The organism is Qipengyuania flavescens, assembly GCF_029688735.1.
Taxonomy (GTDB): domain Bacteria; phylum Pseudomonadota; class Alphaproteobacteria; order Sphingomonadales; family Sphingomonadaceae; genus Qipengyuania.
Window position 1 is genome coordinate 614892 of sequence record NZ_JARULD010000001.1, and the last position, 115343, is coordinate 730234.

At 63.4% G+C, this 115343-nt stretch carries 101 protein-coding genes, 1 tRNA gene and 2 pseudogenes (2 of these 104 cut by a window edge); 63 read left to right on the plus strand and 41 right to left on the minus strand.

The genetic code is table 11. From position 1 onward, the window contains the following. Positions 1-167, minus strand: the 5' portion of a protein-coding gene (locus tag P8R33_RS03050) for a CHAP domain-containing protein (RefSeq protein WP_278327514.1). 439 nt of this gene lie to the left of the window's left edge; the window shows 167 of its 606 coding nt (coding positions 1-167); the start codon lies at positions 165-167; the stop codon falls past the left edge of the window. A gap of 115 nt (positions 168-282) precedes the next feature. Between P8R33_RS03050 and der the strand changes: the two genes are divergently transcribed. The 3 genes from der (at position 283) to P8R33_RS03065 (ending at position 2537) form a co-directional block, all read left to right on the plus strand. Further along, positions 283-1716, plus strand: coding sequence for a ribosome biogenesis GTPase Der (gene der, locus P8R33_RS03055; RefSeq protein ID WP_278327515.1), 1434 nt, complete (start codon positions 283-285; stop codon positions 1714-1716). Continuing rightward, complete coding sequence (locus P8R33_RS03060; RefSeq protein ID WP_278327516.1) at positions 1716-2207, plus strand: DUF2721 domain-containing protein; 492 nt, start codon at positions 1716-1718, stop codon at positions 2205-2207. The genes der and P8R33_RS03060 overlap by 1 nt, the downstream gene beginning before the upstream one ends. 117 nt (positions 2208-2324) lie before the next feature. Continuing rightward, positions 2325-2537, plus strand: coding sequence for a hypothetical protein (locus tag P8R33_RS03065; protein WP_278327517.1), 213 nt, complete (start codon positions 2325-2327; stop codon positions 2535-2537). A 7-nt stretch (positions 2538-2544) separates the two neighbouring features. Here the strand turns inward: P8R33_RS03065 and bfr are convergent, their stop codons facing one another. The 4 genes from bfr to P8R33_RS03085 form a co-directional block, all read right to left on the minus strand. Beyond that, positions 2545-3036 carry a bacterioferritin gene (gene bfr, locus P8R33_RS03070; RefSeq protein WP_278327518.1) on the minus strand — a complete coding sequence of 164 codons (492 nt, stop codon included), beginning with the start codon at positions 3034-3036 and terminating at the stop codon, positions 2545-2547. Between the two features lie 122 nt (positions 3037-3158). Next, positions 3159-3347, minus strand: coding sequence for a (2Fe-2S)-binding protein (locus P8R33_RS03075; protein ID WP_278327519.1), 189 nt, complete (start codon positions 3345-3347; stop codon positions 3159-3161). Between the two features lie 77 nt (positions 3348-3424). Beyond that, on the minus strand, positions 3425-4687 hold the full coding sequence (locus P8R33_RS03080; RefSeq protein WP_278327520.1) for a DUF418 domain-containing protein: 1263 nt from the start codon (positions 4685-4687) through the stop codon (positions 3425-3427). Between the two features lie 76 nt (positions 4688-4763). Next, positions 4764-5795 (minus strand): SPOR domain-containing protein, encoded by a 1032-nt coding sequence (locus P8R33_RS03085; RefSeq protein WP_278327521.1) that lies wholly within the window; start codon positions 5793-5795, stop codon positions 4764-4766. Positions 5796-6020: 225 nt separating this feature from the next. Between P8R33_RS03085 and P8R33_RS03090 the strand changes: the two genes are divergently transcribed. Genes P8R33_RS03090 through P8R33_RS03100 form a run of 3 tightly spaced genes read left to right on the plus strand, consistent with a single transcriptional unit; the run spans position 6021 to position 8692 of the window. Beyond that, positions 6021-6737, plus strand: a complete 717-nt coding sequence (locus P8R33_RS03090) for an AAA family ATPase (RefSeq protein ID WP_219955639.1) — start codon at positions 6021-6023, stop codon at positions 6735-6737. 24 nt (positions 6738-6761) lie between these two features. Then, positions 6762-7301, plus strand: coding sequence for a hypothetical protein (locus P8R33_RS03095; RefSeq protein ID WP_278327522.1), 540 nt, complete (start codon positions 6762-6764; stop codon positions 7299-7301). 38 nt (positions 7302-7339) lie between these two features. Continuing rightward, positions 7340-8692, plus strand: coding sequence for an SPOR domain-containing protein (locus tag P8R33_RS03100; RefSeq protein WP_278327523.1), 1353 nt, complete (start codon positions 7340-7342; stop codon positions 8690-8692). A 67-nt stretch (positions 8693-8759) separates the two neighbouring features. Here P8R33_RS03100 and P8R33_RS03105 read toward each other — a convergent pair whose 3' ends face one another. Together P8R33_RS03105 and P8R33_RS03110 are read right to left on the minus strand one after the other, a co-directional pair. Then, positions 8760-9992 carry a dihydroorotase gene (locus P8R33_RS03105; protein WP_278327524.1) on the minus strand — a complete coding sequence of 411 codons (1233 nt, stop codon included), beginning with the start codon at positions 9990-9992 and terminating at the stop codon, positions 8760-8762. Continuing rightward, a complete protein-coding gene (locus P8R33_RS03110) occupies positions 9989-11014 on the minus strand; it encodes an aspartate carbamoyltransferase catalytic subunit (protein WP_278327526.1) in 1026 nt (341 codons plus the stop codon). Before P8R33_RS03110 ends, P8R33_RS03105 begins: the two co-directional genes overlap by 4 nt. A 103-nt stretch (positions 11015-11117) precedes the next feature. Between P8R33_RS03110 and sppA the strand changes: the two genes are divergently transcribed. From sppA to P8R33_RS03135, 5 genes are all read left to right on the plus strand, one after another. After that, positions 11118-12995, plus strand: a complete 1878-nt coding sequence (gene sppA, locus P8R33_RS03115) for a signal peptide peptidase SppA (RefSeq protein WP_278327527.1) — start codon at positions 11118-11120, stop codon at positions 12993-12995. Positions 12996-13067: 72 nt separating this feature from the next. Then, positions 13068-13142: transfer RNA gene (locus tag P8R33_RS03120), tRNA-Val, on the plus strand. Between the two features lie 214 nt (positions 13143-13356). Beyond that, positions 13357-14007, plus strand: coding sequence for a helix-turn-helix domain-containing protein (locus P8R33_RS03125; protein WP_278327528.1), 651 nt, complete (start codon positions 13357-13359; stop codon positions 14005-14007). A gap of 394 nt (positions 14008-14401) precedes the next feature. Further along, the gene (locus tag P8R33_RS03130) at positions 14402-14821 is read left to right on the plus strand and encodes a CBS domain-containing protein (RefSeq protein ID WP_278327529.1); all 420 of its coding nucleotides are present in this window, start codon (positions 14402-14404) and stop codon (positions 14819-14821) included. 425 nt (positions 14822-15246) lie between these two features. Next, on the plus strand, positions 15247-17073 hold the full coding sequence (locus P8R33_RS03135) for a cytochrome c/FTR1 family iron permease (RefSeq protein ID WP_278327530.1): 1827 nt from the start codon (positions 15247-15249) through the stop codon (positions 17071-17073). A 171-nt stretch (positions 17074-17244) separates the two neighbouring features. On the opposite strand, the gene P8R33_RS03140 is transcribed toward P8R33_RS03135, so the two are convergent. From P8R33_RS03140 to P8R33_RS03160, 5 genes and pseudogenes are all read right to left on the minus strand, one after another. Further along, on the minus strand, positions 17245-17853 hold the full coding sequence (locus P8R33_RS03140; protein ID WP_278327531.1) for a cation diffusion facilitator family transporter: 609 nt from the start codon (positions 17851-17853) through the stop codon (positions 17245-17247). 114 nt (positions 17854-17967) lie between these two features. Further along, positions 17968-19212 (minus strand): annotated as a pseudogene (locus P8R33_RS03145) (heavy metal translocating P-type ATPase); the annotation flags it as partial. Next, positions 19206-19547, minus strand: a pseudogene (locus P8R33_RS03150) (cation efflux transmembrane domain-containing protein); the annotation flags it as partial. The pseudogenes P8R33_RS03145 and P8R33_RS03150, both read right to left, overlap by 7 nt. A gap of 215 nt (positions 19548-19762) precedes the next feature. Next, positions 19763-20206, minus strand: coding sequence for a hypothetical protein (locus P8R33_RS03155; protein WP_278327532.1), 444 nt, complete (start codon positions 20204-20206; stop codon positions 19763-19765). 11 nt (positions 20207-20217) lie between these two features. Beyond that, entirely contained in the window at positions 20218-20712 is a 495-nt protein-coding gene (locus P8R33_RS03160; RefSeq protein WP_278327533.1) for a TolC family protein, read from the minus strand. A 59-nt stretch (positions 20713-20771) separates the two neighbouring features. Here P8R33_RS03160 and P8R33_RS03165 point away from each other — a divergent pair, with 59 nt between their 5' ends. The 3 genes from P8R33_RS03165 to P8R33_RS03175 all read left to right on the plus strand — a co-directional run bounded on the left by P8R33_RS03165 (position 20772) and on the right by P8R33_RS03175 (position 24090). Next, on the plus strand, positions 20772-21878 hold the full coding sequence (locus P8R33_RS03165) for a UvrD-helicase domain-containing protein (RefSeq protein WP_347569029.1): 1107 nt from the start codon (positions 20772-20774) through the stop codon (positions 21876-21878). Between the two features lie 446 nt (positions 21879-22324). Beyond that, on the plus strand, positions 22325-22999 hold the full coding sequence (locus tag P8R33_RS03170; RefSeq protein ID WP_278327534.1) for a hypothetical protein: 675 nt from the start codon (positions 22325-22327) through the stop codon (positions 22997-22999). A 2-nt stretch (positions 23000-23001) separates the two neighbouring features. Next, positions 23002-24090: a helix-turn-helix domain-containing protein gene (locus tag P8R33_RS03175; protein ID WP_278327535.1), complete on the plus strand. Its 1089-nt coding sequence runs from the start codon at positions 23002-23004 to the stop codon at positions 24088-24090. 218 nt (positions 24091-24308) lie between these two features. Here P8R33_RS03175 and P8R33_RS03180 read toward each other — a convergent pair whose 3' ends face one another. From P8R33_RS03180 to P8R33_RS03190, 3 genes are all read right to left on the minus strand, one after another. Continuing rightward, on the minus strand, positions 24309-25481 hold the full coding sequence (locus P8R33_RS03180; protein WP_278327536.1) for a tyrosine-type recombinase/integrase: 1173 nt from the start codon (positions 25479-25481) through the stop codon (positions 24309-24311). Positions 25482-25731: 250 nt separating this feature from the next. Continuing rightward, positions 25732-25992 carry a hypothetical protein gene (locus tag P8R33_RS03185; RefSeq protein ID WP_278327537.1) on the minus strand — a complete coding sequence of 87 codons (261 nt, stop codon included), beginning with the start codon at positions 25990-25992 and terminating at the stop codon, positions 25732-25734. Positions 25993-26044: 52 nt separating this feature from the next. Continuing rightward, positions 26045-26668, minus strand: a complete 624-nt coding sequence (locus P8R33_RS03190) for a TetR/AcrR family transcriptional regulator (protein WP_278327538.1) — start codon at positions 26666-26668, stop codon at positions 26045-26047. 123 nt (positions 26669-26791) lie between these two features. Between P8R33_RS03190 and P8R33_RS03195 the strand changes: the two genes are divergently transcribed. Beyond that, positions 26792-29113: a TonB-dependent receptor gene (locus tag P8R33_RS03195; protein ID WP_278327539.1), complete on the plus strand. Its 2322-nt coding sequence runs from the start codon at positions 26792-26794 to the stop codon at positions 29111-29113. 48 nt (positions 29114-29161) lie between these two features. Here P8R33_RS03195 and P8R33_RS03200 read toward each other — a convergent pair whose 3' ends face one another. Further along, a complete protein-coding gene (locus P8R33_RS03200) occupies positions 29162-30472 on the minus strand; it encodes a sulfotransferase family protein (protein ID WP_278327540.1) in 1311 nt (436 codons plus the stop codon). A gap of 128 nt (positions 30473-30600) precedes the next feature. On the opposite strand from P8R33_RS03200, the gene serS reads away from it, so the two are divergent. Genes serS through P8R33_RS03220 form a run of 4 tightly spaced genes read left to right on the plus strand, consistent with a single transcriptional unit; the run spans position 30601 to position 34557 of the window. Continuing rightward, the gene (gene serS / locus P8R33_RS03205; protein WP_278327541.1) at positions 30601-31881 is read left to right on the plus strand and encodes a serine--tRNA ligase; all 1281 of its coding nucleotides are present in this window, start codon (positions 30601-30603) and stop codon (positions 31879-31881) included. Continuing rightward, the gene (gene surE / locus P8R33_RS03210) at positions 31881-32645 is read left to right on the plus strand and encodes a 5'/3'-nucleotidase SurE (protein ID WP_278327542.1); all 765 of its coding nucleotides are present in this window, start codon (positions 31881-31883) and stop codon (positions 32643-32645) included. Before serS ends, surE begins: the two co-directional genes overlap by 1 nt. Further along, positions 32642-33421 (plus strand): M23 family metallopeptidase, encoded by a 780-nt coding sequence (locus P8R33_RS03215; protein ID WP_278327543.1) that lies wholly within the window; start codon positions 32642-32644, stop codon positions 33419-33421. The genes surE and P8R33_RS03215 overlap by 4 nt, the downstream gene beginning before the upstream one ends. Further along, positions 33418-34557: a potassium channel family protein gene (locus P8R33_RS03220; RefSeq protein ID WP_278327544.1), complete on the plus strand. Its 1140-nt coding sequence runs from the start codon at positions 33418-33420 to the stop codon at positions 34555-34557. The genes P8R33_RS03215 and P8R33_RS03220 overlap by 4 nt, the downstream gene beginning before the upstream one ends. Here P8R33_RS03220 and P8R33_RS03225 read toward each other — a convergent pair. Beyond that, positions 34549-34914, minus strand: a complete 366-nt coding sequence (locus P8R33_RS03225; protein WP_278327545.1) for a DUF1761 domain-containing protein — start codon at positions 34912-34914, stop codon at positions 34549-34551. The genes P8R33_RS03220 and P8R33_RS03225 overlap by 9 nt on opposite strands. A gap of 65 nt (positions 34915-34979) precedes the next feature. Here P8R33_RS03225 and rimO point away from each other — a divergent pair, with 65 nt between their 5' ends. From rimO to P8R33_RS03265, 8 genes are all read left to right on the plus strand, one after another. Beyond that, entirely contained in the window at positions 34980-36353 is a 1374-nt protein-coding gene (rimO, locus tag P8R33_RS03230; protein WP_278327546.1) for a 30S ribosomal protein S12 methylthiotransferase RimO, read from the plus strand. 386 nt (positions 36354-36739) lie between these two features. Beyond that, positions 36740-38968, plus strand: coding sequence for an EAL domain-containing protein (locus P8R33_RS03235; protein WP_278327547.1), 2229 nt, complete (start codon positions 36740-36742; stop codon positions 38966-38968). Positions 38969-39186: 218 nt separating this feature from the next. Then, the gene (locus P8R33_RS03240) at positions 39187-39984 is read left to right on the plus strand and encodes a transglutaminase-like domain-containing protein (protein ID WP_278327548.1); all 798 of its coding nucleotides are present in this window, start codon (positions 39187-39189) and stop codon (positions 39982-39984) included. An 84-nt stretch (positions 39985-40068) separates the two neighbouring features. Next, a complete protein-coding gene (gene zwf, locus P8R33_RS03245) occupies positions 40069-41508 on the plus strand; it encodes a glucose-6-phosphate dehydrogenase (RefSeq protein WP_278327549.1) in 1440 nt (479 codons plus the stop codon). Further along, a complete protein-coding gene (gene edd / locus P8R33_RS03250; protein WP_278327550.1) occupies positions 41501-43312 on the plus strand; it encodes a phosphogluconate dehydratase in 1812 nt (603 codons plus the stop codon). Before zwf ends, edd begins: the two co-directional genes overlap by 8 nt. Position 43313: 1 nt before the next feature. Beyond that, positions 43314-44285: a glucokinase gene (glk, locus tag P8R33_RS03255; protein WP_278327551.1), complete on the plus strand. Its 972-nt coding sequence runs from the start codon at positions 43314-43316 to the stop codon at positions 44283-44285. After that, a complete protein-coding gene (eda, locus tag P8R33_RS03260; RefSeq protein WP_278327552.1) occupies positions 44282-44896 on the plus strand; it encodes a bifunctional 4-hydroxy-2-oxoglutarate aldolase/2-dehydro-3-deoxy-phosphogluconate aldolase in 615 nt (204 codons plus the stop codon). Before glk ends, eda begins: the two co-directional genes overlap by 4 nt. A 76-nt stretch (positions 44897-44972) precedes the next feature. Continuing rightward, on the plus strand, positions 44973-45626 hold the full coding sequence (locus tag P8R33_RS03265) for a L,D-transpeptidase family protein (RefSeq protein WP_278327553.1): 654 nt from the start codon (positions 44973-44975) through the stop codon (positions 45624-45626). Positions 45627-45632: 6 nt separating this feature from the next. On the opposite strand, the gene tilS is transcribed toward P8R33_RS03265, so the two are convergent. From tilS to P8R33_RS03290, 5 genes are all read right to left on the minus strand, one after another. Next, a complete protein-coding gene (gene tilS / locus P8R33_RS03270) occupies positions 45633-46607 on the minus strand; it encodes a tRNA lysidine(34) synthetase TilS (protein ID WP_347569030.1) in 975 nt (324 codons plus the stop codon). Next, positions 46603-47562, minus strand: coding sequence for a tetratricopeptide repeat protein (locus P8R33_RS03275; RefSeq protein ID WP_278327554.1), 960 nt, complete (start codon positions 47560-47562; stop codon positions 46603-46605). Before P8R33_RS03275 ends, tilS begins: the two co-directional genes overlap by 5 nt. Before the next feature lie 105 nt (positions 47563-47667). Continuing rightward, positions 47668-48504 carry a helix-turn-helix domain-containing protein gene (locus tag P8R33_RS03280; protein ID WP_278327555.1) on the minus strand — a complete coding sequence of 279 codons (837 nt, stop codon included), beginning with the start codon at positions 48502-48504 and terminating at the stop codon, positions 47668-47670. A 159-nt stretch (positions 48505-48663) separates the two neighbouring features. After that, the gene (gene ptsP, locus P8R33_RS03285; protein ID WP_278327556.1) at positions 48664-50934 is read right to left on the minus strand and encodes a phosphoenolpyruvate--protein phosphotransferase; all 2271 of its coding nucleotides are present in this window, start codon (positions 50932-50934) and stop codon (positions 48664-48666) included. 70 nt (positions 50935-51004) lie between these two features. Next, positions 51005-51160: a DUF465 domain-containing protein gene (locus P8R33_RS03290; protein ID WP_278327557.1), complete on the minus strand. Its 156-nt coding sequence runs from the start codon at positions 51158-51160 to the stop codon at positions 51005-51007. Positions 51161-51312: 152 nt separating this feature from the next. Here P8R33_RS03290 and P8R33_RS03295 point away from each other — a divergent pair, with 152 nt between their 5' ends. Both P8R33_RS03295 and P8R33_RS03300 read left to right on the plus strand, forming a co-directional pair. Continuing rightward, entirely contained in the window at positions 51313-51522 is a 210-nt protein-coding gene (locus P8R33_RS03295) for a YdcH family protein (protein WP_278327558.1), read from the plus strand. Between the two features lie 90 nt (positions 51523-51612). Next, positions 51613-52074, plus strand: coding sequence for a DUF1465 family protein (locus P8R33_RS03300; protein ID WP_278327559.1), 462 nt, complete (start codon positions 51613-51615; stop codon positions 52072-52074). On the opposite strand, the gene P8R33_RS03305 is transcribed toward P8R33_RS03300, so the two are convergent. Next, positions 52075-53538, minus strand: coding sequence for a glycerol kinase (locus P8R33_RS03305; protein WP_278327560.1), 1464 nt, complete (start codon positions 53536-53538; stop codon positions 52075-52077). It abuts the gene before it with no gap. 62 nt (positions 53539-53600) lie between these two features. Here P8R33_RS03305 and P8R33_RS03310 point away from each other — a divergent pair, with 62 nt between their 5' ends. From P8R33_RS03310 to P8R33_RS03330, 5 genes are all read left to right on the plus strand, one after another. Continuing rightward, the gene (locus tag P8R33_RS03310) at positions 53601-54473 is read left to right on the plus strand and encodes an MBL fold metallo-hydrolase (protein ID WP_278327561.1); all 873 of its coding nucleotides are present in this window, start codon (positions 53601-53603) and stop codon (positions 54471-54473) included. Further along, the gene (locus P8R33_RS03315; RefSeq protein WP_278327562.1) at positions 54458-55156 is read left to right on the plus strand and encodes a DUF4230 domain-containing protein; all 699 of its coding nucleotides are present in this window, start codon (positions 54458-54460) and stop codon (positions 55154-55156) included. The genes P8R33_RS03310 and P8R33_RS03315 overlap by 16 nt, the downstream gene beginning before the upstream one ends. A gap of 82 nt (positions 55157-55238) precedes the next feature. Further along, positions 55239-56015 (plus strand): hypothetical protein, encoded by a 777-nt coding sequence (locus P8R33_RS03320; RefSeq protein ID WP_278327563.1) that lies wholly within the window; start codon positions 55239-55241, stop codon positions 56013-56015. A 66-nt stretch (positions 56016-56081) separates the two neighbouring features. Next, entirely contained in the window at positions 56082-57068 is a 987-nt protein-coding gene (nadA, locus tag P8R33_RS03325; RefSeq protein ID WP_278327564.1) for a quinolinate synthase NadA, read from the plus strand. A gap of 19 nt (positions 57069-57087) precedes the next feature. Continuing rightward, complete coding sequence (locus tag P8R33_RS03330) at positions 57088-59205, plus strand: prolyl oligopeptidase family serine peptidase (protein WP_278327565.1); 2118 nt, start codon at positions 57088-57090, stop codon at positions 59203-59205. A gap of 1 nt (position 59206) precedes the next feature. On the opposite strand, the gene P8R33_RS03335 is transcribed toward P8R33_RS03330, so the two are convergent. Next, on the minus strand, positions 59207-60031 hold the full coding sequence (locus P8R33_RS03335; protein ID WP_278327566.1) for a Brp/Blh family beta-carotene 15,15'-dioxygenase: 825 nt from the start codon (positions 60029-60031) through the stop codon (positions 59207-59209). Further along, entirely contained in the window at positions 60031-60897 is an 867-nt protein-coding gene (locus P8R33_RS03340; protein ID WP_278327567.1) for a bacteriorhodopsin, read from the minus strand. The genes P8R33_RS03335 and P8R33_RS03340 overlap by 1 nt, the downstream gene beginning before the upstream one ends. Before the next feature lie 179 nt (positions 60898-61076). Here P8R33_RS03340 and P8R33_RS03345 point away from each other — a divergent pair, with 179 nt between their 5' ends. Both P8R33_RS03345 and P8R33_RS03350 read left to right on the plus strand, forming a co-directional pair. Then, complete coding sequence (locus tag P8R33_RS03345; protein WP_278327568.1) at positions 61077-62363, plus strand: DUF2254 family protein; 1287 nt, start codon at positions 61077-61079, stop codon at positions 62361-62363. After that, entirely contained in the window at positions 62360-63676 is a 1317-nt protein-coding gene (locus P8R33_RS03350) for a DUF2254 domain-containing protein (RefSeq protein ID WP_278327569.1), read from the plus strand. The genes P8R33_RS03345 and P8R33_RS03350 overlap by 4 nt, the downstream gene beginning before the upstream one ends. A 4-nt stretch (positions 63677-63680) precedes the next feature. Here P8R33_RS03350 and P8R33_RS03355 read toward each other — a convergent pair whose 3' ends face one another. Then, positions 63681-64589: a DMT family transporter gene (locus P8R33_RS03355; RefSeq protein ID WP_278327570.1), complete on the minus strand. Its 909-nt coding sequence runs from the start codon at positions 64587-64589 to the stop codon at positions 63681-63683. Positions 64590-64643: 54 nt separating this feature from the next. Between P8R33_RS03355 and P8R33_RS03360 the strand changes: the two genes are divergently transcribed. Next, a complete protein-coding gene (locus tag P8R33_RS03360) occupies positions 64644-65750 on the plus strand; it encodes an alkene reductase (protein WP_278327571.1) in 1107 nt (368 codons plus the stop codon). 3 nt (positions 65751-65753) lie between these two features. On the opposite strand, the gene P8R33_RS03365 is transcribed toward P8R33_RS03360, so the two are convergent. Beyond that, complete coding sequence (locus P8R33_RS03365) at positions 65754-66074, minus strand: hypothetical protein (RefSeq protein ID WP_278327572.1); 321 nt, start codon at positions 66072-66074, stop codon at positions 65754-65756. Then, positions 66071-66742, minus strand: a complete 672-nt coding sequence (gene lipB / locus P8R33_RS03370) for a lipoyl(octanoyl) transferase LipB (RefSeq protein ID WP_278327573.1) — start codon at positions 66740-66742, stop codon at positions 66071-66073. The genes P8R33_RS03365 and lipB overlap by 4 nt, the downstream gene beginning before the upstream one ends. 42 nt (positions 66743-66784) lie before the next feature. On the opposite strand from lipB, the gene P8R33_RS03375 reads away from it, so the two are divergent. After that, positions 66785-67627 (plus strand): glycerophosphoryl diester phosphodiesterase membrane domain-containing protein, encoded by an 843-nt coding sequence (locus P8R33_RS03375; RefSeq protein WP_278327574.1) that lies wholly within the window; start codon positions 66785-66787, stop codon positions 67625-67627. Positions 67628-67634: 7 nt separating this feature from the next. Here P8R33_RS03375 and P8R33_RS03380 read toward each other — a convergent pair whose 3' ends face one another. Then, positions 67635-68270, minus strand: a complete 636-nt coding sequence (locus tag P8R33_RS03380) for a class I SAM-dependent methyltransferase (RefSeq protein WP_278327575.1) — start codon at positions 68268-68270, stop codon at positions 67635-67637. Between the two features lie 114 nt (positions 68271-68384). Between P8R33_RS03380 and P8R33_RS03385 the strand changes: the two genes are divergently transcribed. Then, entirely contained in the window at positions 68385-69749 is a 1365-nt protein-coding gene (locus tag P8R33_RS03385; protein WP_278327576.1) for an MFS transporter, read from the plus strand. Positions 69750-69911: 162 nt separating this feature from the next. Here the strand turns inward: P8R33_RS03385 and arsC are convergent, their stop codons facing one another. Continuing rightward, positions 69912-70256: an arsenate reductase (glutaredoxin) gene (gene arsC, locus P8R33_RS03390; protein ID WP_278327577.1), complete on the minus strand. Its 345-nt coding sequence runs from the start codon at positions 70254-70256 to the stop codon at positions 69912-69914. A gap of 183 nt (positions 70257-70439) precedes the next feature. Between arsC and P8R33_RS03395 the strand changes: the two genes are divergently transcribed. Beyond that, complete coding sequence (locus P8R33_RS03395; protein WP_278327578.1) at positions 70440-72536, plus strand: TonB-dependent receptor; 2097 nt, start codon at positions 70440-70442, stop codon at positions 72534-72536. 221 nt (positions 72537-72757) lie between these two features. On the opposite strand, the gene P8R33_RS03400 is transcribed toward P8R33_RS03395, so the two are convergent. Beyond that, the gene (locus tag P8R33_RS03400) at positions 72758-73300 is read right to left on the minus strand and encodes a (2Fe-2S)-binding protein (protein ID WP_278327579.1); all 543 of its coding nucleotides are present in this window, start codon (positions 73298-73300) and stop codon (positions 72758-72760) included. Positions 73301-73428: 128 nt separating this feature from the next. Here P8R33_RS03400 and P8R33_RS03405 point away from each other — a divergent pair, with 128 nt between their 5' ends. The 9 genes from P8R33_RS03405 (at position 73429) to P8R33_RS03445 (ending at position 85009) form a co-directional block, all read left to right on the plus strand. Further along, complete coding sequence (locus P8R33_RS03405; protein WP_278327580.1) at positions 73429-74796, plus strand: MATE family efflux transporter; 1368 nt, start codon at positions 73429-73431, stop codon at positions 74794-74796. Positions 74797-74842: 46 nt separating this feature from the next. Next, a complete protein-coding gene (locus tag P8R33_RS03410) occupies positions 74843-77260 on the plus strand; it encodes a chemotaxis protein CheA (protein ID WP_278327581.1) in 2418 nt (805 codons plus the stop codon). Beyond that, positions 77257-77691: a chemotaxis protein CheW gene (locus P8R33_RS03415; RefSeq protein WP_278327582.1), complete on the plus strand. Its 435-nt coding sequence runs from the start codon at positions 77257-77259 to the stop codon at positions 77689-77691. The genes P8R33_RS03410 and P8R33_RS03415 overlap by 4 nt, the downstream gene beginning before the upstream one ends. A 56-nt stretch (positions 77692-77747) precedes the next feature. Continuing rightward, the gene (locus P8R33_RS03420; RefSeq protein ID WP_278327583.1) at positions 77748-78113 is read left to right on the plus strand and encodes a response regulator; all 366 of its coding nucleotides are present in this window, start codon (positions 77748-77750) and stop codon (positions 78111-78113) included. An 11-nt stretch (positions 78114-78124) separates the two neighbouring features. After that, complete coding sequence (gene cheB, locus P8R33_RS03425) at positions 78125-79210, plus strand: chemotaxis-specific protein-glutamate methyltransferase CheB (protein WP_278327584.1); 1086 nt, start codon at positions 78125-78127, stop codon at positions 79208-79210. After that, complete coding sequence (locus P8R33_RS03430; protein WP_278327585.1) at positions 79201-80064, plus strand: CheR family methyltransferase; 864 nt, start codon at positions 79201-79203, stop codon at positions 80062-80064. Before cheB ends, P8R33_RS03430 begins: the two co-directional genes overlap by 10 nt. A gap of 37 nt (positions 80065-80101) precedes the next feature. After that, positions 80102-81688, plus strand: a complete 1587-nt coding sequence (locus P8R33_RS03435; protein WP_278327586.1) for a putative bifunctional diguanylate cyclase/phosphodiesterase — start codon at positions 80102-80104, stop codon at positions 81686-81688. Then, positions 81685-83478 (plus strand): methyl-accepting chemotaxis protein, encoded by a 1794-nt coding sequence (locus tag P8R33_RS03440; RefSeq protein ID WP_278327587.1) that lies wholly within the window; start codon positions 81685-81687, stop codon positions 83476-83478. The genes P8R33_RS03435 and P8R33_RS03440 overlap by 4 nt, the downstream gene beginning before the upstream one ends. 187 nt (positions 83479-83665) lie before the next feature. After that, positions 83666-85009, plus strand: a complete 1344-nt coding sequence (locus P8R33_RS03445; protein ID WP_278327588.1) for a methyl-accepting chemotaxis protein — start codon at positions 83666-83668, stop codon at positions 85007-85009. Between the two features lie 55 nt (positions 85010-85064). On the opposite strand, the gene P8R33_RS03450 is transcribed toward P8R33_RS03445, so the two are convergent. Together P8R33_RS03450 and P8R33_RS03455 are read right to left on the minus strand one after the other, a co-directional pair. Then, a complete protein-coding gene (locus tag P8R33_RS03450) occupies positions 85065-88391 on the minus strand; it encodes an amidohydrolase family protein (RefSeq protein ID WP_278327589.1) in 3327 nt (1108 codons plus the stop codon). A 77-nt stretch (positions 88392-88468) separates the two neighbouring features. Continuing rightward, on the minus strand, positions 88469-89497 hold the full coding sequence (locus P8R33_RS03455) for a LacI family DNA-binding transcriptional regulator (protein ID WP_278327590.1): 1029 nt from the start codon (positions 89495-89497) through the stop codon (positions 88469-88471). A gap of 129 nt (positions 89498-89626) precedes the next feature. Here P8R33_RS03455 and P8R33_RS03460 point away from each other — a divergent pair, with 129 nt between their 5' ends. From P8R33_RS03460 to P8R33_RS03485, 6 genes are all read left to right on the plus strand, one after another. Further along, positions 89627-89935 carry a PilZ domain-containing protein gene (locus tag P8R33_RS03460; protein ID WP_278327591.1) on the plus strand — a complete coding sequence of 103 codons (309 nt, stop codon included), beginning with the start codon at positions 89627-89629 and terminating at the stop codon, positions 89933-89935. Between the two features lies 1 nt (position 89936). Beyond that, a complete protein-coding gene (locus P8R33_RS03465) occupies positions 89937-91316 on the plus strand; it encodes a hypothetical protein (protein ID WP_278327592.1) in 1380 nt (459 codons plus the stop codon). 45 nt (positions 91317-91361) lie between these two features. Continuing rightward, positions 91362-92756 (plus strand): O-antigen polymerase, encoded by a 1395-nt coding sequence (locus tag P8R33_RS03470; protein ID WP_278327593.1) that lies wholly within the window; start codon positions 91362-91364, stop codon positions 92754-92756. 107 nt (positions 92757-92863) lie between these two features. Further along, positions 92864-94366: a flavin-containing monooxygenase gene (locus P8R33_RS03475; protein WP_278327594.1), complete on the plus strand. Its 1503-nt coding sequence runs from the start codon at positions 92864-92866 to the stop codon at positions 94364-94366. Positions 94367-94399: 33 nt separating this feature from the next. Continuing rightward, on the plus strand, positions 94400-95155 hold the full coding sequence (locus tag P8R33_RS03480) for a competence/damage-inducible protein A (protein WP_278327595.1): 756 nt from the start codon (positions 94400-94402) through the stop codon (positions 95153-95155). A 61-nt stretch (positions 95156-95216) separates the two neighbouring features. Continuing rightward, the gene (locus tag P8R33_RS03485) at positions 95217-98135 is read left to right on the plus strand and encodes a DUF2339 domain-containing protein (RefSeq protein ID WP_278327596.1); all 2919 of its coding nucleotides are present in this window, start codon (positions 95217-95219) and stop codon (positions 98133-98135) included. A 61-nt stretch (positions 98136-98196) separates the two neighbouring features. Here P8R33_RS03485 and rplA read toward each other — a convergent pair whose 3' ends face one another. Then, a complete protein-coding gene (rplA, locus tag P8R33_RS03490) occupies positions 98197-98889 on the minus strand; it encodes a 50S ribosomal protein L1 (protein WP_278327597.1) in 693 nt (230 codons plus the stop codon). A 4-nt stretch (positions 98890-98893) separates the two neighbouring features. After that, positions 98894-99325 carry a 50S ribosomal protein L11 gene (gene rplK, locus P8R33_RS03495; protein ID WP_278327598.1) on the minus strand — a complete coding sequence of 144 codons (432 nt, stop codon included), beginning with the start codon at positions 99323-99325 and terminating at the stop codon, positions 98894-98896. A 546-nt stretch (positions 99326-99871) separates the two neighbouring features. On the opposite strand from rplK, the gene P8R33_RS03500 reads away from it, so the two are divergent. Continuing rightward, positions 99872-100819 (plus strand): retroviral-like aspartic protease family protein, encoded by a 948-nt coding sequence (locus tag P8R33_RS03500; RefSeq protein ID WP_278327599.1) that lies wholly within the window; start codon positions 99872-99874, stop codon positions 100817-100819. A gap of 24 nt (positions 100820-100843) precedes the next feature. On the opposite strand, the gene nusG is transcribed toward P8R33_RS03500, so the two are convergent. Together nusG and secE are read right to left on the minus strand one after the other, a co-directional pair. Continuing rightward, entirely contained in the window at positions 100844-101380 is a 537-nt protein-coding gene (nusG, locus tag P8R33_RS03505) for a transcription termination/antitermination protein NusG (RefSeq protein ID WP_278327600.1), read from the minus strand. Positions 101381-101412: 32 nt separating this feature from the next. Beyond that, the gene (secE, locus tag P8R33_RS03510; RefSeq protein WP_278327601.1) at positions 101413-101616 is read right to left on the minus strand and encodes a preprotein translocase subunit SecE; all 204 of its coding nucleotides are present in this window, start codon (positions 101614-101616) and stop codon (positions 101413-101415) included. Positions 101617-101866: 250 nt separating this feature from the next. Between secE and P8R33_RS03515 the strand changes: the two genes are divergently transcribed. Continuing rightward, a complete protein-coding gene (locus P8R33_RS03515; RefSeq protein WP_278327602.1) occupies positions 101867-103390 on the plus strand; it encodes an alanine/glycine:cation symporter family protein in 1524 nt (507 codons plus the stop codon). Between the two features lie 80 nt (positions 103391-103470). On the opposite strand, the gene P8R33_RS03520 is transcribed toward P8R33_RS03515, so the two are convergent. Genes P8R33_RS03520 through P8R33_RS03530 form a run of 3 tightly spaced genes read right to left on the minus strand, consistent with a single transcriptional unit; the run spans position 103471 to position 106718 of the window. Continuing rightward, positions 103471-103626, minus strand: a complete 156-nt coding sequence (locus tag P8R33_RS03520; RefSeq protein WP_278327603.1) for a hypothetical protein — start codon at positions 103624-103626, stop codon at positions 103471-103473. A gap of 49 nt (positions 103627-103675) precedes the next feature. After that, on the minus strand, positions 103676-104848 hold the full coding sequence (locus P8R33_RS03525; RefSeq protein ID WP_278327604.1) for a glycosyltransferase family 87 protein: 1173 nt from the start codon (positions 104846-104848) through the stop codon (positions 103676-103678). A 52-nt stretch (positions 104849-104900) separates the two neighbouring features. After that, positions 104901-106718: a DUF885 domain-containing protein gene (locus P8R33_RS03530; RefSeq protein ID WP_278327605.1), complete on the minus strand. Its 1818-nt coding sequence runs from the start codon at positions 106716-106718 to the stop codon at positions 104901-104903. 181 nt (positions 106719-106899) lie between these two features. On the opposite strand from P8R33_RS03530, the gene P8R33_RS03535 reads away from it, so the two are divergent. Next, a complete protein-coding gene (locus P8R33_RS03535; RefSeq protein ID WP_278327606.1) occupies positions 106900-108942 on the plus strand; it encodes a S9 family peptidase in 2043 nt (680 codons plus the stop codon). 55 nt (positions 108943-108997) lie between these two features. Here the strand turns inward: P8R33_RS03535 and P8R33_RS03540 are convergent, their stop codons facing one another. Then, positions 108998-109891: a MipA/OmpV family protein gene (locus P8R33_RS03540; protein ID WP_278327607.1), complete on the minus strand. Its 894-nt coding sequence runs from the start codon at positions 109889-109891 to the stop codon at positions 108998-109000. Positions 109892-110018: 127 nt separating this feature from the next. Here P8R33_RS03540 and crtY point away from each other — a divergent pair, with 127 nt between their 5' ends. From crtY to P8R33_RS03565, 5 genes are all read left to right on the plus strand, one after another. Continuing rightward, positions 110019-111194, plus strand: a complete 1176-nt coding sequence (gene crtY, locus P8R33_RS03545; RefSeq protein ID WP_278327608.1) for a lycopene beta-cyclase CrtY — start codon at positions 110019-110021, stop codon at positions 111192-111194. After that, positions 111191-112741, plus strand: a complete 1551-nt coding sequence (locus P8R33_RS03550; protein WP_278327609.1) for a phytoene desaturase — start codon at positions 111191-111193, stop codon at positions 112739-112741. The genes crtY and P8R33_RS03550 overlap by 4 nt, the downstream gene beginning before the upstream one ends. Continuing rightward, positions 112738-113319, plus strand: a complete 582-nt coding sequence (locus tag P8R33_RS03555; protein ID WP_278327610.1) for an LOG family protein — start codon at positions 112738-112740, stop codon at positions 113317-113319. The genes P8R33_RS03550 and P8R33_RS03555 overlap by 4 nt, the downstream gene beginning before the upstream one ends. Before the next feature lie 101 nt (positions 113320-113420). Next, positions 113421-114335 carry a phytoene/squalene synthase family protein gene (locus P8R33_RS03560; RefSeq protein ID WP_278327929.1) on the plus strand — a complete coding sequence of 305 codons (915 nt, stop codon included), beginning with the start codon at positions 113421-113423 and terminating at the stop codon, positions 114333-114335. Positions 114336-114371: 36 nt separating this feature from the next. Further along, positions 114372-115343, plus strand: partial view of an acetyl-CoA carboxylase biotin carboxylase subunit gene (locus P8R33_RS03565; RefSeq protein WP_278327611.1) — the 5' portion only. Its footprint extends 927 nt past the window's final position; the window shows 972 of its 1899 coding nt (coding positions 1-972); its start codon is at positions 114372-114374; the stop codon falls past the right edge of the window.

Genomic DNA, 115343 nt, shown 5'->3' on the forward strand with positions numbered 1-115343 from the left:
ATGCCGCTGACCTTGCGGGCATAGGGCACGCATTGCAGGTAGGGCGCAAGCTCGCTCCCCGAGGACGAGAAACCGCTATCCACGCGGAAATCCCGGCTGTCGTCAGCGAGAGCCGGAGCGGAAAGGCCAAGCGCGGCCATGGCGATAAGAGCGCGATTCATGGCCATGGTGCGTAACCTGTTAACCTTACGGCGCGCCTGCCCGACATGGTTAAAGGCATTTAACCCTCCCACGCACATCCGCTTGCAATAAGGCGGCTGAAGGGCCACTTGCCGCGCCATCATGCGCGCATCCCCATCCAAGCCCACGGTGATCATCATCGGCCGCCCGAATGTCGGCAAGTCGACGCTGTTCAACCGGCTCGTCGGCAAGCGGCTGGCGCTGGTCGACGACCAGCCGGGCGTCACGCGCGACCGCCGCTTCGGCGATGCGGAGATCGCCGGGCTGGAGTTCCAGATCGTCGATACCGCCGGCTGGGAAGACGAGGATCCCGACAGCCTGCCCGGCCGGATGCGCAAGCAGACCGAAGTCAGCCTGGAAGGCGCGGATGCCGCAATGTTCGTATTCGATTCGCGTGTCGGCCTGACCCCGCTCGACGAGGAGATCGCCCGCTGGCTGCGCAGCCAGAAGGTGCCGGTGGTGCTGGTCGCCAACAAGGCGGAAGGCAAGCAGGGCGATGCGGGCATCTACGAGAGCTTTTCGCTCGGTTTCGGCGAACCGGCCGCCGTGAGTGCAGAGCATGGCGAAGGCATCGCCGACCTGTTCGACCACCTGTGGCCGATCATCGGCGCCAAGGCCGAAGCTGCCGAAATCGAAGCCGAGATCGACGAGGAGGACGAGGAGGCCCTGCTCGCCGGGCCGCTCCAGCTCGCCATCGTCGGCCGCCCCAATGCGGGCAAATCCACACTGATCAACCGTCTGCTGGGCGAAGACCGCCTACTGACCGGGCCCGAGGCAGGGATCACGCGCGATTCGATTGCGATCGATTGGGAATGGATCGACCCCAAGACCGGCGACGCGCGCGAGATCAAGCTGATCGACACCGCCGGCATGCGCAAGAAGGCGCAGGTCACGGACAAGCTGGAGAAACTGTCGGTCGCCGATGCCCGACGCGCGGTCGATTTTGCCGAAGTCGTCGTGCTGCTGCTCGATGCGACGCGCGGGCTGGAAGCGCAGGACCTCAAGATCGCCAACCTCGTGCTCGAGGAAGGCCGGGCGCTGATGATCGCGATCAACAAGTGGGACGTCGCGGACAATGCCAGCAGCTTGTTCAACGGCATCCGCGAGGCGCTGAACGAAGGGCTGGCGCAGGTGCGCGGCGTGCCCTTGTTCGCGGTCAGCGCAAAGACCGGCAAGGGGCTCGACCAGATGCTCGGCGCGGCATTCGAACTGCGCGAGGCGTGGAGCCGCCGCGTGCCGACCGCCGCTCTCAACCGCTGGTTCGATGATGCGCTGGAAGCCAACCCGCCGCCCGCGCCCAAGGGTCGGCGGATCAAGCTGCGCTACATCACGCAGGCGAGCATCCGGCCGCCGCGGTTCGTCGTGTTCGGCACCCGGCTGGAAGCGCTTCCCAAGAGCTACGAGCGTTATCTGATCAATGGAATTCGCGACAAGCTCGGCTTCGAAGCCGTGCCGGTACGCGTGGTGCTGAAGAGCCCCAAGAACCCCTACAACGCCAATAAGGGCGGGGGCGGAAATTACAGCGGGGAGCGGTGATGATGCTCGACCTGCTAGCCAGCCTGCCTGGACTCGAACTGATCGAACGGACCAGCTCCACATTGCGGGTGCAACAGGTCGTGCAGCTTAGCCTCGCGCCTGCCTTCCTGCTCGCCGGGATCGGGGCCATTATGAACGTGATGACAAACCGGCTGATCTGGGTCGCCAACAAGATCGAGAAGATCGTCGCTGCCGACGAGGACGGTCGTGCTGGTATCCTGCTCGACGAACTGCCAGCGCTGGAACGCCGCCGCATCCTGGCCCAGCGCGCCGTGATGCTCAGCACCGCGTCGGCTCTTACTATCAGCATCGTGATCGCGCTGCTGTTCGTCAGCGCCTTCGTCTATGCGCCTCTGGGGACGATAGTAGCCTTTACGTGGATCGTAACGATGGGCCTGCTCGTTGCGGGCCTCGCAAGTTTCCTGCTTGAGACGCAAACCGCGGCGAAGCGCAATCGCGAGCGCATGAAGCGGCACTTGCGCGGCGACTGATCGCGATTTCCGGACCGATTTCGGCCAAGTGACGCTACGGCACGGCGAGCTAAAATCGGTTATCCGGCGTTCATCTTGCGCGGCGCAACACGCGATCTCCAACCGAGGAGAGACGCCATGCACCGTATCCTGATTGCGATCCTGTCACGCGGAGAGCGGGAACTGCATCACGTGAGGCTCGACACGCTGGACCTCGGGACGGCCTTGCTGGTGACCGATATCAATCTTGCGGAGGGCTCGGCCGAGCTGTGGGAGGGCGAACGGCGCCTCGCGCGGCTGATCAAGCATGGCGGACCGCATGCGACCTTCTGGGAAGTCGGCTGCTATTGAGCGCTGCTCAGCCGGCCTCGCCGTCGCCCGCCGGCTTGCTTTGCAGCTGGACGTAGTTCTCCAGCCCCATCCGGGCGATCATGTCGAATTGCGTTTCGAGGAAGTCGACATGCTCTTCCTCGCTGGCGAGAATGTCCTCGAATATCTGGCCGGAGGTGAAATCGCGCACGCTCTGGCAATGCTCGGCCGCTTCCTTGAGCAGCGGGATCGCTTCCATCTCCATCGCCAGATCGGCCTTGAGGATTTCCTCGACCGTCTCGCCGACCTTTAGCTTGTGGATCGCCTGAAAGTTCGGGAGGCCGTTCAGGAACAGGATGCGCTCGGCGAGGATGTCGGCATGCTTCATCTCGTCGATCGATTCGTGCCGCTCGTACTCGGCGAGCTTGTGTACGCCCCAGTCGGCCAGCACGCGATAGTGCAGCCAGTACTGGTTGATCGCCGTCAGCTCATTGGTCAGCGCCTTGTTGAGAAATTCGATGACCTTGGGGTCGCCTTGCACGTGCCTGCTCCTGTTGTGTGAAACTACAATCGTATGCTCCCACAAGGGAGGAATTGACAAGGGGACGCAGCGAAAAAATGGCGGAATTCCGCCAGTTGCAAGCGATTGTCAGTAGCGGAAATTCAGGCGGCGGCGGGTACGAAGCCCAGCTTGCGCTCTTCCTCGATGATGGCGTCCGCCTCGACCAGGCACTGGCCGCAATTGGGCTGCTTGCCCATGGCCGCGTAACACGCCTCCGCATCGCCCGAGACGTGGTGCGCCTTGAATCGCAGCTCGCTCTCCCGGATGGCGTTGCAGATGCAGATGTACATAGGCGCGGATCCCTTGCGATTGATTCGCAAGAGCAGGTGTAGTGAGAGTCATTCTCAATAGCAAGCCCGAGCGGCAATTACCTCCGCAAGGGAAATAGCCGCCAGTAGGTCAGGCAGCGCCATAGCCATTCGAGCGGGCCGAAGCGGAAGCGCTCGAGCCAGGGCTTGGACCACAGCAGCATGATCGCCCATGTGGCAAGCGTCACGATATAGAGCTCCGTCCGGCCAAGCTGGCCGAACAGGCCACCCGCCCAGCCATGGAATACCAGCATCATCAGCACCGAAGTCCCGAGATAATTGGTAAAGGCCGCCCGCCCGGCCGCAGAGACACGCTGCGCCAAGGGTCCGGCAATTTGCTGGCCCCAAAGCGCCAGCAGGGCGAGCAAGCCGAGGATGGCGAACAGGCGCGGCACCATCGACCAGGCGCTCATCGCGGCGAGCGTGCCGTAATAGGTCAGTCCGCCGGCCTTCGCCCAGAGCGCCACCGGAATGGTCAGGGCCGTGCCGACGATCCACAGCCCCCAACCCCATTTGCGCTGCCGCCCCGGATCGACGCCGCCATCGAACAGCCCGTAACGAAAGGCCGCCATGCCGACGAGCATCAGCGGGAGCGTTTCGAACCAGAACAGCATCAGGACGAACCCGATCTCCGGCCCATGCTCGGTGATGTTGTGATTTACCCAGGCGCCGTAGTCGCCATCGCCGATCAGCTGCGTTTCGTAGCGGCCATCGGCGAGGTCGGCTTGTTTCTCGCTTTCGAGATCCTCGGCCATTTCGGCGAAGGCCGCCTCTTGCGAGCCCTCCATCATCGGCAGGAAGCCGAGAATGCCGGTGTAGAACAGCGCGCCGCCCAAATAGCCGATGAGGCCGAGCACAAGCAATTTCCGGCGCGAGAGGCCGACGAACAGCAGAGCGGCGAGCCCTGCGCAGGCGTAAAGAAACAGGATGTCGCCGCGCCAGATGAAGAAGAAATGCACCAGGCCGATCATGCCGAGCCAGAACAGGCGCCGGACCTGCAGCCATCTGCCCTGCCCGCGCGCCGCCGCACGTTCGAGGAACAGCACCATCCCGGCCCCGAACAGCAGGGTGAACAGCCCGCGCATCTTGCTGTCGATGAGGACGAACTGGAGGACCCACATCCAGTCCTCCGCCGCGCTGTGCGGCACGGTGAAGGCGTCGGGGTACATATAGGCCGTCATCGGCTGGCCGAAGGCGACGATATTGGCGGCAAGGATGCCCATCACCGCCAGCCCGCGGATGAAATCGAGGCTCGCGATACGGTTCGTGCCGCCGGTGGGCCTCACCTGCTCCGGTGTCGCCTGTTCTGCCTGCTCTGTCACGTCGTGCTCCCTGTCCACCGCCCTACCTAGCGGCAGGTGGAAAAAGGGAAAGCGGGCAGGCGATCTAGTCCGGGGATCAGCGGGTCACGAGACACTCGTAGCCGCCACGCTTCAGCTGCGCGCAGGCAGAAGTTGCCGCATCGCGCGATTCGAACCCGCCGGCGAGAAGCTTGGTAAGTCGTCCTGCCGGCTCTTTCAGCTTGGCACGTCCGGCAAGCGCGGGAGTTTGCGAGACCTTCTCCCACAGCCGGTCGGCATTTCCCGCCACCCCGAAGGCACCGAGCTGCAGCTTCCACGGGCCTTGCGAGCGGTTGGCCTGTGGCGATGGCGCGACCACGGGAGTTTCCGGCTTCGGCGTCGTGGAGACGGTCGATTCGGCGCGCGCAACCGTGACCGGTCGCGGCGTTTGAGCGAAATCCGCGCCGCGTGTTTCGCGAGCCGGAGCCGGCGCCGGGCGCGCGGCTGGCGGAACCGATTCGGGAGTACCGACCGCCAGGTCGACCGCAGTCAGCTCCCGCGCCCGCGCCGCCTCGGCTTCGGACTTCAGTTGACTCGCAAGCACCTGCGCCGCCTGCCTGTCGGCCAGCGGGATATACTCGTCCATTTGCGTGAGGGCGCCCTTGGCCTGCGGCAGCCCCGTCGAATTGGCGAGGGTCAGCAGGGCATAGGCCCGCTGCCAGTTCTTCGCCACGAGGTCCCCGTTGAAGTGAGCGATGCCCAATATGTACTGCGCGCGCGGATCGCCGCGTGTCGCTGCGGCTTCGATATAGGGAAGCGCTTGGTCGCGCTGCTCGCGCTGGAACAGAAGCAGCCCGTAATTGTCCGCTGCTTGCACATGACCCTGCGCCGCTGCGCGAGCATATAGCGCTTCCGCCTGCGCCAGGTCGGTATCGACCCCCCGACCCAGCCGATAGGCCTGCGCCAGATTGAACTGCGCATCGGCATCGCCTGCCTGCGCCGGAGCCACCCATTCGCGCACGGCGGCGGCATAATCGCCGCGGCTCCAGGCATCGACGCCGTCCTTCACATCGGCCGACGCGGGCACGGCGAGACCTGCCGCGATGGCAGCGCAAAGCGCCATGCCCACGTTTTTGCTCTTTCCGATCATCCGTTCCGTCCTCGGCACTGTCGACCGCACATCTGCGGCAGTCGGCCCCACCCTATAGTAAATCGACCGTTAGCAAAGCGTTGCGCCGCATCCCGCTTTCGCAGCGAGCGCCTAATCCGCCCGATGTTAACCCTAAATTAGGGGTAGTCTGCGATTTCCGTTTTCGAACAGTCGCATTTGGTGCGGCGCTTGATTGACTAGAGGCTCAAACCAGGGGGATAAGCCTTGCGTGTACTGGCATTGGCATCGCAGAAGGGCGGATCGGGTAAAACCACGCTCTCCGGACATCTCGCCGTACAGGCCCAGCGCGCCGGCGCCGGGCCCGTCGTTCTGATCGATATCGACCCGCAGGGCTCGCTCGCCGACTGGTGGAACGAGCGCGAGGACGAATATCCCGCTTTCGCGCAGACCACGGTCGCTCGCCTGGCGAACGATCTGGCGATCCTGCGCCAGCAGGGCTTCAAGCTGGCCGTGCTCGACACGCCGCCCGCCATCACCATGGCCATCCAGTCGGTTATTTCGGTCGCCGAGTTGATCGTCGTCCCGACCCGCCCCAGCCCGCACGATTTGCGCGCCGTTGGCGCCACGGTCGACCTGTGCGAACGGGCCGGCAAGCCGCTGGTCTTCGTGGTCAACGCCGCGACGCCGAAAGCCAAGATCACCTCGGAAGCCGCCGTCGCGCTCTCGCAGCATGGCACGGTCGCCCCGATCACCCTGCACCACCGCACCGATTTTGCCGCCTCGATGATCGATGGCCGCACGGTGATGGAAGTCGACCCCGAAAGCCGTTCGGCTGCCGAGGTTACCGCGCTGTGGAAATATATCGCCGACCGGCTGGAGAAGAACTTCCGCCGCACGGTCTTCGCCGCACCGAACACGCAGAGCGCTGTTCCCGGTGCCCATCGCCCCGCTGGCGGCTTCGGCCGCCGGGTGGCACAGTAAGAACGCCTGGGCGGAGACTGCCGGATGTCTGACGCCAATTTCGCCTCGCTCACCCCGACGCTCCTCGCGCGCAAGGGCGGTGCCAAGCCCGCCATGCGCCCGCAGTCCGGGATCCCCGGCCCTGTCGACGGCAAGGAAGCCGCCGCCAACCTGGAAGATCTCGGCTGGAACGACATGGGTGACGACAGCAGCACGCCCCTCGTGGCCGAAAAGCCGACTGCAGAAAAAGTCGTGCCGATCGCGCCCCGTCAGGCGGCCAACGAAACCGATGCGGAGCCCGCACCCAACCAGGTGCGCGAATCGCTGAGCAAGATCGCCGCCCAGCTGGACAAGCCGGCCGCGGCCAACGCCAAGCCGGTCGTTCGCAAATCTGCCGCTTCGCGCGGCAAGCGGGCAGCCTTTACGCTGCGGCTCGACCACGAGCGGCATCTGATGCTGCGCCTCGCCTGCACCGTTCGCGGTCGCAGCGCGCAGCAGCTGGTGACCGACGCGCTGGACGATCTGCTGGCCGAAATGCCGGAGATCGCGAGCCTCGCCGCCCAAGTCCAGCAGTCGGAAAAATAACGGTTCGAAGACGTGGGATCGCCTTCAGGGGAATGACAATGAGCATCGAGAGCAAAGCCAAAAACAACCGGTTCATCCGGCTTGCCGTAACCACGGCCCTGGCCACGACCGCGCTGGCGGGTTGCACCGGCAAGGTCGCTCCCTCGCACAACTATTCCGCCGCCAAGGCGGAGAAGGCGCTGGCGAAGGGCCAGCAGGGCGAGGCGATCGAGCATGCGGAAGCCGCCGTTCTGGCCGCGCCGCGCGATGCGCAGACCCGCACGCTGCTCGCCAACGCCTATCTCAAATCGGGTCGCTTCGCTTCGGCCGCGACCACTTTCGGCGAAGCCGTCGAGTTGGGTGACGCGGCCCCGCGCACGATCATCAGCTATTCGCTGGCGTTGACTGCAATCGGCGACATCCCCGGCGCGCACGAGCTGCTGCGCCAGCACCAGAATGCGATCGACCCCGCTGATTTCGGCCTTGCCCTGGCACTCGCCGGGCAGCCGCAGCAGGGCGTCCATATCCTCAACAATGCGCTGCGTGGGGGCCAGAATACGCCCAAGGTTCGCCAGAACCTCGCCTACGCCTTCGCTCTGTCGGGCGACTGGCGCAATGCCCGCATCCTTGCCTCGCAGGACGTCCCCGGCGACAAGCTGAACGAGCGCCTGCAGGAATGGGCCCAGCTTGCAAGCGCAAGACATCCGACCGTTCTGGTCGCCCGCCTGCTCGGCGTGCAGCCGGTGGAAGATCCGGGTCAGCCGGTCATGCTCGCGCTCGCCAATCACCCGGCACATGGCCAGTTGGCAGTCGAGTCCGCCGATCAGGTCGAGCCGGTCGAAGCTGCTGCGGCTAGCGATTTCGCGCTCGCGGGAGAACTGCCCGCCGTAAACGCGATCCCGTCGATGGATGCGAATGCCGACGAAGCACAGTTCGATGACAGCGGCGAAGCGGCATTGGCCGATGCCGGTCTCGAGACCGTGAGCGGCCCACGCTTCGTCAGCCGCGAAGTGGTCCAGTCGGTTCCGGCTTCGCAGCGTGCCAAGCCTGCTGCCGCACCGCGTGCGGCCAAACCCGCTCCGGCCAAGGCTGCCCCGGTCGCGATGGCATCCGGCGATTACAACATCCAGCTCGGCTCGTATTTCTCGATGTCCGATGCGCAGGCCGCGTGGAAGGTTTTCCAGAGCCGCCATCCGGAGCTGTCCGATGCGGAACGCGTCATCACCAAGGCACGCGTGAACGGCAAGATCTACTACCGCGTCGCGGCAGCCGGTTTCGCCAAGGCCTCGGCCCAGTCGATGTGCCGCTCGGTCAAAAGCTCGGGCGCAGGCTGCATCGCCTACGCTGCATCGTCTCCCCTTCCCGGCGCTCTGAACGTAGTTCGTGACGGGGTTCGGGTCGCCTCGCGGTAACAACCGCACTCCATCAGACTTCGCCAGCCCTGCCCGGAGCGATCCGGGCGGGGCTTTTTCTTGCGTGCTACAGGTCGATTGCGACGCCGCCCTTGTAGAGCGCGGTCACGCGGCCCTGCGTCGGCTGACCGTCGAACGGCGTGTTGCCGGCGGTGGCTGCCATCTTCTCGCTCTGGATGATCCACGGCTTGTCGATTTCGACGATCGCGATGTCGGCTTCCTTGCCCGCTTCAAGGACACCGGCCTCGACGCCGAGGATTCTCGCAGGGGCCGTGCACAGCATGGCGATGGCGCGCGGCAGGTCAATCACCTCGTCGCGCACCAGCGACAACGTCATGGCGAGCAGGGTTTCCGCCCCTGCCATGCCCGGTTCGGCATCGGCGAACGGCAGGCGCTTGTCCTCCGGCCCGCGCGGATCGTGCCCGCTGGCAATGACATCGATCGTGCCGTCGGCGATGGCTTCGCGCACGGCCTGCCGGTCGTCCTCGCTTCGTAGCGGCGGCGAAAGCCGGGCGAAGGTGCGGAAATCGACGGTGGCCAGGTCGGACAGCATGAAGTGCGCAGGCGTCACGCCGCAGGTAACCGATGCCCCCCGCATCTTGGAGCTGCGGATCAGCTCCAGTCCTGCGCGCGTGGTTACCTGCCGGAAATGCAGCCGCGCTCCGGCCATTTCGGCCAATGCGAGGTCGCGCGCGATCGCGATGGCTTCTGCTTGCGGCGGCGCACTCGGCAGGCCGCGGCGGGTAGCAACTTCGCCGGACGTCGCCACCCCGCTACCGACAAGCGCGGCATCCTCGGCATGGGCGATTACGACCATGTCGAGCATGGCGGCGTACTGCAGCAGGCGCAGCATCGCGCCGGAGTCCGCGATCCAGCCCCGCCCGGTAGCCACGGCCCGCGCGCCCGCTTCGCCCATCAGGGCGATCTCGGCGATTTCGGAGCCTGCGAGATCACGTGTCGCGGCGGCGAGCGGGTGGACCCACAGATCCGGCTTGCCGCTCTTGGCGATATAGGACACCCGGCTCGGCAGATCGAGCGGCGGCGACTGGTCGGGCATCAGCGCCGCACGTGTAATCCCGCCGAAATGGAACGCGGGCTTGTCGATGGCGAAGACGCCGAGATCGACGAGCCCGGGCGCAACCAGCCTGCCGCGCGCGTCGACAGTCTCGTCGCCGTCCTGCGCCGCGACATCGCCGACCGACTCGATCAGGCCGTCGACCAGCCGGATGCCGCCATCCGCGATCCCATTTGGAATGGCTATCCGTCCGTTCGTGATTGTGAGGGGACGTGCTTGCTTCATGCCGCCGCTCCCCAGCCATCGACCCCACGCCCGCGGCGGGTCAGCACGTCGAGAGCGGCCATGCGGATGGCGACGCCCATCTCGACCTGCCTCGTGATGATCGATCGGTCGATCAGGTCGGCCACCTCGCTATCGATCTCGACCCCGCGATTCATCGGGCCTGGATGCATCACCAGCGCATCCGGGTTGGCATTCGCCAGCCGCTGCTTCGTCAGGCCATAGAGATGATGATATTCGCGCGCCGAGGGAATGAACTGTCCGCTCATCCGCTCGGTCTGGAGCCGCAGCATCATCGCCACGTCCGCCCCGTCCAGTGCAGCGTCGAAATCATGGTAGACCTCGGCACCCATCGCCTCGATCCCGGTCGGCATCAGCGCAGGTGGCGCACACAGGCGCACTGTCGCGCCCAGCGCCTGCAAGCACAGCAAATTGGAGCGCGCGACCCGGCTGTGGAGAATATCGCCGCAGATCACGATGACGAGGCCGGTAAAGTCGTCCGCAGCCTCGCCCCGCTCGCGCAGGGCATGCCGCAGCGCCAGCGCATCGAGCAGTCCTTGCGTCGGATGCTCGTGCTGCCCGTCACCCGCATTGAGCACCGGGCAATCGACCTTGTCCGCGATCAGCTGCGTCGCCCCGCTCGATCCGTGGCGGATCACGATCGCATCCGCGCGCATCGCGTTCAGCGTGATCGCCGTATCGATCAGGGTCTCGCCCTTTTTCACGCTCGAAGTCGCGGCGTGCATGTTGACCACATCCGCGCCCAGCCGCTTGCCCGCGATTTCGAAGCTCAGCAGCGTGCGCGTGCTGTTCTCGAAGAAGGCGTTGATGACCGTCAGCCCGGCCAGCAGGTCGTTATGCTTGGTCGGCTGGCGGTTCAGCGTCACCCATTGCTCCGCCTCGTCCAGCAGGAAGAGGATTTCATGCCGCTCGAGCTGGCCGATGCCGATCAGGTCGCGGTGCGGGAATGCCTGCGCGCCCGCCGGATAGCGGGCCGCGTGGGGCGAAGTTTCCGTCGATGCCATTGAAGCCACGCCCTTAGTCGAGGCTTATCGCGTGCTCAAGCGCTTATCGCTGGCGAAGCGCGCTTCTGACGCCTAGCTAGGGCGCAACAGGAGAACGGTTTCGATGGGTTTCGCAGGCAAGGTGTGGAAGTTTCTGGTCGGGGTGAAGGACGCGCTCGTGCTCGTGTTCATGCTGCTGTTTTTCGCCGCCCTCTTCGCCATCCTGACCGCCCGGCCGAGCCCTGCAGCGGTGCGCGACGGGGCGCTGGTGCTCGATCTCGACGGCGTGATCGTGGAGGAACGCTCGGAGGTCGATCCCATTGCCGCTTTGCTCGCAACCAGCGCGCCCATTGCCGAGTACCAGGCCCGCGATCTGGTGCGCGGCCTCGATGCCGCGGCCACGGACGACCGGATTACCGCCGTGGTCCTCGATCTCGATCGCTTCCTGGGCGCTGGCCAGGTCCATCTGCAGGAAATCGGCGCGGCGCTCGACCGGGTGCGCGCGGCGGAGAAACCGGTGCTGGCCTTCGCGACCGCCTATACCGACGATTCCATGCTGCTGGCCGCTCATGCAAGCGAGGTCTGGGTCGACCCGCTCGGCGGCGCGGTAGTCGCGGGGCCGGGTGGCGAGAGGCTTTATTATGGCAACCTCCTCGACCGGCTCGAGATCAATGCGCGGGTCTACAAGGTCGGCGAGTACAAGAGCGCAGTCGAGCCCTATTCCCGCTCCGACATGTCGGAAGCTGCGCGGCAGAACTACAGCGAGCTCTACGGGGCGCTGTGGGAAGAATATCTCGCCAATGTGAAAAAGGCGCGCCCCGCCGCCGATATCGAGCGGATCACCGGCGATCCGGTTGGCTGGATCGAAGCCGCCGACGGCGATCTGGCCACCGCTGCCGAACAGGCCGGCTTGGTCGACCGGCTCGGCACGCGGCAGGAATTCGAGGAACGCGTCGTGGAACTGGTCGGCGCGGACGACTGGAGCGACGAGCCCGGCGCTTTCCCCTCGACCGAGATGGCGGCCTGGCTGGAGGACAATCCGCTCGACACGCCCGGCAAGCCCATTGGGGTCGTCACCATCGCGGGCGAAATCGTCGATGGCGAGGCAGGCCCCGGCACGGCCGGTGGCGACCGCATCGCCGACCTGCTCGACGAAGCGCTGGCATACGACCTTGCAGGCCTAGTGGTGCGTGTGGACTCTCCCGGCGGATCGGTGCTGGCCTCCGAGCGGATTCGCAATGCGATCCTGCGCCACAAGGCGAACGATATCCCGATCGCGGTCTCCATGGCCAACCTTGCGGCGAGTGGCGGATACTGGGTCTCGACGCCCGCCGACCGCATCTTCGCCGAACCCGAAACGATTACCGGATCGATCGGCATCTTCGCCGTCATCCCGACATTCGAGCAGGCCGCGGCCAGCCTCGGTGTGAACAGCGACGGCGTGCGCACCAGCCCGCTGTCTGGCCAGCCGGACGTCATCGGCGGCTTCACGCCCGAGGTCGACGCGCTCATCCAGGCGAATGTCGAGAACGGATACGAGGACTTCCTCGACCGCGTAACCGCCGCACGTGGGCTGACGCGTGAGCAGGCCGACCGCATCGGCCAGGGCCGCGTCTGGGACGGCGGCACGGCGCGCCAGATCGGGCTGGTCGATCAGTATGGCGGGATGGACGAAGCGCTGGCGTGGGTCGCGCAGCAGGCCAAGCTCGGCGACGACTGGCATCCGCGCTATCTCGGATCGCAGCCGACGGGCTACGACACCCTGCTGCGCAACCTGCTGACCGACGATGCCGAGACCGGCCAGGGCAACGATGTGGTGGCAACCTTCGCACTCCGCCGCGCGGCTGTCCTCGGTCGTATCGAAAGCGACCTCGATCGGTTGATGGGAACGCGCGGAATGCAGGCCTACTGCCTTGACTGCCCTGCTCCGCTGACCGCAGTGCAGGACCGCGATGCTTCTTCCGGCTGGCTTTCCTCGCTGATCGGCCTGCTCGCGCGCTAGGAGGCGCTTGCCAGCAAGCGATTCGCCGCGTAATGGCGCGCCCCTGCCCGGCGATCATCGCCGCGAACGGGCGGGCGCGTAGCTCAGTGGTAGAGCACACCCTTCACACGGGTGGGGTCGCAAGTTCAATCCTTGCCGCGCCCACCATGTTTTCAAAGACTTAGCGTTGCCAGCATAAGTTTACATGAAAAAAACATGAAAAACCTGGGTGATCACCTGCGAACATCAACGGTGATGTTGAAGCCTCGCTAGGACCGCATCCAGATGACCCGCCTTGGTCGGGACTTCGCTTCCAATCCAGTGAGTTACGCCTTCTTCACCTTTCGCTGGCAAGTTCTTGCGCGAAAGAACGAGAGGAAGCATGTCAATTCATCAACCCGTCCTCCCCACCCGGGCTATCGAACTCGTTGAAGCTCGTAGCCTGAAGCATGCCGAGACCCTCTTGGCCGACTTTGCAGCGGCTGGTCTGATTAAGACTTACGCGCTGGTGCGCGAGATAAGGCGAGCCGATGGTCCGACCGCGACGGTTCGAGATTCTCAAATTCCTCAGGATGAATGGGATCGGATCATTGCGTCGAATAAAGTCGCGCTTGCTCTTAATGGAGGGACTGTTCGACTTGAGGGGGCCCCACTGAAAGGAGGGCTGTCGCAGGTTCAGATCACAGGTATCAGCTTTTCCGAAGCATCACTCACCAAAGTCCTCGATCGATACTGCGCTCAATCATCGAAAGGTGCACAGAAGCCGCTTTCAGCGCAAAGCACAGATGTTGAGACCGACGCCGCGACCGCGCTGCCCTTGAGTAAGGCACGAAAGCAAAAGGAAGTGCTCCCCATTAAGCAAGGGGATCTTACGGCTTCGGTCGCGCAGACCATGCAAGCGACCGGCTTGGGGCGCACAAAAATCGACCGCCTAATGAAGGAGGGCAAGCTCGTCAGAACCAAGGTAGGTAGGCGCACGCTTATAACTGTCGAAAGCATTGAACGACTGGTTGGTGCAAAAATAGCTTCGTGAAATAATAACTTTTCGCATAATAGGAGGCATTGGCACGCCTCTTCACTGCACCGGTCCAAATCCGTTTCGTCTCCAGAGTTGCCATAAATGGCGAGATGCAAAACGGTTGGGAGCGGACTTTCCGCTTTTTTGGCAGCTTTGGCTCCCGGGACTATCAGGTAGTAGTCGAGCAAGATTCGCGGCTTTCACGCGAGCGCTAACTTCTCCACTCCGCTAAGCGAAACCACAATCCAGGTTCGCAAGGCCGGGAACGTCCTAACAGATATTGTCCCTCCAGTTGCTGTTCGTCGGGCGGAAGTCACGCGCTGTCGGATACGAGGGAACGATGAGGTAGGAATTCTGCGTTTGGAACGCGTAATCTCGACAATATTGCCCCAGCCTCAGGAGAATTGATATGGAAATTCGTGAACTCATGACGAAAAATCCGGCGTGCTGCAGCCCCTCGGACAGCGTGGCTAACGCCGCTTCGCTAATGGCAAAGAACGATTGCGGGCAAATTCCCGTCACCGACTCAAATGGTGACCTCATTGGTGTCATTACCGATCGCGACATCGCTTGCCGCTGTGTTGCGGAGGGTAAGTCTGCCGACACGCGAGTCGAAGACATTATGTCGTCTTCACCCATTACAGTGAGAGTGGATGAAAGTGTTGCTGAATGCTGCAAGAAGATGGAAGACAATCAAGTTCGCCGCCTTCCAGTTGTTGACGATGCAGGGAAGTGCTGCGGAATAGTGTCACAGGCCGATATTGCGCGACATGCCAGCGAGCATCAGACTGGCGATCTCGTTCGAGAAGTTTCAGAACCCACAAGATAGATGGCTTAGCTAGTCGTTCAGGCAAATGTCAGGGCCCGCTAAACATCTGCTCTTGGGCTCAGTCTGTTGATCGGATTCATCGGGACCTTGGCAACGGAGGCGAACCGATGACAAAAATATCAATAAGAAAAGCAACGCCCCGGCGCCAAACTTTGTCGGTGTGACCCAGTCGCCGCAGGAGGATGTATTCGGCGCAATTTCCTCGCAAGCGCCTTTATCTGAGCAGACACCCGAACCATAAGGTCATTCGAATTGCAATTGATTGTCAGTCGCATCGAATCTAGGGCCGCTCCATGGTTCACTTCTGCATGTCTTTCGTTGCGAGTGTTGGTCGAACGCTCGTTCTGACCGTGGCCTCGCTTCTAAGCCTGACTCTGGCGTCGAATGTAGCAGCTGCTGCGCCCGGAGTGGCCACCACCTGGCGAATGCTCGACTACGTGGCCGTCGACTATGGGGCGGCGGTTTCGGACGGGAAGGTCTCGAATCAATTCGAATATGACGAGATGATCGAGTTCTCCAAGTCGGTTGCGGAACGAATCGCCAGTCTCCCTGCCAGCCCGAACAAGAGCGCTCTTCAGCAAGCAGCTGAAGAATTGAGGCAATCCATCGTGGCCCGGCGGCCTGCTGGCGAAGTCGCACAGCGCGCACGCGGACTCGCTGCCGCATTGCTCACCGAGCACCCGGTCCCCCTCGCCCCTAGAAAAGCTCCTGACATGGAGAGGGCAGTAACGTTGTTCGCTCAGAATTGCGCTTCCTGTCACGGATCAGCTGGGAGGTCCCCTCCGTCACAACTGATGAACATCGACCCCCCGCCGATCGACTTCACCGATCAGCAGCGGGCGCGGGAGCGCAGCGCGTTCGGCCTCTATCAAGTCATCACGCAGGGTATTGAAGGCACGACCATGTCAAGCTTCGCCTCCCTTCCCGATCAAGACCGTTGGGCCCTAGCTCTCTATGCAGGCGGTATAGCCTTTCCCAACAAGACCGAAGGGCAGCGCATCTGGAATGATAGACCCGAGGTTCGCCAACTCATACCGAATCTCGAAACGCTGGTCACAATTACCCCATCGCAGCTTGCGAAGCAGATCGGCGATAAGCAAGCGTTGGCGGTCATCGCCTATTTGCGCGCTAATCCGCATGTTGTTGCGGCGGACAGAGGTTCGGACGGGCTAGATCTAGTGCGCGAAACACTGTCGGAAAGCTTGGCGGCCTACGAGCAGGGTGACCGCGCGCGCGCGAACGAACTTGCACTCTCAGCCTATCTCGATGGCTTCGAACCGCTTGAGGCGGTTTTATCCACCCGCGACGGAAATCTGATGCTGGAGGTCGAGCAGGCGCTCAGCGCGTTTCGATCTAGCATCAATTCAGGTGTTCGGCCAGCGGAGTTGCGAGCCCAGCTAGACGGAATGGAACCCTTGCTAGACCGGGCGGAATCTGCCTTGGCACCCGAAGCCGCTACCAGCATTTCAACTTTCCTCGGCGCCTTCACGATCCTACTGCGCGAGGGCCTCGAGGCGCTTCTGGTAGTGATTGCCATGATCGCGTTCGTCCGCAAGTCGGAGCGAACCGAGGTCTTGCCCTATGTGCACGGCGGGTGGGTTGCTGCCCTGCTCGCCGGCGTGTTCACCTGGGCCGCTGCCACCTACTTCGTGACGATAAGCGGTGCTAGCCGAGAACTTACGGAGGGGTTCGGTGCGCTTTTGGCGGCCGTCGTGCTCGTTTCCGTCGGAATCTGGATGCACGGCAAAAGCCATGCCGACGAGTGGCGGCGTTATATCCAGGAAAAGATGGGCAAAGCTCTCTCACGCCGGTCCGCCTGGTTCCTGTTCGGCCTTGCATTCGTGGTGGTCTACCGGGAGGTGTTCGAGACGATACTGTTCTATGCGGCCTTGTGGAACCCACAGAATAGCGGAACCATTCTCGCAGGCGCGCTATCGGCTCTTGCACTGCTGGCGGTCCTAGCCTGGATGATGCTTCGTTACAGCCGGAAACTCCCGATCACACAGTTCTTCAGATACAGCGCTGTTCTGATAGCCGTTCTTGCCGTTGTATTGGCAGGCAAAGGCGTCGGCGCGCTTCAAGAAGCAGGTCTCCTAAGTATCACGTTACTTGAAGGAATACCGCGCGTGGACTTGATTGGATTCTATCCTGCCGTCGAGCCCGTTGCGGCTCAGGTGATCACCGCAGCGATCCTGTTTTTCGGGTTCCGGAGGCACGTAGGCCTGCGAAGAAGTGACGCGGTGCCAGCCTAATCAAAAGGCTGGAAAGTCGCATCGATTTTCGAGCACGGGTTTGATCATCAATGGCTGGATGGTTTTGGCTAGATTGCTGAGCGGAAGGTTCCTGTGTAACCACCGGCGGGTGTAATTTAGAGTCTTATGAAGACCGCTAAGGTTGTCGTTGAGAAGGTAGAGGCATTGTCCTCATCCGCTCTCTGCCCGAGCATCCTTCGCATCGCGAAGAATCTCCAGTGCTTCCTTGACAACATACAACCCTATCGCTGCGCCGACCACGAGGTCGAAATAGCCGATATTTGTCAGCAGAACAGCAACGCCTGATGCAATGACAGCCGAGTTAGCGACGATATCAGCGCGCGTGAAAATCCACGCTGCACGGATATGAACCTCATCCCTTCGCTGCTTACTCAACAAGCGAAGAACAACAACATTCACGACCAGCGCCACCAGCGCGACGGCGACCATCCAGCTACCTTCGGGACTGGTCCCGGTAATTGCACGTCGGATGACGTCGGCAAGAACTCCAATACCAACGAGCATAAGTAAGCTACCGCTGAGTGTCGCGGCTTTCGCTTTAAAAGCTGCGGATCGCCCAATCGCGGCCAGTGCAATCGCATATGCACTTGCGTCGGTCAGCATATCTAAGCCGTCTGCTATCAAACCTGTAGATTGAGCGATGATGCCCGTCGTAATTTCGACGATGAACATGATGCCGTTCAGGATCAGTGCCACCCATAAGGCACGGCGCTGCTCTTTCGTCTCGACTTCGGTTGGTCCGCATCCACAATCGCTCATGACAATGGGATAGTGGACGGTCGCTAGGCCGTAAACACGTGATTCAACAAGCTTGGTCCCGGTTACACCATATTAGAGCGGAGCCCGCGCTTGTTGTTTTTACTGAAACGAATCTCAAACCTCGCGATATCCGAGTAGTCGGAGCGCGTTGAAGACCACGAGCAGGGTCGATCCTTCGTGCATGATCACAGCCGGACCAATGCCGAGGCCCAATATCGTCGCAGGGACCAGGATAGCGACTACTCCCAAACTCACGTAAACGTTCTGCCGAATGATCGAGCGGGATTTTCGCGAAAGCCCCACCACGAAAGGCAAGTGGCGCAGGTCGTCTGCCATTAGTGCCACATCTGCAGTTTCGAGCGCGACATCAGATCCTGCCGCACCCATGGCTATCCCGACTGTCGCCTTCGCCATTGCGGGCGCATCGTTTACACCGTCGCCCACCATGGCGACTTTCGCCTCGCGGCTGAGCGCATCGATTGTATCAACCTTGTCTTGCGGCATGAGATCGCCACGTGCTTCATCAAGACCCACTTCCTTTCCTATCGCCGCAGCGACATTGGCGTGGTCTCCTGAAATCATCAGCATTCGCTCGATGCCCAGAGCGCGCAGTTCGGCAAGGGCCTCCCTTGCCCCCTCTCGAGCGGTGTCCATCATGCCGATGACACCGAGATCACGTTTCCCGCGTCGCACAACCATCGTAGTGCGACCCTGCTGGCGTAGGGCCGAGATTGCTTCAGCCGATGCATCGGTTAGGGGCGCCGTGCCATCAACCCCGAACATCTCAGCCTTGCCGATCCAGACGGCCTCGTCGCCGAGCCTCGCAGTCACACCTCTACCCGTCAGGCTCTTGAGATCAGACGCTTCGGGAATGTCGGTGTCGCCGAGCCTATCCACTCCATCGCGCACGACGGCCTGAGCGAGGGGATGATCGCTCAATCTCTCCACTGCAACTGCTACGGATAGAAGCTCCGCCTCGTCGGCACCGCCGGTCGGGATTACCTCGGTTATCCGCGGCTCGCCCTCGGTGAGCGTTCCCGTCTTGTCGAAAGCCATCGCTTTGAGGGTCCCAAGGTCTTCGAGCGCTGCACCTCCTTTAATGAGCACACCGCCGCGTGCGGCCCGTGCAACTCCTGAAAGGACAGCACTAGGCGTGGCTATTGCCAAGGCGCAGGGACTGGCTGCCACGAGCACGGCCATCGACCGGTAGAAGCTTTCACCGAAGGATTCGTCTATGACTAGCGGCGCGAACAGCAGCAGCACTGCCAACGCAAGAACGAGCGGCACGAATATGCGCTCGAATTTGTCTGTCATGCGCTGCGTTGGGGAACGCTGTGTCTCGGCTGCTGCCACGAGCTCATGGCCATCATCATGATGCCTCCGGGATCGGATCCTTCCAGAAAGCGCCGGATAGCATCGGCGACCACACCGGCCGCAAACACCATCAGCATGATGCCGGAGAACCGTGCGGCACCGCGCTTCCACTTCCGCGACCTCGTAAGGGCAAGGAGACTGAGAACGTAGACGAACGCATCCGAAGAGTTATCCAGCCCGTTGGCAAGCAGCGCGTTAGAATCGGCAAAATAGCCGACAGCGAAAAAGCCTGTCGCGATCGCTACATTAAGCCAAAGGACGATCCAGAGCGTCTTTCGCTTCTCCGGGGTGTCAGGGTTGATGTTGTCATCACCGCTCATCGGGCGCTCCCTTCAGTTCGTGTTCCGGTCTTGGGATTTCCAACCTCCAGTTCTCCCTCATGCGATGTCGGTTAGCTCGCGCTGTTCTTCGCGCGTCACGTTGCGCCGCAGTCGGTCCCACCACTTCTCGCGCCAACCACGCTCGTCGTCAGATCGATGCAAAACGAGCCGCGCAATCGCTGGCAAGACGAACAAGGTCAGCGCTGTTGCCGTCACTAGGCAGCCGACAGCTCGGTCACTCTGGCACGGGCTGCACTCAGCTGTGATGCAAGCGCTGCTGCATCGGCGCTTTCGATCCGTGCGACCGCCTCACCCTGCTGGACATAGTCGCCAAGCGTTTTGCCGACGCTTCGGACAACGCCCGAAGCTCGCGCATCGATACGGGCGCTGGAGGTTGGACTTGCAGCAACCGTAGCTGGGAATACCAATTCGATTGCAGCGCCCGTCTGCACCGTTGCGAGTTCGATATCGGCAGCTCTAATCTGCTCCTCGTCGAGCAGAACGAGCCCTTCGGGAAGATCAGATTCGCCTCCGGCCTCTGCGGCATGTGCATCGTCATCAGCGTGATCGTCGCTTCCACCTTGCTGCCACAGGAACAGCAGCAGCGCTGCAGTGAGAACAATAATCCCGGCGGCAATCGCCAGATTTCTGCGGTTCATTTGGAGATTCCTCATTGTGCGGCCAGCCTGATGAGTTCGGCGGCCGCCTGTCCCCGGTCTTCCTGCGCGGCGATCAATGCCTCGCGGATGGCATCGCGAGCTTCAGCAGCACTCAACACTTCGATCAGCGGGAAACGACCATTGCGGTAACCGATGCGGACGAGCCTCAAGGCCTCTTCGGCTTGGGGGAGGGATGTTGTCGCCAGGGTTTCAGCTCGGGCTTCCGACGCAAAATATCGGGCCCGGGCACTTGTCACTGCCTGTTCGAAATCAGCTAGGGCCACCCTCTCGCGGGCATTGGCCGCGCGCAGTCTGGCCTCGGCGGCAGCGATATTGCCTTGGTTGCGGTTGATGAAGGGCAAAGGGACCGACACTCCGACAAGGAATGCACTGTCGTTGCTTTCCTCGAAGCGCCGCACACCCGCAGACACTACTGGGTCGGGAATGCGCAGGCTGCGTTCGCGAACTATTTCAGCTTCTGCAGCTCGGCTTTCGGCTTGCGCCATTTCAAACTGCAAATCCAAGCATTCTCGACCTCAATCACCCGGGCGCTGACTACCCGAACATTCGTAATGCCGCTGCCACCTTGTTGGCGTCTGGCCATATCGCAGACATTCTGAAATCGAGCTACTCGCGCCTATTCGTGGACGAGTATCAAGACTGCTCGACGCGCCAACATGTGCTGGCTACCTGGGCCGCACAAGCTTTGCCTACGGCTGTGCTCGGCGATCCCCTACAAGCAATTTTTGGATTTGGTTCGGACGGGTTGGCGGATTGGAACAACGATGTGCTCTCCTACTTTCCCTTGGCGGGCGATCTCGATACTCCTTGGCGTTGGATCAACGCGCAAGCTCAACCCCTCGGGCAGTGGCTACTCAATGTCAGACCGCAGCTTTTACAAGGGCAGCCTGTAGACCTTCAGCAGGCCCCGGTGGGTGTAGATTGGGTGCATCTTGATGGAACTGACGATCACAATCGCTGCCTCCAGGCTGCACGCGTAAATCCACCCGGAAACGTTGGCTCAGTCCTTGTGCTTGGCGATAGCACTAGCCCGCCGAGCCAGCAGCGGATAGCAAACCAAACGCCTGGGGCTGTTACGGTCGAAGCAGTTCATTTGAACGATCTGGTGAATTTCGCCCGTAGCTTCGATCCAAGTTCGGCGAATGCCCTGCAAGCCCTTCTGGACTTCGCAAAAAGCGTCATGCGGAACTCGGGTGCAACAGCGATGATGCAGCGTGTATCGTCGTTGCAAAACGGAACGGCGCACAACCCCGCAACGGACGCAGAACACGCTGCCTTGGCTTTTCTCGCTGCGCCATCCTTTGGCTCTGCAGCAACTGTGCTTGCCGAGATCAACAAGCAACCCGGTGTCTCTGTGCACCGGCCGGCAGTCCTTCGGGCATGTTTGAGGGCGCTGCAAGCATGCGAAAGTGGTGGTGGAAGTCTGCTCGACGCCGCGGTCAAGATGAGGGAGCAAAACCGCTTAATTGGACGTCCTCTCCCTAAGCGAGCAGTCGGAAGCACCCTATTGCTAAAAGGTTTGGAAGCTGAAGCGGCCGTAATTTTGAACGCTTCAGATCTGAACGCTCGACATCTCTATGTTGCACTGACCAGAGGCTCCAAAACGCTCACTATTTGTGCACGGGCACCTGTGCTGACTCCACAGTGGTGAAAGCAAAACTCAAACTACATTGTGCGGCCGCTTTAGGGTAAAGCTCGAAATTCCCTTTATGACTGAATTTGAAAGCCCAAGCTGCCACCCAGCACTACTGAAAGAACGACAGCTTCCGGGAAACCAAAGCGACTGACGGAAGGACCGAGATTGGGGCGCGAAGCTGACAAGCCAAGCATCGATGTCCGAACGTGCCGACCAAGCCAGGTCACTGTGCAAATTGCCTTTCGCGCTGCGCTACAGATTGTGCTCCACGCTCCGATCAGAAGCGGCTATTGAGACAGCGCATCCAAGCTCGACATCTGTTCGAGATCCCATTATCGGACCACCAACAGAAGCCCAACGCTCGCGAGCCGCTAGCGGATGTGCATAAGTTGACTGGCGGGGTAGCGCCTGTTCATTTTTTCTCGCACATATGAGGCGTCAAAAATGAACAGGGTGCCGGTATGACGACGAACATTGTTACCAAGCCGCTCGAAGCGCAATTGAAGCTAGAGCGCATTGGCCTCACAAGCGAACAAGTGTTGGAAATCATCCACGCTATGGCGAGTGCCAAAGCTGATGCGACCGAAAATGATCCTCCGGGCGCTGCAGGTTGGTCAGCGTGGCGGATGGGCATACGTCGTTCTCGCGAAGTCACCATCCACGACAAGCGCTTCCCTGATTGGGAGCGCGATGAGGAAGGCCAGGTCAGCTCGGTGTTGAACCGCAAGCTGGGTGTCCGGCTTCTGGTATCCAATACTGGCGACGGCACAGGTATCGCAGAGCAAGACCGTTTTCCCCAAAACAGGTCGAAGAAAGGAGCAGCAACCGATCGGATTGTGCAGAACAATCAGGGCGTTTTTGACTTCATGGAAGTGGCTCCGAATGTAGTTCATCTCCACGCGCCAGGGGACGCCGAGCAAGGCATCGTGTCTTGGTATGTCTGCGTTTACTGCGAAGGTGATGAACTCCGCGCCGAAGTCTCGTGCCCCATCGGAATTGAAGGTGGTTTCTTCACCGGTTTCAGCGACCGCATTATTGTTCTAGGCGATGACGAGATCGACATTGACCCGATTGAAGGGGAACTTCCTGAAGGTGAGGTCGTCGATATCGACGTCCCAGTTAGTCGGAAAAAGTAGAAATGTCCTTCAGTGCTGCACGCCTCGGCGTCGCCCGACAAAGGCGATTGCTGAACCGAAAAGGATTCGCCGCACTGCTCGGTGTGACGCAGCACACCGTTTCCAGATGGGAGAAAGGCACAACTGAACCGGATGACGAAACAATTGCAGCGATCGCGAATTGCCTCCAATTTCCTGTCGATTTTTTTCGTTCCGTCGATCTTGAAGTGCCGGAAGCAGCGCTGGTCAGTTTCCGAAGTCAGACCTCAATGAAGGCTGCGATTAGAGATGCAGCCTTGTCGGCAGGCGCGATTGGCTTCCTCGTTGCTGATTGGGCTGACGAGGCTTTTTCTCTGCCGAACGTGTCAGTTCCTGACCTCCACCCTCTGGAACCAGAGGCAGCTGCTCGTTCGCTGCGCGAAGATTGGGGGCTCGGTGAACGACCAATTTCCAATATGATTCATCTCTTGGAAGCGCATGGCGTTCGCGTATTTTCGCTTGCTGAAAACTCCGTCCGCGTGAACGCATTTTCGCTTTGGCGAGACGACACACCTTTTATTTTCCTCAATACCGTCAAGAGCGCAGAGAGTAGCCGGTTCGATGCCGCGCATGAATTGGGGCACCTAGTTCTTCATCAAGACGGAAGCACAACAGGTCGGGAGGCCGAGGATCAAGCCAACCGATTTGCATCGGCCTTTCTTATGCCCCGCGCCGACATCCTCGGTCATATTTCGGACGTCTATTCCTTAGATCAGCTCATCCGCCTTAAGCGACGCTGGAAGGTTTCAGTCGCCGCGCTCAACTACAGACTGCACAAAGTTGGCATCACCACTGATTGGCGGAACCGCGACCTTTGCATTCAAATTTCTCGCCTAGGCTACCATAAGGAAGAGCCCGAACCTATTGAACGCGAGCGCTCAATGGTTTGGGAGAAAATCCTCAAGCTGCTCTGGGCGGAGAAGAAGACCTTTCGGGTTATTGCGGAAGATCTCGCATTGCCTGAATCGGAGGTAAGCGCTCTGATCTATGGGGTTGTGAATTCTGGTTCACCTCCACCGTCATCGACATCTGCTCCTACCCTCGTTTCTGACAGAGTGTCGGCTAGGCCTTGACGCCCGTCAACACATACGCATCGACTTTTCTATTGTCGAAATTGGTCTCGAAAACGTGGGTTTTGGGCGCAGATTCACCAGTTTAGCCTCCGAGAAAGGCGCAGAAACGCGTGTGTTTGTGAATACGCATTAATTTCGGGAGGCAGGGGCCGAAGGTTCGAATTCTTTCCTCGCGACCCGTTTGTAACGCCGATCGCTATTTGCGCCGCTAATGTAAGTCACATAGCTAGGCTTGCCAAAGCGTCTTCAGCATCATCTCGCACAAGATGACCATAGTGCTTCTCTATCATCGCTACACTTGTGCCGGACAGCTGCGCTACAGTGAGGATCGGTAAGCGCGCGCGGACTAGGTCCGTAATGACGCTATGGCGTAGGGTGTAGGCGGAAACGGCGTCAGGCAAGTTCGCCTTCCTTACAGCGTTCTTGATCGGGTGTTTCCAAGTATCCTTGTTCCAGGCCTCGCCCGAATGCCGAGCAAACACCGGTGCAGTCGGCAATTTTCCCGTCACTTGAGCAGCGAGAAAATCGACGATGACTTGGGGTAGGGAAATCTGCCGCGGAATGCCGTTCTTGTCCTTACCGATTGTGAGCGTTCGGGTGCGCTTGTCAAAATCTCGCGCGGTCAAGCTTGCGAGCGAGCCGGGACGAAGAGGCAGGAGGCATAGCGCTTTCAGAAACGGCCGCGTTTCCTCGCAGACGGTATCGATCAATCTCTTCCGCTCACCCTTGTCCAAATATAGTTCCCGGCGCTTGTCGGCACCCTTGAAGGGCTTGAGCGCCTCCTGCCAGGCTGCATCGGTATTGGGGGAACCGGGCGTAAGGACACGCCCCAGCGCCGCACGCAATGGCACCATGTCCCGATTGATCGTCGACTTTGCACGCTCCTTCATCCGCCGCTTTTCCGCATTCTTTGTGCGGGTCACCAAGGCAGGGCATTCCTCCAACCTCTTGCGCCAAGCCTTCAGGTGGTGGCGCCGCAACTTCTCTAACTTCACCTTGGCAATAGGATCACTGTAAACATGACGCCGGAAAACGCCCTCGGCGATCGAATTGGGCTTTTCTTTGAGGTAGGAATCGCAGGCATCCTTCACCGTCACCATATCGCGCGCAAGTTCACCTCCGGCTTCAACGGTGGCAGCCCAAGTCTCTGCGTCGGCCTTCGCTTGCCTAAACACATCGTGACCTGACAGCGTGCCGTAATCGCCCAGCCGCTTGCGGCTATTGCGAGTAGTATCAGCGTCATAGAACCTGGCGAACCATGTGCCGCCCACCGTCTTCTTCGACGGCCGATAACCGAGGTAGACGCCTTGACGTAGACGATGCCAATGAGGCTCGTCTCCCGCTTTTGGCTTCAGCTTTTCACGCTCTCCGATGCGGCTCAAATCTGGCATTCGCCATCGCTATCGCAAAATCCATGAAAAAAACATGAAAAAGATAGGTGCACATCAGCGAACACCGACGGGGGCTATACCTTGTTTTTATTGTTCTTTCTGGATTCGAAGAAGCCTAAATTTCCGTAATTCCCACCCTTCACACGGGTGGGGTCGCAAGTTCAATCCTTGCCGCGCCCACCACCGCTCTTCGAAGCAGACATAAAAAAGCCGCCCGGTGAGGCGGCTTTTTCGTTATTAAACGGTGCGCTTATGCAGCCTTCGTCGTCGTGGTCGCCGAAGGTGCGGTAGAAGTGGCGGGCGGTGTCTGCCGATCTTCTGCATCCTTCTTGTCCATGAACTTCTTGGCGACGTAGCCGCCGGCACCCAGCGCAAGCATCGCAGGCAGGCTCACGCGGCGAAGCATTGTGGTTGCCACGACGCCCAGTGCCGCACCCGTCGCGCCACCGACGCCTTTGGTCTGCTTGGCGATCCTGTCGCCTACGAATGCTCCGATTACCTTGCCGATCATATGAATTCTCCTTTGGCCCATCAACGGGCGAAAGGCGCGCGCGTTCCGACGCTCAATCGCTGTCTGGACGTGAAAGACCATCGCGGAGCAGGCTGTTCGCAGCCGCGGCCACGGTGGCCGCATCGGGATCGCCATCTTTCGCCCAGATCGCATAGCGCAGGCCGAGAAACACATTGATCCCCATCACGGCCCAAGCTTCCGGCTCGCCAAGATCTGCGCGCAGGTCTCCCGTTGCGGCACCGGCCGTGAGCCGCTGCTCGATACGATCTGCGATCCGCTCGTAATGTGCGCGATAGCTATCCGGATCGACGAACTCGGCTTCATCGATGATGCGGTAGACTTCCTTATGCTCGGCAGCGAATTCCAGAAAGGCCAGCAAGGCCGCCTGCTCCACGGCGAGCGGGTCCATGTCCGGCTTGATCGCGTCGCGCGCCGCGGCCCCGACTGCCTCGCTCATGTCGCCGACGAGAGCACGGAAGATCGCGTCCTTGCTATCGTAATAGGTATAGAAGGTCCCCAAGGCCACGCCCGCGCGTCGGGTGATCCCGCTGATCGACGCTTCGTGAAAGCCGCTTTCGGCAAATTCCGCCGCAGCGGCATCGAGCAGTTTGCGCAAGGTCCTGCGCCCGCGCTCGGTCCGCGGGACGCGATCGGCCGTATCTGTAAGCTGCTGCATTAACCGCCCCTTCCGCCGACGTTTTATGCGCGAGCGGCATCTACCGCAAGATCGAACTTGAAAGGTGGTTCAGGTTTCAGTATCGAAGGCGTAACGAGAAAACATCTGTGGGAGGATTACAGTATGCGTGGCACCAGGCTTTCGATGTGCGCCCTGCTTGCCGGAGTGGCGACGGCCACATTGATAGCGACGCCTGCCGTCGCTCAGGACATAGACGATGAAGTGACGCTCGATGACGATCAGGGGGCGATCGATAATGTGATCGTCGTCACCGCTCGTCGCCGGGCTGAGCGCATCACCGATGTGCCACTGGCCGTCACTGCGATCTCCGGCAAAGAACTGGAAAAGCGCGGCACACAAGACCTGACCCAGATTGCGCAGGAAGTGCCCAACGTAACGCTGGAAGTCAGCCGCGGCACCAACACCACGCTCAGCGCCTTCGTGCGCGGCGTTGGTCAGCAGGATCCGGTCGCCGGCTTCGAGGCGGGTGTCGGCCTTTATGTGGACGACGTTTATATCAACCGCCCGCAGGCTGCCGTGCTGGACGTATACGATGTGGCCCAGATCGAAGTGCTGCGCGGTCCGCAGGGTACTCTCTACGGTCGCAATACCATCGGCGGCGCGATCAAATATGTGACCGCCCGGCTACCTGACGAAACGCAGGTCAAGGTGCGCGGAACGCTGGGCAATTACGACCAGGCCGACCTGATCGTGTCCGCCTCGACCCCGATCAGCGACACGCTCAAGATCGGCGCAAGTGGTGCACGCCTTTCGCGCGGGGGCTTCGGCGACAACCTCGTCCAGGAAGGGGTCGAGAATTACAACAAGGACGTCTGGGCCGCCCGCGGCACGATCGAGTTCGACAACGGTCCGCTCTTCATCCGCCTGTCCGGCGACTATGTGAAAGACGATTCCGATCCGCGTCAGGGCGCCCGCCTGCTCGTCGGCCAATTCAGCGGCGCACCGATCCTCGACAGCGTCTACGACACGCGGGCCGGCCTCGACGTGATCGAACAGGAGGTCGAAGCCTACGGCGGCGGCCTGACCATCGCCTATGAAGTCGGCGACACGATTACGCTCAAGTCGATCACCGGGTATCGCGAGGACAAGTCGACCACGCCGATCGATTTCGACAGCCTCCCTGCTGCCGACCTCGACGTTCCGGCGATTTACGAGAACGACCAGTTCAGCCAGGAACTGCAACTGCTCTATGAAAGCGAGCGCCTGAACGGCGTGCTCGGCGCCTATTATCTCGATGCCAACGCCTTTACAGCGTTCGACGTGGCGCTGTTCACCACTGGCGCGCTGGTCGGCCTGCCCGGCCTGAACGCGCAAACCCTTGGCGATGTCGGCACCAAGACGTGGTCGATCTTCGGTGATTTCACCTACGATATCACCGACCAGCTGAGCCTGTCGCTCGGAGGACGCTATACGTGGGACAAGCGGACCAGCCGTGTGCTGCGCACGACCTTTATCGGCGGCTATTCGGACCTGTTCCCGCCGTCCGACGCCATCCCCATCGCCGTGACGAGCGACTTCAACGGCAGCGAGACGTTCAAGGAGTTCACCCCGCGCGCCTCGATCGCTTACAAGCCGAGCTACAACCACACGGTGTATTTCACCTACTCCAAGGGCTTCAAGGGCGGCGGTTTCGACCCGCGCGGCCAGACCTCGCTGGCCCCGGATATCGATCAGGACGGCGATGTCGATTACGACGACCAGTTCGAGTTCCTCCGCTTCGCACCGGAGAAAGTCGACAGCTACGAGCTCGGGTGGAAGGCCAATTTGCTCGAAGACCGGCTGTTTCTCGCACTCGCTATCTTCAAGGGCGACTACACCGATATCCAGATCCCGGGCTCGGTTGGCGTCGATACCGATGGCGACGGCGTCAGCGACACCTTCGTCGGGGTGACTTCCAATGCAGGCGATGCCGATGTCAACGGGATCGAATTCGAAGGCAGCGCGCTGGTCGGGCGGGACTTTGCCGGCCCCGGCAGCCGGTTGAACTTCAACTGGGCGGTCGGCTATCTCGATGCCGAGTACAACACCTTCATCGACCCGTTCGGCAACGATGTGGCGGACCAGCGGGTGTTCCAGAACACACCCGACTTCACCGCCAATGCCAGCTTCGACCTCGGCCTGCCGGTCGCCAGCGGCATCGTCGACTTCATCGGTACGGTTTCGATGCGTGGCGATTCCAGCCAGTTCGAACTTCCCGGCCCGCTCGATCAGGATGCCTATACGCTGGTCGATGCGAGCATCGTCTACACGGCCGACAGCGATCGCTGGTCGATCGGCGTCCACGGCAAGAACCTGTTCGACAAGCGGTATATCGTCGCCGGCTACGACTTCGTGACCGGATCGGTGCTGGGGCTGGAGGGCAACCTCACCGGTTTCTACGGCGATCCGCGCCGGGTCTTCGTGACTGGCGAATTCAAGTTCTGAGTATCGCCCGCAATTGAGCGAGAGGGCCGGCTCCGACGCCGGCCCTTTCTATTTCCACACCCGGCGACGCGTTTCGCTCGCCTCGCGATCCGTCGCGACACCGTAGGTCGAGACGTAATCTGCGAAACGCTCGCGCACCTGGCCTTCGCTCAGGCCGAACTCCTCCAGGCTGTAGCGGTGCGGATGCCGCTTGAGCTGGGCGGAACGGTCGAGAAAGCCCTGCATGGGCTCTAGCGCTGGCTCGATATCGAATTCCAGGAAACGGTAGACCCGTTCCATCGTGCCGCGCCAGTCGGTTTCCATGTCGTCGTAATGCACGTCGATCATCCGCTCGCGGGGGATCGCATCGCGGGCGGCGCGCATCCTCGCGATCATCTCCGCCGTTTTATCGAGCCATGTCTGGCCCATGCGGTCGGGGTCGACATGGTCGGAATAGATGATCGTCTGGTTCCACGCGAGCGAGGCGGCGCTGCCGACCACCTGCTTGGGATCGCGGTGGGTGAAGATCAGCCGCGCATCGGGGAAAACCTCCAGCAGCGCCGGCAGGTCCAGCATGTGCTGCGGCGTTTTCAGGATCCACGGCCGCAGGCTACTTTCCTGCTGGCTCCAGCCGATCAGGCGCAGCAGGTCCGCCATGTGGCGATAGGCCGGCACTGCGCTTTCTTGGGCGCACCATGCGGAATAGCTCGGCACCTGCCACTGTGCATCGTGCTTCATGCCCCACATGCTCGCGACCAGCAGGCCGAGCTCTTCCTCCGGCTCGTAGGGGCCCGTTGGGTGGATCGAGAGGGTGCGCGGATTGGCGAGGCGCGCGACCTTCATGATCCGCGCTGCGAGTTTGGGACGGAAGTCTTCCTTCTCGCCCGCCAGCACCTCTTCGAAACCGGGGCGCGGGACCGGGTTGATCGTCTCGAAGCTGCGCATGTGTGCGAAACGCTTGTCGCTCGCGAGCAGGCGATGAAGCCGCGTCGTGCCCGACCGCATCGGCCCGACGATGACTACCGGATTGCGGATCGGGCGAGCGAGAATTTCGGGATGCCGCTTGAACCACATCTGCGCATAGAGGCGGCTTTCCAGCACATACTGGAACTGCTGCATGGCGGAAAAATCGCCCGCCGCATTGAGCCGCGCCTCGCGCTTCACGCTGTCGAGCAGGACCTCGAACGGTTTTTCGAACCACGGATCGCCAAAATCTTCGAGGCCGGTCTTCTCGGCGGCTTGTTCGAGCAGGAAATCCTTCTCCAGCCGCGCACGGGCGACGGCTCCGATCTTCCGCCCTGCGCGGACGACCTTGTCGGCAATGTCGATGAAGCGCGTACGGCGCGGCGGCTCGATTGGCTGGCCTTGCAAGTCTCTCATGCCTTTCAAGCTGTTCCGGTCGTCCCTGAACGTGCGGGGCCTAAAGACGTGCCCGGGAAAGCTCAAGCGATGGCTCTGCTGCCTATCCCTCTGGCCAAGCGCGCAGCGACAAGGCATAGGCCCGCCCCATGCACGATATCGCTTTCATCCGCGCCAATCCCGAGAGTTTCGACGCCGCGATGCGCAGGCGTGGAGCCTATCCGGTGGCCGACCGGATCGTCGCGCTAGACGCCAAGAAGCGCGAAGCTACGACCAAGGTCCAGCAAGCGCAGAGCCGCCGCAACGAAGCCTCCAAGGCGATCGGCCAGGCCATGGGCCAGGGCGACAAGGACAAGGCCGAAGCGCTGAAAGCCGAAGTGGCCGAGATCAAGGCCTCGATGCCCGAATGGGAGGAGGCCGAGCGGGCTGCGGGCGAGGAACTCGACCATTTGCTTGCGACCCTGCCGAATATCCCGGCCGACGATGTACCGGAAGGCGCGGACGAGGACGACAATGTCGAAGTCCACCAGTGGGGCGAGAAGCGCGAATTCGGTTTCGAACCGAAGGAACACGCAGACCTCGGCCCGGCGCTCGGCATGGAGTTCGAGACCGCCGCGAAACTCTCCGGCGCGCGCTTCACCTTCCTGCGCGGCGACATCGCCCGCCTGCACCGCGCCCTCGCGCAATTCATGCTCGACCGCCAGACACGCGAGAACGGCTACACTGAATGCAACCCGCCGGTGCTGGTCAATGACGACGCGATGTACGGCACGGACAAGCTGCCGAAGTTCGCGGAGGACAGTTTCCGCACGACCGACGACCGCTGGCTCGTCCCCACCTCCGAAGTCCCGCTCACCTATTCGGTCGCTGGCGATATCCTGCCCGATCTCGCCGAACCGATGCGCCTCACCGCGCATACGCTATGCTTTCGCTCCGAAGCAGGCTCTGCGGGCCGCGACACGCGCGGGTTCATTCGCCAGCACCAGTTCGAGAAGGTCGAGCTGGTCAGCATCTGCCGTCCGGAAGACAGCGAGGCCGAGCATGAGCGCATGACCAAATGTGCCGAGGGCGTGCTCGAAGCGCTAGGCCTGCCCTATCGCCGCATGCTGCTATGCACTGGGGACATGGGTTTCGGCGCGCGCAAGACCTTCGACCTCGAAGTATGGCTGCCCGGGCAAGGCGCTTGGCGCGAGATTTCCTCCTGCTCCAACACCGGCGATTTCCAGGCGCGGCGGATGAATGCCCGCTATCGCCCCGAAGGCGAGAAAAAGACGCAGTTCGTCCACACGCTCAACGGCTCCGGCCTTGCCGTGGGCCGCACGCTGGTGGCAGTGATGGAAAACTACCAGAACGAGGACGGCAGTGTGAATGTGCCGGAGGCGCTGCACAGCTACATGGGCGGGGTTACCAAGCTGGAGCCTAAGAACTGATGCGCATCCTCCTCACTAATGACGACGGCATTCGTGCCAAGGGCCTCGAGGTGCTGGAGGGCATCGCGCGGCAGTTTAGCGACGACATCTGGATTTGCGCGCCGGACGAGGAGCAGTCCGGCATGGGCCACGCCCTCACCCTCACGCGCCCGGTGCGGCTGCGCCAGCATGACGAGCGCCGCTTTTCGGTCACGGGCACACCGACGGACTCGGTCACTATGGGCCTGCGCAAGGCGATGGACGGCCCGCCCGACGTGATCCTCTCGGGCGTGAACCGGGGCGCCAACCTGGCCGACGACATTACCTATTCCGGCACCGTTTCCGCCGCCATCGAAGGCGCGCTGGCAGGCGTGCGCTCGATTGCGTTGAGCCAGGTCTATTCGAAGGAAAACGCGGGCGACGATGTGCCCTTCGGCGCGGCAGTGGAATGGGGCGCGAAAGTGCTCGCGCCGCTGCTCGACACCCCTCTGCCCAAACGCACGCTGGTCAATGTGAATTTCCCGCCCCTTCCGCCAAGCAAGGTGAAGGGCATCCGCGTCGTGCGGCAGGGTTTCCACGATTATTCGCGCGGCACCGTGGTGGAAGGGCGTGACCCGCGCGGTTTCAAGTATTACTGGTTCGGGCTCGAAGCGATCGAGCACACGCTCGACCATGGGACGGATCTGGAGGCGATCGACGAAGGTTATGTGTCGGTGACACCGCTCCAGCTCGACCTCACGCACCATTCCTCGCTCGGTTCGCTGGCGGAGCGGTACGCAGGATGAAGCGCCTCGCCCTCGCGCTTGCGGCGTTCGTGCTGATGGCAGCGGGCAATCCCGCGACCGAGACCGAGCATACCGTGAAAGAGGGCGAGACGCTGAGCGGCATAGCGGAGCGCGCTGAGGTGCCGGCGACGGTGATCGCGGCGGCCAACGGGCTGGTCGAACCCTACGACGTTCGCGTCGGGCAGGTGCTCTCCATCCCGCGCCAGCGCAGCCACGTGGTAAGGCGCGGCGAAACCGGCTTCGCAATCGCGATCGATTACGGCGTGCCCTTCGACCTGATTGCCGTGGCGAATGGTTTGGAGCCGCCCTACAACATCCGGGTCGGCCAGAAACTGATCATCCCGGCCTTCTCGACCCGCCCGATCCCGCCCGCCCCGGTGCGCGATCGCCCGTTCTTCCGCGCTCCGCATGACGGCGCGGCACTGCTCGGGTTCCAGCGCACCGCCGACGGCAAGGGCCACGAAGGCATCGACTATGCCGTGAAGACCGGCGACATGGTCCGCGCCTCGGCCAGTGGCAAGGTCGTCTACGCGCAGGAAGACAGCGGTCGTTTCGGGCCGCTTGTGGTGCTCGATCACGGTAACGGCTGGCGCACCCGCTACGGCCATCTGGCCCGGGCCACCGTCAAGCTGGGCGACTTCGTGCAGGCGGGCGAGCGCATCGGCATCGCCGGACAGGGCGGCGAGGCAAAGCGGCCCGAATTACATTTCGACATCCTCAAGGACAATACGCCGGTCGATCCCGCCAGGCTGATCGGCAGGCGAGGCACGCGATGAGCCGCAAGGATCGCCAGGTCGACACGGTCGTCCCGCAGAAGGAACCGCAGCGGGTTTTTCGCGGACCCCGGTTCCAGCCGCTGCGGCGCGCGGTCAGGATACCCGTCTGGGGTGATCTTGGCATCCGTCTGGGCCTCGCCCTGTTTCTCATCTTTATCGTGGTTATGATCCACTGGTGGGATCGCGAGGGGCTGGTCGACAATCTCGATGGTGAGGTTAGCTTCCTCGACGTGATCTATTTCACCATGATCTCGATCACCACCACCGGCTTCGGCGATATCGCGCCGATTTCGGACCGGGCGCGGCTGGTCGAGGCCGTCATCGTGACGCCGATCCGCTTTGCCGTGTTCTTCATCTTCGTTGGCACGGCGTATAATTTCATCATCAAGCGCAGCTGGGAGAAATGGCGCATGGCCCGCATCCAGGAACAGCTTTCGGACCACATCGTGGTGCTGGGCTATGGCATCTCCGGCTCCGAAGCAGTCGCCGAACTGATCGAGCGCGATGTCGACCCGAGTTGCATCGTCGTGATCGACCCGAGCGAGGAGCGGCTTGCAGATGCCGAAGCGCTCGGCTGCAATATCATGGCCGCGGACGCTACGCGGGATACCACGCTGAAAGCGGTGCGGATCAACCAGGCGCAGAACGTGCTGGTGTCCGCCGGGCGCGACGACACCACGATCCTCATCACGCTGACCGTGCGCGCGTTGGCACCGACTGTGCCGATCAGCGCCGTAGTGCGCGCCGACGACAATGAATCGCTGGCGCGGCAGGCCGGGGCAAACAACGTCATCAACCCGGTGCGTTTCACCGGGCTGCTGCTCGCCGGCAGCGCCAAGGGCGAGCATATCGCCGATTACCTCGCCGATCTCGCTTCGGTCTCCGGCCGGGTCCAGCTGGTCGAGCGCGAGATCACCGAAGAGGAATGCGGCTGCGCGATTTCGGAACTTCGGACCGGCGGTCGTGGTCTGCGCGTATATCGCAACGGCAAGGCGCTGGGGTTCTGGGAGGACGAGTGCCAGAACCTGCAGCCCGGCGATATCGTGGTCGAGATCGTTCCGACGCCGAATGGGACCACCAAGGGCGACGGGCACGACCACGAAGATCAGGTGCCCTACCCGGTCGGCTCAGACTAGCCAGAAGATTCCGCCCATCGCCAGATACGCGGCCAGCCAGTAGCCCCAGTCGAGCAGCGCTTTGCCGATCGGCTCCTCGCGCCGGGCGGCAGTAATGAATAGGGCCGGCCCGATGAAAGTCAGCGCCAGGCCGCCTGCCATCATGAAATAGAGCCAGGGCTTCGCCGCCAGTGTTGCCTCACCCACCCGCGCGAACATGTGGCCGAGCATGGCCGCGCTCGCGAGCAGCAGCAGAGCGGCAACTGCGTGCAGCAGCAGATTGCCGCGCGGCGTTGCCCGCTTACCGTAGAAGGCCACGCCGAGCACGGCTGCCACCAGCCACGCCAACGCCACTGCAATCCAGTCTACCGGTCCCATGCAAGCCTCCTAGCGCCGCCGGTGCCATTCGTGTAGGGGGCCGCCAAATTCACGGACATCGGTATATGAGCACCTCCACCACCTCGATCCCCGACCAGAAGAAGGTCGGCATGGTTTCTCTCGGCTGCCCCAAGGCGCTGGTCGATAGCGAGCGCATTCTCACGCGGCTGCGCGCCGACGGTTACGCGATGAGCCCCGACTATGCCGGGGCGGATGTGGTGCTGGTGAATACCTGCGGCTTCCTCGACAGTGCCAAGGAAGAAAGCCTGCAGGCGATCGGCGAGGCAATTGCTGAAAACGGCCGCGTGATCGTGACCGGCTGCATGGGCGAGGAAGCGGATGCCATCCGCGCCGCTCATCCCAGCGTGCTCGCAGTGACCGGCGCGCACCAGTACGAGGCCGTGGTCGAAGCCGTCCATGAGCATGCACCGCCAAGCCAGGGGCCGTATATCGACCTCATCCCCCAGCCCGACATCAAGCTGACGCCGCGGCACTACAGCTATCTCAAGATTTCCGAAGGCTGCAACCACTCCTGCGCCTTCTGCATCATCCCGGACCTGCGTGGGAAGCTGGCGAGCCGCCGGATCGATGCGGTGTTGCGCGAAGCGGAGAAGTTGGTCGCGGCGGGAACCAAGGAATTGCTGGTCATCAGCCAGGATACCAGCGCCTTTGGCGTAGACACGCGCCACGAGAGCCGCAGTTGGAAGGGACGCGAAGTACGCGCCCACATGACCGATCTCGCGCGCGAGCTTGGCCAGCTCGATATCGGCGGCGGCATGCTGCCATGGGTGCGGCTGCACTACGTCTATCCCTATCCCCATGTCGACGCAGTCATCCCGCTGATGGCAGAGGGGCTGCTGACACCCTATCTCGACATTCCCTTCCAGCACGCCAGCCCGAAGGTGCTCAAATCCATGAAGCGCCCGGCCAACGAGGCCAAGGTGCTCGAACGGCTGAAAGGCTGGCGCGACGTCTGCCCGGAGATCGCCATCCGCTCCAGTTTCGTGGTCGGCTTCCCGGGCGAGACCGAGGACGATTTCCGCTATCTGCTCGACTGGCTGGAAGAGGCGCAGCTCGACCGCGTCGGCGCGTTCCGCTTCGAACCGGTGGAGGGCGCGCAGGCGAATGCCCTGCCCGACCATGTCCCCGAAGTGATCAAGGAAGAACGCTTCGCCCGGGTCATGGAAGTGACCGAGCGGATCAGCGCTGCGAAGCTCCAGGCCAAGGTGGGTAAGACGATCCCGGTCATCATCGACGAGGTCGGGGCGCCGGACGAGGACGGCGATATCGGGGCTACCGGTCGCAGCCAGGCGGATGCTCCCGAAATCGACGGCGCCGTCTATTTGCGAGATGCGTCGCCAGACCTGGTGCCCGGTGCCATCGTATCGGCCCTGATCGAAGACAGTGACGCGCACGATCTGTTCGGAACGATCGTATAAAATTTCTCGCGCACCGGCGCAGAGTAGACGTTTACCAAATCGGGTAATTGTCGCTCGGAGCCTGCAACCCTTCAGAATCCTGAGCTTCTTTGCAGCCGAGGCGGTCTCTAAACCGGTTCGGGAGTCGATCGGCGCGGAACAATACTAAGCGCGCTTTAACCACCCGACCCCGCGCAATTCCGCGCCGGACGCAAAAACACGCGGGTCGCGTCAAAGGTTTCTTAAACTTAAGACGCCCATAAGCGCATGCAATGGGTACCGAACGCGCCTTTTCAGGAAAGCGGCTTCTCCCGGCGCGATTGCGGCTAGGGGGCGCCGGGCGCGTGGGAGAACGGCTGCGGCACCTGATATTTTCGGTACTCCTAGTTATCCCTCTGTTCGCAGTCATGCTGTTCGAACCGATCGATCAGTTTCTGTGGCTGTTCCAGTCGAAGATCGCAGGTCAAAAGGCCTCCGGCGATATCGTTTTCGTCGGTAGCGACCAAATCCTCAACGACCCGAACTCTGGCCATCGGCGACTTCAGCTCGCCAAAGCTCTCGAGGAACTGGACCGCCGCGGCGTCGGCAAAGTCTATCTCGACATAGTCTTCGAAAAGCCGTCTGCAGCGCCGCATGATGCGTCTTTGAACGCTGCAATCGAAGGGCTGGGGCCCCGCATAGCGCTTGTCGATCAGCTCGTGGGAGATATGGACTTCAGCCAGCAGTTACGGCGAAACCACTCCAGTCTTGGGCCTTCGGCCTCGCGCGTTGTCGCCGATCGGCGCGACATGAACCTTTTCGGCATCGCTTGGACAGCCGACTACGGTTTCATCGTCGGCGGTCGCCGCATACCTTCGTTGGCTGCTTCGCTTGGTGGGGAAACGAGCGAAGACAAGAGGGGCAAGTTCCAAATCGACTATGGTTTTTCGGGGCAGCAGATAGCGGCGACTTCGCTAGCCGAGCTTCTTGGCGATCCCGATGCTCCGGTGAGTATAGATTTCGCTGGCAAGACAGTCGTCATCGGTCATGACCGTAATAGCTCTGGCTCCAATCTCATCGTACCGAACAGTACGAACGCCCCTCCAAGTTATATTTCGATCTACGCTGGAGAAACTCTCAAAAGCGGGCGGCTGGGTCATTTGGGCCCGATGGCCACGCTCGCTATCTTCGTTTCGCTCTTGGCCTGCCTCATCCTGCCTGGCCCTACACGAAGAACGCGCTGGCTTAGCTATGCTGCACTTGTACTTCTCGTGCCCGCCATGCTGGTAGCGTCCGCCCGGATCGGTGTCCGTCTCGAGGTCTCGTATGCGTTGGCGCTTTTTGCGATCTACGCGGTTTTCCGATCCCGAACGCGCCTGAAACGGCGCCTCGCCCTGACCAACCAGGAAACGGGGCTGCCCACGCTCAAGGCACTCGACAGCCGCCTCATCCGTGACAAAGTGACAACCGGGCACGTGGTGGTTGCCAAAGTGCATAATTACGAGCGGATCCTCAAAAGCCTCGCCTCGGAAGATCGCACTACCTACCTCTTGAAGCTGATCGACCGTTTGCGCGCGGCGGATCCCGATCTGGCCGTCTTTACCGAAGGCCACTACGTCGCGTGGCACTCACCGATCGAGGATAGCTCCGCTCAGACGGAGCACCTTGCTGGCTTGCGTGCAATTTTCGCCGCACCGGTCCATGTCGGCGAGGTATCGATCGACGTCGGCATTACCTTCGGCGTTGCGGCGATCGAAAACGATCCCGGGGGCCGCGTCCCGGCAGCCATCGCAGCTGCGGAGGACACCACGGAAGCCCATGATCCTATCAAGTTGGCGGAAAGCAGCGAGAATGCCGACCTGTTGTGGGACATCTCGCTCCGTGCGCGGATCGACGAAGCAATGGATGCAGGGGAGATTTACTGCGTCTATCAGCCCAAGATAGACAGCGGATCCGGCGCCATCGTCGGGGTGGAAGCCCTGATACGCTGGCACGACCCGGCCAAGGGCTTTATCGAACCGACGCATTTCGTCGCGCAATGCGAGAAGGCAGGTCGCATGGAGCACCTCACGCGATATGTCCTGCAAAGCGCGTGTTCGGCCGGGCAGTTGCTGCATTTCCGCAATTCCCCGCTCAAAGTCTCCGTCAATATATCTGCGACCCTGCTCAGGGACATGCGCATCGTCGGCCTCGTCCGCAACGCGCTGCAGGCGACCCGTTTCGACCCGCACTATCTCACGCTCGAGATCACCGAGACGGCGCGGATCGCGGATATGGAAGCGGCGGCGACGATCCTGGACGAATTGGTCAAGTTGGGCGTTGGCCTGTCGATCGATGATTTCGGTGTCGGTGCGGCCAATTTCGAAACCTTTTTCGGACTGCCGTTCAACGAGTTGAAGATCGACCGCCTCTTCGTATCGAAAATCGTCGATGACCCCAAGGCGCGCGCAATCGTGTCCAGCATCGTCGAGATGGGCCACCAGGCGCGAATCACCGTAGTCGCGGAGGGCGTGGAGACGATGAAAGAAGCTGAAATTCTTAACGAAATGGGCTGCGACGAACTTCAGGGCTTCGTTTTCAGCAGACCGATTCCGCTATCCAAGCTACTGGAATACAACGCGAAAAACGCGGAGGGCCGCTTGGCAAACATGGTTTAGGCTTTACAAACATATATGGTTAATGGCAGGTAATACCTCTACCAACAGGAGGTATTACTATGTGGAGCATTTGGAGATGGTTCTTCACCGGCTGATCGCCGTGGCGAAACCAAACGAATAAAGGGTCCCTAACGGGGCCCTTTTTTCATGGCCCCATGGGTGACCGGCAATGGTTCGATTGCCGAAACGATCGAGGGCCGACGGCGTTGTCCCGTCATATGCCCATAGTCATCCATACGCGCTTCGCCTTCGGCGTCGACGGTCCGACCGACGTCCTGCTGCAATTCGAAGCCGCCGCCCTGCCCGAGCAGACCATCATCTCATGCGAGACACATCTGCCGCCGGGGCAGGACTTCACTCGCGTCCCTGCAGATGACGATATCGGCAAACGCGTCTGGCTGAGCGCGGAAGGCCATTGCGAGGTCGAATACCGCGCCAAGATCGAGATCAAGCGCCAATTGGCGGACCTTTCCAGTCTTCAATCCCTACCCGCGCACCAATTGCCCGGAGAGGCGATCCACTACCTGCTGGACAGCCGATATTGCCACGCGGACCGTTTCCAGCCCTTCGCACAGTCGGAATTCGGACACCTCGAGGGCGGTGCCCAAATTGCCGCAATGCGTGACTGGATTCACGACAATTTCAGCTACACACTCGGTGCATCGGGGCCAGACACCGGCGCTGTCGAAAGCTTCGTCACACGGCAGGGAGTTTGCCGCGACTATGCTCACGTGCTTGTGGCGCTGGCCCGCGCCTGTGCGATCCCGGCGCGTTACGTATCCTGCTATTCGCCCGGCGTCTCGCCTCCCGATTTCCACGCGGTAGCCGAAGTGTTCCTCGCCGACCCGGAGATCGAAGGCGGTGGCACATGGCAGATCGTCGATGCGACCGGAATGGCGGATCCGGCAGAGACCGTGAAAATCGGCGTAGGCCGCGATGCGGCGGACGTCAGCTTCATGACTACCTTCGGTGCCAGCGACTTCAAATCCAGCAGTGTCGAGGTCCGCAAAGAATAGGAATGCAGCCCACTGGCACGCCGAGCGCGGCGCTGGTAGCGAAAAGCCGAAAGGGGACGCGACCATGATTGCAGAGTGCACCGAATGAATTTCACGGCCGATCGCCTGCTACTCTTCGGCGCGACGGGCGATTTGTCCCAGCGCATGCTCCTGCCCTCGCTCTGCGCGCTGCACGCTGATCACTTGCTCGATCCGGACCTGCGCATCGTCGCGACGGCCCGCTCGGAAATGTCCACCCGCGAATTCCGCCAGTTCGCGCGAGAGGCGCTGGAGAAACACCTGCCGACCAATCGCCGCGGACCGATGGCGGACTTCCTGAACCGTCTCACCTACGTTCCGGTCGATGCGACCACGCCCGATGGCTATGACCAACTGGCGAAGGAGGTCGGCGAGTACGACGGCCTGGCGATATTCCTCTCGACAGCACCAAGCCTGTTCGAACCCACCATTTCCAATCTCCAACGCGTCGGTTTGACCAAGGGCAATGCCCGGATCGCACTGGAAAAGCCGCTCGGCATCGATCTCGGCTCCAGCTGCGAGATCAACGATGCGGTGGCAAAGGCCTTCAGCGAAGACCGGATTTTCCGCATCGATCACTATCTCGGGAAGGAGACGGTGCAGAACCTGCTGGCGCTGCGCTTCGCCAATATCCTGCTCGAGCCGGTGTGGAATTCGAATTACGTCGATCATGTGCAGATCACCGTCGCCGAGACGGTCGGGCTGGAATCGCGCGTCGCCTATTACGACGACAGCGGCGCCTTGCGCGATATGGTCCAGAACCACATGCTGCAATTGCTGGCGCTGGTGGCGATGGAGCCACCGACCAGCTTCGACGCCACTGCCGTGCGCGACGAGAAGGTCAAGGTCCTTCGGGCCCTGCGTCCTGCAAAAGCGGAAGAGGTCGTCACCGGCCAGTACCGTGCGGGCGCCGTCGATAGCCAGAGCGTGCCGGGCTATGACGAGGAACTGGGCAAGGACAGCGATACTGAAACCTACGTCGCGCTGAAGGCCCATGTCGACAACTGGCGCTGGCGCGGTGTGCCGTTCTATTTGCGCCATGGCAAGCGCATGCCCAAGCGCGTCACGGAGATCGTGGTGCAGTTCAAATGCATCCCGCACTCGATCTTCGAAGGCCGCGGGGCGAAGACCGAACCCAACCGTCTGGTGATCGAGATCCAGCCGGAAGAAAACATCCAACTCACGATGATGGCCAAGGTGCCGGGCCTCGGCACAGATGGCCTCCGCCTGCGTCCGGTGCCGCTCGACATTGCCATGCCCGATGCCTTTTCCGACGTCGTCCGCCGCATCGCCTATGAGCGCCTGCTGCTCGATCTCGTTCATGGCGACCAGACGCTGTTCGTCCGGCGTGACGAGGTGGAGGCGCAGTGGGAGTTCATCGACCACATCCGCGCTCTTTGGGCGGAAAACGATACCGAGCCGAAGGCCTATGCCGCGGGCACATGGGGGCCGAGCGCTGCCATCGCGCTCGCCGAACGCGACGGGGTGACCTGGCACGATGACTAAGCTTAACGACACTGTCCACCGCGTCACGCAGCGCGTGATCGAAAATTCGCGCAAGAGCCGGGGCGACTATCTCGAACTGATGGAGCGCGAGGGCGACCGGCAGGTCGATCGCCATTCGCTATCCTGCTCGAACCTCGCCCACGCTTTTGCCGGGGCGGAGGAGGATCAGGAAGCCATCAAGGCCGCGCGTGGGCCGAACCTAGGTGTCGTCACCGCCTATAACGACATGCTATCCGCCCATCAGCCCTATTATCGCTATCCCGAACGGATGAAGATCTGGGCGCGCGAAGTCGGCGCGACGGTGCAGGTTGCCGGCGGGACTCCCGCCATGTGCGACGGCGTGACACAAGGCGAGGCTGGCATGGAACTCTCGCTATTCAGCCGCGATACGATCGCGCTGAGCACCGTCGTCGCACTTAGCCACGCCATGTATGACGGCGTCGCACTGCTCGGCATTTGCGACAAGATCGTCCCCGGCCTGCTGATGGGCGCCCTGCGCTTCGGCCATTTGCCGGCGATCTTCGTGCCCTCCGGTCCGATGGGCACCGGTATTTCCAACAAGGAAAAGCAAAAGACCCGCCAGCTCTATGCCGAGGGCAAAGTGGGCCGCGACGAATTGCTCGCGAGCGAAATGGGCAGCTATCACTCGCCCGGCACCTGCACCTTCTATGGCACGGCCAACTCCAACCAGATGATGATGGAGATGATGGGGCTCCATGTTCCTGGCGCGGCCTTCGTGCAACCGGGCGCGAAACTGCGGCAGGAATTGAGCCGGGCTGCGACCCACCGCCTCGCCGCCATCCATCAGGACAGCGACGACTTTCGCCCGCTGTCCCGCGTGGTGGACGAGAAGGCGATCATCAATGCGGCCATCGGCCTTTTGGCTACCGGTGGCTCCACCAACCACGCGATTCACATTCCCGCCATGGCGCGGGCGGCGGGCATAAAGTTCGACTGGACCGATCTCGCGGAATTGTCGCGAGCCGTACCGCTGGTGGCGCGGGTCTATCCCAACGGTTCTGGCGATGTGAACCATTTCCACGAGGCCGGCGGCATGGGCTACGTCATCGGCACGCTGCTCGACGAAGGACTCGCGCATGCGGACATTCTCACCGTGTGGGATGGCGGCTTCGAGAGCTATTCGCGTGAACCCGGCTTCGAGGACGACGAACTGACCTGGCGCGATCCCGGCCCCTCTGGCGACACGGAAATGCTGCGCCCAGCCTCCGACCCGTTCCAGGCAGACGGTGGCATGCGGCTGGTAGAAGGCAATCTGGGCCGCGCCTGCTTCAAGTCTTCCGCGGTCGAGCGCGAGCGTTGGACGGTCGAAGCTCCGTGCCGCGTGTTCCACGACCAGCGCTCCGTCAACGAGGCCTTCTCGAAAGGAGAGCTCGACAGGGATGTGGTCGTCGTCGTCCGCTTCCAGGGCCCGCGCGCCAACGGTATGCCGGAACTGCACAAGCTGACCCCCGCGCTCGGCGTGTTGCAGGATCGCGGCTATCGCGTCGCGCTCGTCACCGACGGGCGCATGTCCGGCGCATCGGGCAAGGTCCCCGCGGCTATCCATTGCACACCCGAAGCACTTGGCGGGGGGCCGCTGTCAAAGCTGCGCGATGGCGACATGGTAAAGGTCTGCGCGGTGACCGGAGAGCTGTCGACCACCGCCGATCTCGACGCGCGCGAGCCCGCCGATGCGCCCGCGCCCGACATCGGCATGGGCCGCGAGTATTTCGCCATGTTCCGTGCGAATGCCGACGGCGCCGAGCAGGGCGCATCCGCGATGCTGGCCATGGCAGGATTGTGAGATGGATCTCGTAAGCGTAGATATCGGCGGCACCCATGCCCGCTTCGTCATTGCCACGATTGCCGATGACGGCACGATCACGCTGGGCGAGCCCGAGACGATCCACACCGAAGATCACGCCAGTTTCCAGACTGCGTGGGAGGATTTCCGCGATCGCAAGGGCGGATCGCTGCCGCCGCGTGTCTCTATGGCGATTGCCGGGCCGGTCGGCGGCGATGTGATCCGGTTCACCAACAATCCGTGGATCATCCGCCCGGCGCTGGTGCAGGAGAAACTCGGCGTCGAGCAATATTGTATCGTCAACGATTTCGAGGCGGTCGCCCATGCCGTGGCACGGGTGGAGGAAGACCAGTTCATCCACCTCACCGGCCCGGACAAGCCGCTCGCGCCGACCGGTCGCCTCAGCGTGCTCGGCCCCGGCACCGGCCTTGGCGTCGCCCATCTCTATCGCGAGCCCGATGGCACCTATCGCGTCTCGGCGACAGAAGGCGGTCATATCGATTTCGCCCCGCTCGACAGCATCGAGGACGCGATCCTCGCTCGCCTGCGCAAGCGCCACACGCGCGTTTCGGTGGAGCGGGTCGTCTCGGGCCCTGCCATCTCGGACATCTACCAGACGCTTGCCGCGATGGAGGGGAAGCCGGTCACCGACGAGGACGACGTAGCGATCTGGACGCGCGGTCAGGACGGCAGCGACAGCCTTGCCGCCGCCGCTGTGGACCGCTTCTGCCTCTCGCTCGGAAGCGTCGCCGGCGATATCGCGCTGGCGCAGGGCGGTTTCGGGGGTGTCGTGATCGCTGGCGGGCTTGGCTACCGCATCCGCGACACGCTGCTGAAATCAGGCTTTGCCGAGCGCTTCAAGGCCAAGGGCCGCTTCCAGGAGCTGATGGCGTCCATTCCCGTCAAGCTCATTACCCATCCTCAGCCGGGCCTGTTCGGGGCCGCCGCCGCTTTCGCGAGGGAATACGCATGACCGCAATCGCCGACATCATGAACACCGCGCCGGTCATTCCGGTCATCGTGGTCGACGAAGTGGAGCACGCCGTGCCGCTGGCGAGCGCGCTGGTTGCAGGCGGTTTGCGCGTGCTCGAAGTCACGCTGCGCACGCCAGCGGCTCTCGATGCAATCCGCTCCATGAAGGGCGTGGACGGCGCAATCGTCGGCGCGGGCACCGTGACCAATCAGCGCGAGCTTGCCGATGCGATCGACGCGGGAAGCGAGTTCATCGTCTCGCCGGGATTGACCGAACCGCTCGGCAAGGCCGCGATCCGCGAGAACATTCCCTTTCTCCCGGGCATTGCCAATGCGGGCGACATCATGCGCGGGCTCGACCTTGGTCTCACGCATTTCAAGTTTTTCCCCGCCGTGGCCGCAGGCGGTCTGCCAGCACTGAAAGCTCTTGCTGCGCCGTTCGACCAGTGCCGCTTTTGCCCGACGGGCGGCGTGAGCCTCGACAATGCGCGCGAGTGGCTGGCTTTCGATCCGGTGCTGTGCGTCGGCGGCAGCTGGGTCGCACCGCGCGGGCCTGTCGACGAAGCGGAGGTAGAGCGCGTCGCGCGCGAGGCGGCAGCGCTAACCTCCTGACATGCGGTTGTTCTGAAGCGAGACGCTTGGGGCCTTGCCACTGGAAATGCCGAGCTGGAATGGGCATAATGCCCGCATGGATGCGACATTCAAATGGATTGGCGGCACCTCGCTGGTGGTCGTGGCCGTGCTGGTCGGGCTGTTTTTCAGCGGCTCGGTCGGCGCTCAGGATCAGGCTGTCGCAGCGCCGGAGTCCGTTGAAGCCGCGGCACCCGCTGTAAAGCCGATGGGTGCGATCGCGGCCAAGGCGCTGGCCGATCACGACCGCCTCTACACCGTCCGCCGCATTCTGCCGATCGACGGACCGATCAAATATGGCGAGTGGCATTGGGACGATGAGGGCGTACCAGAAGGCCCGCTGCTGGTGACGGTCGACCTGCAGGCGCGCGTGATCTCCGTGTTCCGCGGCGGCTACGAGATCGGTGCGGCTGCCGTGATGCTGGGGACCGACAATCATCCGACGCCGACCGGCAAGTTTCCGATCCTGTGGAAGCAGCGGCACAATGTGTCCGAGAAATACGGCAATGCGCCCATGCCCTGGAGCATGTTCCTGACCACCGACGGCATCGCTATTCATGGCGGGTCCGAAGTACAGAACGGCTATGCCAGCCACGGCTGTGTCGGTGTGCCGGACGAGCTCGCCTCGCGCCTGTTCGCCATCGCCAAGGAAGGCGACATGGTGGTGATCACCGATGGCGAGAAGCTCAACCTCGGCGACAGTATCGTCTGAGCAGGGTCAGGCGTTGCGGCGCGGCGTTTCTCGTTTGAGCAGCCAGAGATTCGTACCGTCCTCTTCGATGACTTCGGCGCTGACCCCACCGACGTTGACCTTTCGCGCATCCTGCAAGGCAGCCACGATCTTCGCGGCATCGCCCCGAACAAGGGTGACGCCTAGGTCTCCGGCAATCATGCGAACTACCTCGATCCAGACCGGTACGCGCGCGACTCCCGAGGCTGCAAAGGGATCGTAGGCGAAGGCCTCGCCATGGCGCTTGGTATGCAGGGTAACATCTTCAGCAGCGAGACCCTCTACCATTGACCAGCTCTCTTCGATGAGACTGGCTGAACGTGCGAGACCATCGACATCGATCCAATCGCTCCGCTCCAGGCCCTGCCGCAGGCGGACCCTGTCGAACACCCTGTCGCGGTTGCTGGGATCGTCGGCCACCGCGACACCTGCACCGTCGATCACCGCCTGCAGTTCGCTGCGCCGAAAACCCAGCAGGGGACGCGCCAGTTCGATGTCGGTGCCTTCAATCAGACGCCGCTCCCGCACCCCGGCGAGACCCGCCAAACCGCTGCCCCGATTGAGCCGCATGAGCAGCGTTTCCGCCTGATCATCCGCGTGATGCGCGGTCAGAATTAATTCCAATCTCTCTCGCGTCGCCCACTGCGCCAGCGTTGAATAGCGCGCGCGGCGGGCCTCCTGCTGCACGTTCCCCTTCGCCAGATTGATGTTGATGATTGTGCAGGGCACGTCGAGTTTACCGCATAGGTCCTCGACCAGCCGACATTCGTTGACCGCCTCTGCGCGCAGGCCGTGGTTCACCGTCGCGACGTGGCAATCGAAGCCCGCCGCATCCGCCAATAGCAGCATCGCCATGCTGTCGGGCCCACCGGATACGGCCAGCCCGACGCGCTTCGAAATCGCGAGACGTTCTGCCGCCTCGACGAAGCGTCTCAGAAGATCGGGATCGACCGCTGTATCAATTGCAGGTCACCCGGCTGCGCTGGGTCGCGTACTGTCCACTCAGGCGACCGCTTGCGAGCGCAGGATAGGTCTCTGCGAACTCGGCCAGCGCGATGCAGGCGCGGTTGGTGTCGTCGAGGGCGATCATCGCCTCGGCGAGGTAGAGCAGGCTGTCTCCGGCACGCGCACCGCCCTTGTCGTCCTGATAGTTCTTGAGGAACCACGGGGCCGCCTCGCGCGCCTTGCCATCGTCGAGATAGGCGCGGCCCAGCAGATTGCGGCCATAGGTCGCGCGCCAGTGCGAGGGGTTCTGCTCGACGAACATGGTCAGCTGTTGCTGCGCTTCCGGGTAGAAGCCTGCGTCCCACAGGCGGAAGCCGTAGGAATATTCGTCGTCCGCCGGATCGTCGGTCTGCGGTTTGGCGATCGCCTGTACCGCGGCGAGACGCTCCGCGCTCGGACCCTGCGCCGCGCTGCTCGCTCCGGTCATGCTCGCGGTGTTTCGGGCGACGGCATCTGTCGAGGGCGAGACGATGCTGTCGTTATCGTCGGCAGGCGTGGTCACAGGAGAGGACGCGCTTGACGCTGATGTGGAAGGCGACACACGCGCACCTTCCATCGCCTCGAGCCGCGTCGTCAGCAGGCGCAGCGCATTGGCGTTCTCCTCGATCTGCGACGTCTGCGCCTGCAGCTGCGATTCCAACGCATCGAGCCGCGCAAGAATATCGGTCACCGCCGTAGTCGAGGACGTATTGACCGTCGATTCCACGCTCGGCTGCGCACTGATCTCGGGCTCGAAATAACGTCCGTCGCCGCCGGGGAAGACCTTGCGCTGGAGCGCGCGCACTTCGCTCTCCAACCGGCGGATGCGGTTTTCTGCGTTATCATCCTGCGGCAAGGCCGGCGTGGCCGTCGCCAGCAGGGCGATCATGGCGGCACCGAGGCCGGTGGCACGTAGGCTGCGTCCGAAACTCATCGGCTGGGCTCCTGTCCAGAAATTCGTCGTTATGGAAATTGCCCTACCCCCCCGAAGCTGTCGAGGCGGTGAAGGGGCTTTTCCCCTCTCTTGCAAAAGCAAGGATCAGGTCGCGGGCGTTGAAGTCGCCGTAGCAGTTTGTTGCGCCGCCGGAGCGGCGCTGCGCTGAGCCAGCGATTCAGCATCCACCGGGACATCGCTGACGACCTCATCCTCTTCCGAAATCTTCGGAACGCTGCGCCCGCCTACCGTGATCGTGAAGGCATAGGGGCGCCCGGTGCGGATCTGCGGCTCGCTGGCATCCTCCGGTATTGTATAGGTGTCACCTTCGGCCATGATTCCTTCGAACAGCGTCTCACCCTCGCCATCGTAGAAACGCACCCAGGTGCCTTCCATGCCGTTGGTGAAGACGACCGGACCCGAGGGAGCCGCCTGCGTCGGCGTGGCGGTCGGCGCAGCCTCGGCCGCGCCGACCTGCTCGGTTTCGTCCTGCAGCGGTGCCGGACCGAGGCCGGGGGCAAGATAGCTGCGATAGAATGCAAAGATGCCGCCGACCAGCAACAGCGCGGCGATCAGCCCGAACCATGCGAGGCCGCGCCCGGGGACACGCGCCGGATCACCCGGTTCGAACTTGGCAGGCGCCATGCGCTCCCCGCCGTCGCCCGAGGCAAGCTGTTCGCGGACCTGGCCGATAATCTCCTGCTCGTCGAGACCGACGGCGCGTGCGTAGGTCCGGCTGAAGCCGATGGCGTAAGTGCGAGATGGCAGCGCCGCAAAATCGTCGGCCTCGATCGAGACGAGGTGCCGGTACGGGATTCGGGTCTCCGCCGCTACCTGCTCGAGTTCGTACCCTGCAGCTTCGCGCGCCGCGCGTAGCCTGGCTCCTGCCGTCTCGGTCGAGGCGGCGGGCGCCGGTTCATCGACAGTTTCGTTATCTTCCATGCAAATCCCGATTGGCGACCGTGCGGCTTGGTGCCGCCCTCATTTTCCGTCTTGCCGCTGAAAGCGGCGCAGCCCCACAGCTGTCAAGCACAGCCTGTAGCATGCTCAGGGCAAACCGGCGAGCCGCGCTGCATGCGCGACGAAATCAGCCCGCGTCGCTCAGTCGACCTCGATATCACGTTGCTCGGCCCAGGCCTTGAGCGCGGCTCGCATGTCGGGCGGCGGGCTGAGCAGCCACTGAGACATCTGCTCGGTGATCTCCTTGAGGTCGATCTTGCGCACCAATTCCTTGATCGGGCCCACCGCGGCCGGCGTGATCGACAGGCGGCGATAGCCGATGCCGAGCAAGGCGATCGCTTCCAGCCTGCGCCCGCCCATTTCGCCGCATACGCCGATCCTGACCGGCTGGCCGACGACGGTGTCCGAGACCCGCTTGAGGAATCGCAGGATCGCCGGGCTGAGCCAGTCGTACCGCTCGGCCAGCTTGGGATTTGCGCGGTCGGCGGCGAACAGGAACTGGGTGAGGTCATTGGTCCCGACCGAGATGAACGACAGGCGCGGCACCAGCGCGTCGAGGCATTCGGCCAGAGCGGGTACCTCCAGCATGCAGCCATATTCGATCGTTTCCGGCACGACGTGACGCCGGTCACGCAGGAAAGCGAGCTGGTTTTCGAATACCGCCTTGGCCGCATCGAATTCCCACGGTTCGGAAACCATCGGGAACATCACCGAAAGCTGCCGCCCGGCGGCCGCCTCCAGCAAGGCACGCGCCTGGGCTTTCAGCAGGCCTTCGCGCTCCAGCGACAAGCGCAGGGCGCGCCAGCCCATGGCGGGGTTCTCATCCCGCTCGCCGATCTGCGTGTTCAGATAAGGCACCGCTTTGTCGCCGCCGATATCGACCGTGCGGAAAATGACCGGCTTGTCGCCCGCTGCATCGAGCACATCGCGGTAGAGCCGCAACTGCCGGTCGCGCTGCGGCAGAGTGGCGGAAACGAGGAACTGGAATTCGGTGCGGAACAGGCCGACCCCGTCCGCGCCGGTCAGCTGCAGCATGCTCATGTCGTCGCGCAGGCCGGCGTTCATCATCACCGTGATGCGCGTGCCGTCGCGCGTGAAGGGCTCGACAGCGCGCAGTTCGGCGTAGGTCGCCTGCTGCTCGCGCTTCTTGACGAACCGGGCCTCGAAGGCGTCCATCAAGGCCGTGCCTGGCCGCAGGGTTACGGTCGCCTTGTCCGCGTCGAGCAGGATTTCATCGCCCTCGCTCACCCGCGCGCGGACACCATCGGCGCGGCCAAGCACGGGAATGCCCATCGCTCGCGCCACGATCACCACATGCGCGGTGAGCGACCCTTCTTCCAGCACCACGCCCTTGAGTCGGCGACGGTCGTATTCAAGAAGTTCCGCCGGGCCGAGATTGCGCGCAATCAATATGGAATCGCGTCGCAATCCTTGCGTCGCCGCCGTGCCGAGCTGGCCGGAGACGATCCGCAGCAACCGATTGGAGAGGTCTTCCAGATCGTGCATGCGATCGGCGAGCAGCGGATCGTCGATTTCGCGCATGCGCATCCGGGTGCGCTGCTGCACGCGTTCGATCGCCGCTTCGGCCGTCAGCCCGCTGTCGATCGCTTCGTTGATCCGGCGGCTCCAGCCTTCGTCATAGGCGAACATCTTGTAGGTCTCGAGCACCTCGACATGCTCTCCGCCCTTGCCGAATTCCGGCTCCTTGCCGAGCGCATCGATCTGTTCGCGCATCTTGTCGAAGGCGCGGTAGACGCGCTGGCGCTCTGCCTCGATGTCTTCGGCCACGACTTGGTCGATCTCGATGCGCGGCTGATGGAAGACGGCCCTGCCCGAGGCGAGACCCTTCACCAGCGTCAGCCCCTCGATCACCTCGGTCTCGGTATGCGCCTCGCCGAAATCGATCGCTTCCTCGTCGTCGACCAGTTCCTTGTGGGCGATCAGTTCGGACAGGATCATTGCGGTCGTCTGCAGCGCTTCGATCTCGACATCCTCGTAACGCCGCGGCTCGACATGCTGGACGCAGAGCACGCCCACCGCCCGCTCGCGGTAGACGATAGGGACGCCGGCGAAGGAGTGGAATTTCTCCTCGCCCGTTTCGGGGCGATAGAGGAAGTCCGGATGCGCTTTCGCCTCGGCGAGGTTGAGCGTCTCGATATTCTTGGCGATCGTGCCGGTCAGCCCCTCGCCCACCGCCATGCGGGTGACGTGAACGGCGTCCGGGTTCAGACCCTGCGTGGCAAATAACTCCAGCGCGCCTTCGCGGAGCAGGTAGATCGAGCAGACCTCGCTATTGAGGCTCTCTGCGATAACTTCGACCACGCGATCGAGCTTGTGCTGGGCGTGAGTGCGCCCGGCCATGATTTCGTGCAGGCGGGTAAGGATCTGGCGGGCGGATGCGGCAGCGGACATGCCCTTGCCTATAGCAAAACCCCGGCTCGGCGAAAGCGGGACATGCACCCCGCCTCCGCCTGGTGCAGGATCAGCAGCTCGCGAGCTCTTCCTTGATCTTGAGCTTCTGCTTCTTGATCTGCTGGATCATCGCTACGTCGGGCGCCGGCCTTATCTGTTCCGCATGCAGGCGGGCCTCGAGACCGGCGTGCTTGGCTTTGAGCGCATCGACATGGGATGATTGCATCAGTCTGTCTCCTTACGGGTTTAACGCGACCCCAAGAAGCGACTCGTGCCGTGCGGCACGGGCCGCGTGACCATTATGTGATCATAGTATTGCCGATTTACAAAGGCCCGACTGCGGGCCATGCGACGAAACGACATGCGGGAAGGACGGACGTGAACGAGCAGGAGCTGCGCAAGAGGCTGGAGATGTTGCGGAGCGAGCATCGCGATCTCGATGCCGCCATCGCGGCCCTGTCCGATGCAAGCGACGGCGGTGGCTTCGTCGACCAGTTGCAGATCGCCCGGCTGAAGAAGCGCAAGTTGCAGCTCAAGGACCGCATTGCGATCATCGAAGACACGCTGTTGCCCGATATCATCGCCTGACCGCCTGCAAGCCGCGGTTGGTCGTGCCGCCAAGAGACATCATGGTAAACGCGCTGGTCACCTTCGCGACCGGGGCGTAATCCGAGGCCAATGTCGGCTCGCAACATCAATCACGAGATCATCGAGGATCTGTATTCGGAGGCCCTGCTGCTGGCCGACGATGCACGCGCCGTGTTCGACCTGCGCATCGGCGAGAAGGGCGACAACGCCAGCGACAGCCTGAAGATCGCCCTTTCGATCGAGGGGCTGCGGACCACCACGCGGGTTATGCATGTGCTCGCGTGGCTGCTGAATCAGCGTGCTTATCTGGCGGGCGAACTCTCCGCCGCGCAGCTCGCTCGCCATAACGAACTGCCGGAAGAGCGCAGTGCAGATCCCGCCAATCTCGAAGCGCTGGAGCCCGAAACCCGCGCCCTCATTCGCGAAAGCGAAGACTTGCACGCACGCGTAGCGCGGCTGGACCGCGAGATGCGGCGGGCTGAGCAACAGGCGGAAGCACCGGTCCAGGCCATGCAGGACCGCCTCGCGCAGGCGTTCGGCACTGGCGGCTGATCAGGCGGCGGCGAGCGCGCGTGCGTAGCGGGCGAGCCGCGCTTCCCGCACATCTTCCGACATATCGGGCGTGAAGCGGCGCCCTTGGCCGCGCATGGCGTCCGCCGCTGCGGCAAGCGTCGGATGCACCCCCGCCCCCACGGCTGCGAGGATGGCCGCGCCCAGGGCGGTCGTCTCGACGAAATCGGGCCGCTCGACGGCGATGTCGAGAATGTCCGCGAGGTCCTGCGCCATCCAGTCGTTCGCGCTCATCCCGCCGTCGATGCGCAGCGTCGACCACGGCGCACCGTCGGCGGCGAAGGCGTTGGCGAGATCGTGCGTCTGGTGCGCCATCGCCTCCAGCGCGGCGCGGGCGATCTGTGCGCGGCCACTGGCGAAACTGAGGCCCGAGATCACTCCGCGCGCATCGGGCTTCCAGTGCGGTGCCCCCAGCCCTGCCAGCGCCGGAACAATCACCACCTCGCCGCTGCTCTCGATGGTGCGAGCAAGCTCCTCCGTTTCCGCCGCCGATCCGATCAGGCCAAGCTGGTCGCGCAGATACTGTACGAGGCTGCCCGCGACGAAACACGCGCCCTCGATTGCATAGGTCCGCTGGCCGTCTTCCTGGCAGAGCACGGTCCCGAGCAGCCGGTTGTCTGAGCGCGGAATGTCCTGCCCCTTGTTGGTCAGCACGAACGCCCCGGTGCCATACGTCGCCTTGGTCTCCCCGAATGCGAGGCAGCCCTGCCCGATAGTCGCCGACTGCTGGTCGCCCGCCAGTCCGCAAATCGGGATTTCCGCGCCGAGGCATTCCGCCTGCGCCGTCGCAATCGTCCCGTGCGTGTCCACGACCTGCGGCAATGCGGCGCGCGGCACGCCGAACAGTTCGCACAACTCCTCGTCGAACTGTGCGCCGTCGAGGGACAGCAGCAGCGTGCGGCTGGCGTTGCTGGCATCGCTCACATGCGCGCCGCCCGACAGCTTGTAGACCAGCCAGCTTTCAACCGTACCGAAGGCGAGATCGCCGCGCTGCGAAGCCGCTCGCACCGCCTCGTCGTGGTCGAGCAGCCAGCGCATCTTGGTGCCGGAGAAATAGGGATCGAGCAGCAGGCCGGTCCGCTGTTGCACGCCTTCCTCGTGGCCGTAGCTTTTCATGTCCGCGCAGAACGCGGCCGTGCGCCGGTCCTGCCACACGATCGCCCGCGCCAGCGGTGCACCCGAATTTCTGTCCCACGCCACCACCGTTTCGCGCTGGTTGGTGATTCCGATGGCCGCGATCCGCCCTGGCGCCTCGCCCACGACCTGCCGCGCGCAGGCGAGCGTCTTGTCCCAGATTTCCGCCGCATCGTGCTCGACCCAGCCGGGCTGGGGGTAGTATTGCGTGATCTCCGCCTGCTCGACCGCCTCCATCGTCCCGTCGGGTGCGAAAATCATCGCGCGGGTCGAGGTGGTTCCGGCGTCGAGTACGAGGATGCGGTCGGCCATGCTCTCTCCCTTGCATGCAGCGGGAGGTGACATGGCGCATCCGAAGCCCCATATGCAAGGCCATGGCAGGCCCTCCCCCCAAACCCTGGCCCACCGGCGAAGCGATGCAGCTCGAACCGCTGGTGCGCCGCGTGCTCGCGCCCAATCCCTCACCCTATACCTATACCGGGACGCAGACCTACATCGTCGGCCTCGGCGATGGTTGCGCGGTGATCGACCCGGGCCCGGACGAGCAGGAGCACCTGCTCGCGCTCGACGCCGCGATCGGCGAGGAACATGTCTGCGCGATCATGTGCACGCATACGCACCGCGACCATTCGCCTGCTGCCGCGCCGCTCGCTAAACGAACCGGGGCGCCCATCGTCGGTTGCGCGCCGCTGGTGCTGGACGATAGCGGCCCGCGCGCCGATGCCGCTTTCGACCGCACTTACGAACCCGACCGGGTAATGGAGGATGGCGAACAGATGACCGGCCCCGGCTGGACGCTGACCGCCGTGGCCACACCTGGCCATGTCTCCAACCACCTCTGCTTCGCGCTGGAGGAAAGCGGTGCGTTGTTCACCGGCGACCACATCATGGGCTGGTCGACCAGCGTCGTGATCCCGCCCGACGGCGACATGGGCGATTACATGCTGAGCCTCGAGAAGCTCTACGGGCGCGAGGATACGGTGTTCTATCCCGCGCATGGCGAAGCGGTAGAGAAACCGCGCCAGCTGGTGCGCGGCATGATCGGGCATCGCCGCCAGCGCGAGAACCAGATCCTGCGCCTGCTTGGAGAAGGGCCGCTCGAGGCAAGCGAGTTCGTGCCGAAAATGTACAAGGGACTCGACCCGAAGCTGCACAAGGCAGCGGAAATGTCGGTGACCGCGCATCTGCTCGATCTGGAACGCCGCGGGCAGGTCGCACGTTCTGGCGAGCAATGGCGAACGATCTGAAAACCGATCTAAGAACCGACGAGCGTAGCTCGATCTCTCCCGGCCTGCGGCACGACACTCCGCTGGCCCGCGCGCAGGCTTTCCCGTGGATGATCGTGATCGTCCTCCTGGCGGCCAGCGCGTGGCTCGCATGGCGGGCTTTTTTCTATGAGGAGGAGGGCGATCCGGTCGGCAGTGCGATGCTCGCTTTCGAAAAGCAGAACTCGCTGACGGTGTTCTCTTCGCGTTTTGAGGTCGTGGCCGAAAGCGAGGATCGGCGCGGGATCATGGGCGTCGACGTGCTGACCAGTCGTCAGGCGGCCATCGTCCCGGCGAGCGTCGAATACCGGCTCGATCTGTCGGGCATGGACCGCGAGGACTTCCTCTGGAACGAGCGCACCGAAACGCTCGACGTGACACTGCCGCAATTGCGCATCTCGCGCCCGAACCTCGACGAGGCGCAGCAGAAGGTCTTCACCGAAGGCACCTGGGTGACGCGCGATGCCAGCACCGACTTAGCGCGCAACAACTCCGAGCAAGCCGAGCGCAAGGCTGTTGCTTTCGCCAAGAACCCCGAAGTGCTGGGCCTCGCCCGGCAGGCAGCCAAGGATGCGGTGCGCCAAAACCTCGCCATCCCGTTGCAGGTCGCAGGCTATGGCGATGTGACGGTGAACGTCCGCTTCGAAGGCGAAGACACGCCCTGAGTTGATTTTTCCGCGCGGCGCGGCATAACCCCTCTCAAACAGAACAGGTCGCTTGGCACATCCCGGGGGGAGATCGAGCACCATGGCGACAGCCGCAATCGAGACCGGCGCACAGGCGCGCGGCAATACCCGCTTCTTCACGATCATGGCGTTCGTCATGTCGTTCATCATCGTGGCGGGCTTCAGCCTCAATATCGCCATGGGCCGGTCGAGCTTCGCCGTGCCGCTGGCTTATCACATCCATGCGGTCGTCTTCATGGCGTGGATCGGCATCTACCTCGCCCAGCATATGACCGCATCGGCAGGCAATTGGCCGCTCCATGCGAAATTCGGCAAACTCGCATATCTCTGGGTGCCGCTGATGGTCGTGTTCGGCACCGTGGTCATGGTCGTCGTCGCACGGCGGACCGGCGGGCCGTTCTTCTTCCATGTCAGCGAGTTCCTGTGGAGCAACATCATGACGCTGTGGTGCTTCGGCGGCCTCGCGTGGTGGGCCCTGATGCGGCGGCGCTATACCGGCTGGCATCGCCGCCTGATGCTTTGCGCCATGGCGATCCTCACCGGGCCGGGCCTCGGCCGCCTGCTCCCGCTGCCGCTGATGATCCCAAATGCCTGGACCATCACCGTCATCGTGACGATGATCTTCCCGGTCATCGGCATGATCGCAGACAAGCGCACGCAGGGCCGCGTGCATCCCGCTTACTGGTGGGGCCTCGGGATATATGCAGGCGTCTTCCTGCTTTCGCTGGCGCTGGCCTACAGCCCCTTCGGCATAGGCCTGACCGAGCAGCTGATCGCCGGAACGCCCGGCGCCGAGCGCCCGATGGAGGCTTTCCTTCCGCCCGGCTTCACAATGTAGGAACGCCCTCGCCTTCCCGTCCGTTCGCTATATAAGCGCCCTCAAACGCAGCAGACGGGACCCTACATGACCGCCCAGACCGACCTTCCGACCGGCGAAGACCTGCTCGCCGCCATCGATCGCCTCCGCAAGGAGAAGAACGCGATCATCCTCGCGCATTACTATCAAACCGCCGATATCCAGGACATCGCGGACTTCGTCGGCGACAGCCTTGAGCTGAGCCGTAAAGCCGCCGAAACCGATGCTGACGTAATCGTGTTCTGCGGCGTGAAGTTCATGGCCGATACCGCCAAGATCCTCAGCCCGGAAAAGATCGTCGTCCTGCCCGACATGGACGCCGGCTGCAGCCTCGAAGACAGCTGCCCGCCCGAAAAATTCAAGGCCTTCCGGGAAAAGCACCCCGATCATATCGCGCTGACCTACATCAACTGCTCGACCGAGGTGAAGGCATTGAGTGACGTGATCGTCACCAGCTCCAGCGCGGAGACGATCATCAGCCAAATCCCGGAAGACCAGAAGATCATCTTCGGCCCGGACCGGCACCTCGGCAGCTACATGAGCCGCAAGTTCGGCCGCGAAATGCTGCTCTGGCCGGGCGTGTGTATCGTGCACGAGGCCTTCAGCGAGACCGAACTGCTCAAGCTGAAAGGCCAGCACCCCGATGCGCCGGTCGTCGCGCACCCCGAATGCCCGCCGACGATCATCGACCACGCGGATTACGTCGGCTCGACAAGCGGCATCCTGCAATATGCCAAGACTTTCGAAGGCGACACGCTGATCGTCGCGACCGAACCGCACATCATCCACCAGATGGAAAAGGCGCTGCCGGAAAAGACCTTCATCGGCGCGCCGGGTGCCGACGGCAACTGCAGCTGCAACATCTGCCCCTACATGGCCCTGAACACCATGGAGAAGATGTACGCCTGCCTGCGCGACCTCGAACCGCGCATCGAGATCGAGGAAGGCCTGCGCCTGAAAGCCAAGCAGAGCCTCGACAGGATGCTCGAAATGGCCAGCGGCACGATCGGCAAGGGCGATCTGGGCAGGGTCTGAGTTTACGGAGAATACTTACATGATCGCACGTCTGGCGCTCGCTACCGCGCTCGTTTTTGCATCGTCTGCCGCGCTGGCGCAGGAAACCGATGCCGATGATCCCTACATCTGGCTGGAAGAAATCCAGGGCGAGAAGGCGCTGGAGCAGGTGCGCGAGTGGAATGCGGATACGGAAGCGGTCCTCACCGCGACGCCCGAATATCCGGTCGCGCGGGCATGGGCGAAGCAGATCCTCGACGACGATCGCCAGATAGCCATGCCCGATGCGATCCAGGGCAACATGGTCACCAATCTGTGGCGCGATGCGGACAATCCGCGTGGGCTGTGGCGCATCGCCAGCCTCGAAAGCTACATGGCAGGCGCGCCCGAGTGGCGCACGCTGATCGATGTCGACCAGCTCGGCCGCGACGAAGGCGAAAGCTGGGTCTGGCACGGCGCAAACTGCCTCGCGCCCGAATACGAGCGCTGCCTGATTTCGCTGAGCCCCGGCGGCACCGATGCCGATGTGGTGCGCGAATTCGATGTCACCACCGGCACGTTCGTCGACGGCGGCTTCACCCTGCCCGAGGCAAAATCGAACGTCGCATGGTTCGACAAGGACACGCTGTTCGTCGGCACCGACGAGGGTGAAGGCTCGCTGACCGACTCCGGCTATCCGCGTCTCGTGAAATTGTGGGAGCGCGGGACCGACTTCACCTCCGCCCGCCAGATTGCCGAGGGCGAGCAGACGGACGTCAGCATCTCCGGCTTTTCCGTGCTCGACGGCGATACGCGGTGGCGCTTCATCCAGCGCGGGCCGAGTTTCTGGACGGCGAACTATTCGCTCGTGCGCGAGGACGGCAGCACCGTTCCGCTGCCGCTACCCGAAGATGCCGAATTCGAAGCGGTGCTCGACGGCCATGTCATCGCCAAGCTCAATTCACCGCTCACGACCCGCAATCGGGAGGCCGAGGCCGGTTGGCTGGTGGCCTGGCCGCTGCAAGACGTGCTCGACGGCAAGCCGGCCGAGCCTTTCGTCGTGTTTTCGCCCAGCGAAACGCAGGCGGTCGAAGAGGTTGCGACCTCGGAGAATACCCTGTCGGTCAAGGTGCTCGACGATGTGTCGGGCAAGCTGATCGAGGTCCGCCCGGGCTATCCCGGCTGGTTCAACCGTGAAATGGACCTGCCCGACAACAGCACGATCCAGATCGCGAACACGACGGGCACGGGCGATACGGTGTTCGTGACGATCGAAAGCATGCTCACCCCGCCGACTTTATGGGCGGTGCCGGGGGACGGCGCGGCGAAGCGGATCGCTTCCGTGCCCGCACAATTTGATGCGAGCCGCTTTACCGTGGAACAGCGCTTCGCCACTTCGAAGGACGGGACGCGGGTCCCCTACTACCTCGCGCGGCCCAAAGGCGCGGAAGGCCCGCTGCCGACGTTGATCCACGCCTATGGCGGCTTTCGCGCAGCGCAGACGCCGAAGTATCTTACCGCCGAGCCCTATCGCAGCGGGCCGCTATCGCTCTTCTGGCTCGAAAGCGGCAATGCCTATGTGCTCGCCAATATTCGTGGCGGCGGGGAATACGGCCCGCGCTGGCACGAGGACGCGCTGCGCGACAAGCGGCAGAACAGCTTCGACGATTTCCATGCCGTCGCCGACGATCTCGTGGCGCAGCGCCTCGCCACGCCCGGCAAGATCGCCGCGTCTGGCCGCTCGAACGGCGGCGTGCTGGTAGGCGCGGTCGCCAACCAGCGGCCCGACCTCTATGGCGCGATTATCTCCGGCAGTCCGCTGATCGACATGCGGCGTTACAACAAGCTGCTCGCGGGCGCATCCTGGATGGCTGAATACGGCAATCCCGATGTGCCGGAGGACTGGGCCTTCATGCGCGACTGGTCGCCATACCAGAACATGCAGCCCGATCCCGATTATCCGGCAGTGTTCTACTATCTCTCGACGCTCGACGACCGGGTCCACCCCGGCCATGCGCGCAAGGCCGCCGCCAAGCTCGAAGCCTTCGGCCAGCCGTTCTACTATCGCGAGGCGATCGAGGGCGGGCATTCGGTCGGCGCGGACCGCGAGGAAGATGCGAAGCGAGCAGCCATGCTGCTCGCCTTCCTCAATCGCGAAATCGGCGACGAAGCGGAGTAGTCTAGCGCTCCAGCCGCTCGGTCAGCATATGCGGCGTCGCCATCCCGAAGGCGAGCGCTACGGCAAGTTCGAGCGCGAGCCAGCCGCACCATACCGCCAGCGCGATTGCCGCTGCGGCCAGCGTGGCAAAGGCGGTGGGCAACGCGATTGCCTTGAGAACCTGTGACGCGCCGTATCGCGCGACTTGGCGCTGCTGCACCGGGAGGGCATGCATGCCGAGAAAGATCAAGCCCACGGCGAGGACCGGGTGGAACAAGAGGCAGGCCAACGCAGCAAGCCCCGCGGACGTTGCGCCTGCGTGGTGCAGTGCCATCGAGGTCGCAGCAGCAAGCAAAGCCGCACCTCCCACTACGGCGAGAAGCAGCATGAGCAGCGCCGGCGGCGTTTGGCCGAGTGCAGCAGTGAAGACGGTCCCGGTCGCCTCTAACCTGAGCAGCGCGCTACCCCCCACCGCAAGTCCGGCGATCGCCAGCCGTGGCAGCAGGTCCATCCCGCTATCGCTGCGGGCGAAATGCCATGCGGAAAAAGCGAGGAAGATCGACAGGCCGAGTACCGGCCAGGCGAGATAAAGCGAGGCGATCGCGAGACCGGTCACCACATAAGCGGCGACCAGCACCCCCGAAAAGGCGCGCAGTTCGCCGTCGTTCTCGTCACCAGCGCCATGGCCCAGACCGAGAACGAACAGGCCGATTCCCACGGCCAGCGCCACGGCCGATCCGGCCAGCTGGGCGAGGCCACCGACGGCGAAAAGCACGATAAAAACATAGGGGGCCCCGGCACCGAGCCGGGACCCCCTGTTCGATCCGGAGATCGGGCGTGACGCCATCAGTCGCCGCGGATCGAGGCTGCCGTCGAACCGGCAGGCGTCGTCGAAAGCGCCTCGGCCGAGGGCAGATACCCCTCCAGCGCGCTGCGTCGCAGGACATAGCGCGACAGGATCACGCCGTAGATCAGCTTCGACGAGATGTCGGCGATGCTGAAGAGCAGCTGGCGTACCACAACTACGTCGCCGGTGAAGCCGAGCTGCGGCAGCGCGTAAGCGATCGGGTAGAGGCCCCAGGTCGCAAGGAAGAACCACCAGATGTTCTTCGGCCAAGCTTTGAGTTCTGCCGGGCTGTTGGCGATGCCTGCGGTGATAACACCGCGCACCTCGATAATCAGCCAGACGAAGAAAACGGTCGAGATGACACCCCAGATGTTAAGCCGCGACCAGTCGCCTGTCTCGCCGAACTGGCCGTAGAGGCCGGTCCAGATCATCAGCAGGGCCGGGATCGCCATGCGAAACGCGCGCTTGTGCAGATCGGGCCGGGCCAATGCGAAGGCGATGGGCAGCTGGGTCAACAGCAGCGGGACCGTGATCGTCCAGTTGCCGTAGCGATAGGCATTGGTGAAGGTCTCGCCTTCCGTCACCGGCTGGTACATGCCGCCGACGAATTCGTAGGTTTCCTGCCAGGTGGTGAATTCGCGCAGCAGGCTGAGCCCCGCGCTGGCCATGACGACTGCCGAAATGATCGGCACCACGCGATAACGCGGCGCGAGCTGCATCGACGCCATCAGGAAGTAGAGAATGAAGGCGAAATGCGCGCCATAGCTGACCATCAGGATCAGCGATCCCGAAGTGTACTGCCCGGCGGTGAGAGTAACCAGATTTTCGATATTGCCAACAACGTTGGCATCGACAGGAGCAATCATAAGCAGTCCTTTCTCGACTGCGTCCACCGTCCGTTCCACCCTCGGCGACGCTTATTAGCCGCCATTCGATGAAGCGAACGGACGTGGCAACGAAATGGAAGGCCGCACGTTAGGTTCCCGATCCGCCGTCTATTCTCGGTGGTGTCTTGGGGTGTAGAAATTTGGTTCGACCAACTCGCATGACCGGCTTGCCGGGGTGGATCGCCCACCGCCTGTTCGCGAATTACTGGTTGCTGGCGGTATGCGCCGTGGTCGGCGCCATTCCGGTGGCCCTCGGCATTCTGTGGCTCGACCGGGAAGGCGGCACGGCATGGCTGTTGGCGCGCGACCTTGCGACGGTCGAGACCTCCGATACGGCCAAGGATTTCGTCGGCGTTGCGGCTGGCATCAACGCCGCTTTCATCACGCTCTACTTCTCCATCACACTCATCGTGCTGAGCCTTGCGGCCGGCAATCTGGGCGTGCGCCTGATCGACCGCTGGGTAGAGCGTCCCCTCGTCCGAGTGAGCATTGCCGGGCTTTCATTCTGCCTCATCGTCTCGCTCGTCGCGATGCTGTCGATCGATGCGGAGGCACCGCTGGAGGATACGCCGTTGCTGCTGGTGGGCACGGTACTGTTCCTCCAGGCCGTGAATGTCGCAATGCTCGCGGTGTCGCTGCACGACCTTGCTCGCACGATGTTCGTCGACACTTCGATCGACAGGCTGGCGAACGATTGCGAGGACCGCAGCCTGTCCCTCACGGGCGTCGAACCTGTCGACGACGATCTAGCACATAGCTGCCACGCACCGCGCGAAGGCTATGTGGAGGACGTGGATATCCAGAGCTTTTGCAAGGCGTTCTCCGGCTCGCAGAAACGAGTCATCGTTCATGTCGCGCCGGGACAGCATGTCATGAAGGGCGAGCAGCTCATCAGCTCGGAAGCCGAGCTCGACGGCCACGATATCAATCGCCTTATCCCGATCGGAGCCTATCGGTCGGACAACCAGGGCGTAGTCTTCCGCATCCGGCTGATCGTCGAGATCGCCGCACGCGCGCTGTCGCCGGCGATCAACGATTTTTACACGGCCTTAGCCTGCGCCGACAAGCTGGCCGCGGTCATCGAAAGCCAGACCAGTACGTTTGTATCCGATGACCACGTGCCCAGTCTGGAGGGCGAGAAATGGCTGATCCTCATCGGTCATGATTTCCGCGGCCTGTTCGTCGATCCTCTCAACGCCTTCCGGCAGGCTGCATGCCAGTATCCGTCGGTCAGTATCCGGATGATCGACAATTACGCCAGAATTGCCGAGCGGAGTGAGGCGAACGGTGCAAGCGAAGGCCTGGTCGACATGCTTCGCCAGCTGGCGCTAGACCTCAGTGACCATGCCGTCGCCGTTGCGCAGTTCGACAAAGACCGCCACGACATTCGCGAGGCTTTCGCGAAAGGTTTTGCGAAGCAGACCGGCACAGAAGGGCACGAATGACTGCAGAGATCCGCTTTTTCTGGTCGCGACTGAACGCCAATTACTGGTTCTATCCGGCGCTGTTTTCCATTCTCGCCGCGATCCTCGCCTTCGCGATGGTCACGATCGACCGGCTGGGTTTTGCCGAATTCCTGAACGATATAAGCTGGATCATCCCGGCGCGTCCCGATGGCGCCTCCACCATGTTGAGCGTGATGGCGGGCAGCATGATCGGCGTCGCCTCGACCGTCTTTTCCATCACCATCGCCGCCGTCGCCTATGCCAGCGGCAATTACGGCCCGCGCCTGCTGACCAATTTCATGGAAGATCGCGGCAACCAGCTGAGCCTCGCGACCTTCATCGGCAGCTTCGTCTATGCGCTGATCGTGCTGCGCGCGGTGCGGGGCGAGGACGAAACAGCAGCCTCGATCGAAACGGCCGGGGCCACCGCCCTGCCCGGCTTCACACCGCAACTGTCGCTGCTGGTCGCCTATGTCTTGATGGCATTGTGCGTCGCGGTGCTCGTTTTCTTTCTCAACCACATCCCGTCCAGCATTCGCATCAACAAGGTGCTGAAGGGAATCGGGGAGCGGCTGCTGGAAACCATCAAGGATACCTATCCGGTCGAAGACGAGTTTACCGATCCCGTCGAACCCAAGGGCGGCGAACCGCTGGAGGCTTGGAAAACCGGCTATGTACAGATGATCGATTTCTCCGACCTCGCGGCCATCGGGAAAGACTCAGGCTGCACCTTCTCGTTGAAGGTCCGCACCGGCGACTTCGTGCATCCCAAGATGGTGTTGGTAGAAATCGACGGCTGCGACCCGGACAAGGTCGAGGACCGTGTCCGCGAAAGCTTCACGATCGGCGCTACGCGCACGCCGGAGCAGGATCCGCAGTTCCTGATCGACGAGCTCGTCGAGATCGGCTTGCGCGCGCTGTCGCCCGGTATCAACGATCCGTTCACCGCCATCACCGCGCTCCACTGGCTCGGCGCGGCAACTGCCGAAATCGGGCGGCGGGACCTGCGCAAGCATATCTGCGGCGACGATGAGGATGGTTGCCCCGTCATCCCCCTGCCCGACGATTTCGCGCACTACGTAAAGCGCGGCTTCGGCGCGATCCGCAGTGGCGTGGCGACGTCCCCGCTGGCGGCGGAAGTCATGCTGGACACGCTTGCCCATGCTGCAGTGCCGATCGGCGACGAGCGCCGCCAGGCCTTGCTCAAACAGGAGGCTGAACGGCTTGCGGCACAGGCGCGGCTGGCGCTCGTGGGCCCGGACCTCGAACGGTTCGAGACTCACGTGACCGAGTTCAACAAGACCTTCTGGTAAGCGGCTAGTGCACCTGCCCGACCTTCGCGGGCGTTTTCGCGAGCACCAGCGCGGCGCCGACGAGTGCCATGCCGAGTATATCCAGCGGCACGAGCAGTTCGCCAAACGCGAGCCAGCCGACCAGCCCTGCCAGCGCCGGCTGGGTCAGCAGGGCCATGCCGATGATGAGCGGCGGGAAATGGCGAAGCGAAAACACCAGCAGCCCCTGCCCGACGATCTGGCTGGAAAAGGCCAACAGCAGGACCGGCATCCAGCCCGCCGGTCCCGGCAGGATCGGTTCGCCTGCCAGCACAGCCATGCCCAGCAGTAGCGGGGATGCGGCAAGGCCGACCAGCACGAGCACCAGCCACGGGTTCAGCGTCGCACGCGCCCTCTGTGCGGGAAGCAGGTAGAAAGCGTAGAAAATACCGGCGGCGAGACAGAACAGATCGCCGACGAAAGTCGCGGTCGATATCTCGAGACTCCGCCCGAGCAGGATCGTGGCACCCGCCAGGGCAGCAAGCACCCCCGCCCCTTCGCGCCCCGAAGGCGCGCGGCGCGTTGCTACCAGCCCCCACACCATCAGGATCACGCTGCCCGAATTGCCGAACAGTGTCGCATTGGCGAGCCGCGTCTGCTCTATGCCGATATGCCAGCTGGCGAGATCGATGGCGAAGAATGCGCCCGCCACCAGGCACAGCGCGGCAATGCGCCATTCCAGCGGAGCCTTCCCGCGAGCGCGCCATGCGAGCAGGGCCATCAGCGGAAGCGCCAGCACGAGCCGCCAGAATGCAGCGGAAACCGGTCCGGTATCGGCCAGCCGCACCAGCCAGGGCCCCAGGGCCAGCGCGGCATTGCCCGCGATCAGCGCGGCAAAGTGCCATGCGCCGGGCTGATAGCCATTCTTGTCCGCCGTGACGGTTGCGCGCTCCATGCCCGCGACCTAGCTCAATGCCCATCACGCGCCAGCAAAAAAGGAATTGGCCGCATGCACGAAACACTCTTCCAGCCGCTGACCATGGGTAGCCTGAAGGCGAAGAACCGCATCTTCATGGCCCCGCTCACCCGCGGGCGCTCCACCCAGCCCGGATCGGTCCCCAACGAAATGATGGCGACCTATTACCGCCAGCGCGGGGGCGCGGGGCTGATCATCTCCGAAGCGACCGGCATCAGCGTGGAAGGCCTCGGCTGGCCGGCCGCGCCCGGTATCTGGAGCGATGAGCAGGTCGAAGGCTGGAAACTGGTGACCGATGCGGTCCATGCCGAAGGCGGGCTGATCGTGCTGCAGATGTGGCACATGGGCCGCCTCGTCCACCCGCTGTTCCTGGGCGGCAATCCGCCGGTCTCCGCCAGCGCGACCACCGCGCCGGGCCATGCGCATACGTTCGAAGGCCGCAAGGATTACGAGCAGGCGCGCGAAGCTACGACCGACGACATCAAGCGCATCGTCGAGGATTATCGCCACGCTGCGGAGAACGCGAAGAAGGCGGGCTTCGACGGCGTTCAGCTGCACGGCGCGAATGGCTATCTAGTCGACCAGTTCCTGCGCGACAGCACCAATCTGCGCGAAGACGAATACGGCGGCAGTGCAGAAAACCGCGCGCGTTTCCTGAAGGAAGTGCTGACCGCGCTGGTCGATGTGTGGGGCGCGGATCGTGTGGGCGTGCGGCTGTCGCCCAATGGCGAGACGCAAGGCTGCGACGACAGCGATCCGGCGACGACCTTCGGCGAAGCGGCCAAGGTCTGCGAAGCGCTGGGCCTTGCCTTCGTCGAACTGCGCGAACCGGGACCGGAAGGGACCTTCGGGTCGACCGATGTGCCGAAGCAGAGCCCGCTCATCCGCCAGCTCTATACCGGACCGCTGGTACTCAACAGCGACTATTCGCCCGAAGAGGCAGTGGCCGATATCGATGCCGGACGCGCCGACGCGGTCAGCTGGGGCCGCGATTTCATCTCCAACCCCGACCTGCCCGAACGCTTCAGCATCGGGGGCGAGATCGCACCGAACGTCGATGTGCCGCGCAGCTGGTACGGCCAGGGCCCGGAAGGCTATGTCGATTATCCGACACTGGCCGGGGCCGAAGCGGCAGAATAACGCCTATTCTTCGGCGGGTTCCGCTTCGGACTCTTCAGGCGCGGCGGGAGCTTCGGCTTCCGCCGCGCTTTCGCTAGCGGCGTCGGATGTCGAATCCTGCGAGCCACCAGCGCTTGAACCATCGCCACTGTCCGGACCCGGGTTCTGCGGCGCGGATTGCGATTGCAGCTGGTCGAGCGGGATCATGTCGTCGCTGATCGTGCCGCCCAGCACCTCGCCGCGCGCACCGCGCTCATCGCCTTCAGCCGGAGCTTCGGCGGCATCGTCGCCACATGCGGCCAGCCCGAGCGCGCACGCCAGGACAAGCGGAAAACCTCGGGTCATGGGAGCGCGCAATCCTTTCCATCCAGCGTGGCGAGAAAATCGCCTAGCCGCGCGTGCAATGCCGCATCGAAGGCCTCCGGCGCAAGCTCGATCCCTAGCCTTTTCAAGCTGGTGACGCCGAACTCGTCGATTCCGCACGGCACGATACCGGTGAAATGCGTGAGGTCGGGCGCGAGATTGACCGAGAAGCCGTGCATCGTCACCCAGCGCCGCACACGGACGCCGATCGCACCGATCTTCGCCTCGCGCCCGTCGATATCGCGCGTCCAGATGCCGATGCGGCCCTCCGCGCGCCAGCTCTCGACGCCGACATCTGCCAGCGTCGCGATCACCCAGCCTTCCAGCGAGTGGACGAAGCAGCGCACATCGCGCCCGCGCTCTTTCAGGTTGAGCAGGACATAGCCGATCCGCTGGCCCGGCCCGTGATAGGTATAGCGCCCGCCACGTCCCGCCTCGACCACTTCGAAGCGCGGATCAAGCAGTTCGGCCCCGTCGGCGCTGGTACCCGCAGTATAGACCGGCGGGTGTTCGAGCAGCCAGACCAGCTCGCTCGCCTCGCCTTCGCCGATGGCGCGATTGCGCGTGTCCATCGCTGCGAGCGCATCGCGATAGGCGGTTTGGCCGCTTTCGGCACGCCATTCGACGGTTTTGGGGGGCTGCTGGCACATCGGCGATTGCGTGGCGACTGCCGACGCGCTTATCAAGAGGCGATGACAAGGGATCGCACGAAATTCGACCTCGACACCGCATGGCGCGATGCCGTGCGCCTCGCCCGTGAAAACTCGGGGCTGCTCTTCGCGATCTCGGGCATCTTCGTATTCCTGCCCTATGCGATCGCGATGCTGTTGCTGCCCGCCGTGGCGGAGCGGCCCGACCTGCCCGATGGGGCCAGCTTCGAGATGGCGATGCAGGCGATGAATGCGTTCTACGCCAAGACGTGGTGGGTCTTCGCGATTATTGCGGTGGTGACCACTATCGGCCAGCTATCGATGCTGGCCCTGATCGGCCGCCGCGCGAGCCCGACGGTCAGCGAGGCGATCGGCATCGGCGGCAAGGCAATCCTGCCGGCCTGGCTGGCGCTCATCCTGCAATCGCTCGCGATCAATTTCATCGTGCTGCTGATCGTTTCGCTCGCAAGCCTGACCGGCTTGGGCGCATTGGCCTTCGTTGCGACGCTGTTCGCTTTCGGCCTTGCCCTTTACCTGTTCACCCGGCTCTCGCTCGTCCTGCCGCTCGTCGCGGTCGATGGTGAGAAGAACCCGATCCGCGCGCTGACCGGATCGTGGGCGATGACGAAGGGACAGGGCGGGCGCTTGCTCGCCTTCTACCTGCTGCTTGCCGTCGGTGCGTTCGTCGCGCTGCTCGTGGCGCTGCTGGTGGTCGGACTGGTGCTGTCCATCGGCGGACCAACGGTGGCGGAGATCGGCAATTCCATTGCTACGGCGGCGGCAGTGACAGCCGTGGTCGTGCTGGCCACCAGCGTGCTCGCCGCAGTGCATCGCCAGTTCCGGCGGCTGGAGCGCTCGGGACCGAGTGTGCCGCCGACCGCCTGAGCGCTGGTCAGCCCTTCGGCTCTTTCCAGCCCCAGAACAGCTGGCAGGGCAGCACGTTCAGCGGTTCGAACCCGCTCTCGATCCGCTCGAAATGCCTGGCCATGTAATCGCGGGCCTTGGCGGAAAACTGGTAGACCAGGAAGGCCCCGCCGGGCCGGATGATGCGATAGGTCGCCTCGGCGATTGCCGGTCCCACGCCCTCCGGCAGGGTCGAGAACGGCAGACCGGACAGCACGTAATCGGCGTGGTCCGCGCCGTGCGCCTGCACGATCTCCTCGACATCGGCAGCCGAGCCGTGGACAGCGTGGAAGCGGCTGTCGCGGAAATGCTTCTTGAGATAGTCGATATAGAGCGGGTTGGTATCGATCACGATCAGCATGCCATCGCGCGGCAGTCGGTCCAGCACCGGCTGGCAGAAGGTGCCGACGCCGGGCCCGTATTCGACGAAGACCTTGCATTCCTCCCATTTCACCGGGGCGAGCATCTTGGCGATGGTAAAGCGCGAGGAGGGGATGATCGAGCCGACCATCTTCGGTTCTTCGAGGAATCCGCGGAAGAACACGCCGAACTGACCGAAGAAGCGCGCAGCCTTGCGGCGGAGCGACGGGCGGTGGATTGCGCCTACACTGTTATCGGACGACAATTGACTTCCTTAGCGACCTCGAAAACACATCTTCGGCTCTGGCAGCGCAGCAATGGCATTGCAAGCGCATGTCCCGTTGCAAGCTAGCGAGACTGGGCCTAGCGCAGCACATTCATGGCCGATGTCGATCCCGCCAAATCCGCAGCGCCCGCCAAGCCCGCCTTGCCGCGGGCCATCTCGCGCGAGCGGATGACGCTGCTGTTTACCGTCATGCTGGTGACGGCGGCGGGCAATACGGCGATGCAATCGGTCATGCCCTCAATCGGCACGGCGCTGCAGATCGACGACGTGTGGATCAGCCTCGCCTACAGCTGGTCGGCGCTGCTGTGGGTCATCTGCGCGCCGTTCTGGGCCGAACGCTCCGACCGGCGCGGGCGCAAGGCGATGATGGCGCTGGGGCTGACCGGCTTCATCGCCAGCTTCTCGCTCTGCGGCGCAATGCTGTGGCTCGGTCTATCGGGCTATCTCACGGCCTTCTGGGCGCTCCTGCTGTTCGCGGTCGCGCGGAGTCTCTACGGCGGCTTCGGCAGCGCCGCCCCGCCCGCGGTGCAGGCCTATGTCGCCGCGCGCACTCCGCGATCCGAGCGCACGCAGGCGCTTTCGCTGATTGCCTCCAGCTTCGGCCTCGGCACGGTGATCGGCCCGGCGCTTGCTCCGCTGATGGTGCTGCCCTTCGTGGGGCTGACCGGCCCGTTCCTGATCTTTTCGGTCATCGGCATCCTGGCACTGGTTGCTCTGCGCCTGCGGCTGCCGAACGACACGCCGCAATTCCCCGCGCGCGGCAAGGCCTATGACGCACCCTATTCGGGCAGCCCGACATCGGAAGTTTCCGGCAGCGACGACGATGACGAGGACGAGGACGAAGAGGCCGTCGAACCGCACAAGCTGCGCTGGTTCGAAACACGGCTGCGGCCCTGGGTCGTAGCGGGCCTGCTCGGCGGGCATGCGCAGGCAATGGTGCTCGGAATCTCCGGCTTCCTCGTGCTCGACCGCCTCGGCCTTCGGGACACGCCCGCAGAGGGCGCCGGTCCTGTCGGGCTGGTGCTGATGGCCGGAGCGATCGCGACCTTGCTCGCGCAATGGGGACTGATCCCGCGCTTCGATCTCGGCCCTCGCGCCGCTACGCTCTCCGGCATTGCAGTGGCCGCTTTCGGGGTCGCCTTCCTCGGCGTGGCGGACGATCTCCATTCGATCGCACTTGCCTACGCCATCGCCTCGCTCGGCTTCGGCCTGTTCCGCCCGGGCACCACCGCGGGCACATCGCTCGCCGTGACCCGCTCCGAGCAAGGGCAGGCCTCCGGCGTGACCGCCTCGGTCGCGGGCGCGAGCTTCATCTATGCGCCTGCGCTAGGCGTCTGGCTCTACGGCCATTCCGACTGGCTCGGCTTCGGCCTCATCGTGGCGCTATGCGCCATCGTCTTCGCCTACGGCTGGGTCAGCCTCCAGCGCGACAGTGCGCTGACCAAAGACCGGAATTAGGTTTGTTTGGGTGCGCCTTCGACATCCGTCGAAGGCTTGCTGTTCCATCCCGCACCCCCTCCCGACCACCCAATCAGTATATTGCCGTGGGTGGTCGGGAGGGGGTGCGGGATGGAACAGCAAGGGTCGGACGGATGTCCGGCCCGCACCGAACAAATACTTCTACAAAATTTCCAGCACGGTATCCTGCGGCCTGCACAGGCGCGCGCCCTTGTCGGTTTCAACCAGCGGACGTTCGATCAGGATCGGGTCGGCGACCATCGCGTCGAGGATCGTGTCGTCGTCGGCATCGGGCAGGCCGCGCTCCGCCGCGTCGGTCCCTCGCATCCGCAAGCCCTGTGCCGGAGAAATTCCCGCATCGCGATAAAGTTGCGCCAGCTTGTCCTTCGTCGGCGGGTCCTTGAGATATTCGACCACGGTCACGTCGACCTTGGACAAGTTTTCCAGAATCGCGAGCGTCTTGCGCGACGTGCCGCATTTCGGGTTGTGCCAGATCGTCGCCTTCATCTCTAACCTCTCCTGCTCGAGCGTTTGCGCGGTCCGCTTAAGCGACTGTTGCGATCAGTGAAAGCGGCGCTTGCGATTTTTTCATCGGCAGAAAGCGCTTTTGCGGTTGCGAATGCGAATTGTTCTCAATAGCAGGGCCTCCATCAGATTGAGAATCATTCGCAAGAATAGAAAGCCTACTTTATGAGGATCGTTTCCACCCGCGCTGCCCTGCTTCTTGGCAGCGCGATCGCATTCGCCGCTACTCCCGCCCTCGCCGACGAGCAGCCCGAGCGCGACTACCTTCCGAGCGACATCGTAGTCACCGGCGACGCCGACGGCTACGGCACCGACGACGGGCTGACGGCCACCAAGACCCCCACCCCGCTGATCGATGTGCCGCAGGCAGTCACCGCGATCACCCGCGACCAGCTGGACGACCAGAACGCCACCTCGCTCAACGAAGCGCTGCGCTTCGTGCCCGGCGTCAGCCTCGAAACCGGCGAAGGCCACCGCGATGAGGTGTTCATCCGCGGCCAGGAAACCACCGCCGACTTCTTCATCGACGGTTTGCGCGACGACGCGCAGTATTATCGCCCGCTCTACAATGTGGAGCGCGTCGAGGTGCTCAAGGGCGCCAATGCGCTGATCTTCGGTCGCGGAGCCGGCGGTGGCGCGATCAACCGCGTCAGCAAGAAAGCCGAAATTGGCGACCTGCGCCTAGCCGGGGCCGCCAGCGTCGACACGCATGGTGCGTTCAGCCTCGCCTCCGACATCGGCCTGCCCGCAGGCGACGCGCTAGCCCTGCGCCTCAACGCGACCTACGAGGAATTCGACAACCACCGCGATGTCTATGAAGGCCGCTTCATTGGCGTCAGCCCGACGGCGACCGTAGGCCTCGGCCCGTCGACCGAACTGGTCCTCAGCTACACCTATGACGACGACCAGCGCGTCGTCGATCGCGGCGTGCCGGCCTTCCAGGGCCGTCCGCTGACCGACAATGACGAGACCTTCTTCGGCGATCCCGACTACAATTACAGCGACGTCGAAGCGCATATCGCCCGCGCGCGGATCGATCACGATTTCGACGGCGGCCTGAGCGCCAACGCCACCGTGCAATATGCGCATTACGACAAGTTCTATTCGAACATCGTGCCCTCGGGCGCGTCGGACACCGATGGCGACGGGATCGCGGATACTGTCAGCCTCGGCGGCTACGAGAGCGGGACCGTGCGCGAGAACCTGATCGGTCAGGCCAATCTCGTCTGGGAAGGCAACACCGGCAACATCGGCCACACGCTTCTGGTGGGCGCGGAATTCTCGCGCCAGGACACCGATGCCGATCGCGATCGGGCGATCTTCGGTACGCCGACCGATGTTCCGCTGGCCGACACGATCTTCGTGCCGCCCTTCACGCTCGAATTCCAGCGCGCCTCGACCTCCGAGCTGTCGACGCTATCGTTCTATATCCAGGACCAGATCGACTTGGCCGACTGGCTGCAGGTCATCGTCGGCGCACGCTATGACGAGTTCGATCTCGAGAGCTACGACATCGGCAACGACTTCTTCGGCTCGCGCAAGGACGACAAGATCAGCCCGCGCCTGGGCGTGATCGTGAAGCCGCAAGACAGCCTGTCGATCTACGCCAGCTATTCGGAAAGCTTCCTCCCCGCATCGGGCGACCAGTTCACCGTGCTGAGCGATACCAGCATCAACCTCGAACCCGAAAGCTTCGAGACCTGGGAAGCGGGCGTAAAATACGCCCCGCGCGCCGATCTGCTGGTGACCGCGGCTGTCTTCCGCCTCGACCGCAAGGACACCGCCTTCACCGATCCGGTGCAGAATGTGGTGCTGCAGACGGGCGAAACGCGCGTGCAGGGCTTCGAGGCCAGCCTTGCCGGATCGCTGACCGACCAGTTGCATGTGAATGTCGGCTACACCTATCTCGACGGCGAGATCCGTTCGGCGACCAATTCGGGCGGGATCGGGACCGAGCTGCAGCAGCTGCCGGAACACCAGATCGGTGCCTGGGGCCGCTACGACTTTACCGACAAGCTCGGTGCAGGCCTCGGCCTGGTCCACCAGTCGAGCCAGTTCGCCAGCTTCAGCAACGACGTCGTCCTGCCGGCCTATACCCGCGTCGATGCGGCGGTGTTCTACACGCTGAACGAACGGGTGAGCTTGCAGCTCAATGTCGAGAACCTGCTCGACGAGGAGTATTATCCGAGCGCGCATGGCGACAACAACATCCAGCCGAGCAAGCCACTGACCGCCAAGCTGGGCGTTCGCTTCGAGCTCTGACGCCAGCGCCGATACCGGCTTTCCTACAGGAGCGGCGGCGGGCTAGGCTCGCTGCCGCTCTTTGTCATGGTCGGTCGAAGCAGGGTGGCGATGCCCCCCGGGGGGGTATGCCCCGGTGTATCATCAGCACTCTGGTATGATAATTTAAGTAATTCAGTGGCTTGTCGCGACCTTCGCCGGGCGACAGGGTGTCGCCTTTGTCGCCTATCTGTCGCCTAGTATCAGTCCTGCGGCGCGCTGATGGCGGGCACATCGCGGGCCGCGTCCTCGGTGCTGATGCCCGGCACCGGCGCGGCGCTGATCCGCTCCTGCCGCCGGGCGACGCGTCCTGCCCGCTCGATGGCGCGGACGAGCCGCGGATAGACGCCGCAGCGGCACAGGTTCGGGATCGCCGCCTTGATCTCCGCCTCGGATGGCGACCCGCTCTTTTCCAGCAAGGCGCTCGCCGCCATGACGATGCCGGGCGTGCAGAAGCCGCACTGGATCGCCTGCTCGGCCACCAGCGCCTGCTGCACCGGATGCGTGCGGTCGCGGCTCAGCCCCTCGATCGTGGTGATGAAGCGCCCTTCCGCCTCGCCGATGGTGATCAGGCAGGATCGCAGCGCCTCGCCATCGACATGCACCATGCAGGCCCCGCAATCGCCCTCGCCGCAGCCGTATTTGGTGCCGGTGAGGTTGGCCGCATCGCGCAGCGCCCAGAGAAGCGGCGTGTCGGGATCCATGCGGAACCGCACTGGCCTGCCGTTGACGGTCATGCTGGTCATGGATGCGCGCTTTGCCTTGCGGGTGAACTGGACGGCCGCGTTATCGCACGGTCGGTTGCAGGCGGGCAAGCGGCGCGGCGCATTTCTCCGCTAGGCAATGCGGGCCCCGCCCGCTAGGCGCACCGGCGATGAGCGAGACGGCCAAACTCACCACCGGGAGCATCCGCGGCCACCTCGTCAGCCAGACTGCGCCGATGATCATCGGGGTCGCCGCGATCATGTCGGTCGGCCTGATCGATGCCTATTTCATCGGGCAATTGGGCGCGCAGGAATTGGCCGCAGTCGCCTTCATCTTTCCGATCACCATCGCGCTCTCCAGCCTCGGCGTAGGCGTCATGGTCGGGATCAATTCGGTCATTGCCCGCGCGCTCGGTGAAGGGGACCGCGACCGGGCCGAACGGCGCGCAAACTTCGGCGCGATCTTCGCGCTGGCGATCGGCGTGGTCATGGGCCTTCTGCTGTTCGCCCTGCTCGATCCGCTGTTCCAGCTGATGCAGGCATCGGAGAGCCTGCTGCCGCTGATCCGCGAATATATGCAGCCCTATGCGCTGGGCCTGCCGGTGCTGCTTTTGCAGATGGGCCTGAACGGCGTGCTGCGGGGCCAGGGCGAAGCGCGCAAGACCAGCTATGTCTCGGTGACCTATTCGGCGGCGAACTGGGTACTCGATCCGATCCTCATCACCGGGGCCTTCGGTTTCGGCGGGTTCGGGATCGCGGGCGCAGCCTATGCCACGATCGCGGGCTTTTTTATTGCCATCTTAGTCGCGCTTTACCTTATCAGGGGCGCGCAACTGCCAATCAACCCGGCCACCATCCGCCGCTGCAATGTCGGCGAATCGAGCAAGGCGATCCTCTCGGTGGCGGGCCCTGCGGCGTTTTCCAATGCGATCAACCCCATCGGCCTTTCCGTTCTTACCGCGCTGCTTGCAAGCCAGGGCGAGGCGGCCGTGGCGGGCTTCGGAGCTGCCGGGCGCTTGCAGAGCTTCGCCACGGTCCCGCTGCTGGCGCTGTCCGGCTCCATCGGCGCAATCGTCGGCCAGAACTGGGGCGCGAACCGCCCCGATCGCTCGCGGAGGGCGATGTGGTGGTCGGCGCTGTTCTGCCTGGTCTACGGCCTCGCCACCGCAGTGCTGCTGTTCTTCACCGGCGACTGGTTCGCGCGCTTCTTCACCGACGATCCGGCGGTGGTGGAGGAGTTTTCCCGCTACCTCGCTATCGCGGTGTGGGGTTATGCCGGCTTCGGCCTGCTCATCGTCGCCAATGGCGCGCTCAACGCCGTCGACCGCGCGGGCGTGGCTCTGGCACAGAGTGCGGCGCGTGTCTTCCTGGTGATGCTCCCCTTCGGTTGGCTGCTACGCGGAAGCTGGGGGTCGGAAGCGATCTATGCCGCCGAACTCGCCGCCAATATCGCCGGGGGCGCGCTGGCGACTTACCTAGTCTGGCAGGTGCTGCGCGACCGGTCGGAATCGAGCGGCGTTCCTCAAACCAATCGTTAACCATCTTGCTGCATAGCTGGCCTCCGATCGGATCAGGGGCAGTTTAATGGATGATCTTCTGGCGGACTTCGTCGCCGAAACACGGGAAATGCTGGAAGCCAGCGGCGGGGAGATCGTCGCCTGGGAAGCGGACCCGTCCGACCGCGCGCGGCTCGATACGATTTTCCGCTTCGTCCACACCGTAAAGGGCAATTGCGGCTTCTTCGATTTTCCGCGGCTCGAGAAACTGAGCCACGCTGCCGAAGACGCGCTGTCCGAATGCCGCGCCGGACGCCGCGAGGCCGACAGCGCGCTGGTTTCCGCCGTGCTCGCCATCATCGACCGCATCAGCGAGATGACCGACGCCATCGAAGCCGGCGAGGAATTCCCCGAAGGCGGCGACGACAAATTGATTGCCGCGCTCCAGGGCAGCGACGATATCGTCGTCGCCAGCGCCGTGATGTCGGAAGCCGAACCGGCGAACGACCAGCATGTTGGCGAAGCCGACGGTGACGCAGGCTCCGACAACGAGAGCTCCGCGCCCAAACCCGCACGCGCCCAGGCCGTACAGCGCTCCATCCGCCTGCCCGTCGACCTGCTCGACGAGGTGATGAAGGGCGTGTCCGACATGGTGCTTGCGCGCAACGACCTGTCGCGCCGCCTGCGAGAGGCCGGGGAACAACCGACCATCGACGGACCCTTCGATCGCCTCTCGACCATCCTCGCCGACGTTCGCGCGGCGATTACCCGCATGCGGATGCAGCGGCTGGAGCACCTCTTCAGTTCGCTCCCCCGCCTTGTCCGCGACCTGTCGAACGAACTCGGCAAGCAGGTCATGGTCGATTTCGAGGGCGGGGAGGTCGAACTCGATCGCGAGATGATCGAAATGGTCCGCGATCCGCTGACCCACATCATTCGCAACGCCATCGATCACGGCATCGAAGGACCCGGGGAGCGACTGAAAAACGGCAAGCGCGAGATCGGCCTGCTCCGCTTCGCCGCGCGCCAGGCCGGCAACCAGATCAGCCTCGTGGTCTCTGACGATGGCCGGGGGATCGACACCGGCCGTCTCGCAGACAAGGCCGTCGCCGCCGGACTCTATTCGCAGAGCGAAGTCGACCGCATGTCCGATCGGCGCAAGCATCTGCTTATCTTCGAACCGGGCCTGTCGACTGCCAACGAAGTCAGCTCGGTCTCCGGGCGCGGTGTCGGCATGGACGTCGTGCGCGCCAATATCGAGCGCGTCGGTGGCTCCATCGATGTCGTCAGCAAGCCCGGCGAAGGCGCGAGCTTCCATCTCAAGCTGCCGCTGACTCTCAGCATCATCGCCGCCCTTACCGTCGGCGCCGGCAGCCAGCGCTATGCGATCCCGCGCAGCTATGTCGAAGAGATCGTCTTCGGCAGCAGCAGCAACGTCGAATTCGCCACTGCCGGCGACCGCCGCCTTGTCACCTTCCGTGACAAGCGCGTCCCCTGCCTCGCGCTGGGCGACATTCTCGGTATCGACGAGATCGACGATGCGGAATGGGACAGCAAGACGCTGGTCCTCATCCGGCTCGCCAGCGACGATGTTTTCGCCCTCGCCGTCGACCGCGTGTTCGACCACGAGGACGTAGTGGTCAAACCGATTGCCCCGGCAGTGATGGAAACCCGCCTCTATGCGGGGACCACCCTGCTCGACGATGGCCGCCCGATGATGCTGCTCGATTTGCCGAGCATCGCGACCAACCGCCTGCACATGGGCGAGGGCCGCTCGACCGAGGTTGTCGAAGAAGAGGTCGTCGAAACGGGCCGCAAGGCCGTGCCGATCATGCTCTTTGCCGGGCTCGACGATCGTAAGCGCGCCGTACGGCTCGACATGGTTCGTCGGATCGATACCGTGTCGCGCGAGGCGATAGATATCGAGGGCCAGCGGGCGCAGGCCGTCATCGACGGATCGGTATTCACGCTGCTCGGTCTCGAATTCGGCGAGCTTCCGGAAGACCGGTGTCGCCTGCTGCGCCTGACCGATGGCGAGAGCGAAGTCGTCTATGCGGTCAACGAAGTGCTCGATGCGGCCGACATGGATGGCGAGATCATTCCCTCGCAGTATGATCCCCTGATCGAGGGCGTGACCCTCATCGGCGACTCGCTGGTGCCGGTGCTCGACGGGCACGCGCTCTTCGCCCGCCAGCGCGTCCAGCGCCGGACGGACGAGGTGCTGTCGTGCCGCATTCCCGGCGATAGCGACTGGGCCAGAACGATCCTGGAACCGCTGGTCGAGGCGGCCGGATACCGCATCGCTGCCGATGACGGCGAAGATGCCGATGTCGAAATCCAGCTGGCCGAAATCGCTCAGCCCGAACAATCCGCCAGCGCCCGCAGCGTCATCCGCCTGACCCAGGATCCGGACACTGCCGGAGCCGATGGCGGTACCATCTACCGCTACGACCGCGACGGCCTGCTGGCCGCGCTGAAACAGGCCCGCCTCGGGAGGACCGCATGACCGATTTGCTGCTCCAGTGCCTCGTCGCCGGCCGCCACGCGGCCATCCCGGCGAGCGATGTCCAATCCGTGATCGAGATCGAGGAGATCACGCCGATCCCGGGAACGCCGGACTTCATTCTCGGCCTCACGGCCCTGCGTAGTCAGGCGTTGACGGTGATCGACTGCTCGCTGGCCCTGGGCCTCGCAAAGACGGTTGCGGAAGACGACCAGCGCGCGGCGGTGGTCGAGGTCGAAGGGCATCTCTACGCGCTGCTCGTCGATGCCGCCTATGATGTCGGCGAAGCGCTCAGTCAGCCGGTGGCCGTGCCCGGCGGTTTTGGCGCCGGATGGCAACGCGCCGCCCGCGGCATGGTCGAGACCGAGAGCGGCCCCACCCTGCTGATCGACACGTCCTCGCTCATCGCCGGCCCGATGGCAGAGGCGGCTTAAGCGAATAGTTACCCCTCGGGCGGTATAAGGGCCCGAAACACACGAGGTCCAACGACATGAAAACCTGCCTGATCGTCGATGATTCGCGCGTCATCCGCAAGGTATCGCGCCATATTCTCGAAACCCTCGATTTCGAGGTCGAGGAAGCCGAGAACGGCAAGGAAGGTCTCGATCGCTGCATGGAATCGATGCCGGACGTGGTCCTGCTCGACTGGAACATGCCGGTAATGACCGGCATCGAATTCATTACCCAGCTGCGCCAGCGCGATGGTGGCGACAAACCGAAGGTCGTCTTCTGCACCACCGAAAACGACGTGGCGCATATTCGCGAAGCGATCAGCGCAGGCGCCGACGAATATGTGATGAAGCCGTTCGACCACGAGACCCTGCAGATCAAGCTCCAGCTTGTCGGCATGGCCTGAGGAGGCGTCCGATGAGCGCAGTGCTTCGCAGCGAGAGGGCCGATCCTACCGCATCGGTCGGCCGCAAAGTCCGGGTCATGATCGTGGACGATTCGCTGACCGTGCGAACCGTCTTCACGCGCATGCTCCAGAAGGAAAAGGACATCTGCATCGTCGCCACGGCCAATACGGCCGAACGCGGGCTCGACGAACTGCGCAGGCATGAAACCGATGTGATCATGCTCGATCTCGAAATGCCCGGGATGGGCGGGATCGAAGCGTTGCCGAAAATACAGCAAGCCGCGCCTGGGGCCGAGGTCCTTGTCATCTCCTCGCTGACCGCAGACGGCGCGGAGCACACCGTTCAGGCCCTGTCGCTCGGTGCGGCCGATACCATGCTCAAGCCGCGGCCCGGCGGCTTCAACGACAGCTACCGTGAAGCTCTGCTTGGCAAGATCCGCGCACTCGCCGGCGTCGATATGGAAGCGCCCAAGCCAGCGCGCCCCGCCCCGGCGCCCGCCAAATCGGGCAAACGCCCCGAAGTGGTCGCGATCGGCGCTTCGACCGGCGGCATCCACGCGCTGAACCTGTTCCTGCGCAAGATCCCGAAGAATTTCGACTTGCCGATCCTGATTACGCAGCATCTGCCGGACAGCTTCATCCCGGTGTTCGCCAAGCAGATGGAACTGGCCGCCGGCCGTCCTGCTATCCTCGCCGACGAAGGTGTCGAGCTGAAGCGCGGTCACATCGTCATCGCACCGGGGCACGGCCACATGGTCGTGCGCAAGTCGGGCGGGCGCTACGTCACCGGCCTGGCCTATCATCCGGTGAAGAGCGGTTGCATGCCTTCCGTCGACCCGATGTTCGAATCCCTCGCCGAGGCGTTCGACGGGCGGGTCGCCGCTGTCCTGTTGTCCGGCATGGGCCGCGACGGCACCGAAGGCGCGCAACTGATCGCCAAGGCAGGCGGCACGCTCTACGCCCAGAATGCCGAGACCTGCGCGGTGTGGGGCATGCCGCGCGCAGTGACCGAGATGGGTCTGGTCGCCGCTGCCAGCCCGCCGGAGGAACTCGCGGAAAAAGTGCTCGCCAGCGTGGGGGCCGAGGCATGGGCGTAGACGACGCCTCCCACAAAATAATCGCCGATCTGCTCGAACAGCGCACCGGACAGCAATTGACAGAAAACCGGCGCTGGCGCGTCTCCACGGCGCTTGCCGGGCTGTTCCGCGAACTCGGTCTCGACAATGTCGATCAGCTGGCCTGCATGCTGGAACGTCCCGGCGAGCACCATCTGGCGACCAAGGTCGTCGAGGCTCTGCTCAACAACGAGACCTATTTTTTCCGCGATCACGTCTATTTCGCGATGCTGGCCAACCAGGTCTTGGGCGATCTCGCGAGCAGGCGCGCCGGGTCGAAGCGTCTGCGCATCTGGTCCGCCGGATGTTCCACGGGACAGGAACCGCTCAGCCTCGCCATGCTGTTCTGCGAACAGCCCGGCCGCTGGCAGGATTGGGATATCGAGATCCTCGGAACCGACATCTCCGGCAAGGCGATCGCGTCGGCGAAGACCGGATGCTACACCCAGTTCGAGATCCAGCGCGGCATCAGCGTCGCGCAAATGCTCAACTTCTTTACCGAAACCCCGCGCGGCTGGCAGGCCAACGACAAGATCAGTTCGATGGTCCGCTTCCAGCAGCACAGCATTCTCGACCACCCTCCCCATCCGGGGCAATTCGACCTCGTGCTATGCCGCAACGTGCTGCTCTATTTCGACACGGACATCCGCCGTACGGTGTTCGACCGTCTGGCCAGCGCGACAGCCAGCGACGGTTTGCTGATGCTCGGCGCCGGAGAATCGGTGGTGGGCCAGACCGAACGGTTCGAGCCTTCGCCATGGGGGTCTTCGCTTTACCGGCCGACTTCCGTCCATGCCCGCGCCACCCGCACGTTCCAGCACCGGGCCTCCGCGTGACGGACAAGGTAAACGCGGCTTCACCATTCCTTAGCGAATGACCGCTATCGCCATGTTGCAGAACATCGAACGGTTGCAATCGGGGGCATTGGTGGAAACTCGGCAGGATCAGGCTGTCAGCGATAGTAGAGCCGTGGTCTTCGGGCCACTGGTAATCCTGGCCGGTATCTTCCTGACGACTTTTGCGCTCACCATGGCGAGCAGTCGGCTCGGCATCGGCCAGCCCATGGCCATCCTGGCGACCGGCACCGTTATTTTCGCTGCTGCGGTCGGCTTGCTCGCTTATTCCGGCATCCGCCACCTGCGCCGGGCGGAAATCCTGAGCATGAGCGACAGCCTGACCGGCCTGCCCAATCGCCGCGCGCTTCACCGCGACATGCAGCGCAAGGCGCTCGGTGGCGAGGAAGTCGCCCTCGCCCTTGTCGATCTCGACGGGTTCAAGCTCGTCAACGATCACTATGGCCATTTCGTCGGCGATGCGGCGATCCGCGAGTGTTCGCGCATCTTCGTGGAGATGACCGAAAGCGAGGCGACGATCTATCGCCTCGGCGGGGACGAATACGCCGTCATGGCCGCAGGTCCCCTTGCGGGCACCTTGCTCGAAGGGCTGTGCCGCCGGATCGTCGAGCGACTGGCCAAGCCCGTCAATGTCGACGATCGCCGCCTGACCCTTGGTGCCAGCATCGGCCTGGCACGCTGCAATGCCGGGGATACCGTCAGTTCCTCCGAATTGCTGCGCCGCGCCGATGTCGCCATGTATGCCTCGAAGCGTGGCGGCAAGATGCGCTGCACCTGGTTCAATCCGGCCTTCGACAAGAGCCGCGAGCAGATCAAGGAACTCGACGACGAATTGCGCCTCGCGCTGGCGCGCGACGAGTTTCGCCTGAATTACCAGCCGCTGGTGGACAGCACCACGCGCATGGTCGTTGCCGTCGAGTGCCTGCTGCGCTGGGAGCGTCCCGACGACAAGCCCATCGGCCCGAATGTCTTCATTCCGGTGGCCGAGGAAAGCGGGCTGATCAACGCGATCGGCCTATGGGTCCTGCGGCAGGCCTGCATCGATGCGTTGGCCTGGGACGATATCACCCTGTCGGTCAACATCAGCGCGGCGCAGCTTCGCAATCCCGAATTCCCGGTCCAGCTCGGCCATATCCTCGAGGAAACCGGCTTCGATGCCGAACGGCTCGAACTCGAGATCACAGAGACCTGTCTGGTGCTCGATCCGGTCGTCGCCGAACGCAGCCTTGCGCTCATCCGGGGGTTCGGCGTGCGCATCGCCCTCGACGATTTCGGGACCGGCTATGCCTCGATCGGTTTCCTGCGCCAGTTCCGGTTCGAAAAGCTCAAACTCGATCGCAGCCTCGTAGTGCAGGCTGGCGAGGACGATGGCAGCCGGGCGATGATGCTTTCCAGCATCACGGTCGCCCGAGCGATGAAGATGGGCGTCACCGCCGAAGGCGTCGAAACGCAGGAACAGGCCGACATGGTCCGCGCCGCCGGCTGCGACCAGATCCAGGGCTGGCTCTACTTCAAGGCGATGCCGGCCGGTGACATCGGACAGCATCTCGGCCAGCCGGTCCAATCCATGGTCGCAGAAACTCCCAAGGGTAAAAAAGTAGCATGAACGCTCTTTCCGAAGCGAGCGGCGACTTCGTCGCCGAATACGAAGTTATGCCCGAAGAAGTTTTCGGCGAAAAGCGAGAGCTTGCCACTTTCGAATCCACCGACGTCGAACGACAAGCGCGCGGCATCAGGGGCTGGATGTATTCGAAGACCGTCGGTCAGAAACTCGATGCCATCGCCTGGATCAACATCGTTGCTGTGGCGCTTATCCTCCTCTCGATCCTCGGAGGGGGCTGGTACGCAGTGGAACTGCGCCAAGAACGGATCGAAATCTCCGAGGCAACCTACGATTCCGCCCAGATGGTGGCGGAAATCGGAGACGCTCGCCTCTTCGTCCAGCACTATGCGGTCACGGGAAATCCGGAGGATCTGGCCGCAGCGCAGGACTCGCTGCGGCAAGCCGATAGGACGCTTCGCGAGATCGAATCGCACGCGAACGAGATAGCTCCGACGACCATCCCTGTGATCGACGAACTCAATGCTTCGCTCGCCGCCCTCGCCTCGCGCGTTGCCGCTGCCAGCAGTTCGCGCGGTTCCCAGGAGCAATGGCTAGCGTTCTCCGACAGCGTCTTCGTCGAAGGTGACGATATCATAGCAACGGCCCGCGACCTGCGCGACGAACTGGTCGCGGTGGGCGAAGCCGAAGACGACAAAGCCCGAACCGGCATCGTCATCCTCTTTGCCCTGTTTTTCGTGATGTGCGCAGGCGGCGCAGTGCTGGTGCTGCTCAGCAACCGCTACATCGGCGGTGATCTCTCGCGCTCACTCGGCAGGATCAGCGATGTTGCGACGCGCCTCGCGGCGGGTGAAAAGGGCATGCACATCCCGGGCACAGGACGCCCCGACGAGATCGGCGACCTTGCGCGATCTTTCGAGGTATTTGCGCAGTCCGCGCAGGAATTCGAGCAACTTTCCGAGGAACGCGCAGCTTTGCGCGCGGAGCGCGGCAAGGAGATGCAGCGCGTCGCGGATCGTTTCGAAACGACAGTCGGCAAGGTCGTCGGCGGCGTGGCGAGTGCCTCGAGCCAGCTCCAGCGCACGGCAGGAGCGATGAGCGAGACCGCCGACCGCACATCGCAGGAAGCAGGCGAGGCTGCGCGCCACATCGCCGAGGCTTCTACCGGAGCAACGGCGGCGGCTGCCGCATCCGACGAATTCGCCATGTCGATCGGCGAGATCAGCAGGCAGGCATCGCATTCGGCCGAACTTGCACGCCAAGCCAACGACACCGCCAAGGGCGCCGACGAGACCATCTCCGCGCTGTCCACTTCGGCCAACGAGGTTGGCGCGATCGTCGAACTCATCCAGTCGATCGCCAAGCGCACCAATCTCCTTGCTCTCAACGCCTCGATCGAGGCGGCGCGTGGCGGGGAGGCGGGCCGCGGCTTCGCGGTCGTCGCCAGCGAAGTGAAGGAACTTGCGGCGCAGACCAGCCGCGCCACCGACGACGTGGCCGCCCAGATCCGCGCCATGCAGGGCTCCACCGGTGCCAGCGTCAGCGCTCTACGCGCCGTTGCGCGCCAGATCAGCGAGATCGAAACGACGGCGACTTCGATCGCCAGCGCAGTTGACCAACAGTCGGTGGCCGGCCGCGATCTCGCGCGCAGCATCGACGTGGCGGCGCGCGCCAGCGACGACGTGTCCCGCCATGTTTCGCAGGTCCGCGAAACCTCGCTGGAGACCGGAGCCGCAGCAAGCCAGGTGTTGAGTTCGGCGAACGATCTGGAACAGCAGGCGGCCGAGCTACGCCAGCAGGTCGCCACATTCCTCGGGCAAGTCCGTCAGGGGTGACCGGGAAGAGCCTCCGATCTGCGTTGCAGCAAGCGCGACCGTCGCATCCTCTGGCAATAAATCGCCGGGGCTCCGTACCGATTGCCTTAATTTCGTCGTCACGCGATCGAGACCGAATTCTCACCGCTTAACCATTTCGCAAGCGCTCCCGTCTTACAGTTAGCAACAGCTTAATGGGGAGTGACGCATGAACGCGCCGACGAATTTCCTGGAACACGATCTCATCCGCGAGATCGCCGACGTTGAAGTAGGTGCCGGCGTGCGGGATGATGAAGTCACCGGCGTCGGCGCATGGTTCATGGGCAAGTCGCTCGACGACAAGGCGGTGCTGGCTTCCCTCATGTCGGTTGGCGGTCTCGCGGTCATCGGAACGCTGGCCGCCTGGGGGCTTATTTCACCCGCGAGCAGCCGGTTAGCCCTGATCGCAATACTCGGCATCGTCGGTTTCAGCGTCCCAGTCAGCCTGATCGCCCTGCAATTCATGCGCAAGCGGGTGATTGCGCCCTATTCGCACATCAGCCGGGAAATGACCCGCCTTGCAGCGGGTGCCCGCGACATCGAGCTGATCGGTACCGATCGGGTCGATGAAATCGGAGACCTCGCGCGCGCACTGCACGTTTTCACCAAATCCGGCCACAAGCTCGACGAGCTCTTCGCAAAGAAGCAGAACTCGGAGAAGGCCCGCAAGGCCGAATTACTCCAGTTGGCTGCCAACCTCGACTCCAGCGTCGGCGAGATCGCCGGCGGTGTCGCAGCGGCGTCGAGCCAGCTCAAGACGACGGCGCAGGGCATGGCATCTACCGCCAACCAGGCGACCGGGCAGGCCGAACAGGTCATCTATTCGATGGAGCAGGCATCCAATGGCGCGACCGCGGCTGCGGCGGCATCCGACGAATTCGCCATGTCGATCGGCGAAATTAGCCGACAGGCGGCGCATTCGGCCGATCTGGCGCGCAAGGCGACCGAGACCGCTACCGGCGCGGACGACACGATTTCGGCCCTCGCCACTTCGGCCGATCAGGTCGGCGCGATCGTGGAACTGATCCAGTCCATCGCCAAGCGCACGAACCTGCTCGCCCTCAACGCATCGATCGAAGCGGCGCGCGGCGGAGAGGCCGGACGCGGTTTCGCAGTCGTCGCCAGCGAAGTGAAGGAACTCGCGTCGCAGACGAGCCGCGCGACGGAGGAGATCGCCGACCAGATCCGGGACATGCAGAATTCGACCGGTGCCAGCGTCGGTGCGTTGCGCTCGATCGTCGACCAGATCCGCGAACTCGAAACGACTGCTGTGTCCATCGCCAGTGCAGTCGACCAGCAATCGGTTGCCGGACAGGATCTGGCCCGCAGTATCGACCTTGCCGCCCGTTCGACCGAAGAGGTCTCGGGCAGCATCACGCAGGTTCGCGAAACGTCACTTTCGGCAGGCGCTGCTGCCAGCCAGGTGCTGACATCGGCGGAAGAACTCGAACTGCAGGCCGAAGCCCTGCGCGCGAAGATGCAGGCCTTCACCGCAGAGGTCCGCGCAGGCTAAGCGATCCGCTTACCGCAGGCGACGCGCAGACGGCGCATCGCCCGCAGCGATTACGTTACTCCCACCAGTAGGGTCGGCGGGTTTCCGAACCCGTCTCCACTTCGTTCATCGTGCGCGCATCGTAGAGCCTGCCGCCCAGCATCACGCGCTCGATGTTGTCCGAGTTGCGAATATCTGCACTAGGATCGGCGGACAGGACCAGCAGGTCGGCCAGCTTGCCGACCTCGAGGCTGCCGATGTCGCGGTCCATCCCGAGCGATTGGGCCGACCAGATCGTGCCCGCACGCAGCGCCTCGACCGGCGTCATGCCGCCGCGCACGAAGCTCCACAGCTCCCAATGCGCGGCAATGCCGGCCTGCTGACCATGCGCACCGATGCTGATCTTCACGCCGCGCTCGGCCAGCTTCTTGGTTTCGCGCGCCGCGTCGTCGTCGACGAAGGCCCACTCCGGCGCCGTGACGCGCCGCGCGGTCTGCGCGATCAGTTGGCGCGGCGGGGTGTGGACGAGCAGCGGATTGTCGAACACGTCGGTCGCCTGCCGCCAATACGGGTCGCCAGCGAGCCCGCCGTAGGTGACCACCAGCGTCGGCGTATTGTTGGTCTGCGACCCGCCCCAGAACTGCAGCACGTCTTCGTAGAAATATTCGACAGGGACATTGTGCTCCACGGTCGAATTGCCGTCCGCGATCAGGTTCATGTCCATGCCGAACAGCGAACCGCCCTCGGCAACGACAAGCATATTTTCGGCCATCGCTGCGGCGACCACCTGCTGACGCTGTTCACGCCGAGGCTGGTTGTAGTTCTTCACCGAAACGCCGCCCTGCGCCTTGATCCGACGCACGTGTGCCAGCGCGTCTTCGTATCCGTCGATGCGGGCATAGACCGAAGGCGCTTTGGCGCCGTAGATGATTTCCCCGGTCGAGAAGATGCGCGGAGCCAGCAGGCTGCCCGCCCGCTGCCGTTCCGACGCTGCGAAAATCATGCTGGCGCGTGAAGACGGATCGTGGAGTGTCGTCGTACCCAGTGCGAGGTTCTGGACCAGCGACCAGTTCTGTTGCGGGATGAGATCGGCGACGCCTTGCGGTCCGTGGGCATGGGCATCGACGAGGCCGGGCATGATCGTCTTGCCCGCTGCGTCGATAACCGTCGCGCCCGCCGGGACCGCCACGGTATCGGCCGCGCCCACTGCAGAGATCCGGTCACCGCGGATCACGATCGTCCCGTTCTCGATCGCGCCTGCGCCGTCGCCGGTCATGGTCAGGATGCGCGCGCCGGTCAGCGCAACCACGCCCGTCGGCTTGTCCGCGCGGATCGTCCGGGCGAGCGAGATGCCACTGGCAGGCGGCGTGAATTTCGGCGCGTCCTTGGCCAGCGGCGCATTGGCAAACATCGCCGAGGTCGGAGCGCGATAGAGCGTCGGCCCCATTGACCAGGTCAGCGTACTGCCGCCATCGGTCCAGCCGATGTAGTCCGCCCCGCCCTTGCTGGCGCGAGTCACCGGCAGCGAACTGGCCTTTTCGCCCAGCGTGACCGCCTGACCACCCGGCAGGAGCGGTGTTACAAACACCTCGTAATTCTCGCGGAATGCCAACATGTCGCCGCGCGGGCTGACGCTGTAGCCGCTTACTAGCTCTCCTTCGGCGTGAACCTGGCGCCGGTCGCCGGCGAGCGTTGCGGACAGCAGCTGGAGCTTGCCGCCCGACCGGCCGAGCATGAACAGGCGATCATTATCCGCGCCGAACTGCGGATCGGTCGTGTCCCGCGCGACCAGTGCGGGCGTGCCGCCGTTTGCGGAAACCGAATGGACGCCCTCGTTCTCCGAGTATTCCGGCGAGGTGAGATACCCGCCCGAGCGTTTTTCGAACACGATGGTATTGCCGTCGGGCGAGAATTGCGGCTGCGCGTAATGGCCGCGTGTGCGGGTCACGGGCCGTACATTACGACCATTTGCGTCCGCCGTCATGACCTGCCCCAAGCCATCGTCGGTCCAGCGCACGAACACGACTCGTCGGCCGTCGCGCGACCAGCTCGGCCAGAGCTCCAGCGCCTCGCCACCATCCGACAGGAAGCGTCGCGGCTCACCGCCGCCGAGCTGCTTGGTGTAGAGCTTGCCGAGGCTTTCGAAGACGACCGTGCGGCCGTCGGGACTGACGCTGGCGAAGCGTGGGATTTTCGCCGTGAAGCTGTCCTCGCCCACCGGGATGACGGGATGGGGCGCATCGGCCACGCCGCGCGTATCGTCGATCCGGAACGGGATCACGCTCGATCCGCTGCCATCGGCAGCGATGCGGTGGATCTTCCCGCCGGCCCAGGCGACGATCGCGCTGCCGTCCGGCGTCCAGTCCATTCGCGGATAGAAGCCGTAGACTGCCCAGGTTTCCTGCATGTCGAGATCGAGATCGCCGTAGATCATCCGCTCGACGCCGGTGGTGAGGTTCTTCACCCATAGCTCGGTCGTATCCTTGTCGCGGCGGATGAATGCCAGCGATGTGCCGTCGGGCGACGGCGTCGGGCGCACGGCCCCGCCATATCCGCTGGCCGCAGTCGTCACTTCGGTGGTGGCGAGGACGTAACGCTCGATGGCGAACGTCCCTTGCGTCGAATCCTGCGCGTATTCGAAGATCGGGCCGCCGGTGACATTGCGGGTGTAGTACACTGCCTCACCGTCCGGTGCGTAAATCGGCTCGCCGAGTTCCTTCTGCAGTGTCTCGTTGGCGCGCGCGACCAGCTTGACGCCGCCACCGCCAGAGGGATGATAGAGCCAGATCTCACCCGTCCCCAGCGAGCGCTCGGTCGTGAAGTGCTTCTTGGCTACGATGTATTTGCCGTCCGGCGACCAGTCGGGCTGGTTCAGCAGGCGGAATTCTTCCTTGGTGACCTGGCTCTTGTTCGAGCCATCGGCATTCATCACCCAGATGTTGTCGCCGCCGCCCCGATCGGAAGTGAAGGCGATGCGCAGTCCATCGGGTGAAAAGCGCGGCTGCACCTCCCACGCTAGGCCCTCTGCGATCCTGCGCGGTGTGCCGCCGGCGATCGGCATGGTGTAGATATCGCCGAGCAGCGCGAAGGCCAGCGTGCGCCCATCGGGCGACACATCGACGTCGATCCACGTGCCCTCATCGGTGCGGATCGGCACCTGCCGGATAGTAAAGCCGCGCGGATTGGCGACGTCCCAGCTTTCGCCCTCACTGCTCGATGCTGCCGGATTGGCAGTCGCGGGCGCAGCGTCGACGGCCATGCCGGACCCTTCGGCAGGCTGTTCGTCCTGCGAGGCATCGACCTCCTGCTCCTCGACCGGATCGGGAGTCGGTTCGGGCTCCTGTGCATAGGCCGCCTGACTCGCGAACAGGACTGCAAGGACGGATGCGATGCTGGATTTCATGATTGTCTCCCTCGAATGCCTTGCCCGCTTCATAGGCGGCTGGGGCGCGAGGGCAAATGGCGTTTACGCGCGGGGCTTCAGCCTACGCTGGCGCGCTCCACCAGCCGCACGGGTACCCGCCGCTCCGGCTTCTCGCCTTCCTTGGCCAGCGCCGTGTCGATGAGCAGCTTGCCCGCCATGGCGAAGTCCGGCTCCACCGTCGTCAGCGGCGGCGCGCTGAACTCGCCCGAACCGAGCCCGTCGAAGCCGATCACCGAGACCTTTCCCGGCACCGCAATCTGGCGTGAGGCGAGCTCCTCCAAAGCTCCCAGCGCCATGGCATCGCAAGCGAAGAAGAGCCCATCGAAATCCGCGCCCTTCTCGACCAGCGTAGCAATGGCGTTGCGCCCCTGCGACACGCGGTCCTCGCCTTCCCCGACCAAGGGCTCGTGGACTTCCAGACTGCCCGCCTTCATCGCCGCGCGATAGCCCTCGTAACGTTCCGAAAACTGCCGCTGCGAGCAATGCGTGTCGCCGACGAAATGGATCGAATTCGCGCCGCCTTTCACCAGCCGCTCGACCGCAATCCGCCCCCCGTCGCGATTGTCGGAGCGCACCCAGGTGGCATTGTCGAACGGCGAGCCCCAGAACGCGATGGAATCGCTCTGCGCGGCGCATTCGCGGAAATAGTCCCATGCCGGCTGGTTGGTCGCCGTGCCGATCACGACGACGCCATCGGCCTGTCGCCGCGCGACGTAATGGCCGAACAGTTCCTCGGGCTCGGCCTGGAAAGAGACGAGCGCTTCGTAACCCCGCTCCGCCGCCGCCGCGCAGGTGCTGCCCAGCATCGAATAGTAAAACGGATTGATCGCGGCAGCGCCCTGCCCTGCCCGACCGATCACCACGATCGCGATCGTCCCGGTTTCGCCGCGACGCAGACCGGCCGCGCGGGCATTGACGTGGTAGCCGAGCTCTTGTGCCGCCTGCTCCACCCGGCGCCGGGTCGCTTCGGTAATGGTCTCGGACCCCGAAAGCGCCCGGCTGACGGTCGACTGGCTGACCCCTGCACGCTCGGCAACATCGATCGAGGTCACGCGCCGCGGCGCACCGTTCAGACTGTTCGACATCCCACGTCCCATGGCAGTTTTGTCGTGTCCCTAACCCGAAGTTCACGAGATTGCGAGTAGTGCAGTTCAGCCCGCACTTGCACAGACGAACCGGCACCGCATAAGAGGGTGGGAACTGAGGGGTATCGCATGGCGCAGGACCATCGACGGGAAGACCGGTTCACAGTCCAGGTCGCAGGTCGCTATCGCGGCAAGCATGGCAATTCGCGAGACATCTGGATCAAGGATGTCTCCGAATATGGCTGTCGCTTCTTCGACAGGTTCTCCGTTCTCGAAGTGGACGGGGAAATTCTCGTCAAGCTCGGGAACATCGGCCCTATCCCCGCAGAAGTGAAATGGCGCGAGGGCAGCACGGTCGGCGCGCAATTCGATCGTCCGCTCCATCCCAGCGTACTCGATCACATCGTTCGCGAGATGGATCGCCGCGAAGGCGAATAGCATGCGGCAGAGCGCTCGGCGTCGGCTGCTGGGCGCGGCAATTTCCTATCTCGGCGGGATTGCGACGCGTGTCGCCGTCCAACTGGCGACGCTGCCGATCCTGTTCGCGAACTGGCCCGCAAATCGCGTCGGAACGTGGATGATGATTTTCGCGGTTCCATCCTATCTCGTCATGGCGGGCCAGGCCTTTTCCGGCGCGGGCGGGAACGCAGCCCTTGCCGCTGCGAGAGAGGATCGCTGGACCGACGCGCGTGCAGCGTTCCGGGCGAGCTGGATCTGGGGAACCGGGCTAAGCGCGCTGGCCATCGCTGTCTTGATCGCTTGCGCGATGATCGTCCCCGCCGACCTCGCCCGCGATTTCGGCTTTGTCGACCAGAGCGAACTGCGCCTCAGCACCGTCTGGCTGGGCATGTATATCTTCGCCTTGGTCCAGGCTGCGCTGATGCTCGTGCCGCTGCGGGTGAGCGGACATTATCCGCTGTCGGCCGTGGCGCTCAATATCGCCGCCCTGACGGAGATCGCCGTGCTCGCGCTATGCGTCACGCAGAGCCAGTCCTTTGTTCTGCTGGCGGCTGCTCTGGCGGGCTTGCGCTGCCTTACCGCCGTGGCGATCGGCGCGATCGCCTATCGCCACGCGCCGGAGGTTTTTGTCGCCCCGGCGGTGCCCCTCCGGCCGACCCTGCGCCAACTCCTTCGCCCATCGCTGGCCTTCATCATCCTGCCGGTCGTCTATACGCTCAATCTCCAGGGCTACACGCTGCTGGTCGGCTTTGCTTTCGGCGCCACCGCGGTCGCCGGTTTTGTCGCCATCCGGGTCGTGGTCCGCGCGATCGATCTGGTCATGACGGTCGTCTATTCGGTCCAGTTCTTCGAAGCCGGCTATATCGAGGGCGACAAGCAAGCCATTCAGCGGCGCCAGCTGGCGACCATGACCACCCTTACGACAGTTGCGATCGCCGTATTTGCTTGCGTGCTGATGCTGGCGGGCGACTGGCTGCTTGCCCTGTTCACTGCCGGAAAGGGCGCTTTCGATCCCGGGCTGGCGTTTACTCTGCTTGCGGCCGGTGCGCTTCGCGGGCTTGCAACGACACCGCAATCGATGGTCGCGGCAGAGAGTGCCCATGGCGCCTTGGCCCGTAGCTATCTCCTCGCCTCGCTGCTCGCACTGGGTGCAGCGACGGCTCTGGCGACGGCCGGCCTGCCGCTGCTGGTGATCGTCGCCATGCTCATCCCCGCCGAGCTGGTGGCCACAGTGCTTGCCTTTCGTACCGTACTTACCAGGCTGGACTGGAACGTGCGGGATTTCCTTCGCGCACTCGGGAGCCGCGATCGCCTTGCCGACGTCGTCCACCTGGCGCGTTTCCTGGGGCAACGCAGCTGATCGCAGCTTGCGGCCTGCCGCCGGAAGGGTCATTCTGCGCCGGCCGTGTACGACTTCCTGCTCCTCGCCTCCTGCCTCGTCTTTATCGGGACATGCATCGCCTACGCCCGGCACGATGCGGCGAGCCTGTTCCACCCGGCCACAATCTATTTGGCCTTCCACGGCTTCATCTTCGTGATCCGCCCGCTGTTTGCCCGGTTCTACGAATTCGATCTCGTTTACAGGGTTTATGATTTCCTGCCGTCCTTGAGTGACAAGATTACAGTCATCCTCGGCTCGAACCTGGCGATGCTCGTCTTTGTCTTCACCGCTCTGCGTGTGGGAGGACAGCCGGTGGCACGATCGCCCGATGCTCTCGAATTCGACCGCTTGCGGCGCGATTTTACGGGGCCGATACTGCTCACCTGCGTCTTGTTGGCGCCGCTCGCCCTTGCCGCGCAGTTCGCAACGTGGGAGCGGCGGGTCGATCCCTACCTGACAATGGCCCGCGATGCCGGGACGGGTATCATGGTCAATGTCGAGGCCAACGGCTGGTTCATGGAATCAGCCCTGATACTCGCGCCCCTCTCTGTATTCGCCGTCTGGCTGCTGCGCTACCGACCCCTGGGATGGCTCATTTTCGCGATCGCCAGCGTGCTGATGCTCGGCTCGGGAGGGCGCGGCGCATTCGTCTTCGCGGCCACTGCCATCGCGATTATCTTCTTGCTGGAGCGGGGTAGACGCTGGTTCGACCCACGAGTTGCGGGGCTGGGCATTCTCGCAGTGCTTGTCTTCAATGCGGTCGTGATCGATCGCGGCCAGAGTTTGCGCAGCATGCTGGGTTCGGACCTTGATGGCGGCTACACCACCGCCCACGATCTCGACCCGCTCGAGCACATGGATTTCGCCAATCTCGAGTATTTCGAATATATCGTCTACGCGGTCCCGCAACGCACCGGCAGCTGGGATTATTTCGCGCATAATCTGCAGATTTTCACAGAACCCGTTCCGCGATCGCTATGGCCCGACAAGCCGATCGGATCGCCGGTCAAATTTTTCGAGCTCTGGGATTACGGCACGCCGATCGGCATGACGATCTCGCTGCCCGGCGCGGGGTGGATGTCGTTCGGATATGTCGGAATTGCCATCTACGCCGCCCTGTTCGCCTGGCTCTACGGCGCGATCTACGCCCGGCTGCTCGGTCGATCGGCCACGCCGGTTGCGATGCTCGCCTATGCTTTGCTGGCAGCTACGACCATCGTGGTGTTCCGCGACGGCATATTGCTGACCCTGTTGCGCCAGCTACCGTTCTATTTCGGGCCGTTCCTGCTCGTTCTTCTATTTGCCAGAGTCAAAAAACCGAACACCCCGCGGACCATAGCGCCGTATGATTCGGCCGGAGAAACACCGGCCGACCGACGCCGGGCGCTGGCGAGCCAGGGATCGCGCCAGCTACTTTGACCCTGACTGCAGTGCCCGAAGGCGAGCTCCTCACAAAACATTTCATTTAGAGACTGACTGGCGCTTGCCGCTCTCATGGTCTATTCTGTGACCAAGAGGAGAGAAGAATGGCTGACTTGGCGAGCGATTTCGACGTGCTGATCGTCGGCGCGGGCATATCCGGTATCGGAATGGCGGCGCATATGAAGGACAAGGCCCCGACCCATAGTTTCGCCATTGTCGAGCGACGCGACAACATCGGCGGCACATGGGACCTGTTCCGCTATCCAGGCATCCGTTCGGACAGCGACATGCATACGCTGGGGTTCGAATTCGAACCGTGGAAGCATGAAAAGTCCATCGCCGATGCCCCTGCCATCCTCGACTATCTCGAGCGCATCGCCGACGAGCGAGACATCCGGCAGCATATCCGCTTCGGCCACAAGGTCCTTTCCGCCGACTGGCGCGGCAGCGAGGCCCGCTGGCATGTCACGCTCGAAACGAAGGAAGGCGAGCGCAAGCATTTCACCGCGAACTGGCTCTACCTCGGCGCAGGCTATTACGACTACGACGAGCCTTACGACCCGGGATTCGATTTCGGCGAATTCGAAGGCCAGGTCCTGCATCCGCAATTCTGGCCGGAAGACCTCGACTATGCGGGCAAGAACGTCGTCGTAATCGGGTCCGGCGCGACCGCCGTCACCATCGTGCCCTCGATGGCCGACAAGGCGGCCAAGGTCACCATGCTCCAGCGCACGCCGACCTGGATGTTCAGCCGCCCGGCCAAGGATTCGGTCGCGAATTTCCTGCGCAAGATCCTGCCGGAGGAAACGGCCTACAGGATCACCCGGTGGAAGAACATCAAACTGCAGGACTTCGGCTTCAAACGCGCGCGCACCAAGCCCGACAAGATGGCGGAAGGCCTGCACAAGCGCATTCGCAAATCGATGGGCGAGGATTACGACCTCACCGATTTCACTCCGCCCTACAATCCGTGGGAGCAGCGCCTCTGCCTGGTGCCGGACGACGATCTGTTCGAAGCCATGAAAAGCGGCAAGGCCGAGGTGGTGACCGGCCACATCAAGGCATTCGAAAAAGGCGGCGTCCGGCTGACGGACGAAACCTTTCTGCCTGCCGATATCGTCGTAACCGCGACCGGCCTCAAACTGGCGGTGGCCGGCAAGATCGCGCTGTCGAAGGAAGGCGAGCCGATCGATCTGGCAGAGCACTTCTACTACAAGGGCTGCATGTTCTCGAACGTGCCGAACCTCGCGGTCGTGTTCGGCTATCTCAACGCCAGCTGGACGCTGCGCGCGGACATCAATTCGGATTACGTGTGCCGCGTGCTCGAACTGATGAAGGGTATGGATGTCGACATCGCCGTGCCCCGCCTGCCCGAGGATCACGATCTGGAGGAGGACGATATCTTCGATTTCTCGTCCGGCTATATCCAGCGTTCGAAGCACATCATGCCGAAGAATGCCGTCGGATATCCGTGGCGGCTCAACCAGGAATATGTGCTCGATCGCAAGCGCATGGCGAGCGAGCCGGTCGACGATGGCGTGCTCACCTTCTTCCGCGCGACCGAAGAGGTTTCGGATGCGGAGGGAAGCAGGGAAGCTGCGGAGTAGCTTTCCGCGCCGCACCGCATTAGGTCGGAGCGCATGAGCGAACGCATCTATACCGCCGGCCTCGTCGTGATCGGCGACGAGATCCTTTCCGGCCGAACGCATGACAAGAATATCGCGCAGGTCGCCAGCTGGCTTCAGGTGCAGGGCATCCGCCTTGCCGAGGTCCGCGTCGTGCCGGACGTAATCGAGCGGATCGTGGAAGCGGTGAATGCGCTGCGCGAGGCGAACGATTATCTCTTCACCACCGGCGGCATCGGCCCCACGCATGACGACATCACGGTCGATGCCGTGGCTCGGGCTCTTGGCGTCGACGTAATCGTCCACCCGACTGCGCGGGAGATTCTCGAGAAATACTATGCCGACAAGGGCGGAATCACCGATGCGCGGCTGCGCATGGCGCGGGTGCCCGAGGGAGCGGAACTGATCGCCAACCGTATGTCGGGTGCACCGGGGATCAAGATCGGCAACGTGCACCTGATGGCGGGTGTGCCGCATATCACGGCTGGCATGCTCGACGCGCTGACGGGTACGCTGCAGGGCGGTAAACCGCTGATCTCGGAGACGGTCGGCTGCTGGACGCCGGAAAGCGAGGTCGCCGATATCCTCCGGCAGGTCGAACAGAACCATGCCTCGTGCCAAATCGGCAGCTATCCGTTCTTTCGCGAGGGGCGCGTGGGCGCGAATTTCGTGGTCCGCTCGACCGACCGCGGAGAGTTGAAGAGCTGTGTCGACAGCCTGTGCGACGGGCTGGCGAGCGCCGGTTTCGACTTTACCCCCGGCGGAATCTGACAAAGCCTTTGTTAAACCTGCCACGCGCAGTATCCCTGCTCTACGGGAGGTTTGCTAACGCGTGGAATGGCTATTCATCCTGATACTCGGCGGGGTCGCCTATTACCTGACCGAGCGTCTCGGTAAGGCCGAACGCCGCATCGAAGAGCTGAGCGCGCTGCAGGATCGCATGTTCGATTACATGCGCTCGGCCAACGATGACCGGCGGGGCGAGCCTGTCCCCGACGAGTCGACTGTCGAGGCGGTGCCCGAACGCCCGACGAGCGTCCCGAAGATGGTTTTGCACCGGGATCGCCCCAATGAAGTAGAGGAAGCCAGCGTTGCAGCTAAACCGCTGGACGAGCCAGAGCCTGCATCGCAGCCCGTCGATGAACCGTCCTCGAAAGAGCCGTTCTACGCGCGCTTCAGTTTCGACCTCGAAGACGTGTTCGGGCGAAGACTGCCGATCTGGGCGGGCGGCGTTACCCTTGCCGTCGCGGGCGTCTTCCTGGTCCGCTACTCGATCGAGCGCGGGCTGATCACGCCCACGCTTAGGGTCGTCATGGCCTTCCTGTTCGGCGGTGGGCTGATCGCCGGCGCAGAAGCGGCGTACCGCTTCCGCGACAAGGTGGCCGACCCGCGCGTATCGCAGGCGCTGGCAGGCGCAGGTTTCGCGACGCTCTATGCAGGCTTCTACCTTGCGGGCACGCAATACGGACTGATCGGGCAGACACTGGCGTTTCTCGGCCTTGCTGCCGTGACCGCAGGAGCAATCGGCCTGTCCTTCCGCTTCGGCCTGCCGAGTGCCGTCCTCGGCCTGGTCGGCGGCTTCGCGGCCCCTGCGCTGGTCGGTGGCGAGGAGGCGAACCTGCCGCTGCTGGCGCTCTACCTCGGCCTCGTCACCGGCGGACTGGTTTACGCTGGCCGCCAGCAACAGCGTCAATGGCTCGGTATCGCCGCCATCGTCGGCGGGCTCGGCTGGGGCGCCCTGTTGCTGCTGGCCGGCGAGCCGGGCGTGGCGGAAATTCTTGCGCTGGGTCTCTATTTCGTGGTCCTCGGCGCAGTCATGCCCGCGCTCGGCGAGGCTGGGCGGTTCGAGCAGCCCTTGCGGCTCGCCGCGGCGCTCGTCGCCAGCGTGCAATTGGCGCTACTGGTCGATCAGGGCGGCTACGCACCGCTCGCCTGGGGGCTATACCTGCTGCTCGGCGCGACACTGGCCTACTTCGGCTGGAAACGGCCCGAGATGCGCGAGGCCAACGGGATCGCGGCGCTTGTCGGCCTGCTCCTCTATGCGCAATGGCCGGTGCCATTCCCGAGCGATTTTGCGTTCGTCGGCGCTGCATTGGCGCTGGTATTTGCGATCGTGCCGCTCACTTATCTGCGGGACAGTTCGGACCGGATCGGCGACCGCCTGCAGGTCGCGCTGGTGCCGCCAGCGCTTGCCGCAGTTGCCTACGCCACTTTCGGCAAATTCGACGCGGACGAGGCCGAATGGGCACTGTTCCTTGCGACCGCTCTCCTTGCGCTCGTACCTGCGGTAGGTGCCTGGATGCTCCGGCTGCGTGAAGACCGCCGCTGGTTTGCCGGTCTGCTCGGATCGGCCTCCGCGCTAGCGTTCGCGGCTCTGCTGATGGTGACGCCGGGCTGGAGCGCGCCTCTGATGGGTGCGGCCGCGCTAATTCCTGCGTTTATGCTGCTCTACCGGAATGGCGACAGGGCAATCGCGCGGCTTTGCTCGATCGGCTGTGTCGTGACGCTCGGAGCACTGATGGCGACCGGGACCTTTTTCGACGAAGCCGCTTTGCTCGGCGGTGTCGGTTCGACGACGACATGGCGGGCCGTCCTGCGCTGGACCGCCGCAGCCGCTCCCTTTGCAGCACTGGCAGCGCTTACCCGAGAACCGGCGATGCGACACAGCGCCGAGGTGGTCGGTGCCTTTCTCGTATACGGCACGCTGGCGCAGGTCCTGCCCGCCGACGCGCTGGCATGGACCGCAACTGCCTGTACCTTTGCCATCTGGCACTTTGCTAGCGAGCGACAGGCCGCGCAGAGCACCTCTACTTTCGGGGCACTACTGTGGGCGCTGGTCCCCCTACTGGCCTGGCTGGAGGCGGGTGCAGCCTCGCTGGCTGCCGATCCGGTCTACGTGATCGACCTGCCCTCACCCATGTCGGTGTTGCTACGCATCCTTCCACTGGCGGCAGCGCTGGCAATCCTCCCTTCGTTGCGAACCTTCCGCGCTGTCGAGACCCTGCGTCCCGCCTGGCTCGCCGCCCCGGTCCTGCTGATCGCAGCGCATGTCTTGTTCAAGCAGCTGCTGACGATCGAAACCGAGACCAGCTTCGTCGCGCTCGGGCTTGCCGAGCGGACTTTGTGGGAGGTTCTGCTCCTCGGTCTGGCATGGCTCGCCGCCACCGGTTTCGCCAGCATCGCCCCCCGTCGCTGGCTGGGCATTGGGCTCGCCGCCGCAGCACTACTGCATTTCACGATCTATACCGGCCTGCTCCATAACCCTCTCTGGGATCGTCAGGCGCTTGGCCCCATGCCCGTCGCAAACCTTGCGACCGCCGCATACGGCATTGCGATCATTGCGGCGCTATCGCTCAGGCGCTGGCTCACGGAAAGGCTGCGCCCAGCGTTCGATGGCGTCGTGATTGCACTGTCGTCGGTGCTGGTCCTGACCCTGCTCAGGCAGGCATTCGAAGGCTCCATCCCGGCAGGCATCCCGCTATCGCAAACGGAAGACCTGATGCGCAGCTTCGCCGGCATTCTGCTCGCGCTTTTCTACCTGTTCCTCGGCAACCGCCTGGACCAGCGCAGCTGGCGGATCGGCTCGCTGGTGCTGATCCTGATCGCCGTAGCCAAGGTGTTCATCGTCGACGCAGCGGGTCTGGAAGGGCTGCTCCGAATCGCCAGCTTCATGGCGCTGGGTTTCAGCCTGATCGGCATCGGCTGGGTGTATTCCCGACAGTTGCGAAGCACGCCTGCCGGGGACGCCTGATAACAAAAAGGCCGGAAGTTTCCTCCCGGCCTCTCTGAAATTGTTTTGAAGTAGAAGAGGCTTACGCGCCTTCGACCTCGCCGAGGTCGACCTTGAGGCCCGGTCCCATCGAGCTGGTCAGCGTGACCTTGCGCACGAATTTGCCCTTGGCGCCCGACGGCTTCGCCTTGACGATCGCCTGGGTCAGCGCCTCGAAGTTCTTCTTCAGGTCTTCATCCTTGAACGACAGCTTGCCGATGCCGGAGTGGATGATGCCCTGCTTCTCCACGCGGAATTCGACCTGGCCGCCCTTGGCGTCCTTCACGGCCTGCTCCACGTTCGGTGTCACGGTGCCGAGCTTCGGATTCGGCATCAGGCCCTTGGGGCCGAGCACCTTACCGAGACGGCCGACGACGCCCATCATATCCGGCGTCGCGATCACGCGGTCGTAATCGAGATTGCCGTTCTGCATGTCTTCCATGAGATCTTCGGCACCGACCTTGTCTGCACCGGCGGCGAGCGCCTTGTCGGCATTGTCGCCCTTGGCGAACACGGCGACCTTCACGTCCTTGCCGGTACCGCTGGGGAGCGAAACCATGCCGCGGACCATCTGGTCGGCGTGGCGCGGATCGACGCCGAGGTTCATCGCGACTTCGACGGTCTCGTCGAACTTCGCCTTGTGCTCGCGCAGCGTGGCGAGAGCTTCGTCGACGGTATAGAGCTTTTCGCTGTCCAGCTTGGCGACGGTCTGCTGCTTCTTGGTCTGCTTTGCCATGGTCTTAGCCCTCCACCACGTCGAGGCCCATCGAACGCGCGCTGCCTTCGATGATCTTGGTGGCCTGTTCGATGTCGTTCGCGTTCAGGTCCTTCATCTTCTGCTCGGCGATCTCAGCCAGAGCCGAACGCTTGATGGTCCCGGCCGAAACCTTGCCCGGCTCCTTCGAGCCCGACTTGAGCTTGGCGGCCTTCTTGATAAGAAAGCTGGCCGGCGGGCTCTTGGTGACGAAGCTGAACGACCGGTCGGCATAGACCGTGATCGTCGTCGGGATCGGCATGCCCTTTTCCATGCTGTCGGTCGCAGCATTGAAGGCCTTGCAGAATTCCATGATGTTCACGCCGCGCTGGCCCAGTGCGGGGCCGATGGGGGGCGAGGGGTTGGCGATGCCCGCAGGCACCTGCAGCTTGATATAGCCGTCGATCTTCTTGGCCATGAATGGCCTCCTTTCTCACTTTCGCCGCGCCTGTTTCCAGCCGAGGCTCATGGTAAGCGGTCAAGCGGTCCGGCATGCCGAACCTCCCGCGCGGGGTTCCCGAAGCTGACTTGGGAAGGCGCGCACATAGCGATCTGGCGCGCGATTGCAAGCGATTCGCGCTGTTTCCGGCATGTAGGAGCGATGTAGGAGCGGCCTCGTGCGCTTCCCGTGACATGGACCGCATGGACCACAGTCCAAGGCGGAAAAACCAGCCATCTCGCAGACCGATCCAAAAGCCGGTTCGTTTCGTAATGTGAACACGCATGTCATGGTTTGCGGCGTAATGCATCGCGCCGATGTAGGAAAACGTCCGCACGACGAGCCGCGAGCGTCCGTGGACCCGTGTGGGACCGTGGTCGAGAGCTCCTGCACCGCCGCTTCACGATCTGATAGGCTTCACGAATGTCATCTCGCTCCATCAATCCTCTCGCTGCAGCTATGACGCTCGTGCTTGGTGCCCCATTGGCAGCGCAAGACAAGTCGCCCGATGATCAAGCCTCGAGAATGCCCGATCTGCCGCCTGCGCATTTCGACGAGAACCTGGCGATCGGGGGCGAGGAAATCGAGGCGCGCAAGCTGCGCAGTCGCATGACGGTGGAGGTGGAGGTCAACGGCAAAGGCCCATACAAATTCGTCGTCGACAGCGGGGCGGACACTTCAGCCGTAGGCCAGATGCTGGCGGGCAAGCTTGCCCTGCCAGACGGCGCGCCGACAATGCTGCATGGCGTTACCGAGAGCAAGATGGTGGACCGCGCGTGGATCGACGAACTACGGCTCGGCCCGACGGTCACAACCGACCTCGAAGTACCTGTCCTCGACGAGCGCGACATGGGCGGCGATGGCATGATCGGCCTGGACGCGCTGGTGAACCAACGCCTGATGATTGACTTCGAGGAGCGCACGATCCGCGTCGATGACGATCTGGAAAGCGACCTCGAGAATGCCTCCGTCAGGGAGGGGGTCATCGTCGTCACCGGCCGACTTCAGCGCGGCCAGCTGATCCTGACCGAGGTTTCGGCGAACCGCGCCTCGGTCGATGCGGTAGTCGATACTGGATCGGAAGTGACTATCGGGAATCTGGCTCTGCGCGACAAGTTGCTTAGGAAAAGGCGCGGCGGATTCCAGACGATCAAGGTCACCGGCGTCACCGGCAAGACCATTGCAATCGAGTTTGCCATTGTCCGCAATCTGAAACTCGGCCCGATCACGCTTCAGAACGTGCCCATCGCCTTTGCCGATATCCCGCCGTTCGGTGTGTTTGGGCTGGAGGACGAGCCGTCGCTCCTGCTCGGCACCGATTTGATGGAAACCTTCCGCCGCGTCTCGCTCGATTTCCGGGACCGCAAGGTGCGCTTCCAGCTGCGCAAATGCGATAACGCAGCGCTGCGGATGCGTACGAGCCCTAACGCCTCACGCGTCCGCGCTACGCAGGACAGCGCCTGCGCTCGTTGAAGTCCGAGCGCAGTCCCGCTCGGATTACTTGACCAGTTCGACCTGCTCGAATTCCAGTTCCACCGGGGTGGCGCGGCCGAAGATCGAGACCGAAACCTTGACCTTTTGCTTGTCGAAATCGAGTTCCTCGACCAGCCCGTTGAAGCTGGCGAAGGGCCCGTCGAGCACCTTGACGTTGTCGCCGATCTCGTAATCGACCGAGACCTGCTTCTTCGGCGCAGACTTGGCTTCTTCCACACCGCCGAAATAGCGCGCGGCTTCCTTGTCGGATATCGCCTGCGGCTTGTTGTTGGTGCCGAGGAAGCCGGTCACCTTCGGGGTGTTCTTGACGAGGTGGTAGACATCGTCGGTCATGTTGAGCTTGGCCAGCACGTAGCCGGGCATGAACTTGCGTTCGACCTGCACCTTCTTGCCGCGCTTGATCTCGGTGACCGTCTCGGTCGGGACTTCGACCTCTTCCACGCCTTCGGAAAGGCCCAGGCGCTCGGCCTCGGCGATGATCGAATCGCGGACCTTGTTCTCGAAGCCGGAATAGGCGTGGATGATGTACCAGCGTGCCATGTGTCGAAATTATCCTGTCGGAAGAATGCTAATCAGGCGAGCGTCAGCAACCAGCGCACCACGGCGCCGAACAGCGAATCGACGCCAAGGAAGAACAGCGAGAGGATCAGCGTCAGGATGCCGACGAAGATCGCCGTGCGCACGGTTTCCTCGCGCGTCGGCCATACGACCTTCTTGCCTTCGGTCTGCACCTGCCGGAGGAATTCCGCCGGGCTGGTCTTCTGCTTGTCTGCCATCGCTCGCACTCTCGCGTAAAACTCGTCGCGCCTTCCGCCACGTCCCTTTCAGGTAGGGTCTCTCGCCGCCCCGGTTCAAGTCCGGGAGGGGCTTTTCGTGATCCCAATGTCGGAAGACGCAACGGCGTGTAGGCTCTGTGCTGCGAAAAGGCAAGCGGTGGAAGGGCCGCATTCCGGCCTTTTCAAGCGCGCCCTTCGGCCCTAGCCTCCGCGTTTTACCCATCCGGGTCGTATGAGGGGAATTCTTGCAATGGCAACCAGCCAGGCACCAGGTCTGGGCGAGCGGCTGATTCAGCCGGTCACCAACATATCCGATTTCATCTGGGGCGGTACGTGGAACGGGGTGGAAGTCCTGCCCTTCCCGCCCATGACCATCATCCTGCTGGGCATCGGCCTGTGGATCATGGTCGGCCTCAAGTTCTACCCCATCGTCAAGCTGGGCAGCGCCTTCAAGGGACTGTTCGCCGGCCGCAAAAGCCAGGGTGCAGGCGAGATTTCGCCCTTCGCCGCGCTGTCGACGGCATTGTCGGGGCAAGTCGGCACCGGTAATCTCGCGGGCGTGGCCACCGCCATCGCGCTCGGCGGACCGGGGGCAATTTTCTGGATGTGGATCACCGCCCTGTTCGGCATGGCGCTGGCCTTCGCCGAAGGCTCGCTCGCCATCCGCTATCGCGAGACCACCAGCGACGGTGTGAAACGCGGCGGCCCGATGAGCTACATCATGATGGGTCTCGGCCCGAAGTTCACCTGGCTGGCGGTGGTGTTCTGCCTGGGCACGCTGTTCTCGGCGCTCGTCACCGGCAATTCGATCCAGGCCAACGCCGTGGCCGACGGCCTCAACGAGCTGTTCGGGATCGAGGAATGGCTCGGCGGGCTGATCGTCGCGATCCTCGTCTTCATCGTCATCATCGGGGGCATCAAGTCGATCGGTAACGTCGCCGAGAAGGTCGTGCCGTTCATGGCCGCGACCTATATTGTCATGGCGATCGTAGCGCTGATCCTGAACTTCGGCGATCTGCCGGAAACCTTCAGCCTGATCTTTAATGGTGCGTTCAATCCGCAGGCAGCCAGCGGCGGCTTCGTAGGCGCGGCGATCATCCTCGCCATCCGAGCCGGTGTTGCGCGCGGGCTGTTCTCCAACGAGGCGGGCCAGGGCTCGACCGCCATTGCCCATGCCGTAGCGCAGACGGACGATCCCGAATTGCAGGGCCGCATGGCGATGCTCGGGACCTTCATCGACACCATCGTGATCTGCACCATGACCGCACTGGTCATTCTTACCGTACGCGGCGATTTCACCGCTGCGGGCGAGCCGGTGCTGCATGCCTGGCAATCCGACAGGGTCGGGTTCGAGATGACGAGCGGGGCCTTCGCGGCCGCCTTCCCGCTCGAGATCGCGAGCATTCCCATCGGGACGCTGGTAGCATCGATCGCGCTGATCCTGTTCGTCTTCACCACGCTGCTGACGTGGAGCTATTACGGCGAGCGGGCGATCACCTTCCTCTACGACCGCATGAAAGGTTCCACGCGGTCGGGCGAGCGCAAGCTTCACATGGCGTGGCGCGTGCTCTGGTGCGTGGTGATCTGGCTGGGTGCAGCCCAGCCGAGCGAGCTGGTCTGGCGCCTGGGTGACATTTCGAATGCTGCGATGGCTCTGCCCAACTTGCTGGCGCTCGCGCTGCTCTCGGGCGTGGTGTTCAAGCTGGCCAAAGGCGACCGGACGGCGGGTAAGGACCACCACGCCGCGACACCGGAGGAGCCCGAGGAATACTGACGGCTTCCATCCGATAACGGCAAAGAAAAAGGGGCCGGGAGTGGAAGTTACTCCCGGCCCCTTATCCTTTGACTGAACCCTCAGCGCCGACCGAACAGACGGGCAAGGAAGCCCGGCTCTTCGCTCTCCATCGGAAGGATCTTGCCGTAAGTCTGAAAGCGAGCGGAACTGTCGCTGACGGGCTTCGGCTTCACCCACCGATCGGGGCGGCTACTGTGGAAGGACATGCTCGACATGGGCTAACCTCATGAAATGCTTTCCCTCCGTCCTAATGGGTAAGAACACCTACCAGGCGGATCGGGTTCCCGCAGGCTGTGCAGCCCCCCTGCTCCACACCAGCCACAGCAGGACAAGCGCGGCGAACGGCATGAGGTTGATACCGAGCGGCAGGGCGGCCGCGCGCGTCGCATAAGGCGCAAACCACAGCGCGACGAGCGCGAGCTTTTCGTAGGGGCGGAAGCCGTCGCGAAGTCCCCGGTCGACCAGCCACAGCGTCGGAAAGATCAGGAAGGGCAGGTCGTAATTGAACAGATAGGGCGAGGCGAGCGCCGTCGCGGCCAGTGCCGTCGCAGCTATCGCCGATGGATCTCCGCGCAAGCGGCGCACCGCCAGCACCGTCGCAGCCAGCGCGAGCGCGAAGGAAATCCCGCCCGCGATCGCGGCAGCAGTGTCTCCCGCCAGCAGCCGGGTTTGCGAGAAAAAGGTCGCCATCCGCAGAAGGAAGTCGCGATTGATACCTTCCATCAGCGCAGCGCTCGCCTCCCAGCTGGTCGTGTAGGCCAGCAGGGTCCCGGTGCCGAATACGGCCCACGACAGCAGAATGAGCCCGACAGCCGTCGCACCTGCCACGATAAATGCGCTCCACCGACCGCTGGCAGCGAACCAGAACGGCGCGAGGACCGCGAGATGCGGCTTGACGACGAGCGCACCGATCGCCGCTCCGGACCAAGCTGGGCGGTGAGTGAAAGCGTGCGCCGCCACCACCAAGAGCGCGCCGGTCAGCAGGCCGGTCTGGGCGTGACCTGCTGCGATGAGGGCACCGGGATAGATCAGCACCAGCGGCCACAGCCTCGGAAAGGCGCGGATGCCGGCCCAAGCCCAGAGCGCATAAGTGACGGCAACCCATGCAAGCCATGCGACGGGGAACGGCAAGGACCCGAAGGGCGCGACTGCGAAGAGGAACGGCGGCGGATTGACGAAGGCGAACCAGCCCTCGCTCCCGGTGCCGGTCTGTACCTCTTGCTGGACCGCCAGATCGTAGGCCGAGGCCGGATCGCCCTGCACAGCCACATGCCCGGCTCCCCAAAACGCGAGGAAGTCCGTGCCTTCCACGCCCATCGCCTTGACGAAACTGTTCGCGAGCAGCGCTAGCGAGGCGATGCCGAGGAGCAGCGCATAGCCGCGCACGCGCTGGCCGGTCAGCCAGTGCGCGTCACGGAAGAAAGAGCGGGCGTCCATGAAACCGGCTTAATCGGCACGGTTTCATGGCGCCAGATGGCCCTGAGCGCTTTTACCCGCCGCCGTTGGCGATCCAGCGGTCGATCTTGGATTCCAGCACGGGCAGCGGCAGGCCGCCTGTGTTGAGAACCTGCGCATGGAAATCCTTGATGTCGAAGCGGCTGCCGAGCTGCTGCTTGGCGCGATCGCGCAGTTCCTGGATCTTCAGCGCGCCGATCTTGTAGGCCAGCGCCTGGCTGGGAATCGCAATGTAGCGGTCGACCTCGTTCTCGACCTCGGTGCGCGTCATGCCCGAATTGTCGAGCATGAAATCGATCGCCTGATCGCGTGTCCAGCCCTTCGAATGGATGCCGGTGTCGACCACCAGTCGCATGGCGCGCAGCTGCTCGTCCTGCAGCGTGCCGTAACGCGCCCATGGGTCGTCGAAGAGGCCCATGTCGTAGCCAAGCGTCTCCGAGTAAAGCGCCCAGCCCTCGACGAAGGCGGTGGTGCCGCCGAAGCGCATGAAAGCCGGCAGGTCGGTGTTTTCCTGCGCGAGGCTGATCTGGAAGTGATGCCCCGGCGCGCCTTCATGGAGGTAGAGCGTTACGTTGCCGGTCGTGAGGCGGCTCGGCAGGTCGTAGGCGTTGAAGTAGAACGTGCCAGGGCGCGAACCGTCCGGCGCGCCCGACTGGTACGATCCACCCGCCGAATAGCGCTCGATGGACACATCGTAAGGCTCGATCTTCAGTTCCGACTTCGGCAGCAGCGAGAAATAGTCGCCGATCTTCCCGTCGACGATCTCGCCGATACGATAGAAGTCCTGCGTCAGCCATTCGCGGCTTTCCGGCTTGAACTGCTCATCCGTGCGGACGTAATCGAAGAACTCGTTGAGCGTGCCTTCGAAGCCGACTTCGGCCTGCAGCGCTTCGAGCGATCCCTTGATGCGCGCCACCTCGCTCAGGCCGAGGTTGTGGATGTAATCGGCCTCCAATGGCAAGGTCGTCGTCTGCTCGATCAGCTGGGCGTAGAGCGTGTCGCCGCCCTTCATCTGGCTGAGGCCGATGCTGTCGCGGGCCATGGGAAGATATTCGTCGCGCAGGAAATCCCGCATCCGCTCGTGGGCAGCGTTGATCTCGCGCGTTTTCGCCTCGTAAGCCGCCGTCAGGCGCGCCTTGTCCGCTTCTGAAAAACTCTCGGGGAAGTTCTGGACCGGACCCATGAACTGGGATTCGGCCAGCGGGACTGCCAGCAGGGTATCGAGCTGTTCGATCACGCGGCCGATGGTGAGCTTCGTTTCCAGCACGCCGCTTTCCATCCCTTCGCGCGAACGCTCGATCGCGCGGTCGCTGATGGCGATGTAATCGTCGTGGCGGCTGAGATTGTCCTCGTAATTCGCGATCGTCTTGAACTGCGCCGCGCCATTGCCGCTGGCGAAGTTCGGATAGAAGGTATGGAAGCCGCGGAAGTGATTGATCGGCCGCACCTCGGTCAGCGCGCGGATCTCGTCGGACTGGCCGCGCAGAGCCGTTTCCTGCTGATATTTAAAAACATCGTAAGCCAGCTGGTCGGTCGGCGCGAGCGCGCTGCGGTCGATCTGGTCGAGCAGCGCGAGATTGAGCTGCGTGTCGAGCCGCGAGGCGTAGAAACTGGAGTCGGTCAGGTAATCTCCGAGCCTATCGGCATTCGTGTCGTCGCCACGGAACAGCCGGCTGAGGGGCTCCAGCTCCAGGCTGCGCGCATCCGACTCTGCGAAAAGCTCGAACAGCCGATCGCGCTCGGTTTCCTGTTCTGTCGTGGCAGCGGCGTCCTGCGCCAACGCAGCGCCAGGTAGGGCGTAGACGAAAGAGAAGGCGGTAGCGGCTAGGAGGGCCCTGCGGAAACTGGTCATATCGATCCCCTGAAATTCGTGTGTTGTCGGCCTATGACACGGGATAGATCGACTCAAGCGAAGATGCAGACGACCGTCGCCCCATGCTCGACGAACGGCATGGCGCACTCGCGCATCATTTGCCCTTCGCGCGATGGTCGCTATGAAGCGCCCAACCGTTCTTTTCGAGAGAGGAATTTCGATGATCCTTCGCGCCGCGACTACTGCTGCAACCCTTCTGGCCACCGCATCGCTTGCCGCGCAGGCGCAGGCCCGGCCGATGACCCCGGAAGACGTCGCCAAGCTGGAAAGCGTGGGTACGATCGCCGTCTCCCCAGATGGCAGCCGGGTGGCCTACACCACTGCCAGCCTGCCCGACGTGACCGAGGGCGAGGACAATGGCTCGACCAGCCTCCGGCTCAGCATGGCTTACGGCCCGAACAATGCCCGCGAATTCCTGCCCGATGACATCAGCGCCTCGTCTATAGCGTTCTCGCCCGACGGCCGGATGGTCAGCTTCGTCTGGGCCGATGAGGACGAGGACCGCGCGGTCTGGGGCATTCCGGTCGATGGCGGTGCGCAGCGCAAGCTCGCCGCGGTCGATGGTGCGGATGTCCGCGCCTACGCCTGGGCCCCGGATGGCTCGCGCATATGGCTACTGGCCGGTGCCGAAGAAGACACTGCTCGCGAAAAGGAAGCCAAGGCCGGCTTCAACGCCATCGTCTATGAGGAAGAAGCCCGCCTCAACCGCCTGTTCGCCGCAAATATCGGCGGGGAAGTGGACGCCGATCCGCGCGCCGTCACGATTCCCGGTTATGTCAGCGCCTTCCGCGTCGCGCCCGATGGCCGCACCGCGGTGGTCGACAGCGCGCCGACGCCGCAGATCGACGATGCCTATACGTCCAAGCGCGCTCATGTGCTCGATCTGACGAACGGCCGGGTCCTGCGCGTGATCGAAACGCCAGGTAAGCTGGGAGACATCGAGGTGTCGCCCGATGGTCGGCAGCTGTCGATGATCGCTGGCGTCGATATGAATGACCCTGCGGATACGACGCTCCACCTCGTCGATGTTGCCAGCGGTCAGTATCGCGCGCTCAACGCAGGCGCGCCGGAGGCCGCCGTCGATGCGGCATGGCTCGCCGACGGTCGCTTGGCCGCAGTGATCCACAAGGGTGCGGAAAGCGCGCTGCGCATCTACAATGCCGATGGCAGCGTTGCCGAAGAACATGAGGGCGGCGACCTTCTGCTTTCCAGCCTCGAGACCGGCGGCGGCACGATCGCAGTCGAAGCCAGCAGCGCGCGGCACCCGACCGAATTGTTCGTCTGGGAGAGCGGCGCTTTCCAGCGGTGGACGACGCACAACCCCTGGCTCTCGGAAATCGACTTCGGCAACCAGCGGACCATGACCTTCACGGCACGTGACGGTCAGGAGGTCGAAGGCGTATTGATCGAGCCGGTCGGCGGCGTCCCGCGCGGTGGTGCTCCGCTGATCCTCGACGTGCACGGCGGACCGGAAGCCCACGAATCCGATGGCTGGAATACCAGCTACAGCGGTCCGGGCCAGGTTGCTGCCGGACAGGGGTATGCCGTATTCCTGCCGAACTACCGCGGGTCCACCGGTTACGGCACGGCCTTTTCCAAACAGCACACCGGGAATTACACCGATCCCGAATTCACCGATCTCGTCGACGCCAAGCGCGCGCTGGTCGAGGCCGGAATTGCCGATGCCGACCGCGTCGGGGTAACAGGCGGATCCTATGGCGGCTACGCCACGGCATGGTCCTCGACTGCCCTGTCGGACGAATTTGCCGCCGGTGTGATGTTCGTCGGCATTTCCAACCAGATCAGCAAGTTCGGCACCACGGACATACCGTACGAGATGTACAACGTGCATTCCGGCAAGTGGCCGTGGGACGACTGGCAGGGCATGCTTGAAGTCAGCCCGATCTACCATGTCGACAAGGCCAACACGCCCCTGCTGATCCTCCATGGTGAGGAAGACACGCGCGTCTCGCCCAGCCAGAGCTACGAGCTCTATCGTTCGATGAAAGTGCGCAAGCCCGATGTGCCGGTCCGCCTCGTGCTCTATCCGGGAGAGGGCCACGGCAACCAGCAGGCTGCCGCCCGCTATGACTATAATCTGCGGATGATGCGCTGGTTCGATACCTATCTGAAGACCGGCGATCGCGACGCGGAAATGCCAAGTCCGCGGCCAACGCTGGAGATAGCCGAAGACGAAGGCTGAAAACGAGAAAGGGCGGCTCTCGGGCCGCCCTTTCATTTTGTTACGTTGAGAAACCTCAGAACGTGTAGCCGATCCCTGCTGCGACCATGAACTGGTCGGCGCTGCCGCGGATGCTGGTGAAGGGGCTGTCCTTTGCATCGCCGAGCAGCCGCGAGTAGCTCGCCAGACCGATCAGGGCGAGGCCGCCGTCGGTCACATCGCCGTTGAGGTCGAAGGCCAGCAGGACATTGGTGCCGATACTCTCGAAACCGCCCTCCGCCTGGAAGAGGGGCAAGGCATCCGGGTCGGGAACCAGCGTGTTGAGCGGCCCGACCGAATAGTAATAGTCGGCGTAATCGTCGTCGATATTATTGGCGCTGACCGAAAGCGAGGCAGCGATGCCGCGGCTGAGCGGTGTGAAGTAGGTCACGCTCGGGCTGATCGTGCGGCCGCTATGGGCACCGTTGATATCCCACACTGCGTCGAGATTGACGCTCACACTGTCGTACGGGTTGAGCACGCCGGGAAACGACACACCGACGCTCGGGCCGACTTCGATCGCCGTATCCAGCTCGCCATAGCGTGCAACGACCTCGTCCTTGATGTCGTCGACATCGACCCGGTCGCGATTGAGCTTGATCATCGGCCCCGCCGAGAACGACACGCCCTCATCGGGATCGGGGACGAAATCGAGTGCGATACCCGCAGGCCGCGGGTTGATGTCCACTCCGCCCAACGAGCCCTGTACGATCGGCAAGACGAAAGCGGTGTAATCGTCCGAGCCGGAATAGCTCGGCCCGTAAGCCACGCCGACACCGACGCTGACGAAATCGCCATCGAATATGGTTGCCTCGACTGCGTTTTCTTCCGGAGCACTTGCGGCAACGCCCGGCTCCCCCTGGTCCTGAGCGCTGACAACGGATGCGGAAAATGCCGCGCCGAGAGCGGCGGCGATGGCTAGCTTGTTCATGAATACCCTCACTTCGTCTTTCGCCTCAAACGGCTTGGCGCGCATCGCGTTCCAGTGTCGCACAACGAATAGCCGCATTGCCGCCGGAGCGCGAACTGCCTAAGCCCTGCAACCGATGAACGGGCGCATGATCGATATGGCAATCGTGGGCGGAGGGCTCGCCGGCGGGCTGATCGCGCTGGCCGTCCATCGCGCTCACCCGGAAATGCGCCTCGCCCTGTTCGAGAGCGGCGATGTGTTCGGCGGCAATCACCGCTGGAGCTGGTTCGACAGCGATCTCGACGCCGCTGGCAAGGCTTTGCTGGCAAACTGCCGCCAGGTCGAATGGGATCGGGGATACGAGGTCCATTTCCCCGACATCGCCCGAACGCTCACATCGACCTACCATTCCATCGCGAGCAGGGATTTCGATTCCAATTTGCGTCGCGAACTGCCGCAGGAAACTCTGCGGTTGCTGAGCCCGGTCGCAAACATCGCACCTGACGGCGTGACGCTGGAAAGCGGCGAGCATGTTCCGGCGCGCGTCGCGATTGACTGCCGCAATGCCGTGCCCTCCCCGCACCTGCGCGGCGGATGGCAGGTTTTCATGGGTCGCCATATCAAGCTGCCTGCCGCGCATGGAATGCAGCGCCCGATTGTGATGGACGCCCGGGTTCGCCAGCACGGCGCATATCGCTTCGTCTACACCCTCCCGCTGGGCGCGCAGGACCTCTTCGTCGAGGACACCTATTACGCCGACAGCCCGGTGCTGGATCGCAGCGCCCTGTCGCGCAGGATCGACGACTATTGCCGCGAGCAGGATTGGGACGGGGAGATCGTCGGCAGCGAAACCGGTGTCCTGCCGGTCATCACCGGAGGCGATTTCGCCGCCTACCGGCGCGACATCGGCCCTCCCGGCGTGGTTCGCGCAGGCGCGCGCGGCGGTTTCGTCCACCCACTGACCAGCTACACCTTGCCCTTCGCCGTCGACAATGCATTGGCAATCGCACGCGAGGCCACCCTGCCGGGCGAACAACTCGCCGCGCTGATCGACAAACGCGCCCGCGATCACTGGCGCGCGACAAGCTTCTACCGGGCCCTCGGCCGCATGCTGTTCCAGGGTGCGCAGCCGGAGGAACGCTTCCGCATATTCGCGCATTTCTATCGATTGCCGGAGCCACTCGTGGAGCGTTTCTATGCGGGCCACTCCACTCTGGCAGACAAGGCACGCATATTGATCGGCAAGCCGCCGATACCCATACCGGCGGCAATCGGCGCCTTGCTTGGCAAGGGCGCTCCGCTGGTCCAAGAGGGATCCCGATGAACGCCGAAACGAACACCCCGCCCACCGCCACCGGTGAAACCACCGTTGCGGGCGTGCCTGCGACCGGGAAGACGGCCTGCGTCGTCGGTTCCGGCTTCGGCGGGCTTGCCCTTGCCATCCGCCTGCAGTCCGCCGGTATCCAGACGACTGTTATCGAGGGGCGCGATAAACCCGGTGGCCGTGCGTATTACTGGGAAAAGGACGGCTTCACTTTCGATGCCGGCCCGACCGTCATCACCGATCCCGACTGCCTGCGCGAACTATGGACCCTGACCGGGCACGACATGGCGCAAGATGTCGAGATCATGCCGGTTATGCCATTTTATCGCCTGAACTGGCCCGACGGGACCAATTTCGACTATTCCAACGACGAGGAGCAGCTGTTCGCCGAAATCGCGCAGCTCAACCCGTCGGACGTCGCCGGATACCAACGCTTTCTCGATTATTCGGAAGCCGTCTATCAGGAAGGCTACGTCAAGCTGGGGCACAAGCCCTTCCTCGACTTCAAGTCGATGCTCAAGGCTGCCCCTGCCCTTGCGAAGCAGCAGGCCTGGCGCAGCGTCTATTCGATGGTGTCGAGCTATGTCGAGAACGAGAAGCTGCGCGAGGCGCTGAGCTTTCACACGCTGCTGGTCGGCGGCAATCCGATGAAGACCAGCAGCATCTACGCCCTCATCCACAAGCTGGAAAAGGACGGCGGGGTTTGGTGGGCCAAGGGCGGCACCAACCGGCTCGTCGCGGGCATGATCCGCCATTTCGAACGCATCGGCGGCACGATGCGGGTCGGGGATCCCGTGGTGCAGGTGCATACTCTTGGGACGAAGGCGACTGAGGTGGAAACCGCATCCGGCTGGCGCGAGCGCTTCGACGCGGTCGCCAGCAATGCCGATATCGTGCACAGCTATCGCAACCTCCTGTCCGATTCCAAACGCGGAAAATCCTATGCCGGGAAGCTGGCGCGCAAGAAATTCAGTCCCAGCCTGTTCGTGGTGCATTTCGGGATTGAGGGTACCTGGCCGGGCATCCCGCATCACATGATCCTGTTCGGCCCGCGCTACAAAGGCCTGCTGGAGGACATTTACGACCATGGCGTGCTGCCGGAAGATTTCTCGATTTATTTGCACCACCCCAGCGTCAGCGATCCGTCGATGGCGCCCGAGGGCATGAGCACCTTCTACGCGCTGGTCCCGGTCGCCCACATGGGCAAGCTGGCGGTCGACTGGGAGGAGATGGGTCCGATCCTCGAAAAGCGCATTCTCGACGAGATCGAGCGCCGCCTGATCCCCGACATCCATTCGCGCATCAAGACCAAGTTCCACTATGCGCCGAAGGATTTCGCCAGCGATCTCAACGCCCATATGGGCAGCGCCTTCAGCTTGGAACCGGTGCTGACCCAGAGCGCCTTCTTCCGCGGCCATAATCGCGACGACGTGATCGACAATTTCTACCTCGTCGGAGCGGGCACTCATCCGGGCGCAGGCATCCCCGGCGTGGTCGGCAGCGCCAAGGCGACGGCCGGGCTGATGGTCGAGGATCTGGTCGAGTGAACCGCCTCGCTGTCTATTGTGGTTCGGCTTCGCCCGAGGATCCGCGCTATATCCAGCTCGCCTACGATGTCGGCGCAGGGCTGGCGGAGCGCGGCATCGGCGTCGTCTATGGGGGCGGGCGGCTCGGCCTGATGGGCGCGGTCGCGCGCGGCGCGCTGGAGGCGGATGGCGAAGTGATCGGCGTGATCCCGGATGCGCTCGCGAATTCCGAGGTCGCCAACCACGATTGCACCGAACTCTACACCGTGGGCGGCATGCACGAGCGCAAGCAGCGCTTTACCGATCTGTCCGACGGTTTCGTGACCATCCCCGGCGGCGTCGGGACGATGGATGAATTGTGGGAAGCGATGAGCTGGGCCCAGCTCGGCTATCACCAGAAGCCGGTCGGCCTGCTCAACGCCTTCGGCTTCTATGACGACCTTATCGCCTTCAATCGCCGAATGGCCGAGGTCGGCTTCGTGCGCCCGGCCCACCAGAACATCCTGATCGCCGACGACAATCTCGGCGGACTGTTAAAGAAAATGGCAAGCTACGAAGCGCATACGCCGATCTTCCAGATGAAGGCAGACGACCTCTGAGCACGCCCCGCCCACTGACTACCAGCAAAATTCGCGCGACACCGACGCGCGCCGGGGGCGGGCGCGACCGGCGCAATCTCGTCGCGCGCGCCAAGGAAGCGATAGAGGAAGGCTCGCAGAGCTTCGCTGCCGCCAGCAAGCTGTTCGACCGCGACACGCGCGAGCGCAGCTGGCTGCTCTATACCTGGTGCCGCCGCTGCGACGACATTGCCGACAATCAGGACAAAGGCGGCCCTCTGGGCGATCAGGGCGATCTGAAGAGCGCCGAGGACCGCGTGCAGGCGATCCGCGTGCTGACCAAGCGCGCGCTGGACGAGCAGCCGACTGCCGACTTCGCTTTCGATTCCTTCGGCATGGTGGCCGACGAGACCGGCCTCACCTGGGACATGGCCAACGACATGATCGGCGGCTTCGCACTCGATGCCACGCGCTGGCAGCCGGCGACCGAGGCGGACATGATGCGCTATTGCTATCATGTCGCCGGATCGGTCGGGATCATGATGGCGGTGGTCATGGGCGTCAGCAAGGACGACGGCGAAACTCTGGACCGCGCCTGCGACCTCGGCCTTGCTTTCCAGATCGCCAATATAGCGCGCGACATCGTCGAGGACGCCGATGCCGGGCGTTGTTATCTGCCCAAGACCTGGCTCGACGAGATGGGCTGGGAAGCGGGCGAGCATGCCCTGCCGGAAAACCGCTTCCGCCTCGCCAGCCTGATGCCGCGCCTGATCGCGCTGATGGAAAAGCACGAAGAGGCGTCCAAGCTCGGCGCGAAGAAACTGCGCTTCCGGCAGCGCTGGGCGGTGCTGGCAGCGGCCAATATCTACGGCGCGATCGGCCGCAAGGTGCTGAGCCGCGGGCAGCTGGCTTGGGACGGGCGCACGCGCGTGAGCGGGCTCGAGAAAAGCTGGCACGTCACGAGCGCCTTCTTCGAGGCCTTGTGGAACCGCCCGGCCCAGCCGCGCGAACCGATCCTGTGGAGCCGCCACGATTTCCGCCCCGTCGCTGGGTGGTAGCTTGAACGGGCGCGACGCTACGGCTAGCGCACGTCCATGATTTCAAAGCTCCTCATCGCCAATCGCGGCGAGATCGCCTGCCGCATCATCCGCACTGCGCGCGCCATGGGGATCGCCACGGTGGCGGTCTATTCGGATGCCGATGCCAAGGCGCTGCATGTGCGTACAGCAGACGAGGCGGTGCAAATCGGCCCCTCGCCCGCGGCCGAGAGCTATCTCGTCGGCGAAAAGATCATTGCCGCTGCGAAGCAGACCGGGGCGGATGCGATCCATCCGGGATACGGCTTCCTGTCGGAGAATGCGGACTTCGCACAGGCGGTGATGGATGCCGGGCTGATCTGGGTCGGCGCGCCGCCGTCCTCGATCCGGGCCATGGGCCTGAAGGATGCCGCCAAAAAGCTGATGCGCGAGGCGGGCGTGCCCGTTACTCCCGGCTATGACGGCGACGACCAGTCGGCAGAGCGCCTGCAGCAGGAAGCCGACGCGATCGGCTATCCGGTGCTGATCAAGGCGGTCGCGGGCGGCGGTGGTAAGGGCATGCGCAAGGTCGATGCAGCTGGAGACTTCCTCTCCTCGCTTGAATCCTGCCGGCGCGAGGCCAAGGCGAGCTTCGGCAATGACGACGTGATCCTAGAAAAATGGATCACCTCACCCCGCCATATCGAAGTGCAGGTGTTCGGCGACAGCCACGGCAATGTTGTCCACCTGTTCGAACGCGACTGCTCGCTCCAGCGCCGCCACCAGAAGGTGATCGAGGAAGCCCCCGCCCCGGGCATGGACGAGGCGACGCGCGAGGACATCTGCGCCGCCGCCGTGCGCGCCGCCAAGGCGGTCGATTACGAGGGCGCAGGCACGATCGAATTCATCGCCGACGCCAGCGAAGGCCTGCGCGCCGATCGCATCTTCTTCATGGAGATGAACACGCGGCTTCAGGTCGAGCACCCGGTGACCGAGGAGATCACCGGGGTCGATCTGGTCGAATGGCAGCTGCGCGTGGCAAACGGCGAG

Bases quoted from the DNA above. Each gene is read 5' to 3' on its own strand.
- der (WP_278327515.1), top strand. From the start codon at position 283: ATGCGCGCATCCCCATCCAAGCCCACGGTGATCATCATCGGCCGCCCG.
- P8R33_RS03060 (WP_278327516.1), top strand. From the start codon at position 1,716: ATGATGCTCGACCTGCTAGCCAGCCTGCCTGGACTCGAACTGATCGAA.
- P8R33_RS03065 (WP_278327517.1), top strand. From the start codon at position 2,325: ATGCACCGTATCCTGATTGCGATCCTGTCACGCGGAGAGCGGGAACTG.
- P8R33_RS03075 (WP_278327519.1), bottom strand. From the start codon at position 3,347: ATGTACATCTGCATCTGCAACGCCATCCGGGAGAGCGAGCTGCGATTC.
- P8R33_RS03085 (WP_278327521.1), bottom strand. From the start codon at position 5,795: ATGATCGGAAAGAGCAAAAACGTGGGCATGGCGCTTTGCGCTGCCATC.
- P8R33_RS03095 (WP_278327522.1), top strand. From the start codon at position 6,762: ATGTCTGACGCCAATTTCGCCTCGCTCACCCCGACGCTCCTCGCGCGC.
- P8R33_RS03100 (WP_278327523.1), top strand. From the start codon at position 7,340: ATGAGCATCGAGAGCAAAGCCAAAAACAACCGGTTCATCCGGCTTGCC.
- P8R33_RS03105 (WP_278327524.1), bottom strand. From the start codon at position 9,992: ATGAAGCAAGCACGTCCCCTCACAATCACGAACGGACGGATAGCCATT.
- P8R33_RS03110 (WP_278327526.1), bottom strand. From the start codon at position 11,014: ATGGCATCGACGGAAACTTCGCCCCACGCGGCCCGCTATCCGGCGGGC.
- sppA (WP_278327527.1), top strand. From the start codon at position 11,118: ATGGGTTTCGCAGGCAAGGTGTGGAAGTTTCTGGTCGGGGTGAAGGAC.
- P8R33_RS03125 (WP_278327528.1), top strand. From the start codon at position 13,357: ATGTCAATTCATCAACCCGTCCTCCCCACCCGGGCTATCGAACTCGTT.
- P8R33_RS03130 (WP_278327529.1), top strand. From the start codon at position 14,402: ATGGAAATTCGTGAACTCATGACGAAAAATCCGGCGTGCTGCAGCCCC.
- P8R33_RS03135 (WP_278327530.1), top strand. From the start codon at position 15,247: ATGCTCGACTACGTGGCCGTCGACTATGGGGCGGCGGTTTCGGACGGG.
- P8R33_RS03140 (WP_278327531.1), bottom strand. From the start codon at position 17,853: ATGAGCGATTGTGGATGCGGACCAACCGAAGTCGAGACGAAAGAGCAG.
- P8R33_RS03155 (WP_278327532.1), bottom strand. From the start codon at position 20,206: ATGAACCGCAGAAATCTGGCGATTGCCGCCGGGATTATTGTTCTCACT.
- P8R33_RS03160 (WP_278327533.1), bottom strand. From the start codon at position 20,712: ATGGCGCAAGCCGAAAGCCGAGCTGCAGAAGCTGAAATAGTTCGCGAA.
- P8R33_RS03170 (WP_278327534.1), top strand. From the start codon at position 22,325: ATGACGACGAACATTGTTACCAAGCCGCTCGAAGCGCAATTGAAGCTA.
- P8R33_RS03175 (WP_278327535.1), top strand. From the start codon at position 23,002: ATGTCCTTCAGTGCTGCACGCCTCGGCGTCGCCCGACAAAGGCGATTG.
- P8R33_RS03180 (WP_278327536.1), bottom strand. From the start codon at position 25,481: ATGCCAGATTTGAGCCGCATCGGAGAGCGTGAAAAGCTGAAGCCAAAA.
- P8R33_RS03185 (WP_278327537.1), bottom strand. From the start codon at position 25,992: ATGATCGGCAAGGTAATCGGAGCATTCGTAGGCGACAGGATCGCCAAG.
- P8R33_RS03190 (WP_278327538.1), bottom strand. From the start codon at position 26,668: ATGCAGCAGCTTACAGATACGGCCGATCGCGTCCCGCGGACCGAGCGC.
- P8R33_RS03195 (WP_278327539.1), top strand. From the start codon at position 26,792: ATGCGTGGCACCAGGCTTTCGATGTGCGCCCTGCTTGCCGGAGTGGCG.
- P8R33_RS03200 (WP_278327540.1), bottom strand. From the start codon at position 30,472: ATGAGAGACTTGCAAGGCCAGCCAATCGAGCCGCCGCGCCGTACGCGC.
- serS (WP_278327541.1), top strand. From the start codon at position 30,601: ATGCACGATATCGCTTTCATCCGCGCCAATCCCGAGAGTTTCGACGCC.
- surE (WP_278327542.1), top strand. From the start codon at position 31,881: ATGCGCATCCTCCTCACTAATGACGACGGCATTCGTGCCAAGGGCCTC.
- P8R33_RS03215 (WP_278327543.1), top strand. From the start codon at position 32,642: ATGAAGCGCCTCGCCCTCGCGCTTGCGGCGTTCGTGCTGATGGCAGCG.
- P8R33_RS03220 (WP_278327544.1), top strand. From the start codon at position 33,418: ATGAGCCGCAAGGATCGCCAGGTCGACACGGTCGTCCCGCAGAAGGAA.
- P8R33_RS03225 (WP_278327545.1), bottom strand. From the start codon at position 34,914: ATGGGACCGGTAGACTGGATTGCAGTGGCGTTGGCGTGGCTGGTGGCA.
- rimO (WP_278327546.1), top strand. From the start codon at position 34,980: ATGAGCACCTCCACCACCTCGATCCCCGACCAGAAGAAGGTCGGCATG.
- P8R33_RS03235 (WP_278327547.1), top strand. From the start codon at position 36,740: ATGCTGTTCGAACCGATCGATCAGTTTCTGTGGCTGTTCCAGTCGAAG.
- P8R33_RS03240 (WP_278327548.1), top strand. From the start codon at position 39,187: ATGCCCATAGTCATCCATACGCGCTTCGCCTTCGGCGTCGACGGTCCG.
- zwf (WP_278327549.1), top strand. From the start codon at position 40,069: ATGAATTTCACGGCCGATCGCCTGCTACTCTTCGGCGCGACGGGCGAT.
- edd (WP_278327550.1), top strand. From the start codon at position 41,501: ATGACTAAGCTTAACGACACTGTCCACCGCGTCACGCAGCGCGTGATC.
- glk (WP_278327551.1), top strand. From the start codon at position 43,314: ATGGATCTCGTAAGCGTAGATATCGGCGGCACCCATGCCCGCTTCGTC.
- eda (WP_278327552.1), top strand. From the start codon at position 44,282: ATGACCGCAATCGCCGACATCATGAACACCGCGCCGGTCATTCCGGTC.
- P8R33_RS03265 (WP_278327553.1), top strand. From the start codon at position 44,973: ATGGATGCGACATTCAAATGGATTGGCGGCACCTCGCTGGTGGTCGTG.
- P8R33_RS03275 (WP_278327554.1), bottom strand. From the start codon at position 47,562: ATGAGTTTCGGACGCAGCCTACGTGCCACCGGCCTCGGTGCCGCCATG.
- P8R33_RS03280 (WP_278327555.1), bottom strand. From the start codon at position 48,504: ATGGAAGATAACGAAACTGTCGATGAACCGGCGCCCGCCGCCTCGACC.
- ptsP (WP_278327556.1), bottom strand. From the start codon at position 50,934: ATGTCCGCTGCCGCATCCGCCCGCCAGATCCTTACCCGCCTGCACGAA.
- P8R33_RS03290 (WP_278327557.1), bottom strand. From the start codon at position 51,160: ATGCAATCATCCCATGTCGATGCGCTCAAAGCCAAGCACGCCGGTCTC.
- P8R33_RS03300 (WP_278327559.1), top strand. From the start codon at position 51,613: ATGTCGGCTCGCAACATCAATCACGAGATCATCGAGGATCTGTATTCG.
- P8R33_RS03305 (WP_278327560.1), bottom strand. From the start codon at position 53,538: ATGGCCGACCGCATCCTCGTACTCGACGCCGGAACCACCTCGACCCGC.
- P8R33_RS03310 (WP_278327561.1), top strand. From the start codon at position 53,601: ATGGCAGGCCCTCCCCCCAAACCCTGGCCCACCGGCGAAGCGATGCAG.
- P8R33_RS03315 (WP_278327562.1), top strand. From the start codon at position 54,458: ATGGCGAACGATCTGAAAACCGATCTAAGAACCGACGAGCGTAGCTCG.
- P8R33_RS03320 (WP_278327563.1), top strand. From the start codon at position 55,239: ATGGCGACAGCCGCAATCGAGACCGGCGCACAGGCGCGCGGCAATACC.
- nadA (WP_278327564.1), top strand. From the start codon at position 56,082: ATGACCGCCCAGACCGACCTTCCGACCGGCGAAGACCTGCTCGCCGCC.
- P8R33_RS03330 (WP_278327565.1), top strand. From the start codon at position 57,088: ATGATCGCACGTCTGGCGCTCGCTACCGCGCTCGTTTTTGCATCGTCT.
- P8R33_RS03335 (WP_278327566.1), bottom strand. From the start codon at position 60,031: ATGGCGTCACGCCCGATCTCCGGATCGAACAGGGGGTCCCGGCTCGGT.
- P8R33_RS03340 (WP_278327567.1), bottom strand. From the start codon at position 60,897: ATGATTGCTCCTGTCGATGCCAACGTTGTTGGCAATATCGAAAATCTG.
- P8R33_RS03345 (WP_278327568.1), top strand. From the start codon at position 61,077: ATGACCGGCTTGCCGGGGTGGATCGCCCACCGCCTGTTCGCGAATTAC.
- P8R33_RS03350 (WP_278327569.1), top strand. From the start codon at position 62,360: ATGACTGCAGAGATCCGCTTTTTCTGGTCGCGACTGAACGCCAATTAC.
- P8R33_RS03355 (WP_278327570.1), bottom strand. From the start codon at position 64,589: ATGGAGCGCGCAACCGTCACGGCGGACAAGAATGGCTATCAGCCCGGC.
- P8R33_RS03360 (WP_278327571.1), top strand. From the start codon at position 64,644: ATGCACGAAACACTCTTCCAGCCGCTGACCATGGGTAGCCTGAAGGCG.
- P8R33_RS03365 (WP_278327572.1), bottom strand. From the start codon at position 66,074: ATGACCCGAGGTTTTCCGCTTGTCCTGGCGTGCGCGCTCGGGCTGGCC.
- lipB (WP_278327573.1), bottom strand. From the start codon at position 66,742: ATGTGCCAGCAGCCCCCCAAAACCGTCGAATGGCGTGCCGAAAGCGGC.
- P8R33_RS03375 (WP_278327574.1), top strand. From the start codon at position 66,785: ATGACAAGGGATCGCACGAAATTCGACCTCGACACCGCATGGCGCGAT.
- P8R33_RS03385 (WP_278327576.1), top strand. From the start codon at position 68,385: ATGGCCGATGTCGATCCCGCCAAATCCGCAGCGCCCGCCAAGCCCGCC.
- arsC (WP_278327577.1), bottom strand. From the start codon at position 70,256: ATGAAGGCGACGATCTGGCACAACCCGAAATGCGGCACGTCGCGCAAG.
- P8R33_RS03395 (WP_278327578.1), top strand. From the start codon at position 70,440: ATGAGGATCGTTTCCACCCGCGCTGCCCTGCTTCTTGGCAGCGCGATC.
- P8R33_RS03400 (WP_278327579.1), bottom strand. From the start codon at position 73,300: ATGACCAGCATGACCGTCAACGGCAGGCCAGTGCGGTTCCGCATGGAT.
- P8R33_RS03405 (WP_278327580.1), top strand. From the start codon at position 73,429: ATGAGCGAGACGGCCAAACTCACCACCGGGAGCATCCGCGGCCACCTC.
- P8R33_RS03410 (WP_278327581.1), top strand. From the start codon at position 74,843: ATGGATGATCTTCTGGCGGACTTCGTCGCCGAAACACGGGAAATGCTG.
- P8R33_RS03415 (WP_278327582.1), top strand. From the start codon at position 77,257: ATGACCGATTTGCTGCTCCAGTGCCTCGTCGCCGGCCGCCACGCGGCC.
- P8R33_RS03420 (WP_278327583.1), top strand. From the start codon at position 77,748: ATGAAAACCTGCCTGATCGTCGATGATTCGCGCGTCATCCGCAAGGTA.
- cheB (WP_278327584.1), top strand. From the start codon at position 78,125: ATGAGCGCAGTGCTTCGCAGCGAGAGGGCCGATCCTACCGCATCGGTC.
- P8R33_RS03430 (WP_278327585.1), top strand. From the start codon at position 79,201: ATGGGCGTAGACGACGCCTCCCACAAAATAATCGCCGATCTGCTCGAA.
- P8R33_RS03435 (WP_278327586.1), top strand. From the start codon at position 80,102: ATGACCGCTATCGCCATGTTGCAGAACATCGAACGGTTGCAATCGGGG.
- P8R33_RS03440 (WP_278327587.1), top strand. From the start codon at position 81,685: ATGAACGCTCTTTCCGAAGCGAGCGGCGACTTCGTCGCCGAATACGAA.
- P8R33_RS03445 (WP_278327588.1), top strand. From the start codon at position 83,666: ATGAACGCGCCGACGAATTTCCTGGAACACGATCTCATCCGCGAGATC.
- P8R33_RS03450 (WP_278327589.1), bottom strand. From the start codon at position 88,391: ATGAAATCCAGCATCGCATCCGTCCTTGCAGTCCTGTTCGCGAGTCAG.
- P8R33_RS03455 (WP_278327590.1), bottom strand. From the start codon at position 89,497: ATGTCGAACAGTCTGAACGGTGCGCCGCGGCGCGTGACCTCGATCGAT.
- P8R33_RS03460 (WP_278327591.1), top strand. From the start codon at position 89,627: ATGGCGCAGGACCATCGACGGGAAGACCGGTTCACAGTCCAGGTCGCA.
- P8R33_RS03465 (WP_278327592.1), top strand. From the start codon at position 89,937: ATGCGGCAGAGCGCTCGGCGTCGGCTGCTGGGCGCGGCAATTTCCTAT.
- P8R33_RS03475 (WP_278327594.1), top strand. From the start codon at position 92,864: ATGGCTGACTTGGCGAGCGATTTCGACGTGCTGATCGTCGGCGCGGGC.
- P8R33_RS03480 (WP_278327595.1), top strand. From the start codon at position 94,400: ATGAGCGAACGCATCTATACCGCCGGCCTCGTCGTGATCGGCGACGAG.
- rplA (WP_278327597.1), bottom strand. From the start codon at position 98,889: ATGGCAAAGCAGACCAAGAAGCAGCAGACCGTCGCCAAGCTGGACAGC.
- rplK (WP_278327598.1), bottom strand. From the start codon at position 99,325: ATGGCCAAGAAGATCGACGGCTATATCAAGCTGCAGGTGCCTGCGGGC.
- P8R33_RS03500 (WP_278327599.1), top strand. From the start codon at position 99,872: ATGCCCGATCTGCCGCCTGCGCATTTCGACGAGAACCTGGCGATCGGG.
- nusG (WP_278327600.1), bottom strand. From the start codon at position 101,380: ATGGCACGCTGGTACATCATCCACGCCTATTCCGGCTTCGAGAACAAG.
- secE (WP_278327601.1), bottom strand. From the start codon at position 101,616: ATGGCAGACAAGCAGAAGACCAGCCCGGCGGAATTCCTCCGGCAGGTG.
- P8R33_RS03515 (WP_278327602.1), top strand. From the start codon at position 101,867: ATGGCAACCAGCCAGGCACCAGGTCTGGGCGAGCGGCTGATTCAGCCG.
- P8R33_RS03520 (WP_278327603.1), bottom strand. From the start codon at position 103,626: ATGTCGAGCATGTCCTTCCACAGTAGCCGCCCCGATCGGTGGGTGAAG.
- P8R33_RS03525 (WP_278327604.1), bottom strand. From the start codon at position 104,848: ATGGACGCCCGCTCTTTCTTCCGTGACGCGCACTGGCTGACCGGCCAG.
- P8R33_RS03530 (WP_278327605.1), bottom strand. From the start codon at position 106,718: ATGACCAGTTTCCGCAGGGCCCTCCTAGCCGCTACCGCCTTCTCTTTC.
- P8R33_RS03535 (WP_278327606.1), top strand. From the start codon at position 106,900: ATGATCCTTCGCGCCGCGACTACTGCTGCAACCCTTCTGGCCACCGCA.
- P8R33_RS03540 (WP_278327607.1), bottom strand. From the start codon at position 109,891: ATGAACAAGCTAGCCATCGCCGCCGCTCTCGGCGCGGCATTTTCCGCA.
- crtY (WP_278327608.1), top strand. From the start codon at position 110,019: ATGATCGATATGGCAATCGTGGGCGGAGGGCTCGCCGGCGGGCTGATC.
- P8R33_RS03550 (WP_278327609.1), top strand. From the start codon at position 111,191: ATGAACGCCGAAACGAACACCCCGCCCACCGCCACCGGTGAAACCACC.